Origin of the sequence: Acidisoma sp. S159 (assembly GCF_009766125.1) — a bacterium.
Lineage (GTDB): Bacteria > Pseudomonadota > Alphaproteobacteria > Acetobacterales > Acetobacteraceae > Acidisoma.
Genome location: NZ_LMUG01000059.1, coordinates 716780 through 832122, shown reverse-complemented (window position 1 = coordinate 832122; position 115343 = coordinate 716780). Strand labels below are relative to the sequence as shown.

The window sequence follows — 115343 nt, the reverse complement described above, 5'->3', positions numbered from 1 at the left end:
CAGCCCGTTGAGCGTCTCACGTCCGACCGTCCAGGTCTCGACCACACCGGCCACCGCCGCATCGGCCGGGTTGAGGCGCTTGAGAACCGGGGCGCCCTCCATGATGCCGAGCACGCCGCGTTTGCCGCCATGACCGTCATCCGCGCTGCCGATCGTCAGGCGCAGGATCACCTCGTCCAGCCCACGATGGACGATCATCGGCACATTCTTACCGGGATTGGGCGAAACCTCACGCTGCACCGCGGCGAAATCCGGCGTGGCGACACCGTTGACCGACTGAATACGATCGCCGACATGAAGATTGGCCAAGGATGCGACCGAATTGGGCATGATCTTGCCGATCACTGGGTCTGCCACCGGCTTCCCAACGGTCGCGAAGAGCAAAAAGAACAGGACGATGGCGAGCAGGAAATTGGCGATCGGCCCGGCCGCGATGACGATCATCCGCGATCCGACCGATTTCTCGTGGAAGGTGCGGCCCGACTGCCAGGCCGCCCGCTCCTCGGGCGTCGCATCCTGCGGACGCTCCTGCCCATGCAGCTTTACGTAGCCGCCGAGCGGGATCCAGGCGAGCTTCCAGACAGTGCCCCGGCGGTCGGTCCAGCGCGCTAGCGCCTGCCCGAAGCCGATCGAGAAGGTCTCGACATGGACCCCACGCCACCGCGCGGCGAGGTAATGGCCCATCTCATGAACGAAAACGAGAACGCCGAGGACAACGGCGAAGGACAGGACGGTACGAAGGAGTTCGGGCAACGCATGCATGATGGGACGCTTTTAGGCCGTTTCGGCGGCCCGGCGCCAGAGCGGGTTCATGGGTGAGAGTCCGTGACTTCTTGTTTCCCGCTTAAGCCGCTCTCGCCCCTAAGCTAACCCTCGCCGCGTCCCGCGCCTCGGCATCCACCGCGATGATGCTGTCGAGATCGTCGGCTCGCCGCGCCCCCAACCTGTCCAGCACCGCCTCGACCGTTCCGACGATATCGAGAAAACCGATCCGGCGATCGAGGAAGGCGGCGACAGCCACCTCATTCGCGGCATTAAGGATGGCGGGCGTGCCGCCCCCCGCCGCCAACGCCTGACGCGCCAGCCGGAGCGCCGGGAACCGCAGTTCATCCGGGGGCTCGAAATTCAGCCCCGCCAAGGCCGCAAGGTCGAGACGCTTTGCTGTCGTCGCCAGTCGCTCAGGCCAGCCCAAGGCGTGGGCGATCGGAATTCGCATGTCGGGCGCGCCGAGCTGAGCCAGCATGCTGCCGTCGCGATAGCAGACGATGCCGTGGATCACGGATTGCGGGTGGACGAGAACCTCCACCGCCTCGCCTGCGAGACCAAACAGCCGTGCGGCCTCGATGACCTCGAGCCCCTTATTCATCATGGTCGCCGAATCGATGGTGATCTTGGCGCCCATCGACCACACCGGATGGCGCAGCGCGGCCTCGGGCGTGACGGCGGCCATCTCTTCCCTGCTCGCCTTGCGGAAAGGGCCGCCCGAAGCCGTCAGGATGATGCGTTCGACCGCCGACCGATTTTCCGGCTCCAGACACTGGAAGATCGCATTGTGCTCGGAATCGACCGGAAGCAGCACGGTGCCGGAGGTCGCGACGGCATCCATCATCACGTCGCCCGCCGAGACCAAGACCTCCTTATTCGCGAAAGCCAGCGCGCCGCCGCGCCGGATCGCCGCCAGGGTCGGGTGCAGCCCCGCCATGCCGATGATCGCCGCCATCGTCCAATCCGCGGGCCGCGATGACGCCTCAAGCGCCGCCGTCTCGCCCGCCGCGATCTGCGTATCCGTCCCGGCAAGCGCCTCACGCAAGGCCCCAAGCAGAGACTCGTCCTGGATCACCGCGATCTCGGCGCGAAACTCGCGTGCCTGCTCGGCGAGCAGCGTGACATTGCGGCCCGCGATCAAAGCCTCGACCCGGTAACGTTCTGGCGTCGCCCGTATGAGGTCGAGCGTCTGAGTGCCGACGCTGCCGGTGCTGCCGAGGATGCTGATGGTTTTCACGTTCATGGTCTTCTCGCCATTTCCGGTCACTGCCAAAGCAGGATCCCCTCCCCAACCACAAGGGCCACTATCGCCGCCACTGGTGCCGCGGTCAGCATCCCGTCCAGCCTGTCGAGCAGGCCGCCATGCCCCGGTATCGATCGCCCCGAATCCTTGACGCCGAAATGACGCTTCAGGCCGCTCTCCAATAGATCGCCCACTTGCGAGGAGACGCCCAGCAACATCGCAATCGCCGCGCAGTGCAGACTGTCCACCGGCCCACCGGCCCAGGCAGCGACCCCGATGCCGACGAGCGCTGCCGCCGCTAGCCCGCCCAGAGCGCCGGAACGTGTTTTGCCGGGTGAAATGCGCGGCGCGAGCTTCGGGCCGCCGATCAGCCGGCCGGCGACATAGGCTCCGATGTCGCTCGCCCAGACGATGAGAACGAGGAACAGCATGTCCCACCGCCCGACCAGCGGCACATGCCGCAGCCGAACCATGGAGATTGCCGCCGGCGCCACATAAAGGATGCCCAGCACGAGCCACGTCGCCCGCCGGTTCCGCCCGAGGAGCAGCCAGGCGCAGATGATCAGGACCACGGCATAGATCAGGGCCACCGCACCGCCTCCCGCCATGGCGAAAAGCGGCACCGCCGCCACGCCAACTGGCAGAACGATGACCGGCCACCGCCAGGCCTCGGCCCGGCACATCCCCGCCCATTCGGCGGCGCAGCCGGCAACGCCTAAGGCCAGAAGCAGCGCCCACGGCAGTTTGCCCAGCCAGAGGCAGCCGAGTGCCAGCGGCGCCAGGACGATCGCGGAGCCGACGCGCTTCCGCAGGTCACTCCAACGCTTCCCGCCGCGCGTGTCCCCGCCCGCTCGCCTTTCGTCAGGCGCCGCTGGCACCGTAGCGCCGCTCGCGCCGCGCATATTCCGCGAGCGCGTCAGAAAGATTGGCCGGGCCGAAATCGGGCCACAGCACATCGAGGAACAGCAGCTCGGCATAGGCGCATTGCCAGAGCAGGAAGTTGGAAAGGCGCTGCTCGCCACTCGTGCGAATGAGGAGATCGGGATCCGGCATCCCAGCCGTGGAGAGGAAGCGGCCGAAACTCGCCTCATCCGTCGTCTGGATATCGACCTCGCCCGACTGGACAGCCCGCGCCATCTTACGCGCCGCGGCGAGAATTTCCGCGCGTCCGCCATAAGACAACGCCACCGTCAGGTTGAGACGGCGGTTTCCGGCGGTCTGCCGCTCGGCGCGGTCAAGCTCCGCGCGCATCTCCGGCGAGAAGCGCTCGCGGTCGCCGATCACGCGGAAGCAGACGCCATTGGCGCCCAGCTCGGCGAGTTCGCTGCGCAGATACTGCCGCATGAGGCTGGTGAGATCCGAGACCTCCGATTGCGGACGCCGCCAATTCTCACTGCTGAAGGCATAGAGCGTCAGCCACTCGATGCCGGAGGAGATCGCACCCTCGATGCAGCGCCGCACCGCCTGCGCCCCCGCCCGGTGGCCGGCGATCCGGGGAAGCCCGCGCGCCCGCGCCCAGCGTCCGTTGCCATCCATGATGACCGCGACATGGCGCGGCACCGACGCGGCACCGGCTTTTCGAGGTGTTGCCACCGGCTCCGTCACCGGCAGCTCCGTCGCGGATCCGGCCAGCTCAGGAACCACCGCCCGAATCATACCTGGCGGATCTCTCGATCCTTCTCGGAGGCGTATTCGTCCACCCGCTTCACGTAGGAATCGGTGAGCTTCTGCACCTCGTCCGACCAGTCCCCAGCCTCGTCCTTACTGAGCTCGCTCTTCTTCTCGAAGGCCTTGATCTGCTCCATGCCGTCACGCCGGACACCGCGTACCGCGATCCGCGCGCCCTCGGCATAGCGACCGGCGGCCTTGGCCAATTCGCCCCGGCGTTCGGCGGTCAGTTGTGGGATCGGCACCCGTACGATCTGCCCGTCGGCCGAGGGGTTCAGTCCAAGACCCGAGTCGCGGATCGCCGCCACCGTCGCGTTCACCAGACTGCGGTCCCAGACCTGCACGGTAATCATCCGCGCCTCCGGCACCGCGATGGTGCCAACCTGCGGCAGTGGCAGAACGGAGCCATAGGCCTCGACCTTGACCGGTTCGAGCAGCGCCGGGCTGGCACGGCCGGTCCGGAGGCCGCTGAAGTCCTTGCGCAAGGTTTCCAGCGCGCCATCCATGCGGCGCGTTAGATCCTGTTTCAGCGCATTCAGATCTGCGGGCACCTTGCCCCTCCTTCGTCAGACGTCGCGGATCATAGTGTAGGTGCCTTCACCCCGCATGACGGCGGCAAATGCCCCGACTCGGTGAAGGTTGAAGACGAGGATAGGCAGCTTGCTCTCCCGCGCCAGACTGATTGCGGCCGCATCCATCACGGCCAAATCCTGCGACAACACATCCATATAGGTCAGTTCGTCGAACCGCTTGGCTTCCGGCACCTTCAGGGGGTCGGCGGAATAGACGCCATCGACCTGCGTGCCCTTGAGCAGAGCCTCGCAGCCCATTTCGGCGGCACGCAACGCAGCTGCCGTGTCGGTGGTGAAGAACGGGTTGCCGGTGCCTGCCGCGAAGATCACGATCCGGCCTTTCTCCAAATGACGCTGCGCCCGCCTGCGGATATAGGGCTCGCAGAGGCTCGACATATGGATCGCCGATTGCACCCGGGTCGGCAGGCCCGCGCGCTCGAGGGCGCTCTGCAAGGCGAGGGCGTTCATCACCGTCGCGAGCATGCCCATGTAATCGGCCTGCGCCCGGTCCATGCCGGCCGCCGCGCCCTTTACGCCGCGAAAGATATTGCCGCCGCCGATGACGATGCAGACCTCGACGCCCATGGCCGTGACGACGCCGACATCGGCCGCGATCTGCTTGAGCGTTCCGGTGTCGAGGCCATACTCGCCGGCCCCCATGAGCGCCTCGCCCGAGAGTTTGAGCAGAACGCGCTTATAGAGGGGCTGACGGTCCATGATGTCCTTGGTCGAGGTTCCGGCCAGCACCTGCGCCAAATCATTCGGCGCGGTCGAGGTTACCGTAGAGAGCGAGCCGCAAAGCGGCAAGGCACGGCGTTATTTGGCGTTCGAGAATGCGGACTGGAACCCACCCCTGACCCCTCCCTTTTCAGGGAGGGGAAGCCGCCGCCACCAACCTCTCCCCTCCCCTTTTAGGGAGGGGCCGGGGGTGGGTGAGCCGGGCAGCGACCTCAGACCGTGAGCATTGTGGTCAGACTTCTGGCGCAGACGGCTCCAGAGCCTTCACACCAGCCGTCGCCGCGACCTCGGCCGCGAAGTCGGTGCTCTGCTTCTCGATGCCCTCGCCAAGCTGGAAACGGTCGAAGCCGACCAGTGTCCCGCCCGCCTTCTGAACCACCGCGCGCACCCGGCTCTCGCCGTCATGCACCCAGACCTGCTCGAGAAGAACGACCTCCTCGTAGTATTTGCGGATGCGCCCATCGACCATCTTCTCGATGATCGCCTCGGGCTTGCCGGAGGCACGCGCCTGCTCGGACAGCACGCTGCGTTCCCGCTCCAGTGCCGCCGGATCGACCGCGTTCACGTCCAGCGCCTCGGGCCGAGTCGCCGCGACATGCATGCCGATCTGCCGGCCGAGTTGCTCCAGACCCGCGAGTTCGCTCGGGGCCTCAAGCGCGACCAGCACACCGATTTTGCCGAGTCCCGGCTTGAGCGCGTTGTGGACATAGCTCGCTACCACGCCGCTCTTCACCCGCATCACGCGGGCGCGGCGCAGAGTCATATGTTCGCCGACCGTCGCGATGAGCTGAACCAACTGGTCCGCCACCGTGTGGCTCGCGCCCGGATAGGTCGCGGCCTTCAGAGCCTCGACGTCCTCCCCAGTCTCCAAGGCGACGCGGGCGACGGTCGAGACGAAATCCTGGAAGGTCTCGTTGCGCGCGACGAAATCGGTCTCGGCATTGACCTCGACCATGGCGGCGACGTTCGGCGCGCTCGCGACACCGATCAGCCCTTCCGCGGCGACGCGGCCGGACTTCTTGGCGGCGGCCGAGAGGCCCTTCTTGCGCAGCCAGTCGGTCGCGGCATCGAGGTCGCCGCCCGTTTCGGCCAGCGCCTTCTTGCAGTCCATCATGCCTGCGCCGGTCTTCTCGCGCAGGTCTCTGACCAGGGCGGCCGTGATCTCAGCCATCTGCGGTCTCCGTCTAGGACCGCAGGCCGCGCGACGCTTATGCGCGGCGCAGCCTGCGGCTCGTTGATTGATCGAACGGCGCTGGCAGCCCAGGTGTCGCCACCCGGACCCGCGCCGTATCTGATTAGGCGCCGACGGCTTCGGCGGCTGCGGCTTCAACCGGCGGAACCGGCTGGGCCAGCACGGCCGGTGGCAGTTCCTCAGCGGCGCCGATGTCACGGCCGGAGGCCGCCATCTCGGCGCTGATGCCATCGAGCACGGCGCCCGAGATCAGGTCGCAATAGAGCATGATGGCGCGGATTGCGTCGTCATTGCCCGGGATCGGATAGGTCACGCCATGCGGATCGGAATTGCTGTCGAGCACGGCGATCACCGGGATGCCGAGCTTATTGGCTTCCTGAACCGCCAGCTTCTCCTTGTTCGTGTCGATAATGAACAGGATATCCGGCAGTCCGCCCATCTCCTTGATGCCGCCGAGCGCCCGCTCCAGCTTCTCCTGGTCGCGGGTGATCTCGAGGACCTCTTTCTTGGTCAGACCCTCGGCCTGGCCCGCGACGAGTTCCTCGATCTGGCGCAGACGGCGGATGCTGGCGGTGATGGTCTTCCAGTTGGTCAGCATGCCGCCGAGCCAGCGATGGTTGACGTAATACTGGCCGCAGCGCCGGGCGGCTTCCGCCACATGATCAGCCGCGGCACGCTTGGTGCCGACGAACAGCACACGGCCGCCATTGGCCGTGGTGTCCCGCACCGCACGCAGCGCACGGTCGAGCATCGGCACGGTCTGCTGCAGGTCGATGATATGGACCTGGTTGCGGACGCCGAAGAGATACGGCGCCATCGCGGGATTCCAGCGACGGGTGTGATGGCCGAAATGAACGCCGGCTTCGAGTAGCTGACGCAGTGTAAAGTCGGGCATCGCCATTGGCGTGTCCCTTTCCTGTTGGTCCGGTTGATCCTCCGCGGAGCAGAGCCTCATCGGCACCGGACCTGGCTAAGCCAGGAAAGTGCCCCGCGTGCGAATTTGCCCGCCACCTCCAAGGGAGGCGCCGGACGGCGGTGCTATCGCGTATTGGGTCCGGAAAATCAACCCCGTTCCAGGCGGGTCTCCAAGACTGAGCCTGTCACCAGATGGCGCGGCAAGTTCCCGAATGCTGTCTCAATGAGCCTACCGGCGCAAAAACCCCATCTCGAACCTCAAGCAGGATGTCTGCGGTTTGAACCATGCGCATTCCACTTCGTCATGCTCGGCGAAGGCGGGGCTGCCCGCGGCCGAACATCCAGGCGTTTGCTTGCGTGACGAAGGCAAGGCGTGGATGGCACGCCTTCGCGTGCCATGACGATTCTTCGGGTCGAGGTTCAGTAACAGATCATCACCCCTAACCAGCAGCGAAATGCCTGGGCTAATGCCCCTCGCCTGCATCCTCGTGCTGATCCGGCGCGGAGGCGGAATTCAGCTGGATGTAGCGCTCGATGCCGATCAGCTTGATGAGGTCGAACTGGCGGTCGAGGAAATCGAGGTGCTCCTCCTCATTGGCGAGGATCCGCATCAGGAGATCGCGCGACACATAGTCCCGCACCTGCTCGCAATGGGCGATGCCCTCGCGCAGGTCGCCGGTCGCCTTCTCTTCGATCTTTAGATCGCAGCGCAGGATCTCCTCGACCGTCTGGCCGACGAGGATCTGGTCCAGCCGCTGCACATTCGGCAAGCCGCCGAGGAACAGGATGCGCTCGATGAGCCAATCGGCGTGGTGCATCTCCTCGATCGACTCTTTGTATTCGTGCTTGCCGAGGAGGGTGACGCCCCAATGCCGCAGCGTCCGGGCATGAAGGAAATACTGATTGATAGCGGTCAGCTCATTGGTGAGCTGCGTGTTCAGATACTCGATGACTTTGGGATCGGCTTTCACGACGTCTCTCCGGATGGTGCTACCGCAAGTTGGGTAGCACTTCCGGTCCGCGTGTCATACCGCCGCGGCGGTCGCCATCTCCTGCATGCTCGCCTTGATGGAGCTGAGGATCATGCGAACGCAGGCGCCGCAATCGGGCCGTTTGCCGCAGCAGGCATAGACCTCGCCGGGGCGGCAGGCGCCACTGCGAATGGCTTCCGCGACATCACTATCAGTAAGCCGGTTGCAGGAGCAGACGATCATGACCCAATCCCGTGGCAGACGAGAGCGGATTACTGATGTTGCGACTTATTCGCAATAGGCCAAAACGTTGAGTTCCTCGGCGAGCCTCCCTCTTATGGGTGTCATGACCCCAGCTTCGCCCCCCGCCTTCCGCCTCAGCGTGCTCGATCAGGCCCCCATCGCCGAGGGATCCACTGGGGGCCAAGCACTGCGCAACAGCATAGACCTTGCCCAAAACGCTGAGGCACTTGGCTTTTTTCGGTATTGGCTGGCGGAGCATCACGCGACCCCCGGCCTCGCCTCCGCCAGCCCCGAGGTGATGGTGAGCGCGGTCGCGTCAGCGACTCGGCGGATCCGCGTCGGCACCGGCGGTATCATGCTGCCGCATTACAGCCCCTTTAAAGTCGCCGAGACCTTCAGCATGCTGGCAGGGCTGTTCCCCGGCCGCATCGACCTCGGCGTCGGCCGCGCGCCCGGCACAGACGGGCGCACCGCCTATGCGCTGCAGCGCGACCGCCGGGAACGCGCACCCGACGACTTCCCGCAACAGCTCGCCGAACTCCTCGCCTATCTCGATGACCGCATGCCCGAGGACCACCCCTTCGCAACCCTGGCCCGAACTCTGCCGGGCAGGCCAGATGTGCCGGCGCCCTGGCTGCTCGGCTCTTCACCCGATAGCGCGAACTGGGCCGCCGAAACTGGACTACCCTATTGCATCGCCGATTTTATCAACCCGCAGGGCGTTCCCCTCGCCCACCGCTACCGCTCCGGTTTTCAGGCGCTGGAAAGCCGGAACCTGTCGGCGCCTTACCTGATGGCGGCGGTCTGGGTGATCTGCGCCGATACGGATGTGGAGGCGGAGCGCCTCGCCGCTAGCTCCCTCATGCTGTTCCGCCTGCTTCACCGTGGCGAGCTGATCGCCGTGCCGACACCGGAGGATGCGCTGCGCTTCCTGGAACGCGATCCGCCCACGGGCGCTCCTGGCGCCACACGCCGCCGCCGCATGATCCTCGGCACGCCCGAGACAGTACGCGCGGGCATTGAGGCTGTAGCCGCGGAGTATGGCGCGGACGAAATCATGATCGTGAACATCATGCACGATCATGACGCGCGCCGCCGTTCCTACGCGCTGATCGCGGAAGCCTTCGGGTTGGCGGCGAGTGACGCGACGGAGCCGAACGCGGTCTTCGTTTAGCTCCGCGAAGCATTGCCGACAGCTCGCGAGGTCACATCGTCTTGCTCGGCGAAGGCCGAGCATCCACGCCTTCTCCGTCTCGTCCAACAACAAGCAAGGCGTGGATCCTCGGCCTTCGCCGAGGATGACGACGGACTAAATCTCCTCGACCGCCGCGATCCCCGGCATCACGCGAAACGCCGCCGCCAGCCGCGGCGAGACATTGAACCGACCCGGCAGCTTGATCTCGGCCTCCCGGCTCGCGTCTAGACGTGGATACAGCAGCACCTCGCCCCGCCCCGCGCCCTCCTTCTCCAGCAGCACCCGGATGTGATCGACGGCGGCGGTTTCCGTCAGCCAGATCCGCAACCCGACCCCCGCCCCCGCCGCCGCCTGGTCGAGCGAGACGACATCCTGCGCGGTGAGCCGAAGCGCATCACCATCCTGCCGCAGATCCATCGTGACGAGCAGCGCATTGCCGTCCCGCAACAACTCGCTGCTCCGCGCCAGAACCTCACTGAACAATGTCACCTCGAAACTGCCGCCCGCATCCGACAGCCGGATCCAGGCCATCCGCCCGCCGGTCCGCGTCGGCCGGATTTTCGGCGAGCCGACAACCATGCCGGCGACCTTCACCCGCCCGATGCCGCTAGCCGCCGCCGTCTCCAGCCGCGTGCTCGACATAACCCCGAGCCGCGCGAGCACCGGACCGAAACTGTCGAGGGGATGGCTGGTGAGATGAAAACCCACTGCCTCCGCCTCGAAGCCCAGACGATCGAGCAGCGGCCAATCCGGGATCGGCGGCAGATGCAGAACCTCGGGCTCCGCATCGGCGCCGCCGAACAACCCGATCTGGCCAGAGCCGCGATCCTCGGCGGCGGATTGCGCGCGGCGCAGCAGAATCTCGGCGCCGGAAAAGAGCCGCGCCCGATTGCCTTCCAGCATATCGAAGGCCCCGGCGCGGATGAGGTTCTCCAACTGCATCTTGTTGAGCAGCTTCGGATCCACGCGATCGGCGAAATCCGCGATATCCGCGAAAGGCCTCCCACCGCGCGCCGCGACCACCGCCTCCATCGCCGCCTGACCCACGCGCTTGATGGCGGCAAGCGCGTAGCGAATGGCGAGACTGCCATCCGCCTGCCGCTCGACCGTGAAATCGGCCTCGGAACGGTTGATATCCGGCGGCAGAATGGCAATGCCCATGCGGCTCGCCTCCTGCCGGAAGGCAGCGAGCTTGTCGGTATTACTCAACGCGAGACTCATACATGCGGCGATGAACGGCACCGGATGATTGGCCTTCATCCAGGCGGTCTGGTAGGCGACCAGGGCGTAAGCGGCTGCGTGTGATTTGTTGAAGCCGTAATCGGCGAACTTCGCCATGAGATCGAAGATCTCACCGGCCTTGGCGGGGTCGATGCCGCCGGCCACCGCGCCATCCGTGAAGGTTTTGCGCTGCGCCTCCATCTCCGAGCGAATCTTCTTGCCCATCGCGCGGCGCAACAGGTCGGCGGCGCCGAGGCTATAGCCGCCCATGCGCTGGGCGATCTGCATCACCTGCTCCTGGTAGACCATGATGCCATAGGTCTCTTCCAGGATGTCGCGGATGTCCTCGTGCGGCGCTTCCCATTTCTCGCCATGCTTGCGCTGGCAATAGGCGGGGATATTCGCCATCGGGCCGGGGCGATACAGCGCGACCCCGGCAATCAGATCCTCGAAACGGTCGGGACGCATCTGGCGCAGCACGTCCCGCATGCCCTGGCTTTCGAACTGGAACACCCCGCCCGCATCGCCGCGCTGTAAAAGCTCGTAGGTGCGAAGATCATCGAGCGGCAGGCGATTGATGTCGAGCTCTATGCCAAGCTTGCGCAAGAACGTTTCGCCGCGCCGCAGGATCGTCAGTGTCGTCAGCCCGAGGAAGTCGAACTTCACCAGGCCCGCCTGCTCGACATGCTTCATCGAATATTGCGTGACGAGGAAGTCCGAGCGCGGATCGCGATAGAGCGGTACAAGTTCGGTCAAAGGCCGGTCGCCGATCACCACACCGGCGGCATGCGTGCTGGCGTGGCGATATAATCCTTCGAGTTGCAGCGCGATTTCCATCAGGCGCCGCACGGATTCGTCGTCCGCGCGCATCTGCTGCAAACGGGGCTCACCCGCAATGGCCTCGCCCAAAGTCACCGGCTTGGCCGGATTGTTGGGAATGAGTTCCGCCACGCGATTGACCTGGCCGAACGGCAGGCCAAGCACGCGCCCAACATCGCGAACGGCGGCCCGCGCCTGCAATTTTCCAAACGTGATGATCTGCGCCACACGGTCGCCACCATATTCGGCGCGCACGTAGCGGATCACCTCGTCGCGCCGATCCTGGCAGAAGTCGATGTCGAAATCCGGCATCGACACGCGCTCAGGATTGAGGAAACGCTCGAACAGCAAGCCAAAGCGCAGCGGATCGAGGTCGGTGATGCTGAGCGCCCAGGCGACAACGGAACCGGCACCCGAGCCACGGCCCGGACCCACAGGGATATCCCGCGCCTTGGCCCATTGGATGAAGTCGGCGACGATCATGAAGTAGCCGGCGAAACCCATGCCCGCGATGACGCCGAGTTCATACTCCAGCCGTTCGCGATAAACCTCCGGCGTGGCAAACTCCTCGGTCATCAAAGCAAGCCGCCGCTCCAGCCCCTCCGCCGCCATGGCGCGGACGGTTTCCTCCTCGGTGGCGCCCTCACGCACCTTGGGACAGCGCGGCAGCAAAGGTTTGCGGGTCTCGGCCATCACGGCGCAGCGCCGGGCGATGGCGAGGGTATTGTCGCAGGCTTCCGGCAAGTCGGCGAAGAGCGCGCGCATCACGGCGGCGGGCTTGAACCAATGCTCGGGCGTGACGCGCCGCCGCTCGATCTCGCTGAGCACGCGGCCCTCGGCGATGCACAGCAGCGCGTCATGGGCCTCATGCATGCTGGCTGTCGCGAAGTAGCAATCATTGGCCGCGACCAGCGGCAGGCCGGCCTCATCCGCCAAAGTCAGCAGACCAGGCTCGATCGCCTGTTCCACCGCCAGACCGTGGCGATGCAGCTCGACCGCGACGCGGTCCGGGAAGGCCTCGCGGAACCGCGCGAGGAGCGTCGCTGCCTCCTGCCGCTGGCCCTCGGCGAGCAGCCGGTTGATCGGCCCGAGCGTTCCGCCGGTCAGCAGAAACAGCCCCTCGGCATGCTCCGCCAGCCGCGCCAGCCCGACCTGGGCGCGAAGTCCGGGATCGCTCTCCAGGTAGGAGATAGAGGATAGGCGCTGGAGGTTCGCATAGCCGGCGGCGTCTTGCGCCAGCACCACGATCGGCTCGGCCGGAAGCCGCGGCTGGTCGTCTCGCGTCAGGGAGAGCTGGCAGCCCAGGATCGGCTGCACCCCCTTCCCCGCCGCCGCCTGGCTGAACTCCAGGGCGCCGAAGAGGTTGGAGCTATCGGTGATGGCAACCGCCGGCATGCCCTCGGCCGCCGCCAGCGCCGCCAGCTTCTCCGCCTTGATGGCGCCCTCGCTCAGGGAATAGGCGGAATGGTTGTGCAGGTGGACGAAGCGTGTCTCGCTCATCGGATGAGTATAGCCCGAGGTCGCACGAGTCTCCCATGAGCGCACTGACCCTGTTCGGGCTTTTCGCCGTCACCGCCATGCTGGTGACCTATGCGCTGGAGGCGCGCAGCCGCTGGTTCATTCTGGCCTTCGCCGGCGCCTGCCTGCTCGGCTCCGCCTATGGCTTTCTGCAGGGCGCTTGGCCCTTCGGCGCCGTCGAGGCGATCTGGGCGGTGGTGGCGGCTTGGCGTTTCGTTAAGCATCCGTGAAGCGGCGAGGATATTCATCTTACGTTCAGGATTTGGTGAGACAGTTTCGCAAAACTGATCTGGATTCTCCACTGATGAGCATCTCCAATAGCAGCGCTACGTGGCAGCCGGTGCACCCGATCGTTCCACCGTTCCCTTCCCTGGGCCGGGTCCGGCGCCGACCTTTTTGCCATCTTTGCCGGGAGAACCCGGCCAGGGGCCGAGCACCTGTCCCCCTGTCGCGGTTCGGCGGGCAAGCTGGCGTGGCCACGAACGTTACAGCCAGCCCGTTGGCACGGCGCAGCGCACTGACAACCCAGCAAGCCAGTGTTCTGACTCTCACCGACGCCGAAATTCTTCAGTACTATCTGATGGTCGGCGACATCGAATTGGCACCAGCCCAAACCGAGCCTGCCACCAGAGCGCTTCGCGCCGATATCCGCGCCGCCTTTCAGAGCACAAGCCCGTCCCTGGAAGCGATCAAAGCGACTGGGAGCCGGGCGCTCATCGCTGGGGCAACGGGCCGCCCAGGAGGATCCGGCTGCCGGTTTCCGCCCGTATGAGTATCACCACGAATTCCAGCTACGCCCCGCCAGCCTCCTTTCTGCCGCCGATTCAGCCCATCGCTCAACACTTCGTTGTGCCGGGCGCGGTACCGGATTTCCCGCCGGGTATGCCGCCTTTTGCACAATCGACGGGCCGAAACATGACAAGCGCTGGGCTGTTACGGTTCGGCAGACGAGCCCCAGCAGCCCCGAACATGCGGGGTCCGTCCGCCGAGCGGGTCGAATTGACTGAACAGCAAGCCGGCCTAGTGAAGCTCACCAATGCCGAAATTGTCGGAACCTATCTAAAGATTGGCGGGACTGAACTGCCCCTCAACGCAACCCAACCACAACTCAGTTTGTTTCTCGACGAACTCTCTACGGCCGTGCACAGCAAGACGGACGACGGGCAGCAGGTCAGGACGAATGTGCAGATCATCACTCTGAACAATATATTGAACCGGGTCGAAGCGTTCCGTCGAGTGATGAGTGGATCGCGGGAAACCGTGCGGCAGCGACTGCTAGCTTCTGGCGATCAGGACGGAGCGTCGTTTCTCAATAGAGCGGTCCAGCAATGCACCAATACCGTCCTCAAAGAATTATATAATGGCTACCCCTATCCGGAGATTCGAATCAGTCCCGATACCTTGCTGGAAAAGCTACACTCGCTGCGGAACAGGGAGAATTTCGTCCGATCGCGGCTCGGCGCCGAGTCTCAACGGAGAGAGCAGGAGAACCAGCGCCAATTAAACCAACAGCGACAGACCGAGGAGGCGACGATTGCCGCAACGTCGCGTTTTTATGCGAGCTGCACCAATTCCGACATCCTCGGCACACAGGATGTGCCAACAGGGGAAAATTCACCAAGTAGCGCTTCGTGCCTGAAGGGAGGGGAACTGCTCTGGGGCAGCTTCCAGGCGCTGCTTCAGCACGGCGTTCGAGCTCGCACTATTATCCCGAAACAGGACTGGCCTTTTGCCTTCATGACCTGGGGCATCGTTGATTACGCTGACACCTTGGCAGGGATCCGGACCGAGGTCACAAGCCACTACGCGAGAGATCTCCGGTCGCTCGTCTACTTGGGACCAACGACCTATAGCAGGGATCTTGGCGTGACCTGGCATGACAACCCCTACCCAACCAGTCCAGCCCTGGAAACGATCAAAGCAACTCAAAGCAACGCGCTCATTGCCGGGGCTGCGGCTCGCCCCCAAGGAAGCGGCTGCCAGTTTCCGCCTCCGACCGGCGGCCGCCGCTGATGCTCGCAGGCGCGTGGCGAGAGCCGGGCTGGACTGGGCTCCCAGGTTCGCTCGTAAGAAGACGTGGTTTGGGCGACCGGCCCTAGACCACGCGCCCGTCGCGCAGCGTCATCCGGCGATCCATCCGCGCGGCCAAATCCGGGTTGTGCGTGGCGATCAGCGCCGCCACCCCTTCGTTCCGCACCGCCGACAACAGCTCGGCGAAAACGACATCGGCGGTAGCAATGTCGAGATTGCCGGTCGGCTCGTCGCACAACAGCAATCGCGGCCGGTTGGCGAGCGACCGCGCAATCGCCACGCGCTGCTGCTCGCCGCCCGAAAGCTTGCCGGGCAGGTGCTTGAGGCGATGTGCAAGCCCAAAGGACTCCAGCAGTCCCGCCGCCCGCAGCTGCGCCTGTTTCCGCCCGACGCCCGCGATCATCTGCGGCAGCACGACGTTTTCGAGCGCCGTGAATTCCGCGAGCAGGTGATGGAACTGGTACACGAACCCGATGCGGTCCCGGCGAATGGCCGTCCGCGCGGAATCCGCCAGCGCACCTGAATCGCGCCCCTCGATCAGCACGCGCCCGCCATCGGGCCGGTCGAGCAGCCCGGCCAAATGCAGCAGCGTCGACTTGCCCGAGCCGGAGGGAGCGGCCAGCGCCACGATCTCGCCGGCAGCGAGTTGCAGATCAACCGCCGTCAGGACGTCCAGCGCCCCGGCGTCAGTGCGATAGCTCCGCCGCACCGCCTCCATCAGCAGCACGACGCCCGAGCCGTTACTCATGGCGCAGCGCTTCCACCGGATCGGTGCGCGCCGCGCGCCAGGACGGGTAGAGCGTCGCCAGCAGCGACAGCACGAGCGCCATCACCACAACCTCGAGAACCTCCTGCCAATCCAGAACGGCCGGTAGTTGCTCCAAGAAATACACGGTCGGATCGAACAAAGTCGTGCCGCTGATATTCTGCAGGAACTGCCGGATATTCTCGATATTCGCGCAGAAGACGACGCCCAGCAGAAAGCCGATGGCCGTGCCCGTCACGCCAATCGAGGCGCCGGCCATCAGGAAGATCCGCATGATGGCGCCCCTACCCGCGCCAAGCGTCCGCAGCACGGCGATGTCCCGCGTCTTGTCCTTCACCATCATGATCATCGACGAGATCACGTTGAAGGCCGCCACCACGATGATCAGCGTCAGGATGAGGAACATAACATTCCGCTCCACCGTCACCGCCGCGAAGAAACTGTCATTCGACTGCTGCCAGTCGATCACCTGCACCGGCCGCCCCGCCAACACCTGGCTGATCCGCTGGTTCACCGCGCCAACCTGGTCGGGGTTCTTGACCATCACCTCGATCTGCGTCGCGCGCCCATCGGCAGAGAAAAAGGTCTGCGCGGCGGCCAGCGGCATGAAGACGAAGGTGCTGTCGTATTCCTGCATGCCGACGTTGAAGATGCCGACGACCTTATAGGCGCGGATGCGCGGAATGGTACCGATCACCGTCGCATTGCCCTGCGGCGAAACCACCGTGACATTGCCGCCAACCTGCAGGTTAAGCGAGCGCGCGAGTCCAGTGCCAACGATCACCGCGTTGTCGCCGGTGAGATTATCCAACGACCCCTGCACCAGATGGCCGCTTACCGCCGGCATCGCCTTGAGATCCGCCAGCGTCATGCCACGGATGACGCCGCCGACCGCGCCGCCATGCTCGCCTGTCAGCAGGACCTCGCCCTGGAACACTGGCGCCGCCGTCAGCACGCCCGGAATGCCGCGTACACTGCCCGCCATCTGGTCGTATTCGACGATCTGAGTGCCCCCGGCGCCGTAAATGCCGAGATGACCGTTCAGGCCGAGGATGCGCGACAGCAGCTCGGTGCGGAAACCGTTCATCACGCTCATCACGATGATCAGCGTCGCCACACCGAGCGCGATGCCGACCAGCGAGAAAATCGCAATGACGGAAACGAAGCGCTCACCCTTGCGGGCACGCAGGTAGCGGCCGGCGACGGCTCGCTCGAAGGCGTTGAACATCAGAGGCGCTTCGTCCCGACCTTCGCGAGAGCATCCTCGACACTCAGCTCCTCGCGCTCGCCAGTGGCGCGGCGCTTGAGTTCCACGCGCCCGGCGGCGGCACCGCGCGGGCCGATGATGACCTGCCAGGGATGGCCCATCAGATCCGCGTCGTTGAACTTCACGCCCGCGCGCTCGGAGCGGTCGTCGTACAAGGCGACCGCGCTCAGCTTGCCATACACGTCCTCGCTCAGCGCATCAGTCACCGCGTCCCCCTGCTTGAGGTTGAGCACCCCGGCCTGGAAGGGCGCCACGCTATCCGGCCAGATGATGCCGGCCTCGTCATGGCTCGCCTCGATCAGCGCACCGACCAGCCGGCTCACGCCGACGCCATAGCTGCCGCCATGGGGATTGACCGGCTTACCGTCCGCGCCGGTGACACTGAAATTCATCGCCTGGCTGTATTTGGTGCCGAAGTAGAAGATATGGCCGACCTCGATGCCGCGCCCCTCGCGGCGGCGGCTCGCCTCCACTTGTTCCCAGGCGGCCGTGTCGTGCTTCTCGTCCGTCGCGGCATAGCTGCCGGTCATGGTGTCGTAGAAGCGGGCGAGGTCGTCAGGCGCCGTGATATCAAAATTGCCGGCGCTGTAATCCACTTCCTCGAAAGCCGCGTCGTAGAAGACCTGGCTCTCGCCGGTCGGGGCCAGGATGATAAACTCGTGGCTAAGATCGCCGCCGATGGGGCCGGTATCCGCCACCATGGGGATCGCCTTCACGCCGAGGCGCTGGAAGGTTCGCATATAGGCCAGCATCATCTTGCGATAGCTGATGACCGCGCCGGGATAGTCGAGGTCGAAGCTATAGCCGTCCTTCATGAGGAATTCGCGGCCGCGCATGACGCCGAAACGAGGACGCACCTCGTCGCGGAATTTCCACTGAATGTGGTAGGCGATCTGCGGCAGTTCCTTGTAGCTGCGCACCGAGCTACGGAAGATGTCGGTGATCATCTCCTCATTGGTCGGGCCATAGAGCAGGTCGCGCTTATGCCGGTCGGTGATGCGCAGCATCTCCTGCCCGTAATCCTCGTAGCGGCCGCTTTCGCGCCACAGGTCGGCGGCCTGGATCGTTGGCATGAGCAGTTCCTGCGCGCCCGCGGCGTCCTGCTCCTCCCGCACGATATCGGCGATGTTGTTGAGCACGCGGAGGCCGGCGGGCAGCCAGGCATAGATGCCGGCGGCCGTCTGCCGCACCAGACCGGCACGCAGCATGAGGCGGTGAGAGGCGATCTGCGCCTCGGCGGGCACTTCCTTGAGGGTCGGTACCAGGCTGCGGGATAGGCGCATCGCTTCCGTTCACTCCGTCTGCAGGCGGGAAGGGTCTAACGATCAACCGCCCGGCCCGCCAGATGGCGGATCGCGGGGCGCTCCACGAATCGCGCAAGGAGCCAGGCGAGCGCCAGGATCGCAAGAGACATGAGCGCCGCCCAGGACCATGCATGCCGGCTGGGATCCAGGCCGGCATGCCGCCAAAGCCGCGCGAAGGCGAGTTCGACCGGCGCGTAGGACATGTAGGCGCAGTAGGAGAGCCCGCCGAGCGCCGTAAGGCCCGGCACCCGGCCAAGAACGCGGTTTCGATTGGCCGCGAGCGAAAGAAGGCAAAGGAAGATACCGCCCACCGCCACGGCATCGGCGGCGGAATCTGGCGTCCCAGCCAAAATGCCGAGCGTCGCCACCATAAGCCCCACAAGACCCGCCAAAGCCGCGTTACGCTGCCCCATGGCCGGCAGCATGATGGCGATCGCCATTCCGGCCAGGAACTCCGGAAAAAACCGCCAGAGCGCACCGGCATAGGTCAGGTTGAGACCGGCGGGCGAGAGTAGCGCCACGGCCCCCAGCGCGGCCCACAGGACCAGGGAGCCCAAAGCCGCAATCCTCACTCCGAAACCCGAGACAAGGCTCAGAAGGAGAGGAAAAGCCAGATAGCCGGCCCATTCCGTGCTGACCGACCAGGACGGATAGTTCCAGCTCCAGCCTTGGCTGGCGCCCCAGCCATTCAGCATGAGGAGCTGCAGGAAAAACTCGCGTCCACTGGCACGACCTGCCTGATGTGGCGCAACGCCTGCCGCCTCGGCGAGCAGGAACCAGCCGCCGAGCAGCAGAAGCAGGGTGAGGTGGACAGGATAAAGCCGGACGAGACGGCGCCACCAGAAGAGCAAAACGTCGCGGGGTCGCAGTCCCAGGCTTGGATAGCGATGGGCGAGCACACAGCCCGAGAGGATGAAGAAGCCATCGACGCCGAGGTAGCCGCGCTTCACCCAGGGACGCAGAAGCGGAAAAGCCAGATGAAGGTCGAGATGATAGGCCAATACCCAGAGCGCAAGTAATGCGCGCGCGGCCGTCAAATCCGGCAACTTCCGCGAGCTATCATCAACTAACAGACCAGCGGTATCTTCGTTGTAGGAATATTGGTTCGTAACTACGCGACTAGGTAAATGTTTCGATAAAAATTCGTGCACAACGACACAATAGCTCGTGACAGGAGGCTGCCCGCTAGATAAAGAAGTGCCCGCGACGCCATCGCGCCGCGGGCCAAGTTTAGGGAGGAAACGCCAGTCACACGACAGAATGAGGACCTAACCTCATCCGTGACTGAAGCATGCGGAGATAATCCGCCCTCGTCCATTAGAAAAGTCTGAAGTTTTCCCGGTTTTTTTCGAATACGAACGAGTTATGCCCGTTTCGTAATCAGTCTTGCGTTGGATGCCTCAGACGATGGCAGGCCCGCGTCAGCGGGCCTGCCATTTCTATGTCAGCGCTTCCACCATCCGCGCTTCTTTTCCGCACCCACCGTATCGACTCCAACCACCACCGGCTGGATCACCGGAGCGGCCGAACGCTCGGCTTGTTCAGCATAGGGATCGGACGCCGGGGCCTCGGTGCCATCGGGCGGGATCAGTGGCGCGGGGTCGAAGACATTGCTCCTGATGCCCGAGTTGAGCGGCGGCTGGTGCACCATCTCCTCCTCAAGCTGAGCATCCTCCTCGCTTGGCATGCGCGGCGTCGGCGCCGCAGCCGCACGAGCGCGTGGCGCAGCGCGCCGACGAGGCGCCGGCGCGCTGTGAACTTCGTCCGGCGCCAATTCGCCTAGCAGCTCCAAAGGCGCCGCGGCCTCCTTTGGCTTCCGGGCCCTTGGGGTGCGCGCGGGAGCGCGCCCCTTGCGCGCCACCGGCGCCACTTCGACCGCTTCAGCGGGCACCACGTCGGCAACGGGCGCCGCAACCTCGGGCGTCTCGACCGCCGGACTCTCAGCCGCGACGGCCATGTCCGCCGTCGAAGCTTCGTCGGCCGCGAAAGCCTCGGCGGCTGCCACCGCGCTTTGCTCCGGGACATCAGACGGCGCGAGTCGCGTGGGTTGTGGCTCCGGCACAAAGTCTAGCGCCGCGAAGAGCTCATCGACCTGCCCCGCATAGGGATTGGCCGGGGTTGGACCGCGATACGGAACCGGCTCACCGGTGCCGCTAACCTCGCTGCGCCGCCCGCCACCGCGACTGCTGCGCCGGCGGCGGCCACCGGTCGTCTCCGCCATAGCCACCGGCTGCGGCATCTCGGGCGATGGCCCGATCGGCGGCATGATGTCGGGACCAGGGCCGCTGGGATCACCCGGAATCTCCGGCCCCGGACCATTCGGCACAGGCAATTCGGGTTCGCGGCCCGGACGCTCCGGTATTTCGGGTCCCGGACCGGGAACCGGACGATCGGGCAGCGGCGGAACGCCCGGATCCCGTGGCCCGGGCGAAGGCTCGTCCGGAGAGATCGGCGGGATCGCCGGCTCCTGCGGCGCGGGCGTGGGATCGGCTGCCTGAAGCAGGTCGCCGTCTTCCTCGTCGTCGCTCTCGAAGCCGCCTTCCGACTGGAACTCGCCTTCGCCCTGGAACGGCTGCGTATTATTCGCGGCGCCAGCCTCCTGGCCTTCCTCACGACGGCCGCCACGACGGCGGCGGCGACGGCGACGGCGACGCTCCTGTCCTTCCTCGCCACTCGCGCTCTGCTGCGCATTGGGCTGGACCTGCGCCTGCACCGCGGCAGCGATGATGGCCGCCTCGGGAACGGGCACGGATTGCGGTGTCGAATGCAGCACTGCGGCGGTTTCCCCTGCTTCATCCTCCGCGGCGGTGTCATAGACCGCAGTGGCGGAGGTGTTCATGGCGATCGGGCCGCCGATCTGCGGCGCCTCGCCACTCTGCACATAGGGTTTCGAACGCTCGATGCGCACCTGCGGCGCCAGTAAACTCTCGTCCTGCAACAGGATGATCTGGATGCCGTGAATACGCTCGATCGCCGCCAGACGCTCGCGCTTGAAGTTGAGGATATACATCGCGACCGCACCGGCGAGATGCACCTGCAACTCGGACGCACGGCGTCGCGCCGCCTCTTCCTCAAGCGCACGCAGCACATGGATGGCCGAACTTTCGACGCTGCGGACGTGCCCGAGGCCAAGGCAATGCGGGCAAGTCACGAAGGCGGTCTCGGCGAGCGACGGGCGCAGCCGCTGACGGCTCATTTCGAGCAGGCCGAAATGGCTGATCTGGCCAATCTGGATCCGCGCGCGATCGTTTTTCAGCGCTTCCTTGAGGCGCCGCTCCACCATCGCATTGTGCTTGCGGCTCTCCATGTCGATGAAGTCGATCACGATCAGCCCGGCGAGATCCCGCAGGCGGAACTGGCGCGCCGCCTCATCCGCCGCTTCGAGATTGGTGCGCAGCGCTGTCTCCTCGACATTGCGCTCGCGCGTCGAGCGGCCGGAATTCACATCGACCGCGACCAGCGCCTCGGCCTGGTTGATCACCAGATAGCCGCCGGATTTGAGCTGCACGGTCGGGCTCATCATGGCGTCGAGCTGCAACTCGACCTGATGCTTGGCGAAAAGCGGCAGGTCGCTGTCGCGCCATAGCTGGACCTTGGAGACATGCTGCGGCGTCAGCATCCGCATGAAGTCGCGCGCGGCCTTCCAGCCGGCCTCGCCATCGACCAGCACTTCCTCGATATCGCCGGTATAGCCGTCGCGGATCGCCCGTTTGATAAGGCTCGCCTCCTCGTAGATGAGGGACGGCGCCACCGATTGCAGCGTGTGGTCGCGAATATCGTCCCACAACCGCAACAGATACTCGCAGTCGCGCCGGATCTCGGGCTTCGGCCGGTTGGCGCCGGCGGTGCGGACGATCATGCCCATGCCCGCCGGCATATCGACTTCCTTAATGACCTCGCGCAGGCGCTTGCGATCGGCGAGCGAGGTGATCTTGCGGGAAACCCCGCCGCCGCGCGGCGAATTGGGCATCAGCACGCAGTAGCGGCCGGCCAGCGACAGGTAGGTGGTCAGCGCCGCGCCTTTATTGCCGCGCTCCTCCTTCACCACCTGGATCAGCATGATCTGGCGGCGGTGGATGACTTCCTGGATCTTGTAGTTGCGCATGAAGCGGGTGGACTGGCGCCGCTCGGGCGCCTCCTCGCCGCCATCATTGCCCTCGGCGCCGCCGATATTCTCCGGCGCCTCCTCGGTCGCGTCATCCTGCGCGACGGAAACATGGCCCTCAGGCTCCGCGAAGGACGGCAGATCCGCCTCGGCCAGTTCGGGAGGCGCCTCAGCCGAGATTACGATATCCCGCGCCATCGCCGCAGGCTGCGCCCTCGGCGTGGATGTCGCTTCGCTTTCTTCCTCGGCCGGCGGCTCGACTGAAGCGCCTATAAGGGCTTCGGCCGCAACGGTCGGCTGTTCGGCGGGCGCGTTTTCGAGTTCCGCTTCAACCGCCGCCTCGAAGGCGGGCTCGATCGCATCGAATTCCGAAATGATCGGGGCTTCGCTCTGCGCTTCGGCAAAGCCGGACACCTTGCGGCCCCGCGAGGCCGCGCGATCCTGAGCGGCTTCCTCGGCCGCCTCAGCCTCCTCCTCGGCGCGCAACTCGGCCGCCTCGATCTCGAGCAGGCGCTGCCGGTCGGCGACGGGGATCTGGTAATAGTCGGGATGGATTTCGCCGAAAGCCAGGAAGCCGTGGCGATTGCCGCCGTATTCGACGAAGGCGGCCTGAAGGCTGGGTTCTACCCGGATGACCTTCGCGAGGTAGATGTTACCCTTGATCTGCTTCTTGGTGGAGGTCTCGACGTCGAAATCCTCGAGCTTCGTGCCGTCCAGGATAACGACCCGGGTCTCCTCCGCATGGGTCGCGTCGATGAGCATTCTTTTCGTCATGTACTGAAAAACTCCGGCGTGCCCGGAATGCGGGCACGGCCGCCGATACGCGGCGACTTGCAATGAGTGAAATAAGGTGGCGGCTGGTCCACGGATCGGACGGCCTTGCTCTCACAATGAGGCTCTGAAAGGCCGTCGTCATCGAACGTGTCCCTACCACCGGGGGATGCGCCGCTCGCTCACGAACGGCTGTGTTGATAAGGCGCGGTCCTGGCTCGCTCCCGCACCGCGTCACGCTCGCGGCGCGCCGCGGAGGCGGAAACGGATGAGGCCGGGTTAGACCCGTTTGCCTGAACACGCAGAAGCGGGGAGCCGGAGCCGACGATCGGCACATCCAGCACACGCCCTGCCTATAAGGATGAGCCAAACCGCCAGGGGTTGCAAGGCGACCCGATCGCCGAGGCCGATTATGCCGCAAATTAATATCGGCCATCTCAAAGGAAAGATGATTTCGCGAAGCTCACCTGTTAAGTTCTGCCCCGTGAACGCTCAAAACACTCAGGGAAATGCGCTTCCTGCCTCCCACGCCATGATCGAGCGTAGACTCGTATTGGGCACGGGCGTTATCGCGAGCCTGTTGTTGCCGAGCTGGATCCTGCCCGCCCTTGCCCAAGCGGAGACCCTGAGAAAGCGGTTGCACCGCGGCGGCAAACACGCCCCCGCGACGGTCGCGCGCTCTTCCAAGCATTCTCCGGTCGTCATGCTCGACCCGGGTCACGGCGGCAAGGATCCGGGCGCCATCGGCGTCGCCGGCACCTACGAAAAGCACGTGGCGCTCGCGGCCGCGCATGACCTCAAGTCGCGCCTCGAGAAGGGCGGCCGCTACCGCGTGCTGATGACCCGCGCCGGCGACCGCTTCATCCCGCTGGAGGAACGCGTCGGCCTAGCTCAGCAGCACGGCGCCGATCTCTTCGTATCCATGCATGCCGATTCGGTCCCCGACCACAGCGTGCGCGGCGCGAGTGTCTACACGCTCTCCACCAACGCCTCGGACGCCCAGACCGCCGGCCTCGCCGCGCGCGAGAATAGCGCGGACCGCTTCGGCGGCCCAGGTTTCACCGGGGTCTCCCCCTCAGTTGCCCGGATACTGGCAAGTCTGGTCGGCCAGGAGACGCGGATCGGCTCGGCGACCTTGCAGCAGGACATGGTGCGCTGCCTGACCGGCGGCACGCAGATGCTTAACCAGCCATCCCGCCACGCCGCCTTCGTCGTGCTGAAATCGGCCGAAATTCCCAGCGTCCTGGTCGAGATGGGCTTCATGTCCAACTTCAAGGACGAGACGGCGCTGCGCCAGCAATCCCACCGCCAGCAGATTACCCAATCGATGTCGGATGCTGTGGATTCCTGGTTCGCCGCCCGCGATGGTGCTCGCATGGCTGGCTGAAGACCAGTCATCCAGCCTGCGGAAGGGCGCCCGGCTGAGGTGTCGCAGCCAACAGCCTGTCGCTGTCGTCCTTGAGGGTAACGCCACTGATTTGCCGCGCCAGAGCCTGGTCGATCAGCCAGCCCACCCGCCGCGCCGCCTCATCCAATACCATGCCTTCTGGCCGGATATTGGAAACGCAGTTGCGATCCGCATCGGTCCGGCCGAGCCGGGGCCCAAAGGTGACGTAAGCGCCCAGACTATCCGGCGAGGACAGACCCGGCCGCTCACCGATCAGCACCAGCATGAGCTTGCTTTCCAACAACTCGCCGACCTCGTCCCCCAAAGCCACCCGTCCGCGCGGCGCGAGGCAGATCGGACCCACCGTTCGGCCGCCGCGCAGAATGACCGGAACCATCAGCGCGAGCAGTGTCGCCGCGTGGCTGCCCGTCGCCAAGGCGGAGAGCCCGCCCGCGACCAGGATCGCGACCTCGGCACCCGGCCCCGCCGTCTTGAGACGAAGCGCCGAATCGGATGCCAGACGACGGCCAAGATCCGGCCGCGTCAGGTAAGTCGCCTGATCCATACAGCGGCTTTCGACATGCAGCACGGTCAGGCCAAGAGGCGTCATCGCTTCCGCCACCGCATCCAAATCCAGCGACGCATGCACCGCATCCCGCGCCAAGGCATGGGCGGCGCGGAAAGCGAGATGGTCGGTGGTTGCTATCCCAGGTCCCGCGCGGCCGAGCCCGATACGCGCGGCGGTCAGGCCGCGAAGATGGCTCCAGCGATCACCGCCGCTCATGCCGCGATCAGTTTGTGGAAGCGCTCCGGCATTTCCAGTGGCCGCACGCGTCCGGCCGCATCCATCAGCCCGGCGCGCTCCAGCCACGCCTCGAATTCCGGCGCGGGCTTCAGCGCCAGCATCTGCCGCAGCGCGAGGACATCGTGGAAACTCGTGCTCTGATAACCGAGCATCACGTCATCCGCGCCGGGCACGCCCATGATGAAGGTCAGGCCGGCCGCGGCGAGCGTGGTCATCAGCAGGTCCATGTCATCCTGATCCGCCTCGGCATGGTTGGTGTAGCAAACGTCGCAACCCATCGGCACGCCGAGCAGCTTGGCGCAGAAATGGTCTTCCAGCCCGGCCCGGATGATCTGCTTGCCGTCATAGAGATATTCCGGCCCGATGAAGCCCACGACGGTATTGACCAGCAGCGGCGAGAAGGCGCGGGCGACGGCATAGGAACGCGCCTCGATCGTCTGCTGATCGCAACCATGATGCGCGTCGGCGGACAGCGCGCTGCCCTGGCCGGTCTCGAAATACATCACGTCCTGACCGATGGTGCCGCGCCCGAGCGAAAGCGCCGCCTCGCGCGCCTCGCGCAAGGTCGAAAGGCCGAAGCCGAAGCTGGTATTCGTGGCCTCCGTGCCGCCGATCGACTGAAACACCAGATCGACCGGCGTTCCGCTATTCATCAGCTCGATCGCTGTCGTCACATGCGTCAGCACGCAGCTTTGCGTCGGCACTTCCAGCCGCTGGCGTAGATCATCGAGCATGCTCAGCAGGTCATGCACACGCTGCGGACTGTCTGAGGCTGGGTTGATGCCGATCACCGCATCGCCGCAGCCCAGCAGCAACCCATCAACGATGCTGGCGAGAATGCCGGCGGGGTCATCGGTCGGATGGTTCGGCTGCAGGCGGGAGGCAAGACGGCCCGGCAAACCGATCGTATTGCGGAAGCGAGTGACCACGCGCCGCTTGGCGGAGATCAGGATGAGATCCTGAATGCGGCAGATCTTCGAAACCGCCGCGACCATCTCGGGTGTGAGGCCCGGTGACAGCGCCCCCAGCGCCTCGCCATCCGCCTCATCCGATAGCAGATGATCCCGCAAGCCGCCGACAGTGAGATGGCGGATCGGCGCGAAGGCGGCGGCATCGTGACCATCGACGATGAGCCGCGTGATCTCGTCGCTCTCGTAGGGCACCACGCTCTCGCTGAGAAACGCCGCGAGCGGCAGAGCGGCCAGCGCCATCTGCGCCGCCACGCGCTCCGCCATGCTGGCCGAGGCCACGCCCGCAAGCACATCGCCCGAACGCAAAGGTGTCGCGCGTGCAAGCAATGTGCGGAGATCGGAAAAGCTATAACGCGTGCCGCCGACGGTCTCTGCATACATGGCAACCGGTTCCCAATCCGCTCGGACGCCGAGCACTGCCACGGCACCACCCCCAACCCTCCCTTGGCGGGAGGGGAGAGGTTTTCCCTGGCTAGATTTGCCTCCCTGCAAGGGAGGGGCCAGGGAGGCGTCGCTTGGAGCGACCATAAGGCTGAAAGCGAGGCGCACCCAACGCCCCTTGTCAAAGCGTTCCATCCGCAAGCCGCAACACTCGTTTCGCGGCAGGCAAGCTAATACCCGAGCTTAGACCTTTGGCGCGGCCATGCTATCGGGTGCCCTTCCGCCATCCGAGGCCTGCGGCAAATAGTATGACGAGCCCCCGGCGGATGCCGAACCTAGGACCCGCAGGACCGCGCCGCATCCCGCTCGCGCCCAAGCGCCGAATCGTCGCCCGCCGCCGTCCGCTCGAATGGTCGCTCGCCGTCTCGCTGTGCCTGCACGCTGCGATACTGCTCTATTTCATCATCAATATCCCGCTGAAGCCGCCGCCTGAGGCGACGCCTTCGCCCGCCGTCGATGTCGTCTTCGAGGGCGGCGAGAAGAAAAGCAGCGCGCCGAAAGGCGTGCGCGGTCCCGCGCAGCGGGCGCGCGAAGCGGCGCCACAGGGCGCCGTGCCCCGTCCACCCTCTCGAGTAGCGGAACAAGCCGCGCCGGCGCCCGAGCCGCTCCCGCAACCGCCCCCGCCAGCACCTCCCGCGCCGACTCTGCCGCAACCGCCTGCCCCGCCACCTCCGGCGCCGACTCCGCCGAAACCCACTCCACCGAAACCGACGCCGCCGACACCCATTCCGGCGCCGAAGCCGCCAGCAACACCTAAGGCCCCGCCCCTGCCCAAACCGGCGCCCGTTTTGCCTTTGCCGCAGATCAAGCTGCCGCCACCTCCACCGGCTCTGCCGCCAGCTCCTGTCCCGCCGCCGGCTCCGCCGGTTGAGAGCGAACAGCCCGAGGTCAATCTGGCGCTTCCGCCCGAGCCGCCTTTGCCTGAACTTCCGCCGCCGCCGCCGCCGCCGCCTCGGCCACCAGCCCCCCCATCGCCCCGGCTTGCGCGCCAGGCGCCCTCACGCCGCAGCACCTTGGGTGGCGGCGTCATGATGAACGGTCTCTCCTTCAACGGCGGAGGCAGTCTCAGCGGCGGCCGCAGCACGCGCGGGCTGAACCTATCGCTCGACCAATCGGAGGCCCCGGCGAATGGCGCCGATCTCGCGATTACCGGGGCGATCGGCGCCGACTGGCGCGCCGCCTTCGCGCAATGGGTGGAAGACCATAAATACTATCCGCCAGGCGCGGGCATGCTCGGGCAGGAAGGGCACGTCGTCGTCCATTTCACGGTCGATCGCACCGGCCATGTGAGCGCCCTGTCCTTTGTCACCACCTCCGGCTACGCGCTGCTCGACCAAGCCTGGCTCGGACTATTTCGTGGCGCCGACCTGCCGCCCTTCCCGGCGGGCACCAAGGCGGACAGCGTCGCGATCACCGCCTCGATGCATTACGAGATCATCCGCCCTTAGAGAGTGGGCGCCTTCAGTTTGGCCGTGCCCATTCCTCCCGTCATGCTCGGCGAAGGCCGGGAATCCACGGCTTGCTTTCTGCGCCAAGGCAAGACGTGGATGGCACGCCTTCGCGTGCCATGACGGATCCTCGGTCGCGGTTGAGTATCAGATTAAGCATCCCTCGCGCCCCAACGCGCCGCGTCAATGCATCGTCGCGGCTTGGCGGGGGTTAGACGCCGCGTCGGTCGCGAGCACCTCAAGGCGCATAGAGGTCTCCGGCGCAAGCAGTCTCTGATCCGCCCAGACAAGGACCTGAGCCAGTACCGACGCCGCGCATTGCGCCGCCATCGCCGCCTCGTCGCGCAGGATCGAGCGCAGCAGGATCATCGACTCCAGTGACCGCGCCTGCTGTTGGAGGGCAACCACATGCAGCAGCCGCTTCTCGTCGGCAGACACCGAGCGGTCGCACAGACAGCGAATCGCGATCGGGCGATAGGCCCCCGCCGGCGTTGCCAGCGCCATCATCATCGCGCCGAGCGGCGCCACCGCCTCGCGGCATCCCAGCATCTCCAGCACAGCACCCGTCTCTGGCGAATCGGGCAAACCACGGCGGCGCGCCGCAAGCCAGGCCCGCATCGCCAGCAGCAAAGCGGTCTCCACGGGGGGCAGATGGTGCTGATCATGATGAGCCACGAGTGACGCTCCGATGCAATTGCGAGGCATTCGCAATTGCAATCTACGGAAACGGCTGAGATTGCACAACCGCCCGCCGGTTCTGACGTCAGAACTGATGTGGCAAGTCAGCCTTTCGCGGGAACCGGCACCACGCTCATCGTGGCGGCTGGCGGGCCATAGACATCCCGCGCGCGCTTGAGAAAGGCATAGACCATCCGGCGCACCGCCTCGGTGAAGACAGCGCCGATGGCCATTTGCAACACCCTGCTGCGGAATTCGAAATCAACGAAGAAGTCGATCAGGCAGCCGCGCGGATCCTCGGAAAACTTCCAGCGATTGTTGAGGTAACGGAATGGGCCGTTCTCGTAGCGCACGGTGATATGCCCTGGCCGGTCCAGGGTCACGCGGCTGGTGAAGCTCTCGCGGAACGGGCCGAAACCGATGGTGAGGTCGGCGACAAGTTCCGCATCGGTGTGGCTGCGGATGCGGGCGCCGACGCACCAGGGCAGGAACTCGGGGTACCGCGCGACATCCGCGACCAGGTCGAACATCTGGTCCGGCCGATAGGGCACATGCTTCTGCTCCGCGTAACGCGGCATCAGGCGCCCATGGCGGAGAGTGCTGTCAGCCGCTCGGCCCGCGCCGCCTTCAACGCCGCGAAATCGGCATCGGCGTGGTAGGAGCTGCGGGTCAGCGGCGTGGACGACACCATCAGGAAGCCCTTGGCGCGGGCGAGCGTCGCGTAGTCGCCAAAGGCGTCGGGCGTCACGAACTCGGTGACGCTGACGTGCTTGGGTGTCGGCTGGAGGTATTGGCCGAGCGTGATGAAATCGACATCGGCGATGCGCAGATCGTCCATGACCTGACCGATCTCGGCGCGCGCCTCCCCGAAGCCGACCATCAGGCCGGACTTGGTAAAGATCGCGGGGTTCAGCATCTTCACCTGGTCGAGCAGCCGCAGCGACTGGAAATACCGCGCACCCGGCCGGATTGTCGGATAGAGGCGCGGCACGGTTTCCAGATTGTGGTTGAAGACATCGGGCGCCGCCTCGGCGACGATCTCCACCGCGCCGGGCTTGCGCAGGAAGTCGGGCGTCAGCACCTCGATCGTAGTACCGGGAGCCGCGGCTCGGATGGCACCGATCACCGCCGAGAAATGCCGCGCCCCGCCATCGGCCAGATCGTCCCGGTCGACCGAGGTGATGACCACATGGCGCAGCCCGAGCTTAGCCACCGCATCCGCGACACGCACAGGCTCGCCGGCATCCAGCGCATCGGGCATTCCGGTGCGAACATTGCAGAACGAGCAGGCGCGCGTGCAGGTCTCGCCCATGATCATCATGGTGGCGTGACGCTGCGACCAGCACTCGCCGATATTCGGGCAGGCGGCTTCCTCGCAAACCGTCACCAGCTTATTGGCGCGCATGAGTTCGCGCGTCTCGTGGTAGGTCGGATGGTTGGGCGCGCGGACACGGATCCAGTCGGGCTTGCGCGCGATGGCATTGTCAGGGCGGTGCGCCTTCTCCGGGTGGCGGAGGGTCGCGGTGCCGCCTTCGCGGTGGTCGATCAGAATGCGGGTCGCCATCAGTCTCCCCACGGAGCGGATCAGTAACTAACAGTCATGCTCGTCGGAACAAACCTGACGGGGCGAGCGGGATTAGAAGTGTATGGCGCGGCCCCAGGCGTCAAGCACGGCCTCATGCATGGTCTCGCTGACCGTGGGATGCGGAAAGACCGTCTCCATAAGCTCCTGCTCGGTCGTTTCCAGAGTCCGCGCGATGACATAGCCCTGGATGAGTTCAGTGACCTCGGCCCCCACCATATGGGCGCCCAGCAGCGCGCCGGTCTTGGCATCGAAGACAGTCTTGACCATGCCCTCGGGCTCGCCCATCGCGATGGCCTTGCCGTTGCCGATGAAGGGGAAGCGGCCGACCTTCACCTCATAACCGGCGGCCTTGGCCTTAGCCTCCGTCAAGCCGACGGAGGCTACTTGCGGCCGGCAATAGGTGCAGCCGGGGATATTGCCGATGTCCATGGGATGGACATGCTGTCCGGCGATTTTCTCGATGCACACGACACCCTCATGACTCGCCTTGTGAGCAAGCCACGGCGGGCCGGCGAGATCGCCTATGGCATAGACGCCCTCCTCCTCCGTCCGGCCGAAGCCATCGACTGTGACGTGGGTCCGATCGACCTTCACCTTGGTGCCTTCGAGGCCGAGGTTCTCGACATTGCCGACGATACCGACAGCCGAAATCACCCGGTCGACGGTAAACTCCTCGGTCTTGCCACCCGCCTCGACTGTGACGGTGACGTTATCCGCGCCTTTCTTGGCGCCCTTAACCACCGCGCTGGTGATGATCTTCATCCCCTGCTTCTCGAGCGCCTTGCGGGCGAAGGCGCCGATTTCCTCATCCTCCACCGGCAGCATGCGGTCGAGCGCTTCGACCACCGTCACCTGGGCGCCCATGTTCAGATAGAAGCTGGCAAATTCGATGCCGATGGCGCCGGAGCCGATCACCAGCAGGGTCTTCGGCATCATTGTCGGCACCATGGCCTGCTTATAGGTCCAAATCAGCTTCCCGTCGGCCTCGATGCCCGGCAGTTCGCGGGCGCGGGCACCGGTCGCCAGGATGATATGCGGCGCCTTGAGGGTGACGACAGGCTTGCCGTCCTTCTCCACCGCAAGGGTGTTCTTGCCGGCGAGCTTGCCCTGGCCGTCAAAGACCGTGACCTTGTTCTTCTTGAGCAGGAAGCCGACGCCCGACGCGAGCTGCTTCGCCACCGCGCGTGACCGCTTCACGACCTTTTCGAGGTCGAAGGTGATTGCCTCGCCGGAGCTGAAGCCGAATTCCGGCAGATGGTGCAGCAGGTGGTTTATCTCGGAGGTGCGGAGCAGCGCCTTGGTCGGGATGCAGCCCCAGTTGAGGCAGATACCGCCGAGATGCTCGCGCTCCACCACCGCGGCCTTGAGGCCGAGCTGGGCGGCGCGGATGGCGGCGACATAGCCGCCGGGTCCGCCACCGACGACCACGACGTCGAATTGCTGTTCGGCCATGGTGGCCACTCCCTATGTTAAACCGGCCGAGGGCCGCCACTTCGTCAGACCCGGCAGAGGCCGAGTGTCGATGTCTTAGCGCCGGTCGCCCCGCCTCAAGGCCTCACCGCTGGCCCATCACATAGGCGCGACCGGTCCATTCCGGTCATGCTTCAGCCACGGGCCAGGGCTTCCAGCGCTTCGCCTTCCAGGCGCTGGCGTGTCCAGCCGGACTTAGGCCGCGCGCCGATGCCGCGATAGAAGCGGAGGGCGTTTTCGTTCCAATCCAGCACGTCCCAATCCATGCGGGTGCAGCCTTGCTCGACGGCTCGCGCGGCGAGGAAGCGAAAAATCATGCGCGCTACGCCCTGGCCCCGGCGTGCAGGCTCGACGAAAAGGTCTTCGAGATAGAGGCCGTGGTGTCCGTGAAAGGTGCTGAAGTTGTAGAACCAGAGGGCGAAGCCGACCGCAACGCCATGGGATTCGGCGATAAGCGCCTCGGCCCGTGGCGGCGAACCGAACAGCGACTGCGAGAAATCCGCTTCCGTTGCGGTCACCTCATGCGCCAGACGCTCGAACTCCGCCAAGGCACGGACGAAGCGAAGGATCGTCGCCTCGTCCCCAGGACGAGCCAATCGGAGCGTTACGGCGCCCGGCGTGTCCACGGCCCCCCGCCTAGAGCATGAGGTTCAGCGGCTCTTCCAGAATCGCCTTGAACGCCTGCAACCATTCGGCCCCGAGCGCGCCATCGACCACGCGGTGATCGACGCTGAGCGTGGCGCTCATCACGGTGGCTATGGCCAAAGCGCCATTCTTCACCACCGGCCGCTGCTCGCCCGCACCGACAGCCAGGATCGCAGCCTGTGGCGGGTTGATGATGGCCTGGAAGTCCTTCACCCCGAACATGCCGAGATTGGAGACTGAGAAACCGCCGCCCTGGAACTCCTCCGGCTTGAGCTTGCCGGCCCGTGCCCGCAGGCCGAGGTCCTTCATCTCGTTGCTGATCGTCGCCAGACCCTTCTGATCGGCGCGGCGGATGATCGGCGTGATCAGCCCATCTGGAATAGCGACTGCGACCGAGATATCAACGTCGTCGTAGAAAGCGACGCCTTCTTCGAGGAAGCTGGCATTGACCTTCGGCACGCGGCGCAGCGCGAGCGCCGAGGCTTTGATGACCATATCATTGACCGACAGCTTGAACGCCCCGCCGCCATCCTTAGCGGAGCGGGCGTTCAGCTCGCCGCGCAGCTTCAACAGCGCATCGAGCTCGATATCCATCGTCAGGTAGAAATGCGGGACGGTCTGCTTGCTCTCGGTGAGGCGCTTGGCGATGACCCGGCGCATCGAGGTATGCGGCACGAGCTGGTGCGGCGCGGTGATCGAGGCGGCCTTTGGCGCCGCGGCAGCGGGTGCCTTCGCGGCGGCTGGCGCTGCTGCGGCAGGTGCCTCCGCCTTCGGCGCGGCTGCTGGCTGGCTTTGCGCCGCCTCTACATCGGCGCGGACAATCCGTCCGTTTGGCCCGCTACCGGTAACGCCCGAAAGATCGACGCCGTGTTCCTTAGCGATGCGTTTTGCCAGAGGCGAGGCGATGATGCGGCTACCCCCCGCGCCGTTCGGCTGAGACTGTGCAGCCGGTTGCGCCGCCACCTGAGCGGGAGCCGCTTGAGCCGGGGCCGGCTGCGTGGGAGCGGTCTGTGCGGCAGGCGCGACTGTGGTCGGCGCGGACTTCGGCGCGCCGGTTGCTGGTGCCGCGACATCATCCGGCACCGCCTCACCCTCGGCCACCAGGATCGCGATCGGGGCGTTGACCTTCACCCCCTCCGTGCCGTCGGCGACCAGGATCTTGCCGAGTACGCCCTCATCGACCGCCTCGACCTCCATGGTCGCCTTGTCGGTCTCGATTTCTGCGATGATGTCGCCGGCCTTCACCGTCTCGCCGGTCTTCTTGAGCCATCGGGCGAGCGTGCCCTCCGTCATGGTCGGCGAGAGAGCGGGCATCAGGATGTTGGTCGCCATCGGCGTGCTCCCTCAAACTATCTTGCGAACGGCGTCGACGACCCAATCGGGCTGCGGCAAGGCCAGTTTTTCGAGATTGGCAGCATAGGGCAGCGGCACATCGAGGCCATGCACGCGAACCGGCGGAGCATCCAGCCAGTCGAAGCAATGCTCGATGATCTGCATCGCGATCTCGGCGCCGATGCCGGCGAAGGGCCAGCCCTCCTCAACCGAAACCAGACGGCTGGTCTTCTTCACGCTCTCGACGATGGTCGCGGTATCGAGTGGGCGGAGCGAGCGGAGGTTGATGACCTCGGCGCTGATCCCCTGTTCGGCGAGCTTCTCGGCAGCCTGAAGCGCCACGCCCACCATGATGCTGAAGGCAACGATGGTGACGTGCTCGCCGACCCGCTCGACCTTGGCCTTGCCGATCGGCAGCACGAAGTCCCGCGAGGTCGGGCAAGGGAAGCTCTGGCCGTAGAGCATCTCGTTTTCGAGCACGATGACCGGGTTCGGATCGCGGATGGCGGCCCGCAACAGCCCCATGGCATCGGCCGATGACCAGGGCGCAACGACCTTGAGGCCGGGGCAATGGGCGTACCAGGACGCATAGCACTGGCTATGCTGGGCGCCCACGCGCGAGGCGGCGCCATTGGGGCCACGGAAGACGATCGGCGCGCCCATCTGACCGCCGGACATGTAAAGCGTCTTGGCGGCCGAGTTGATGATCTGGTCGATCGCCTGCATGGCGAAGTTGAAGGTCATGAACTCGACAATGGGCTTAAGGCCGGTCATCGCGGCGCCGACGGCCATGCCGGTGAAACCGTGCTCGGTGATCGGCGTGTCGATGACCCGGCGCGGCCCGAATTCCTCGAGCAGGCCCTGGCTGATCTTATAGGCGCCCTGGTACTGGGCGACTTCCTCGCCCATGAGAAAGACATTCTCGTCGGCGCGCATCTCATATGCCATGGCGTCGCGCAGCGCCTCGCGCACGGTCATGGAGGTGGTGGCACCCCAATCCTTCTCGGGCTCCGACTTGGCAAGCGCCGGGCCTGGCGCGGCGGCGGCAGGTGCCGGAGCGGCAGGCGCTGGCGCCTTGGCTTCCGCCGGTTCCGCCTTGGCCGGCGCTGGAGCCGAGACGGCACCCGGCTCGCCGCCGATTTCGGCGATCGGCGTGTTCACCGCGACACCCTCAGTGCCTTCCTCGACCAGGATCGAGGAGAGCTTGCCCTCATCGACGGCCTCGACCTCCATGGTCGCCTTGTCGGTCTCGATCTCGGCGATGACGTCGCCGGCGCGGATTTCCTCGCCCACCTTCTTGAGCCAGCGGGCGAGCTTGCCTTCTGTCATGGTGGGGGAAAGCGCCGGCATCAGGATCTGCGTCGCCATCAGAGTCAGGCCTCCACCAGGATGTCGGTCCAGAGTTCGCTGGCATCCGGCTCCGGACTGGACTGCGCGAAATCAGCGGCGTCCTGAACCACGGCCTTAACCTCGTCGTCGATCTGCTTGATATCGGCCTCATCCACACCCTGCTCGGTCAGCAGCGCATGGACGGATTCAATGCAGTCGCGCTCACTACGCATCTTCTGCACCTCTTCCCGCGTGCGATATTTCGCCGGGTCGGACATCGAGTGGCCGCGATAGCGATAGGTCTTCATCTCGAGGAGGAACGGCCCCTTCCCCGCGCGGCAATGCGCGATGGCCTGGGTTGCCGCCTCCTTCACCGCGATGACGCTCATGCCATCGACCTGCAGGCCGGGGATGCCGAAAGCCTGGCCGTTCTTGGAGAGGTCCTTGGAAGCCGAGGCCCGCTCGACGCTGGTGCCCATGCCGTAGCGGTTGTTCTCGATCACGAAAACCACCGGCAGCTTCATGAGCGCCGCGAGGTTGAAGCTTTCGTAGACTTGGCCCTGGTTGGAGGCGCCCTCGCCGAAATAGGTCACGGACACATTGTCGTTGCCGCGATACCAATTGGCGAAACCGAGGCCGGTGCCGATGCTGACCTGGGCGCCGACGATGCCGTGGCCGCCGTAGAAGCCCTTGGCTTTGCTGAACATATGCATCGAGCCGCCCTTGCCGCGGGAATAGCCCGTGGCGCGGCCCGTGAGTTCCGCCATCACGCCGCGCGCTTCCATGCCGGTCGCCAGCATGTGGCCGTGATCGCGATAGCTGGTGACTACCTCATCGCCTGGTTTCAACGCGGCCTGGATGCCCACCACTACGGCCTCCTGGCCGATATAGAGGTGGCAGAAGCCGCCGATCAGACCCATGCCATAGAGCTGGCCGGCCTTTTCCTCGAACCGGCGGATAAGGAGCATATCGTGATATGCCCGGAGCAGATCGTCCTTGCCCATCGATGTTTCCCGAATTTTGGTGCGTCGCTTGGGATCGGCTGCAAGTGGCATCCCATTCTCCGTGCTGGCCCGACCGTGCCAGAGGCTGGCGGCGGCGGCGGTCTCTCGAAGCGATAGCTATGTACCGCGAGCGGCACGGCCTGCAAGACCCCTAACCCCTTATGCTGCAACGCAATAATAGCAGTTAACCGAATACTGGTTAACACGCTTGGAATGCAATCCTTGGCTGTGGCTCGGTCGCTGGGAACCCCTCGAAACCGGTCCTGCGGCGGCAGGCGACACGGTCGCCGCAATCCACGTCGAAAACGCAAGTGTAACGGAATTTTTATCTTGCGGCGCTAGTTCCTGAGCGGGCGGCAGCCCAGCCGCAAGCGCAGGTAAATCAATTCGATGCCGGTTTTCATCCCCGACGACACCGCCGATGCCGCCGTCGAGGGCGCCCTGGCTCGCTCGACCTATTCGGTGGATGGCGCAGGGATCAAGGTCGGGATCATTTCCGACAGTTTCGATGCGGATGGCAGCTATGCCGCGGATGTGACCAGCGGCTACCTGCCAGCGGGGATCCAGATCCTGACCGACAACGCTGATGGCACCAACGAAGGCCGCGCGATGGCAGAGTTGATCCACGAGACGGCGCCCGGCGCGGCGATCGCTTTCGCTGATGTGACCGACGGCACCGGCGATGCGACCCAAGGGAACTTCGCCGCCGCCGTGGACGCCTTGGCGGCAGCGGGCTGCAACATCATTGTGGACGACGTTTCGACAAGCGACGAGCCGACCTTCCAGCTCGGCAACGACCTCGACACCGCGATCGCGAGTTTCATCGCGGATGGCGGCGACTACTTCACCGCCGCTGGCAATGACGGCGCCGATTACGACCAGACGACTTTCAGCGCTGGGCTCACCACCATTGCCGGCCTGGGCGAGGTAACCGCCGAGAGCTTCGCGCCGAGGGTGTATCAGGACGCGCTGACCTTGGCGCCGGGGGCGACCGAAGTGGATGTTCGCCTCAGTTGGGACCAGCCTTTCGCGAGCATCGGCGGCGGGGGCGCCTCAGGTGAAGGCTCCGACGACAGCCTGAGTCTCTACCTTATGAACGGCAGCGGCCAGATCGTGGCGGAGTCGGTCGCCGACCAGTCAGGCGGCAATCCGTATCAGGATCTCGACTACACGGCGCCTGCCGGCTCCGACGGGCATTTCTCGATCGTGGTTGCGCTGGCGGATGGCCCGGCGCCGACAACGATCCGCCTGGATCTGGCGAATGATCCGGGCACGCTCGCTTTCCAGGGCGGCGGAGACGGCGATCTCTCCGGCCAGTCGCTAGTCCCCGGCGTCAACAATGTCGGCGCCGTCGATGTCGATGAAACGCCGTCCGAGGATGTGTCGCCGCCGGTCGTTGAAGGTTTCTCGCAATATGGCGGCGGGGAATTGCTGTTCGACGGCAATGGCGTGACGCTACCCATACCGCAGGCGACATCGGGGATCGCCTTCGTCGCGCCGGATGGCGCGACGACGAGTGTGGGACGGCAATTCGCGCCGTTCTATGGAACCTCCCCGGCAGCGGCGGTGGCGGCCGGAGTCGCGGCGCTCATGCTCGAGGCCAATCCAGCGCTTACACCTGCCGAGGTGACGGCGGGGCTCGAAGCCTCCGCCATATCGATGGCGTCACCGGCGCAGAGCGGCGCAGGTTTGATCCAGGCGCCGGCCGCGGTCGCCGAGGCGCTCGGGATGGCGTGTTTCGCCGCGGGCACGCGCATCCGCACGCCCTCCGGCGAGGCAGAGGTCGAAACGCTGCGGGTCGGCGATCTGGTCTCCGTCGCGCGGGGCGGGGCGGAGGCGATTCGCTGGCTCGGCCGGCGCCGGGTGGATTGCCGGCGGCACGTCTCGCCGCATGCCGTTTGGCCGGTTCGAATTGGGGCGGAAGCCTTCGGGGCAGGTGCGCCTCTCCGCGATCTGTTTTTGTCGCCGGACCATGCCGTTCATGCGGAGGACGTGCTCATCCCGATCAAGCATCTCATCAATGGCGTCAGCGTGCGGCAGGCCGGGCGGGACGAGATCCACTACTTCCACATCCAGTTGCCGCGTCATGAGGTGATCCTGGCGGAGGGGCTGCCGGTGGAGAGTTACCTCGATTCCGGCGACCGGCAGGTCTTCGACGAGGGCGTGAGCGACGCACATCCGTTGTTCGGCGGGCTGCGGCAGGATCTGCCCTTGTTGTGGGATGGCGTAGCGGTCGCCGCGCTTTGCGTCACCGGGCCGCCGGTCGAGCGGGTGCGAGAGGCGCTGACGCGACGGGCGGAGGCAATGCGGGCGGAGGTGGAGTGAGCGGGTTGGGGCTGAAAGTCGTGTTGTGGGTTGTGTTGACCAGTTCCGCAGGTGTCCCGTTATGCTCGGCGCAGGCCGGGCATCCACGCCTTACTTGCTCCACGAAGGCAAGGCGGGATGGCACGGGGTGCCCCGCACGCCTTCGCGTGCCATGACGGTGTGTGCGGCGAGCGGCGGCTTACAAAGCCCCCGTTGCAAACGCATTGTTAGCTGCGCTCAGCACCGCCTTCATCGAGGCCTCGCCGCTATCGACATCGATGCCGACGCCATAAACCGTGCGGCCATCCGGCAGAGCGCATTCGATGTAAGCCGCGGCCTGGGTGCCGGAGCCTTTGCCGATCGCGTGCTCGTCGTAATTGACGATGTCGAGCGCAATGCCGCAGCCTTGCCGCAGCGCATCGGTGAAGCTGGAGAGCGGGCCGTTGCCCGTGCCCTCGATAACCCGCCCCACACCGTTGATCTCGATCCGGCCGACGAAACGCCTGCTGCGGTCCGCCCCGGTGACTGTGTAGTCGACCAGGACGAGCCGGCCATCGCCGTCGAGGTGGTAGGCACGACGGAAGGCGGCGACGATATCGGCGGTCGTCGTTTCCCGTCCGGTGCCATCGGCGATCTCCTGCACGACGCGGCTGAAGGCGATCTGCAGGCGGCGCGGCAGGCGGAGGCCCTGATCCTGCTCCAGGATCCAGGCGACGCCGCCCTTGCCGGACTGGCTGTTGACGCGGATCACCGCCTCGTAGGAGCAGCCGATATCGGCCGGGTCGATCGGCAGATAGGGCACTTCCCAGGTCGGATCGTTCTGCTTCGCGCGAGCGGCGAAGCCCTTCTTGATCGCATCCTGATGCGATCCCGAGAAAGCCGTGAAAACCAAGTCCCCCGCATAGGGATGGCGGGGATGGATCTCGATCTGGTTGCAATGCGCCACCGTCCGCACCACCGAAGGCACGTCCGAGAAGTCGAGCTTCGGATCAACGCCCTGCGTGTAGAGATTGAGCGCCATCGTCACGATATCGACATTCCCGGTCCGCTCGCCATTGCCGAACAGGCAGCCTTCGACGCGATCGGCACCAGCCATCAGGGCCAATTCCGCCGCCGCGATGCCGGTGCCGCGGTCGTTATGCGGATGCACCGAGATAATGGCGCTGTCGCGGCGCGACATGTGGCGGCAAAACCACTCGATCTGGTCGGCATAGACGTTGGGAGTCGCTACCTCCACCGTCGCGGGCAGGTTGAGAATGATGGGGCGATCGGGCGTCGGGCGCCATTCGTCCATCACGCGCTCGCATACCTCGAGGGCAAATTCCGGCTCGGTGAAGCTGAAGGTCTCCGGCGAGTATTCGTAGGTCCAGATGGTGCCCGGCCGCTCCTCCGTCAGCTGGCGGATCAGCCGGGTGCCGGAGACGGCGAGATCGATCGTGCCCTGGCGATCCTGGTTGAAGACCATGCGGCGAAACAGTTCGGACGTCGCGTTGTAGAGGTGGACGATGGCGCGATGCGCGCCGTCCAGGCTGTCGATGGTGCGGCGGATGAGTTCCTCGCGGGACTGGGTCAGCACCTGGATCGCGACATCCTCAGGGATCAGACCCTCGGTGATGAGCATGCGAACAAAGTCGAAATCGGTCTGCGAGGCGGAGGGGAACGCGACCTCGATCTCCTTGAAGCCTGACTTGATCAGCAGATCGAAGAAACGCCGCTTGCGCTCCCCATCCATGGGATCGATTAGCGATTGGTTGCCGTCGCGCAGATCGACGGAACACCAGCGCGGCGCCTGGGTCAGGCGGCGCGACGGCCATTGTCGGTCGGGCAGATCGACGGTGGCGGCGGCGTGGTATTTGGTGGCTGGGGCGCTCAGCATCATGGGGCGCTCTTTCTTTCCGTAACGGTCTCGGGGCTCGGGCGGCTGGCTACGGTCGCGCGCTGGCCGTCAGCGAGCGCGACCGCACCGAAGTCGCGCGAAACGCGCGCCGGAAGGTTTTAGGCTCGGTAGCCGATTGGTGCAGGGAAACATTGAGACTTCGCAAAGATCGGAGGAGAGGAGTGCCGGGCGCCGGATCAGCGCGCGGCAAGGCGCGACCTTCTTTAGAAGGCCGGGGTGGTAAGTCGCCCCAACAGCGCCTTGGCGCTGATATTCCTACGATCGCTCATGTCGTGATCATTGCCCGCGCAGAAGCGGCGCTGCAAGCGAAAGGGCGCGAAAGCGGCATGCGTCCGCCGAATGGCCGTCAGCCGGTCCGCCGCAGCGCCTCGCCCATCCGCGTCAGCGATTGCTCCTCGAAGTCCAGTTCTTCGAGCAGCAAGCGCACCGTCTCGTCATTAAGGCGGCGCGCAGTACGGAGCCTGCGTAGCTCGACCCGCTCGGCACGCACGGCGCGTAGCCGGATCGCCATCTCGGAGCGTTGCTCGGCCAAAGCGCCGTCATGGGCGACATCGTGATCGTCGTGGCTTTGCAGGCGGCGGCCGTAATCCGCGAGCACCATGTCACTGGCGCTTTCATAGGCAAGCAGGGCGTCGCCGGTCCGCCGGGCAAGCGCCTGGGGGCGGAGACGCTGCATTTCCTGGACGGCCGCCTCCGCCATTTCGCGGCGGGCCTGTGCGGCCTGCTCCGCGATCGGGTCGGTTTCCGGCATGTGCATCAAAGGCAGCAGCAGCGGAAGACCGACCGCCGCGATCACGAGCGAGAAGAGGATGACGCCGGCAGCGACCGCGATCAGCACGGCCCGCGCCGGAAATTGGTGGCCGTTCGCGGTGACGAGCGGGAGAGAGAGAATGCCCGCGAGGGTTACGGCACCGCGCACCCCCGCGACAGCGAGGCCCATCATCTCCGGCATCCCCGGATTGGGGAATTTTTTGCGGCGGAGGGAGTAGACCAGCCGGCGTGCCGCGATCGAGACGACGACCCAGACCAACCGCAGCGCATATAACGTCACGGTCACGACCAGGGTCAGCGCCAAAAGATCCCAAGGCGAATAGCCCGCGGACCGCGTAAGCCGGATACCGTCGCGAAAAATCTCCGGAAGCTGCAGCCCGAGCAGCAGGAAGATCACGCCGTTGAAGGCGTATTCGACAACACCCCAGATCGCCGCGGTCCCCAGACGGGTGTGGCTCTTGCCTCCGCCGAAGGGGTTCATGGCATTGCTGGTGAGGCCAGCGCTGACCGCGGCGAGAATGCCAGAGACGCCGATTTCCTCGGAGATGAGATAGGCGACGAAGGGCAGCAGCATGACGAAGGTGACGTAGATCGCCGCCTCATCGATCCGCCGGGTGAGCACGTATTTGTCGAGGAGGGCGAAGCCGTAGCCCAGCGCGGCACCAACGGCGAGGCCGCCCACCGCGATGACGACAAAACTCGCCGCCGCATAGCCGAAGGAGAAGGTGCCCGTCACGACAGCGGCGACGGCGAAACTGAAGGACACCAGGCCAGAGGCGTCGTTGAGCAGCGCCTCGCCTTCCAGAATATGCATGAAGCGGCGCGGGGCGGGCCTTCCGGCAAGGACACCGCTGACGGCAACCGCATCGGTGGGAGAGAGTGCGGCGGCGAGCGCGAAGGCGGCCGCCAGAGGAACAACGGGCAGCACCCAATGCACGACATGACCTAAGCCCACGACCGTGAAGAGAACGAGGCCGACGGAGAGCGCTAGAACCGGCCCGCGCTCCTCCATCAGCTCGCGCTTCGGGATGCGATAGGCGTCGGCGAAGAGCAGCGGCGGGATGAAAAGAAGGAGGAAGACGTCAGGATCAAAATCGACGCGGAGGCCGGCATAGGCTGCCAGAGCGCCAATAGCGACTTGCAGCAGCGGCAAAGGCACGCGCACCACGCCGACCGCCAGATTGCTGAGGGCAGTTACGAAGAGCAGCAGGAGGATGGTGGTGACGAGGTGCATCTAGCGTTTCGCTAGAGCGTGATGATCTAATGCGGAGCCGCGCCCCAGAGATCCGTCATGGCACGCGAAGGCGCGCCATCCACGCCTTGCCTTTGTTTCGCAAGCAAGGCGTGGATGCTCGGCCTTCGCCGAGCATGACGTAGTGGAATGAGCGAGGTTAGACCTAGAGACATCTCGCTGCAGGCTCGTCGTCAGGAGCCTCGGCCTCCGTCCCGTCCATCTCATGCTTGGCGAGAGCCGCGCGTCCGCGCCTCGTCTTCGGCCCCGTCGCGATGTGATTCGATTGGAGGCCCGGTCATCGCCGGCATCACCCATCCCGCGCAGGAAGGTGCCGGAGGCGGATCACCGGCCTAAGCCAGGACCCGCCCCGCGACGGCATCGAGCTTGGCGAGGAGCGCCGGGTCGCGATGCGCCGGGGCGGTGATGAGGCTGTGATTGAGTGCGCGGTCGCAGCCCGAGTGGCAGACATGCCGGTTAAGGTCCAGCGACGGCACCAGCTTGCGGACGAGGTTGCGGGCATTGTCCGCATTGGCGAAGAGCGTGCGGACCACTTCATCCACCGTCACTGCGTCATGGCCTTCGCGCCAGCAGTCATAGTCGGTGACCATGGCGACCGTCGCGTAGCAAAGCTCGGCCTCGCGGGCGAGTTTGGCCTCGGGCATATTGGTCATCCCGATGACGCTGCAGCCCCAGGAGCGATAGAGGGTGCTCTCGGCATAGGTCGAGAATTGCGGCCCTTCCATCGTGATGTAGGTGCCGCCGCGCGTGACCGGCAGGCCGAGTTCACGCGCCGTTTTCTCCAGCGCATCGCCGAGCCGGCCGCAGACGGGTTGCGCCATCGAGACATGGGCGACGCAGCCTCGGCCGAAGAAGCTTTTCTCCCGCGCGAAGGTGCGGTCAATGAACTGGTCCACGATCACGAAATGGCCGGGTGGCAATTCCTCCTTGAGGCTACCGACGGCGGAGAGCGAGATCACATCGGTCGCGCCGGAGCGTTTCAGCGCGTCGATATTGGCGCGGTAGTTGAGGTCGGTCGGCGACAGCGGATGGCCTCGGCCATGGCGCGGCAGGAAGATGCAGCGCAGCCCGTGCAGCCGGCCGAACAGCAGGGAATCGGAGGGATCGCCCCAAGGTGTCTCGACCCGCCGCCACTCCTTCTCCTCGAGATCCGCGATATCATAGAGGCCGGAGCCGCCGATGACGCCGAGCACGGTTTCCACGGTGTCAGTCACGCGGCAGGCCCGTCCAGATGCGGCGCTTCAGGAGGTAGGTCAGCAACGTGAGGAAGGCGAGGAAGAGGATGACCTGGACACCGGTGATGCGCCGCTCCTCCAGCGAGGGGTCGGAGGCCCAGGCTAGGAAGGTCGCGACGTCGTGCGACATCTCGGGCACCGTCGCCTTGGTGCCGTCCGCGAAGGTCATCTGGCCGGCGCGCAATGGGTTTGCCATGGCGATCTGGTTGCCGGGAAAGGCGTCGTTCCAGTTGCGGTTGTTGAACATCGCGGCGCCGGGAGGCGCGTCACCGTAGCCGGTGAGGAGACGGTAAACGTAATCGGCGCCGCCCTGCCGCTGGCGGGTGATCAGCGCCAGATCGACCGGATAGGCACCGTTGGATGCGGCGCGTGCGGCCTGGGGATTAGGCCAGGGGTCATGGAAGAAGTCCGACGCGATGCCGGGCCGCAGCACGGCCAGTCCATTGGAGTCATAGCCGCCGGGAACCATCGCATTCGCGGCAACCGCGGCAGCCTGGTGATCCGAAAGTCCAATGCCCTCAAGATCACCGTAGCGCAGGTGGCTCAACGCGTGGCAGGCGGCGCAGGCCTGCTGATAGACCTGGAAGCCGCGCTGCAGGGAGGCGCGGTCGAAGGTGCCGAGCGGTCCCTCGAAGCTCCAGCGCTGCGGGTCCGCCGCCCTCGCGGTCTGGTTCGCCGCGAGAAGAGACACGCCGCCCAGGGCGAGCACGGCGAAAAGCGTGCGGGAGAAGCGGCGCATCACGAGGTCTCCAGCCCGCGCGTGCCGGGCAGCGTCGTCACGGATGGCCAGGCGCCCGATGCGGGGCCGCCGAGCCTCGGCGAAGCAGGCACCGGCAAGGGTGTCGGGGTTTCGATCGCGCCGATCAGCGGCAGGACGATGAGGAAGAAGACGAAATACAGTAGCGTGAACAGCCGATCGAGCAGCAGCCAACCCGTTGTCGTCGGATGCGCGCCAGCCCAGCCGAGCAGGATGACGAGAACGATGAAGGCCCAAAACGCCGGGCGGAAGATCGGGCGATAGCGGGCACTGCGCGTCGCCGAGGTGTCGAGCCAGGGCAGCGCGAAGAGCACGGCCCAGGCGGCGAGCACCAGCACGAGGGCGATGAAGGAATTCTGCGCGCAGCGGGTGATCGCGTAGAAAGGCAGCAGATACCATTGCGGCACGATGTTGCTTGGAACGACCAAGGGATCGGCGGGCAGGAAGTTCGCCGCATGCTCGAAGGTATAGGGGATGAAGAACACCACCACCGAGCAGAGGATGAGAAACACCAGCACCGCGAGACCGGCGCGCACCGTGTAATAGGGGTGGAAGGGCAGCACATCCTCGGCCGCGACGGCCTCGACACCGTCGCGGTTGCTCGGACCGTTCTCGCGAATGGCGCGGATATGGACATAGACGGCACCGACCACCGCGAAGGCGAAGAGGATGTGGAAGGTGTAGAAATGGGTGAGCGTCGCGGCACCCAGCGTATCGCCGCCGAGGATCCAGCGCACCACGCCATGGCCGACGAAGGGGATGCCCCCCAGCGTCCAGGCCAGCGCCAGCGTGGACCAATAGGACATCTGGCCCCACGGCAGCAGATAGCCGGTATAGGCCGTGATCTGCATCAGGATGAGCGTCACGAGGCCAAGCTGCCAGATGCGCGCGCGCGGCGCCTTGTAGGTTCCGTAGTAGATACCGCGCGCCAGATTCACATAGGCGACGATGAAGAAGATCGAGGCTCCCGCCATGTGCATGAGCCGGATGAGCCAGCCGTAGCTCACGTCGCGCATCAGATACTGGATGGTCGCGAAGGGATCGACGCCGACGACATAGTTCATCGCCAGGAACACGCCCGTCAGCATCATGAGGCTGAGCGAGACCGCGGCCAGGATGCCGAAATGCCAGAGAACCCCCTGGTTGCGTGGCAGGCGGGTCTCGCCATAGGGGAAACTGGCTCCGGGTGGCGTCTCGACAAAGAGGTTGCGCGCCCAGTTGGCGCGCGTCGCGGGAGCGGCGACGGAGCCTTGGGCGGTCTGAGGCTCTTGGGCCATCGTCTCAGTGCTCCCGGTCAGCCGATGGTGATCTTCGTGGCGGACACGAAATCATAAGGTGGCACGCCGAGATTCTGCTTCGCCGGGCCGCTGCGGACACGACCGGAGACGTCATACTCGCTGCCGGTGCAGGGGCAGACCCAGCCGCCCCATTTGCCGCGATTGTCGGAAGGCTGGTTGCCGGTGGCGACACAGCCGTCAGGCCCACAGGTTCCGTAGACGACGATCCACTCGGGGTGGCCGGTCTTGACGCGGGACAGGTCAGACGCGCGATCGCGGAGCTGGAGAATATCGACATTGGCCATGGCGGTGATCTCCGCCGGGCTGCGGTGACGGACCAGGATGGGCTTGCCCTGCCAGATCACGGTGATGCCGGAGCCCACGGGGATCGCCGCGAGATCGACGCTGACCGCGGTTCGCGCCATGAGGTTCTTCGACGGGTCCATGGTGTCGAGGAACGGCCATATCGCCGTGCCGAGACCGACCACGAGCGAGGCGCCAAGTGTCATTTTGAGGAAATCGCGGCGCGGACCCGGATGGTCCTCGTGATGCGCCGCCGCCGCGGCTCCGGTCGCCACCGTTTCGGGAGCAGGTCCAGCCATCCACCACCTCGATCCATGCCGGACGCCGTCCGAAGGCACCACGTCGCCCGCTGCATGCTTCAACAGCAGAGACGGACGCGTGGCAAGTCGTTGACCGGATACTAGAAGCCCGGCCCGATCCCTGGCAACACGCCAGGGCAACACAGAGAGCCCGAACGATGGACGATCCCGCCTCGGAGGCGAGCGAACATGCCGCATTGCGCGAGCCCGTGGCCGAGTGGTTCCGCGATCTGCGCGACCTGATTCGCGCCGAATTCGAGGCGATCGAGGCGGAGCAGACTGGTCCGCTCGCCGATCGCGCCGCCGGGCGATTCGAGGAAAAGCCATGGCAGCGCCCGACCGAAGATGGCAGCGACGGCGGCGGCGGCGTGATGAGCGTGATGCGTGGCCGGGTGTTCGAGAAGGTCGGCGTCAATATCTCGACGGTCTGGGGCGAATTCGGCGAGGAGATGCGCCGGGCGATCCCGGGCGCCGCGGAGGATCCGCGGTTCTGGGCCTCGGGGATCAGCGTGGTGGCCCATCTCCAGAGCCCGCTCGTGCCGGCGGTGCATATGAACACGCGGATGATCTTCACGCGGGAGGGCTGGTTCGCGGGGGGCGCGGATCTGACGCCGATGCGCCTCGAGTCGCCATCGGCGGTTGAGGATGCGGCGGCGTTTCACGAGGCGTTGCGCGGGGCCTGCGAGGGCTACGGGGCGGAACTCTATCCGCGATTCAAGGAGTGGTGCGACCGCTACTTCTATCTGCCGCACCGGAAGGAGCCGCGCGGTGCGGGTGGGATTTTCTACGACCACTATCGCAGCGGCGACGTCCAACGCGATTTCGCCTTCACCCGCGATGTGGGGCTCGCCTTTCTGCGCGGCTATGCGGCGATTGTGCGCCACCGCATGGGGCAAGCCTGGACCGCAGAGGAGCGCGACCACCAGCTTGTCCGCCGGGGGCGCTACGTGGAGTTCAACCTGCTGCACGATCGCGGCACGCTGTTCGGATTGAAGACCGGCGGCAATATCGAGGCGATCCTGATGAGCCTGCCACCCGAGGTTCGATGGCCTTGAGGCGTGGCGTGGCGCGGTCGCCCCTCGTCCCCCCACTTCTCGTTATCCTCGGCGAAGGCCGAGGATCCACGCCTTTGATCGCGGCGTAAAAGGAAGGCGTGGATGGCACGCCTTCGCGTGCCATGACGGGGGTGGGTGCTTCGGCCGATTGGACAAAGACCCGGCAGGCGGCGCCCCTAACGCGGGCGGACCATTTCGAAGAGGCTCAAGACTTCCGTGTAGTCGCCGCGATAGCCGCAGCGGGCGATGGTGTGGGCGGCGGCAGTGTCGAAACGGCCGTTGGTCAGGAAAGTCGGGTCGATGTGCACGCCAACCACCTGGCCGATGACCATCCAATGCGAACCCTCGCGGCCATCGATGTCCCGCAGGCGCTCGATCGAGATGCTGCGGCATTCGAGTGCCGAGGGAGCGGCGGCCACGCGTGGCGGCTTGACGAGCCTGGAGGGCGCGGCGGCGAGGCCCGCGAGCACCATCTCATCGACATCAGGATCAACCACGGCGGAGGTGATGTTCATCGCCTCGGCGAGCGGGCGCACCGTGAGATTGGCGACGAATTCTCCGGTATCCGAGACGTTACGGACGCTGTCCTTCCAGCCCTCGCTGCAAAACATCACCATGGGCGGCCGGTCGCAGACCATGTTGAAGAAGCTGTAGGGCGCGAGATTGACCACGCCCTCGGTGCTCAGCGTGCTGATCCAGCCGATCGGGCGGGGTGCCACGATCGCCTTGAGGGGGTCATGGGGCAGCCGGTGGCCGCTCGCGGGCTCGTAGAAATGGGTGTCTTGCATGACGCCTGGATATCGTGCCCATGGCGGCTTGGCCATGCACGGCGCCGTCACGCATGGGCGAGTGGCGCCGCCTTTTCTTGACATCCGGCCCCCGGCGCGCGTAAGGGCCGCCGGCTGGAGTGCGGCTTGCCCGCGCCTGGCCTCATAAAAAGAAGCCGCTCCAACGAGGGCGCAGCAAAGAGAGATATAGGACTATGTTCGCAGTCATCCGCACGGGCGGAAAGCAGTATCGTGTCGTGCCGAACGCCATCCTGAAGGTCGAGAAGCTCGAGGCCGAGGCTGGCAGCACGATTACCCTCGATGAGGTTCTCGCGATCGGCGAGGAAGGCGGCGCGGTTTCGATCGGCGCTCCGCTGGTCGCCGGCGCCTCGGTTACGGCGACCGTTGTCGCGCAGGACCGGCTCGACAAGATCATCATCTTCAAGAAGCGCCGCCGGCAGAACAGCCGCCGGAAGAACGGCCATCGCCAGCACGTCACCGTGCTGCGCATCGGCGAAATCGTCGCGGCCTAACCGCTTCATACAGGAGACACAGCAATGGCTCACAAAAAGGCCGGCGGCTCGTCCCGTAACGGGCGCGATACCGCGGGACGCCGCCTCGGCGTCAAGAAGTTCGGCGGCGAGAGCGTCGTTGCCGGCAACATCATCATTCGGCAGCGCGGCACCAAGATGAAGCCGGCGGCCAATGTCGGTCTGGGCAAGGACCACACGATCTTCGCTCTGGTGGACGGCCATGTCCGCTTCGAGAAGAAGGCCGAGCGGGTCCATGTCTCGGTCGTGCCGCTGGCCGTCGCCGCCGAATAGCCGCCGCCTCTTCGATTGATTGGAAAGGGGCCGGCACCGCTGGCCCCTTTCCGCGTTTTCGGCCGCCTCTTCCACCCGCGACGCCTTCGCCACCAAGCCCCCAGGGCCTTCCGCCATGAAGTTTCTCGACCAAGCCAAGATCTACCTCCGCTCCGGTGACGGCGGGAACGGCGCGGCCGCTTTCCGGCGGGAGAAATACATCGAGTTCGGCGGCCCGGATGGCGGCAATGGCGGGCGCGGCGGCGATGTCATCTTCGAGGGTGCGCCCGGCCTGAACACCCTTATCGACTTCCGCTATGCCCAGCACTTCAAGGCATCCAAGGGCGGCAACGGAGCGGGCAGTGACCGCACCGGCGCCAATGCCGAAAACCGGATCATCAAGGTTCCCGTCGGCACCGAGATCCTGGCTGAGGACCGCGAGACGCTGCTCGCCGACATCGACACGCTGGGCAAGCGCGTGCTGGTCTGCCGCGGCGGCGACGGCGGCCATGGCAATGCCCATTTCAAGACCAGCACCAATCGCGCGCCCCGCCGCGCCGATCCCGGCTGGCCGGGCGAGGAGCGCTGGGTCTGGCTGCGCCTCAAGCTGATCGCCGATGCGGGGTTGGTCGGGCTGCCCAATGCCGGGAAATCGACGTTCCTCTCGGTGGTCTCCGCCGCGCGGCCGAAGATCGCCGACTATCCCTTTACGACACTCATCCCGCAACTCGGCGTGGTGCGGCCGACGCCTTACGAAGAGTTCGTGCTCGCCGATATCCCCGGCCTCATCGAGGGCGCGCATGAGGGCGTGGGCCTCGGCGATCGCTTCCTCGGTCATGTCGAGCGCTGCGCGGTGCTGATCCACTTGGTCGATGGCGCGGCGGGGGACGTAGTGGCCGCATGGCGCACCGTCCGTGAAGAATTGCGCGCCTATGGCGGCGGTCTCGCCGACAAGCCGGAAGTGCTGGTGATGAACAAGGCCGATGCGATCGAGCCGCGCGCCCTCTCGGCACGACGCGCGGCGCTGGCGAAGGCTTCGGGGCGGCCGGTGCTGGTCGTCTCGGGAATCAGCGGCCAGGGCGTGCCAGAGGCGCTGCGGGCGCTCATGACGATCATCAACGACGGCCGGACCGCGGAACCGGCGAGAACCGCCGCGACCGCCTGATGTCTCCCCTGCCCCGCATCGCCGACGCCCGACGCCTGGTTGTCAAACTCGGCAGCGCGCTGGTGGTGGATCAAGACGGCGCCTCGCCGCGCTCGGCCTGGCTTGCCGAGGTCGCCGCCGATATCGCCGAGCTACGGCGTGGAGGGACCGAGGTCATCATCGTGTCCTCAGGCGCCATCGCCCTCGCCCGGCGCAGCCTTGGGCTCACCCAGGCGCGGCTGCGGCTGGAGGAGAAGCAGGCAGCCGCCGCTGTCGGCCAGATCCGTCTCGCCCAGGCGTGGAGCGAGTGTCTGTCGGCGCAAGACCTTACCGCCGCGCAACTGCTGCTGACGATCGAGGATAGCGAGGACCGGCGGCGCTACCTCAATGCCCGTGCGACTTTGACGACATTGCTCGGCCTCGGCTGCGTGCCGGTGATCAACGAGAACGACACGGTGGCGACGGCGGAGATCCGCTTCGGCGACAATGACCGGCTGGCCGCGCGTGTCGCCGAGATGGTGCAGGCGGATCAGTTGGTGCTGTTCTCCGACATCGACGGCCTCTACACCGCCGATCCACGCCGTGATCCCGCTGCGACGCATATTCCCGTCGTCCAGGGCGTGACCGCCGAGATCGATGTGATGGGGGGCGAGCCGCCACCGGGCTATTCGTCCGGCGGGATGCGGACCAAGCTCGCCGCCGCGCGGATCGCGACCGGGGCGGGCTGCGCCATGGCAATTGCGCTCGGCCATATGCCGCATCCGTTGCGGGCCTTGGCGGAGGGCGCGCGCTGCACCTGGTTCTTGCCGAGTGCCGATGGCCGCTCCGCGCGGAAGCGCTGGATCGCCGGCAGTTTGCAACCCTTGGGCGCCGTCACCGTCGATGCCGGCGCAGCCCGCGCCTTGGTCGGCGGGCGGTCGCTGCTGCCGGCCGGGGTGCGCGCGGTGACCGGCGCCTTCGCGCGGGGCGATGCCCTGCGCGTGCAGGGGCCCGATGGGGCGGAGGTCGCGCGCGGCCTCTCTGCCTATAACAGTGAGGACGCCCGGCGCATCATCGGCCACCGCTCCGAGGAGATTGAAGCGATCCTCGGCTGGCGCGGTCGCGACGAATTGATCCATCGCGACGATCTGGTGCTCGTTTAGCGCGAGACGCTGCCCTCGGTCCGAAACCACTCCTCCGCAAAATCGCCACGAAGCCTCGGCATCACCAAGGCATGGATCAGATGACGAGCATTGCCCCGGCCACGGAGCGCATTCGCCAGGACCGCATCGCCCCTGCTGGCAAGGAGGAAATCGATGCGCTGACCGGTATTCGTGGGGTCGCCGCCTGTCTGGTCATTGCCTACCACGTCTATCCCTCGGAGCAGTTCCCGTGGGGGCTGCATCAACTGGTGGCGCGGGGCTATCTCGCGGTCGATATCTTCTTCGTGCTGAGCGGCTTCGTGATGGCGCTCAATTACGGGCGTATGTTTCATGACGGCCCGACCGTGCGTGGCACGCTGATCTTTCTGATGCGGCGTGTCGCGCGGCTCTATCCGCTCTACATCGTCTTCCTCGCGGCGCGTGTGGCTTATTCTTTCGCCGCCTATGGCAGCATTCAGGTGCCGCACTACTGGTTCGCGATGAATCCGGAGCATCCGGTCAAGGACCTCATCGCCAATTCGCTGATGATCCAATCCTGGGGAATTTCTCGGGCGATCACCAATCCAACCTGGTCGATCAGCACCGAGTGGGGGGCCTATTTTCTCTTTCCCCTGATGCTGGCACCGATTTTGTTTCGCCGCTGGCCCTTGGCGCTAGGCGCGGCGCTGATCGGCGTTGGGCTCGTCCTACTGGCCGGCTTCCTCACGCTGCATGACGGGATGGGCCATAACGGGCGGCTCGACGCTTTCGACGGGCGGACGCTGGTGCCTCTGGTGCGCTGCCTGGGCGGCTTCATCCTCGGACTGGTGACGTATCGGATCTATCGCTGGGCGCCGGTGGCGCAATTCGCAGGCGGTGGTTTGGGCTGGCTGGTGGTCGTGCTGCTGCTGGGCGGAATTCTGCTGCACGTGACCGATCTCGTGCTGTTCCTGCTGTTTCCGCCGCTCGTTCTGTGCCTCGCCTGCGATCGTGGCGCGCTGGGAAGGTTCTTTGCCTGGGGGCCGATCTTCCAGTCGGGCGTGCTCTCCTATGCGATCTACGTGCTGCACAATGTCTGGATCGGGCCGCTGAACTGGGCGCGCATCGTGCTGCCATTGCAGATGCCGCATTGGGTGGCGGAAAGCGTGATCGCCTTCTGCTTCGTCGTCAGCCTGTTCGGCGTCGCGATGGCCGCGCATCGCTGGGTGGAGGTACCGGGACGCCGCGTGGTCCGGCGACTGGGCGACTGGCTGCTCAGGCCACGCGGCGACACCCGTCTCAGTCGTGGATGAAGGTCGCTTCGATCTCGCCGAACTCGATGCCGAACTTCGTTCCCCATGCGCGGTTCATCATGATCTTCGGCGCCACCATCCATTGCCAGTCGTCGAAGTCGAGCGTGTGGTTCGAGCCACTGCTGGCGAGGTCGAAGGTGTAATGCATGCGATAGGCATTGCCTGATTCGCGCCCTCGCGTGACGCCCACGACGTCCGGCGTGCGTCCGATCCATGTGCCGTCGGCATCGCGCGTGTAAGTCCAGTCGCGATCCTGCGTTTTGCCATCCGAAAAGAGATAGTGCTCGTGCAGCCGTAGTGTCTGCCCGTCCCAGACACCGTTTTCATCGGCGGTGAATTGCTTCACGACGTCGCCGCCACGCGAGAAGAAGAAACCGTAGCCTCTCGAATGGCCGTTGTAGAATTGCTCGACATGGAACTGCGGGGTTCGATCAGCGAAGGCGGTAACCGGCTGCCGCGCACAGCCGGCGAGCAGGAGAAGGGCCGAGCCGGTCGCGGCGAGGCGGGTGGCAAAGCGCATGAGGCGTCTCCGTGATTCGGCCAATTAACGACGGAGTGGTCTCGGCGGATGCGGGCCTAGCCGATGACGTGATGACTAAGCCCGGTATTTGGCGGTTGCGCTCGAAGGGCTGGGCCGTGCCAGAGGATGGTGCTCCTCGACGAGCTTCTGCAGCCGTTCTGCCAGGAGATGCGTGTAAATTTGGGTCGTCGCGATATCGGCATGACCGAGCAGCATCTGCAGGCTGCGCAGATCCGCGCCCCGCGCGAGAAGATGGGACGCAAAGGAATGCCGCAGCACGTGCGGCGAGACACGCGCCGGATCAATGCCTGCTTTCAGGACGAGTTGCTTGAGTTGCAGAAAGAAAGCCTGGCGCGTCAACGGCCGAACTCCGTCGCGTCCGGGAAATAGCCAGCGGCCCGGCTTGTTACGCGCCTGGCGCAGTGTCAATGCGGCTTCTCGCGCCGCGTCCGAGAGCGGCACGATGCGCTCTTTGTTTCCTTTGCCGCGCACGAGGAGCATTTCGGCATTCGCCGTTAGGGCGGCGGCGGGCAAAGCGAGCATCTCCGAGATGCGCAGGCCGGTCGCATAGAGGATTTCCAGGCCCGCGCGCATCGCAAGCCCGGGCAGGCCCGGCGCGGCGGCGGCTTCCTCCAGCAGCCGATCGACCTCCGCCTCGGTGAGGTTCTTCGGCAATGACGGATGAAGCCTCGGCGAATCGAGGAGCCGCGCAGGGTCGTCCTTGCGCAGGCCCTCCCGCAGAAGAAATTTGTGGAACTGGCGTATCGACGCGAGGCGCCGCGCCTGGGTACGTGCCGACAGGCCGGCGGCCGTGATGGCGGCGAGGTAGTCGCGTAAAGCCGCCTGATCCGCGCCGCCCAATCCCAGGCCGCGTGCCGCCAGATGCGCCGCCAGATCCTCGAGATCGGCGCGATAGGCGGCGAGCGTGTTGCGCGCGGCGCCGCGCTCGGCGGCCATCATCTCGAGGAAGGCTTCCAGGTGGCGGGTGCCGCTACCGCTCATGGGGGCACGGCTTCCCGTCGCGGCATGAAGGCGAGCGCCGCCAGAAGGCCAAGGGCGCCGCCGATCAGCGTCTCCCAGCCGCGCGACAACAGCAGGCCGATGGAGGAGGCCTGGCCGGTCGCGTAAAGTGTGATGATCAGCGCGAAGGCATAGGCGCCGCAGGCGATGTCGTAGCGCTCGGGCAGCGCCATGGCATAAATCACCATGGCCACGGCGGCCGCGGCGAAGACCAGCACGGGCAGGTCCGTCGCGACCGGCAAAAGGGCGAGACCAAGCGGCACGCCCACCGCTGTTCCCAGGATGCGCCGCCGCACGCGCAGCAGCGTCGAGGCCCGTGAGCCCGCGATGACATAGGTGCAGGCGGTGATGGCCCAGGCGGATTCCTGCAACCTGACCGCATCGCTCAGAAGCACGATCACCAGTGCCGAGGCGGCCCCCTGCAGACCCATCCGAACGGCGACGCTTTGGGGCGTGAGACCGGCGGGGATCGGCTCTTCACGTGCCAGAGCGGGATGTTCGGCGGGTCCGCTGAGCACCCGGGGCACCACCGCCGCGACCATGGCGACGAGTCCGGCGACGGCAACCATCGGCAAGTCATCGAGTTTCACGCCGGCGGTGAAGGCGTAGAGCTGGCCCATGAAGATCTGCGAGCCGATGCCCGCGCCCAGCACGCCGTAGCGGCGCATATAGCCGACGGCGAAGGCACCGATCAGCAACGCTGCCTCGGGACCCGGCAGGTCCGGCCCGGTCAGCAACGACCCCAGGAGTATCATGAGGACGGCACCGACCATGCCGGCCGCGACGAGAACCAGAAGATCCCGCGACGAGTCCGCCCGCTTGATCCGCGCTTCCGAGACGCTCGCCCAGAGGGCTATGCCGGCGGCCAAGACTGGAATGGCGGCGCGGCCATGCAAGCCCGGGGCGAGTCCCGGCAGGGCGCCGAGCATCCAGGCGACGGCATAGGCGCTGACGAGGCGAAGCCCCTTGATGCGGCGATGCGTGCCGGGGTCGACCCGATCCAGCCAGGCCGTCACTGCAGAGAATGAAAAGCCGTGCACCGATCTCACGGCATCATCGTCACTGGGCGCCGACAGCGCTCGTCGGCAAAGTCTGGTGCACGGGGTGCTGGTGAAGCGGGAGGGGAAATAGCCCAAGCGCCAGGAATCCGCCGATGACCACGATCAGCAGGAAGACGATGAGAATCAGAACATATTGGCGCATCCGGGTGGTCTGCCCTCCGAAACCGAGGCTGTGCTACCCTCAGGTGTGACCACACGCAACAGCTCACTGGATCCCGATGAGGCTCCGGCTCCCTCCCCCCACGCGGGCCCCAGCATCGTGCTGGTGGGCCTGATGGGCGCTGGGAAGACCTCCGTTGGCAGGCGACTCGCGACGCGCCTTGGCCTGCCTTTCGTCGATGCCGACCACGAGATCGAGGCAGCGGCCGGTTGCAGCATCGCCGAGATCTTCGAGCGATTCGGGGAACCGGCCTTCCGCGATGTCGAACGCCGGGTGATCCGCCGCCTGCTGGAGGGACCGCCCGTGGTTCTCGCGACCGGCGGGGGCGCCTTCATGGATCCGACGACTCGCGCCGCGATCCGCGACCGGGGGCTGTCCGTCTGGCTGCGGACCCCACTGCCGCTGCTGCTGCGACGGGTGTCCGGGCGGACGCATCGCCCGCTGCTGATGACCGACGACCCCGCCGCCGTGCTGCAACGCCTGATTGACCAGCGCCATCCCATCTATGCCGAGGCCGACCTGATCATGGATTCCCGCGACGAGCCTTTGGACGAAGCCGCCGACCGGCTGCAGGCGACGCTGCATTCCCTGCAGCTCCCGCGCCGCTTGGAAGTCGCTCTGGTGGGCGGCGGTTACGACGTCGTCATCGGCGAGGATTTGCTGTCGCGCGCCGGAGCGCTGCTGACGCCGGTATTGCCGCAGAAGCGGGCGATCGTGGTGACGGATCGCAGCGTCGCGGCGCTGCATCTGCCAGCGCTCGCCGCCGGGTTGGAAGCCGCCGGCTTTGAGTTCTCGACGGTCGAGGTCGAGCCGGGCGAGGCAAGCAAGTCGATCGAGGGCTGGACCCGGCTGACCGAAGCGCTGCTGGATGCGGGCGTGGAGCGGCGCACGGCGATCATCGCGCTCGGCGGCGGCGTGGTGGGGGATCTGGCGGGGTTCGCCGCCGCCTCGACGTTGCGCGGGCTGCCTTTCGTCCAGGTGCCGACGACGCTTCTGTCTCAGGTCGATTCCAGTGTCGGTGGCAAGACGGGCATCAACACGCCGCAGGGCAAGAACCTGGTCGGCGCCTTCCACCAGCCGCGCCTGGTCATCGCCGATACCGATGTTTTGGCTACGCTGCCGCCACGCGAGCTGCGCGCGGGCTATGCGGAGATCGTCAAGGCCGGGCTGATCGCCGATGCCGAGCTTTACGATTGGTGCGAGGTGCACGGCGCAGCGGTCGTTTTGGGCGACCGCGCGGCTCAGGCGGAGGCGATCTGGCGGGCCTGCGCCTTCAAGGCGCGCGTGGTGGGGGATGACGAGCGCGAGGAGCGACCCAATGACGGGCGCGCATTGCTCAACCTCGGACATACCTTCGGCCATGCGCTTGAGGCCGAGAGCGGCTATGGCGGCGGGCTGTTGCATGGCGAAGCGGTGGCCGTGGGGCTGGGGCTGGCCTTCGCGTTATCCGCGCGCCTGGGGATTTGCGCGCCGGAGGACGGGGCGAGGCTGCGGCGACATCTTCAGGCGGTCGGGCTGCCAGCCTCGATCCGCGATCTCGGGCGGGAGTTCTCCGCCACGCGGCTGATCGCGCATATGCGGAAGGACAAGAAGATGCGGGACGGCGCGCTGCATTTCGTGCTCGTCCGCGGCATCGGGCAGGCGTTCACATCGAAGGACGTGCCGCCCGAGGCGGTCGCGGCGGTGTTGCGCGAGGATGGCTGCGCGGAATAGCGGACGCGTGGCTGTAGCCGCTCTCTTTGGTGATTCGTAACGATCAGCGTGTATCGGCGGCGAATGATCATTTCGCGCGCGTGGCTGAGTCCTGTACTGGCGTTTCTCCTGGCCCTCGCCCCTCACGTTGCGAGCGCCGGCAGTGCACCCGTGCATCGGCGCGTCGTGGTGGATTTGTCGCAGCCGCCTTGGCGAGCAGTCGGGCGTGTGCAGACGGAGCTTGGCGCGCGCTGCACTGGCTTTCTGCTCGCGCCACGCCTGGTGGTGACGGCGGCGCATTGCCTCTACCGCCGCAGCACCGGACGCTTCGTGCAGCCGAGTTCCGTGCATTTCCTCTGGCGCTATGCCGCCGGTGCCTATGCGGATCATGCGCGCGTCGTGAGTTTCGTGGTCGAGCCGGGCTACGATCCGGCGGCGGAGGATCGAAGCCTCGGCGTCGATCGCGTGTTTCTCACGCTCGATCATGCGGTCGGCCCGGCCGGGGATATGGCAGGCCTTTCGCACGTGTCACCGAGACCTGGAGTGCCGCTTCTGCTCGGCGGCTACAACCGTGATCGGGCGGAAGTCGCCGAGGCCGATCCTGATTGTCGTCTGATTGGTTTCGGCGTGGATGCCGGCGGCCACCGGCTGCTGCTGCATGATTGCCTCGGCCTACAGGGCACCAGCGGGGCACCGCTTTTCGCGCGGCAGCCGGATGGTCATTGGGCAGTGGTCGGGCTGGAGGTAGCGATCATAGGCCCGGGTGGACGCACTGGAATCGCGGAACCCCTTGACGCAGAAGCGATGGGTACGGGGCGTTGATCTCCGACAAGCGACGCTTTCCTTCATCACAACACTAGGCCCGCTTTTCCGGAATTTTGTCTCGCCGTTTACGGGGCAATCCGACCCTTGATTGGCAGCCTGCGTCAATCAGGCTTGGGACCGGCTTGTGTCCCCGCGAGCGGGGATTTTCGCCTCTCTCGCAAATGACCGAGGCGCTGTAGAACGACGGCCGGCGCACAGTCGGCTTATCCGCGAATCTAAAGGATTGTACAAAGGAGTGCTGCGTAGAGGACAGCCGCTACCTCAATCGGCTTTCCGTCGCCTGCCATCGCATCACCTGCGACAGGTGGCGCTCAGTCTGCGACAGCAACAGAATTAGGAAAACGAACATGTCTGGCGTCAGCTTCAACAATCCCTACAGTTCCTACGTGAATCAGCAAACGCCTGCGGGTCCGAACGATTTCTACTTTACGCTCGCCAGATACGCCCTGGACAACCGGCGACCCAAACTCTGGTGTGGACCGGAGCCACGTTCGTGACCGGCAATGTCATCAGAGGTGCATTGCAGGACGTGCGATATTTTTGGGACCAGCTGGATCGTCTCCAAGCTTATATGCATGGCGGGAATCCCGTTTTGCCACCTGGCTAGCCAGAGGGCCGTTGGCCCTAGCTCTCTGCCATTCCGGTCCGCCGATCCACCAATGACCGCGACGGGTTAGTCGCATCTGTTCAAATCGCCCGGCCCTTCCATACTGGACTGGGCTGGGTAGATGAAGGCTTCCTGATCCGCCAGCTTCAGCGCAGGATCGGACCCATGGAACGCTTTTCCGGCCTCTCGCTGCTCCGTCACGCCTTTGGCGGCCATCAGGGGTGGAAGCCCTTCTGGCGGGAGCCCGCGCCGAAAGCCGCCTATGACGCGGTGATCGTCGGTGGCGGCGGGCATGGGATCGGCGCCGCCTACTACCTCGCCAAGGAGCACGGGCTGCGGAATATCGCGGTCCTGGAAAAGGGATGGCTCGGCGGCGGCAATACGGGACGCAATACCACCATCATCCGCTCGAACTACCTCTTCCCCGAGAGCGCGGCGCTCTACAACCACGCGCTGAAGCTATGGGAGACGCTGTCGGAAACCCTCAACTACAACACGATGTATTCGCCGCGTGGCGTGCTGATGCTGGCGCATACGGTGCACGACGTGCAGGTGTTCAGGCGGCATGTTCATGCGAACCGCGCGGCCGGGGTCGATAACGAGTGGCTTGATGCGGCGCAGTGCAAGGCTTTCTGCCCACCGCTGAACATCAGCGACAATATCCGCTACCCCGTCGTCGGCGGCGCTTTGCAGCGGCGGGGCGGCACGGCGCGTCATGATGCGGTGGTCTGGGGCTATGCCCGCGCCGCCGATGCGATGGGCGTCGATATCATCCAGAACTGCGGCGTGACCGGAATTCGCCGCAACGCGGCCGGAGCGGTCGAGGGTGTCGAGACCGAGCGCGGGTTCATCGCGACGCCGAAGGTGGGTGTTTCGGCGGCGGGCAATACCAGCGTGGTGATGGCGATGGCCGGGCTGCGCATGCCGCTGGAAAGCTACCCTTTGCAGGCCTTGGTGTCGGAGCCGGTGAAGCCGGATTTCCCCTGTGTCGTCATGTCCAATACGGTCCACGCCTATATCAGCCAGTCCGACAAGGGCGAGATGGTGATCGGCGCCGGAACGGACGCCTATACGAGCTATACGCAGCGCGGCGCGATGCATATCGCCAGTCACACGCTGGATGCGATCTGCGAGCTATTCCCCGCTTATCGCAGACTTCGCATGCTGCGGAGCTGGGGGGGCATCGTGGATACGACGCCTGATCGCTCGCCGATCATCGGCAAGACGCCGGTGCCGGGGCTCTACGTCAATTGCGGCTGGGGCACGGGCGGTTTCAAGGCGACGCCGGGTTCCGCTCATGTCTTCGCGCATACCATCGCGCGGGACGAGCCGCATCCGATCAACGCGCCCTTCAGCCTCGAACGCTTCCGCACCGGCCGCTTCATCGACGAAGCCGCCGCGGCGGCGGTGGCGCATTAGGAGCCGGGACCGATGCTTCTCATTCCCTGCCCCTATTGCGGCGAGCGCCCGGAATTGGAATTCCGCTATGGCGGACAGGCGCATATCGCGCGGCCCGAGAACCCCGCCGCATTGAGCGAGGAGGATTGGGCTGGATTCCTCTATATGCGCGACAATGAGAAGGGCGTGCATGCCGAGCGCTGGCGCCACGTCCATGGCTGCGCGCGCTTCTTCAATGTCGTGCGGGACACCACAACGGATCGCATCCTAGGCAGCTACAAAGCCGGTGAAACGCGGCCGGAGACTCTGCGATGAGCGACGCTTTCCGCACCGCGAGCGGCGGCCGCATCGATCGCGCGCGGCGTCTCGCTTTCACCTTCGATGGCCGCGCCCTTACGGGCTTCGCCGGCGATACCCTGGCTTCCGCGCTGATCGCGAATGGCGTTCACCTGGTCGGCCGCTCCTTCAAATATCATCGCCCGCGCGGCATCATGTCGGCCGGATCGGATGAGCCGAATGCGCTCGTCACCGTCATCCGGGACCGCGCGCGCCAAGCACCGAATCTGCGGGCGACGCAGGTCGAAATCTATGAGGGTCTGACAGCGATCAGCCAAAACCGCTGGCCGAGCCTCGATTTCGATATCGGCGGCATCAACGACCGTGTTTCCCCGCTTCTGCCGGCGGGCTTCTACTACAAGACCTTCATGTGGCCGCGTGGCTTCTGGGAGAAGGTCTACGAGCCGCGTATCCGCGCCGCCGCCGGTCTCGGCCGCGTGCCGGAGGGTCCCGACCCCGATCGCTATTTGCAGCGCAACGCGCATTGCGAGGTGCTGGTGATCGGCTCCGGTCCCGCCGGACTCGCCGCAGCCCTTGCCGCCGCCGAGAGTGGCGGGCGCGTCATCCTGTGCGACGAGCAGAACGAAATGGGCGGCTCGCTGATCGCCGACCACACCTCCAGCATCGCCGGCAAGCCAGCGGCCGTTTGGGTAGCCGAGACACTCGCACAACTCACCGCCATGCCGCGCGTCACGCTGCTGCCGCGCACCACGGCTTTCGGCTATTACCCGCACAATCATCTAGGCCTGGTCGAGCGTGTGACGGACCATCTCGCGACGCCTGATCCGGGCCAGCCGCGCGAAAGACTGTGGCAGGTGCGGGCAAAGGAGGTTGTGCTCGCCTCAGGCGCGATCGAGCGGCCACTGACTTTCCCCGACAATGACCGCCCCGGCATCATGCTCGCCGATGCCGCGCATGCCTATGTCACGCGCTATGGCGCGATACCGGGTGGCCGCGCCGTGCTGGCGACGGCGAATGACAGTGGCTACCGCGCGGCGCTCGCGCTGCACGAAGCGGGCGTCGAAATCGCCGCCGTCGCTGATTTGCGCCAAGCGCCGAGTGGCGATTGGCTGGATGCGGCGCGTCGGGCCGGGCTGCTGGTCGAGACCGGCGCCACGGTTACGGGCACGACGGGGCGAATGCGGCTTGCGTCCGTTTCGCTGGCGAGGGTCGATGGCGAGGGCGGCGTCGGGGGCACGCGCGAGATTGGCTGCGACCTGCTGCTGATGGCGGGCGGCTGGACGCCCTCGGTGCATCTCTTCTCGCAGTCCCTCGGCAAGCTTCGCTTCGACGAGACGTTGCAGGCCTATGTTCCCGGCGCGGCGCCGCAGCGGATACGAGTCGCGGGAGCCGCCGCCGGCATCTACGACCTTGGGAGCGCGCTAGACAGCGGTTTCAGCGCCGGCGCGGCAGCGGCTGGCGGTGACGGGAAGCGCAACTTTGTGGTTGTGGCAGCCGCCGCGGATACCGGCAGCGTGCTCGGCAGCCTGCCGCATGACCGTGATCCGACAAAAGTCCGGGCCTTCGTCGATTTCCAGAACGACAGCACGGCCAAGGATCTGAAACTTGCGGTGCGGGAAGGCTTCCGCTCGGTCGAGCATGTAAAGCGCTATACGACTACGGGCATGGCGACGGACCAGGGCAAGACGAGCAATATGCCCATGCTCGGCATCCTGTCCGAGGCGCAGGGCAAGACCATCCCAGAGGTCGGCTTCACCACCTTCCGCCCGCCCTATACGCCGACGACCTTCGGCAATTTCGCAGGTACCGCACGTGGCGAGCAGTTCGATCCCGTGCGCCGCACGCCGACCCACGCCTGGGCGGTCTCGCAAGGCGCCGTCTTCGAGGATGTCGGCCTGTGGAAGCGCGCGCGCTATTTCCCGCAACGCGGCGAGGACATGCATGCGGCGGTGCTGCGCGAATGCCGCGCGGTTCGTGCGGGCGTCGGCATCTTCGACGGCTCGACCCTCGGCAAGATCGAGGTGGTAGGGCCGGATGCCGCCGAGTTCATGAACAGGATGTACGTCAATCCCTGGACGAAGCTCGGCACGGGGCGTTGCCGCTACGGAATCATGCTTCGCGAGGACGGCTTCGTGATGGATGACGGTGTTGTCGGCCGCCTCGCGCCGGACCGCTTCCACGTCACCACCACGACCGGCGGCGCAGCGGCCGTGCTCAACATGATGGAGGACTATCTGCAGACGGAGTGGCCCGATCTCCGCGTCTGGCTGACCTCCGCCACCGAGCAATGGGCGGTGATCGCCGTCCAGGGACCCGCCGCGCGCGCGGTTCTGGAGCCGCTGGTCGAGGGCATCGATCTATCGGCAGTGGCGCTGCCTCACATGGCACTGGCCGAGGGCACGATCTGCGGCGTTCCGACGCGGCTGTTTCGGGTGAGCTTCACCGGCGAGCTGGGCTTCGAGATCAACGTGCCCTCGGATTACGGCCAAGCCGTTTGGGAAGCGGTCTACGCGGCGGGCATACCGCATGGTATCACCCCTTACGGTACCGAATCGATGCATGTGCTGCGGGCCGAGAAGGGCTTCATCATCGTGGGTCAGGAGACGGATGGCACGGTGACACCCGATGACGCGGGCCTCACCTGGGCCGTCGGCAAGGCCAAGCCGGATTTCGTGGGCAAGCGGTCACTCAGCCGCTCCGGGATGATGGATGCGAACCGGAAGCAGCTGGTGGGACTGATGAGCGCCGATAACGTGACGGTGCTGGAGGAAGGCGTGCAGATCGTCGCCGATCCAAATCAGCCGGTGCCGATGAGCGTGCTGGGGCACGTCACCTCCTCCTATCTCAGCCCAAGTTTGGGCCATCCCATCGCGCTGGCGCTGCTCGCGGGCGGCAGGGCGCGGCATGGCGAGACGCTGCATGTGCCGATGCCGGGCGGCCGGTCGATCGCCGTGCAAGTGGTGCCGCCCGTTTTCTATGATCCGGAGGGAACACGGCTCAATGGTTGAACGTCCCGCCCGGCTGCCTGCCCTGCCCGCCTCGGTGATCGGCGCCGACGGGGTGACGCTCAGCCCCGCGCCCGACGGCGCGCGCTTCGTCTTTCGTGGGCCGGAGGGCGCGGCTCAGGCGGCGGATGAGGCTTGGGGTACGCCGCTTTCGCGTGTCGCCTGCCGCGCGACGATGGCGATGGGCCGGGCGGCGCTGTGGCTCGGTCCCGACGAATGGCTGCTGCTGGCGCCGGGCGAGGAGCCGGAGACGGTGGCGGCACAGCTCGCGGCTCGGCTGCCGGGGATCGGGCATGCGCTGGTGGATGTGTCGCATCGCCAGACGGCTCTGATCCTCTCGGGGGTGCTGGCCGAGACGGTGTTGGCGGGAGGCAACCCGCTCGATCTCGATATCGGTGCGTTCCCGGTGGGGATGTGCACGCGAACCTTGCTCGGCAAGAGCGAGATCGTGTTGTGGCGAACGGGGCGGGAGACGTTTCACATCGAGGTCTGGCGATCCTTCGCGCCGTACGTGTGTGAGTTCTTGCGCGAACACATGCGTGAATTCGGTGGCTGAGAAACGTCGCAACCCTCTTCACCCCACCCTGCAAGGGAGGGGCCGGGGGTGGGTTCTCGCGCGTGCCGAACCTCCCTTTCTGAAACCCTATATCAAACCACCCCCACCCCCTCCCTTCCAGGGAAGGGAGCCACATGCGGCTTTCGGGCCATGATCAGCGTTTTCGAGCTGTTCAAGATTGGGATCGGGCCGTCCTCCTCGCACACCGTCGGGCCGATGAAGGCCGCGTTTGCCTTCGCCAAGGCGTTGGAGCCGGTGGGGCTGGATCGCGTTGCGCGCCTGCGGGTGACTTTGATGGGGTCCCTCGCCTGGACCGGCAAAGGCCACGCAACAGACACGGCGGTGATGCTCGGCCTCGCCGGCGAGATGCCCGATAGCGTGACCGCCGCCGATGCGCGGCGGATCATCGACGACGCACGCGGCGCCCATCGCCTGCTGCTGCTCCGCCGTATGATCCCCTTCGAGCCTGGCACCGACATCATCTTCGACACGGAGGCGGCAACGCCCGTCCACGCCAATACGATGGAATTCGCGGCTCTGGACGCCGCCGGCGCCGTGCTCCATGCCGAACGCTGGTGCTCCATCGGCGGCGGTTTCGTATTGCGCGAGGCCGAGGTCGGCGCACCGCCTCCGGATGATGCAATTGCTCTCCCCTACCCGTTCCGCTGCGGCGACGAGATGCTGCGGATGGGGCAGCTATCGGGCCTCACGATCGCCGAGATGATGTGGGCGAATGAGCGGGCCCTGCGCGGTCAGGCCGAGATCGAGGCGCTCATCGACCGCATTATCGCGGTGATGATGGACAGCATCGACCGAGGTATCGCGGCCGAGGGCGAGTTGCCCGGCGGGCTGAAGGTGCGCCGCCGTGCCCGCGCCTTGCTTGCACGGATGGAGGCGGCAAGCCGGCGCAACGATCCGCTGCCGCATACGATGCTCGACCGCGTGAGCCTCTACGCCATCGCGGTGAATGAGGAGAATGCCGCCGGCGGCCGGGTGGTGACGGCACCCACCAACGGCGCGGCGGGCGTAGTGCCGGCGGTGATGCGGCACTATCGCGACCACTGCCCCGACCCGACCACCGAGGGGTTGCGCGATTTCATGGTGACGGCGGCGGCGATCGGCGCGCTGTTCAAGATCAACGCCTCGATCTCCGGCGCCGAGATGGGGTGCCAGGGCGAGGTCGGCGTTGCCTGCTCGATGGCCGCCGCCGGCCTCTGCGCGGCGCTGGGTGGCACCAATGAGCAGATCGAGAATGCGGCCGAGATCGGAATGGAGCATCATCTCGGCATGACATGCGATCCGGTCGGCGGGCTGGTGCAGATCCCTTGCATCGAGCGCAACGCTTTCGGCGCGATCAAGGCGATCAACGCGGCCTCGCTGGCTTTGCATGGGGATGGCACGCATCGGGTGTCGCTGGACCAGGTGATCGCCACGATGCGCCAGACCGGCATGGACATGCAGTCGAAATACAAGGAGACGTCGCTGGGCGGCTTGGCGGTGAATTTCACGGAGTGCTGAGCCGGTAAGCGGGCGGGGGTGGCACTCTATTCACGATTCCGACCCTGCTTCCCTTGCCGGACGGCAAGAGTTTCGCGCGACACAGGAGAATTCGGATGCCGATCTACGCGACCTTCGGAACCAACGACATCGAGAAGGCGACCGCCTTCTATGACGAACTGCTCGCTATGATCGGCGCCTCGCGGGTTGGCGCGATCGATCGCGGCATCTTCTATGGCCGTGGCATCATGGAATTCGGTATCCTGAACCCGGCCAACGGCGGCGCGGCGGCCGTGGGGAATGGCGCGATGATCGCGCTCGATGCACCGTCGCGCGCCGTTGTGGACGCAATGCATGCCAAGGCCCTGACACTGGGGGCGAGTTGCGAGGGTCCGCCCGGTATGCGGGACGATGATCCCGATGGCTTCTACGGCGCCTATTTTCGCGATCCCGAAGGCAACAAGCTCTGCGCCTTCCATATCGGCCCAGCCTGAGGCCAGCGGCTTCCCCATCCGTTCCGGAAAGGGGATGTTTACCGGAGTGACGTCGGCATGGTCGCGGATCTCTATCGAGGACGGATTGCGGAGGACGGAACGACGACAGGCCTGCGGGCCAAGCCGCCGCTATCCGTCGGCTTCATCCTGGCCGATAACTTCACCCTCTCCGCCTTCTCGCTCTTCGTCGATTTCCTGCGCCTGGCCGCCGATGAGGGCGACCGCAGCCGCCATATCCTGTGCCGTTGGACAGTCATGTCCTCACGCGGCGAGCCCGCGAAGGCCAGCTGCGGCGTCAGCATCGCGCGAAACAGCGCCTTCCTCGATCCGAGAGGCTTCGACTACATCGTGGTGGTTGGCGGCCTGCTGCATGCCGGGCCGCAGATGGATGCCGAGACCACCGCCTATCTGACCGCGGCGGCGAAAGCGGGCGTGACGCTGATCGGCCTTTGCACCGGCGGCTTCATGCTTTGTCGCGCCGGGCTGATGAAGGACCGCCGCTGCTGCGTGAGCTGGTACCACCACCAGGACTTCACCAGCGAATTCCCCGACCACAAGGTCATCGCCGACCGGCTGTTCTTCGTCGATGGCAACCGCATCACCTGCTCCGGCGGCGCCGGCACCGCCGATCTGGCGAGCTTCCTCATCGAGCGGCACATCGGCCGCGCCGTCGCCCAGAAGGCGCGGCATGTGCTGCTGCTCGACCGCGCCCGCTCCGGCAGCGAGGCGCAGCCGCACCCGCCGGTGGCCGAGGAGATCGTCTCGGACGAGCGGGTGCGCCGGGCCTTGCTGCTGATGGAGCAGCATGTCGCCGACCCGCTGCCCATCGCCGAACTCGCCTCCCGCCTCTCGATCTCGCCGCGCCAGCTGGAGCGGCTGTTCCAGAGCGTGATGGGCGTCCGCCCGGCCTCTCACTACCGGCTGCTGCGGCTGCGCTATGCGCGCTGGCTGTTGGACCATACGGATCTCTCGATCACCGAGATCGCGCTGGATGCGGGCTTTGCCGACTGCGCCCATTTCTCGCGCAAATTCAAGGCGCTGCACGGCATCACCCCGACCGACTGCCGGCTGCGGGAGCGCCAACCTCAGGTCGAGCCCGAAGATCTCGCGATGATGGTGACGCGCCGCCCTGAACATCTGGCGGGCATGCGTATCTTCGAGTAGCGCCCGGGCGCGGATTTTGGCAAAAACCATGTCGCATTGGCGCAACCCGGGAAGCTGCGGCGCGATCAGGATGCGCTGGGATGCCGACCCGAGACCCGACGCCGCCGGCATCCATTAGAGAGTGGGAGATCAGGGACATGACCGCCCTGGGCAAGAGCCTCATTTCCGACGAGACGCGCGCGGCCCTCCGCTCCCTCATCGCGCGCCGCCAGCCGGGCCACAGCCTGGAATCGCCGTTTTATACCAGCCCCGAAATCTTCGCGGCCGATATGGAATACATCTTCGGCCGCCACTGGATCTATGTCGCGGTCGAGCCGGAGATCGCCGAGGCCGGAGACTACGTGACGGTCACGCTGGGCCTCAATTCCATCGTCATTCTGCGGAACGACGACATGGAGCTGCGGGCTTTCCACAATGTCTGCCGCCATCGCGGCTCCAAGCTGGTGCATGAGGAGAGCGGTGCGGTCGGCAATCTGGTCTGCCGTTACCACCAGTGGACCTATAATCTCGAAGGCAATCTCATCTACGCCGAGCATATGGGCGAGGATTTCGACACCAGCTGCTTCGGGCTGAAACCGGTGCATGTGCGCTCGGTCGCCGGCCTGATCTTCATCTGCCTGGCCGCCGAGCCGCCGGACGATATCGACGCCATGGAAGCGGCAATGAATCCCTATCTGCTGCCGCACGACGTGAAGAACTGCAAAGTGGCGACCTCCTTCGACCTCATCGAGCGTGGCAACTGGAAGCTCACCATGGAGAATAATCGGGAGTGCTACCATTGTTCCGGCAACCATCCGGAGCTGACCATTCCGCTTTTCGCCTATGGCTTCGGCTTTGCGCCCGGCCAGATGGACGAGACGGAACTAGCGCAGGCCGAGCGCTATGACACGCTGGTGCAGACATCCCATAAGCATTGGGAAAGCTGCGGCATCGCTTCGGCCGAGGTCGATCACCTCGACGACATGATCACCGGTTTCCGCACGCAGCGGCTGCCGATCGATCAGGCGGGCGAGAGCCAGACGCTCGATACGCATGTGGCGTCGAAGAAGCTGCTGGGCGCTCTGACGGATAGCAAGCTGGGCGGTCTGTCGTTCTGGACGCAGCCGAATTCCTGGCACCATTTCATGAGCGACCACATCGTGACCTTCACGGCGATCCCAATCGACGCCGAACACACCTTGGTCCGCACCAAATGGCTGGTGCACAAGGATGCGCGCGAGGGGATCGATTACGACCTCGAAAACCTCACCAGCGTCTGGAATGCGACAAATGCGCAGGATGCCGGCTTGGTCGAGATCGCCCAGGCCGGGGCACGCACGCCGGCTTACGAGCCGGGACCCTATTCGCCTTATACCGAGATGCTGGTTGAGAAATTCTGCAAATGGTATCTCGGCCGCCTCTCCGACGGGCTGGCCTGAGCGAAATGGCTGACGCCACGCCCGAGACTCCGCGCATTCTGTCCTCTCGGCGCCAACTCGTCGCGACGGAGCTGGATGCGCGCCTGCCGGACTGGGATTCCGAGGAGGATGACGTGCTGGTCTGCCGCGCGGTGCGGCAGGAAACGCATGACGTGCGGACCTTCGTCTTCTCGGGGCGTTCGCCGCGCCGGCACCATTACAAGCCGGGCCAGTTCATCACGCTGGATCTCAATATCGATGGCCAGTCGGTCAATCGCTGCTACACGATTTCCTCCTCGCCGACCCGGCCGCATCTGATTTCGATCACCACCAAGCGGTTTGCCGGCGGCGTGGTGAGTCCCTGGCTGCATGACACGATGAAGCCGGGCGTCGAGATCCGCGCGATCGGGCCAATGGGCGAGTTCAACTGTGTCGATTTCGCCTCGCCGAACGGAAAGTATCTGCTGCTGTCGGCTGGCAGCGGGATCACACCGCTGATGTCGATGGCGCGCAGCTTCCATGACCTCGCGATGGAGACCGACGTGCTGTTTCTCCACAGCGCGCGCAGCCCCGCCGACATCATCTTCCGCAGCGATCTGGCGATCATGGCGCGCTCGCCCGGGTTTCGCGCGATTCCGATCTGCGAACACGATAGTCCGGACGAAAGCTGGACCGGGCTGCGCGGGCGTATCACCTTGCCGATGTTGCAGATGGTGGCACCGGATTTGATGGAACGGGAGGTCTTCGCTTGCGGCCCGGCGCCCTATATGGCGGGCATTCGCAGCATGCTGACCGGCGCGGGCTTCGACATGGCGCGCTACCATGAGGAAAGCTTCAAGTTCGAGGATCTGGCACCCTTGGACGCGGCGATCGCGCCGCCCGCCAACACGGCCAATGCGGTCGCGACCTACAAAGTCGAATTCACCAAAAGCCGCCGTACCATCGAGGTTCCGGCCGATACCCATGTATTGGCGGCGGCGCGGGCGGCGGGGATGCGCCTACCCTCCTCCTGCACACGCGGCTTGTGCGGAACCTGCAAGAGCAAGCTGTTGTCTGGAGAGGTCGCGATGCAACACCAGGGCGGCATCCGCCAGCGCGAGATCGATCAGGGCATGGTGTTGATCTGCTGCTCCAAACCCCTGAGCGATCTGGTGATCGAGCGATAGGGATCGATTGCGCACTTGCGATTCTGACCATGGTGGCTCGAACAATGTCTTCGATCCTGGACGCACCCGTCACCGTCATGGCACGCGAAGGCGTGGATGCCCGGCCTGCGCCGAGCATGACGAGGTAGCCGATGTCCCTCCTTCTCTACACCACAGTCGGCGTCAGCGATCTGCCGAGAGCCATCGCGTTCTACGACGCCGTATTTGGCGTGCTCGGCGCATCGCGATCACCGGGATCGACCGACGGTTTCTTCAGCTGGGGTCCCGACTACGATGGCGGCGTGAGCTTCTGGATCTGCAAGCCCTTTGACGGACAGCCGCCAACCGCAGGCAATGGCACGATGATCGCGTTGCGGGCTGGCAGCGAGGCGGAGGTGATCGCCTTCCACGACGCGGCGCTGGCCCATGGCGGCACCAGCGACGGCGCGCCAGGCACGCGCAGCTATTACGAGCCGAGCTTCTACGTGGCCTATGTGCGTGATCCGGACGGCAACAAGCTCGCCTGCGTCTTCCATCACCACAAGCCGGACGCCGCCTGACTTTGGCTTAGCTCGACGCGCCTAAAGACCAAAGGCTCCGCTTGACGATCCCGTAGCGGGCAGCCGGTTGACGGCGCGAGAGATTGGGCGTCAGTGCCCGCCGAGCTTTTTCGCAGGCGGCCCAGTCGTTGATATTCGGCAGGGACGGGATGGTGACGAGTTCGCCCTGATCCAGCCCGGCGAGCGCCGCATCGACGAGATTCTCGCTGGTCATCACCATCGTCGGCGGAAGGTTCTCGACAGGCTGGCCGGCGATACCCCAGAACTCGGTCGCGATGGCTCCAGGCAGCACGGCCTGGACACGCACGCCTTTCGCCGCGAGTTCGTGGTGCAGCGACTGGCTGAAGGCCAGAACATAGGCTTTGCTGCCCCCGTAAACGCCATTAAGCAGTTCCGGCGCGATCGCGACGATCGAGGCGATGTTGATGACCGCACCTCTTCCGCGCGCGACGAAACCGGGTGCGGCGGCGAAGGTCAGCCGGGTCAGCGCGGTGACGTTGAGCGCGATCATCGCCTCCATCTTGTCGATGTCGGAGGCGAGCAGAGGCGCCGTCGCCCCGAAGCCGGCATTGTTCACCAGCATGCTGAAGCGGCTCTCGGTGCGGAGCATGGCCTCAATGCCCGCCAAATCGGCTTTGTCGCCCAGATCCGCCGCCACGGTTTCAATGGAACGGCCTGTCTCCTCCCGCAGCCGTTTCGCGAGAGCTTCGAGGCGCTCCCGGTTTCGCGCGACCAGAACGAGATCGCAACCGCGCCGGGCAAGGCGGTCTGCATAGACCGCGCCGATGCCCGAAGAGGCACCCGTGATGAGGGCCGAGCCCTGGTTTTCGAGAGAATCCATAATGCCGCTTCCTCCCTTGCCGGCGGAGCACCGGCGTTCCGCAGAGGTCTAGGTCGATGTGGCGATGGCTCGTATGGCGAATATCCCGATTTTGATGGCATTTGGGAGTCATTCGTACTGCGCATCGGATTTGTCTTGCGCTTCGGCGTGCGACACTCCCGACGGTGCCGCGTAAGTAGTTTATAGGGCGAAGCCTATGTCCTCCGACCTCACACGCCTCTCCGCCATCGACCTCACCCGACGCGTCGCGGCGCGTGAGGTTTCCTGCGTCGAGGTGATGACCGCGTTTCTCGACCACATCGACGCGACTAACCCGTCCGTTAACGCCATCGTCTCCCGCGTCGAGCGCCCCGACCTCCTGGCGCAGGCGGCGGCGCTGGACGGCGGACCGACGCGCGGGCCGCTGCATGGACTGCCCTTCGCCGTAAAGGACCTTGAGGAGACGGCCGGGCTCCGCAGCACGCAGGGGTCGCCGCTGTTTCGGGATCATGTGCCGGAGACCGACAGCATCATGGTGTCGCGGCTGCGGGCGGCGGGCGCGATCTTCATCGGCAAGACCAACGTGCCGGAATTCGGCTACGGCTCGCAGACCTACAATACGGTCTTCGGCACCACCCTCAACGCCTATGACCAGGGCCGCACGGCCGGCGGCAGCAGCGGCGGGGCGGCGGTGGCGCTGGCGACGCGCATGGTGCCGCTGGCGGATGGCAGCGATCATGGCGGCTCGCTGCGCAACCCCGCCGCCTTCAACAACGTCTTCGGCTTCCGCCCCAGTCCGCAGCGTATTCCCGAGGCGGATGCGGCGGACGTTCTCAATGCCGGGATGGCGGTGCTCGGGCCGATGGCGCGCAGTGTCGCCGACCTCGCGATGCTCTTCGCGGTCCAGCTTGGCCCAGACCCGCGCGCGCCACTTTCTCTGCGCGACCCCGCGGAGGCGGTGACGGCACCGCTCGATGCTGCGGTGGCGGGCCGCCGGATCGGCTGGCTGGGTGATCTCGGCGGACATCTGCCGATGGAGCCCGGCATTCTGGCGCTCTGCGAGGATGGGCTGCGGGTGCTGGAGGCGCAGGGCATGCAGGTCGAGCCGCTCGCCATCGGGTTCCCGATGGAGGAGGTCTGGCAGGCCTGGATCACGCTGCGAAGCTGGGGCATCGCCGCCTCGCGCGGTGACGATTTTCGCGACCCCGCGCGGCGCGCTCTGCTCAAGCCGGAGGCGCAATGGGAGACCGAGCGCGGGCTGGCGCTCTCCGGTTCCGCGATCAGCGCCGCGCTGGCGGTGCGGACGCGGTGGTTCCGCCATCTGCTGACGGTATTCGAGCGTTTCGACTACCTGGCGCTGCCCTCCGCGCAGGTATTTCCCTTCGGCGCGGAGACGCATTGGCCGCAGGAAATCGCAGGGCGAGGGATGGATAGCTATCACCGCTGGATGGAGGTCGTCGTGACATCGACGATGGGCGCGCTGCCGGCGCTGAATGTGCCGGTCGGGTTCAACCCGGGCGGCCTGCCCATGGGGATGCAGTTGATCGGGCGGCCGTACGCTGACCTCTCCTGCCTGCAACTAGGCCAGGCCTATGACCGGGCGACCCGATGGCCGGAGAAACACCCGCCACCGATCATCGCCAGTCGCTAATCTTCCATTGGCCCGGCGAAATCCTTCTGTTGCCAATTGCCAAGCGGTTCCTATCCTGTCCGCGCTGCTCTCTCCGTACCGAAGGACGACCCGATGAAGACCCAGGCGCGCGTTGTAGTGATCGGCGGCGGCGCCGTGGGCGTGGGCACGCTCTACCATCTCGCCAAGAAGGGTTGGAGCGATGTCGTTCTCATCGAACGGCGGGAGCTGACCTCGGGTTCCACCTGGCACGCCGCCGGGCTGCTGCCGCTGTTCAACCTCAGCTATTCCGTCGGCCAGCTGCACAAGTATTCGCTGGAGCTGTACCGGGGGCTCGAGGCCGAGACCGGACAGAATGTCGGCCTGTCGCGCGTCTCCAATATCCGCCTCGCCCGCACCCAGGACCGGCTCGACGAATATAAGTATTACGCCGGCGTGGCGCGCACCATCGGCGTACGGACGGACTTTCTGACGCCCATTGAGGTGAAGGAAATCTGGCCGCTGATGGAGACCGGCGACATCATCGGCGCAATCCAGCATGTCGATGACGGCTATATCCAGCCCGCCGACCTCACCCAGGCTTTCGCCACCGGCGCCCGCAAGCGCGGCGCGGAAATCTATCGCAATACCACCGTGACGGCGATCACCCAGAAGCCGAACGGCGAATGGCTGGTGACGACCGACAAGGGCGAGATCACCTGCGAGCATGTCGTCTCCGCCACCGGCAATTTCGCGCGCAAGACGGGCGAGATGGTGGGGCTCGATATCCCGGTGATCCCGGTCGAACACCAATACATCGTGACCGAACAGCATCCGCTCATCATGGAGCGCCGCGCCAAGGGATTGCCCGAGATGGGCGTGCTGCGCGAGGCAGACTCGTCATGGTACATGCGCGAGGAAGCCGGCGGGTTGCTGCTCGGGCCGTACGAGGTCGGCGCGCCCTGTTGCTACGTCGATGGTCCCTCGCCGCAGTCCGAATACGAGCTGTTCCAGGAGGATCTCGACCGCCTCGCGCCCTATATCGAGACCGCCATCGAGCGCGTGCCGGCATTCGGAGAGGTGGGCGTCAAGAAAGTCTACAACGGCGCCATCGCCTATACGCCGGATGGCAGCCCGATCGTCGGGCCGGCCTGGCACCTCAAGAATTTCTGGCTCAACGAGGGCCATAGCTTCGGCATCACGGCTGCCGGTGGCGCAGGCTGGCAATTGGCGGAATGGATCGTCGAGGGCGAGCCGTCGGTCGATATGATGGGCGTCGATCCGCGCCGTTTCGGGCCCTATGCCGGGCGCGGCTATCTGCGGCAGAAGACCGAGGAAGCCTATGCCAAGGTCTTCAGCATACACTATCCCGAGGAGGAGCGCGGCGCCGCGCGTGGCCTCAAGCGCTCGCCTTGCTACGACCGCATGGCGGCGAAAGGCGCGGTGTTCGGCACGGTCTATGGCTGGGAGCGGCCGGGCTGGTTCGCGCCGGAAGGCTATGCGCTGTCGGAGGCCGATCTCGCCAAACCGAATGTGCTGGTGAACGAGAACCACGCGGAGCCCGAAAAGGACGGCCGCATCCGCGAGAAATGGAGCTTCCGCCGCTCCAACGCCTTCGACTTCGTCGGCCGCGAGGCAAAGCATGTGCATGAGAAGGTCGGCCTGCTCGACATGAGCGCCTTCGCGAAATTCGAGATTTCGGGTCCGGGCGCCGCCGAATGGCTCGACCAAATCCTGACCAACAAGACGCCGAAGCCAGGGCGCGTCTCGCTGTCTTATCTGCTGACCAAGCGCGGCGGTGTGCGTGCGGAATTCACTGTCTTCGGCATAGGCGCGAATAGTTTCTACCTCGTCTCCGCTGGCGCGCTGGAGCGTCACGACAGCGACTATCTGTTCAAGCTGGTGCCCACCGATGGCAGCGTCACCTTGCAGAAGGTGACGACACAGTATGGCGTTTTCGTTCTCGCCGGACCGCGCTCGCGGGCGCTGCTCGCGAAGCTGACCGAGACGGATCTGTCGAATGCGAGCTTCCCCTGGCTGACGGGCAAGATGATCTCGGTGGGGACGGCGACGGCGCTGGCCATGCGCGTCAACTATGTCGGCGAGTTAGGATGGGAGCTGCACCACCCGATCGAGATGCAGAACTACCTGTTTGACCTGCTGTTCGAGGCGGGTGCGGAGTTCGAGCTGCGGCCCTTCGGCATCAAGGCGATGGACGCGCTGCGGCTGGAAAAGTCCTACAAAATTATCCCGCGCGAGATGTCGATCGAATATTCGGCCTACGAGTCTGGTCTCGATCGCTTCATCTCGCTGAAAAAGGGCGATTTCATCGGCAAGGACGCTTTGCTGGCCTGGAAGGAACGCGGCGCGGGCAATGCGTTTGTCACGCTGGAAGTGCATGACGTGACGGATGCGGATGCGCGCGGGTCGGAGCCAATCCATATCGCCAATGAGCTGGTCGGCCGCACAACATCCGGCGGCTTTGGCTGGCGCGTGAGAAAATCCTTGGCGCTCGCGATGGTGCGGCCAGATCTCGCGAAAGCCGGGCAGGCTTTGGAGGTGACGATCCTGGGTGAGCGCCACCGCGCGACGGTGATCGCCGATTCACCCTTCGACGCAGCGAATGATTCGCTAAGAGGCTGACCACAACCTCGGAACCTCCGCCATGCGATTGCGCGACGCCGCTTTTGCTCTTGCCTTCCTCGCGGCGCCGGCGGCGGTCGCGCATGCGGATACCATGCTTGAACTGTCCGCCGCAGGCGCGGTGGAGGCAAAGCCGGATGAGTTGCGGGCGGCTTTGACGGCTTCGGCAGCGGCGGCGAACGCGGCTGCCGCGCAGTCGCAGGTGAATGACGCAGTCACGCGCGCCTTGGCGGCGGCGAAGACGGCTCCCGCAGTGACGGCGAGCACCGACGCCTATTCCGTCTGGCACGAGACGGATCCGAAGGATGTCTGGCGCGCCAGTCAGGGCGTCGCGTTGCGCTCGAAGGATGGCGGCGCGCTGCTCGGCTTGGTGGGAACGTTGCAGGCTCAGGGCCTCGCGGTGAATGACCTAGGCTGGCAACTCACGACCGAGGCGCGAGACGCGGCCTATGCGCAGGCGATGGCGAAGGCGATCGCGGCACTTGAGGTTCGCGGCCGGGTGGTCGCCAGGCTGCTGCACCTCACCTTCATCGGTTTCCAGCGGATGAGTGTCGGCGAGGATGGCGGCAGCGCGCGGCCCATGCCGATGATGCGCATGATGGCCACCGCCGCACCGTCCGGCCCGCCGAATGCGCAGGCGGACAGCCAGACGGTGACCGCGACGGTTTCAGGCACCGCGCGGCTGATTACCGGCGAGTAGTACGAACAGCATCTCGTCGCTAGCGGCGAGATGACCCGTTCAGCAGCCACCATCGTCATGCTCGGCGAAGGCCGAGCATCCACGCCTTGTCTGCGTGACATAGGCAAACCGTGGATGGCACGGGGTGCCCCGCACGCCTTCGCGTGCCATGACGGTGGGGAGTCGGCCGATCGCCCGGTTTGCGCTGCTCACACTAGCCGTTGCTCAAAACCCCTCCAGCACGATCTTTCCAATCGCCGTGCCCTTCTCCATCGTCTCATGCGCCCGCTTGAGGTTTGCGGCATTGATCGTGCCGTAATGCTCGCCGCGCGTGGTGCGCAGAACGCCGCGGTCAACCAGGCGCGCGACGAGTTCGAGAATCGTCTGCTGCTCGACCATGTCGGCGGTGTGGAAAACCGAGCGCGTGAACATCGACTCCCAGTGCAGCGCGATCGACCGCGACTTCAGTTCGCGCGCGTCAAAAGGCTGCGGATCGTCGATAAGCCCGATATGGCCCTCCGGCATAACCGCCTTCACAAGCTCGCCAAAGGCCGGCGTATTCGTGCTGAACACGTAATCCACGCCCTTCAGCCCGAGATCTGCGAGTTGCCCGGAGAGGCTGCGCTTGTGGCTGATCACGTCATGCGCGCCCATCTCCTTGCACCAGGCAACCGTCTCGGGCCGGCTCGCGGTCGCGATCACGCGCAGGCCGGTGAGCTTGCGCGCAAGCTGAATCGCCATCGAGCCGACACCGCCGGCGCCCCCAATCATCAGCAGCGTGCCCGAACTCACCTTGGCATCGCGCGGAATGCGAAAACGGTCGAACAGCATTTCCCACGCGGTCAGCGCCGTGAGCGGCAAAGCCGCCGCGTCGGCGAAGGAGAGCGAACGCGGCTTGTGGCCGACGATGCGCTCATCCACGAGATGAAACTCGCTGTTGGTACCTGGGCGGTTGATGGTACCGGCGTACCAGACCTCGTCGCCGATGCTGAAGTGCCGCACGTCCGGACCCATGCCTCGGACAATGCCGGCCGCGTCGAAACCGAGAACACGCTCCTCACCCAGCGGCTCGGCGGTGCGGCGCACTTTCGTATCGACCGGATTGACCGAGACCGCCTTGATCTCAACCAGCAGGTCGGCGTGGCGCGGATGCGGTTCGGGGTGATGGACGTCGATCAGGGCATCCTCATGCGTGATCGGATAGGCGTGGGTGAAGGCTACTGCTTTCATGCGCAACTCCTTGGTCCAAAGCGAGGCGGGTTCACCCGAGAAGGGCGGCGTAAGCTGTGTCCGAATGGTTCGTTGGAGAAGCGGAATTGGCGCTCAGCCGATACGCATGAGGCGCGGTCCATCCCGCCTCAGCCAGGCGGCGTCACGCTCCCATCCCGCATGCAGTTCGCCGACCAGCGACCAGAAAGCGCGGCCGTGATCGAGGTGCCGCAAATGCGCCGCCTCATGCGCGGCCACATAGGCCTGGATCCTCGGCGGTGCCATGACGAGGCGCCAACTAAAGGCGAGCGTGCCATCCGGCGCGCAACTGCCCCAGCGACTGCGCGTATCCTTGATCAGAACCCGGCGGGGTTTCAGCCCGGCGACGGTGGCCTTCTCCCAGGCGAGCGCGGTGAGGCGGCGCCGCGCCTCCAGCCTGAGGCAGTCGGCAACGCGCCGCCGGAGAAAGGCTGGATCGCCCGAAACGATGATCTCGCCAGCCTCGATCGAGGCAGCGCCTGGCCGATGTCTGTGGTGTCGGATGGCATGCGGCGTGCCATGCACCGGCACTTCCGCGCCATCGGCGAAAACGATGCTTTCCGGCAGTGCCGCCAACCGTCCCCTCACCCAATCCGCATGGTCCTTCAGCATCGTCAGACCGGTGCGGCGGGAGGAACGCATGGGGAGGGTGACGACCACCGTGCCGTCGCGCGGATCGATGCGCAGAGTAAGGCGCCGGGCGTGACCGCTGCGCCGCCATTTCACCTGAACGGGGCCGCCGGGCATGGCGACGGTCTCGATCTCCGGCTCGGTCGCGACGAGCCGGCTTACGGGCATCGGACTCAGCGTCCGGTCGTGATCCGCTCGAAGAGCTGCTTCACCGTCGGGATGAAGCCGTTCGAGTAGAAGGGATCGAGCGCGAAGCGGAAGCCGTTATGACCGCTGAACATGAGATTGTCCTCGGTCGTTTCCTGCCGTTCCGCCTCATGGCCGATAGTCTGCAAGGTCTTCTGGATGCAGAAGCTACGCGGATCGGCCTTCTTGCCGTTCGAGTAGTCGGGCGCTTCCTGACTCCAGTTCGAGAAGCGGCACTGGCTAAGACAGCCCATGCAATCGACCTGGTCCTGGTAGATCTGCCCCGCGGTTTCGGGGGTGACAAAGATCAGCGTGGTGTCCGGCGTGCGCAGCGCCTCGGTAAAGCCCTGGGAGGCCCATTTGCGCACTCGCGCGAGGTCCTGGCGGGTCAGATAGACGATACGCTTGCGCGGGCCGACACCGAACTCGGCCAGATGCTCGCCCACGATCTCCGTGGTGTAGGCGACCTGTCGCTCGCTGCGGCCACGCAGTTCCTGGATGAAGCCGTTATTGACCGCGCTCGAATAGAAGCCGGTGGGGCTGAAGCGGTTGAGGAAGATGTCGCCCTTTTTGAGCGTGAGCAGCTTCTGCTTCCAGTTCGCGCCAATCGGGCTTTCCACGGTCAGCAGCGGACGCGTACCGAACTGGAAGGCGATAGGGCCAAGATCGGGATTGTCGATCCAGTCCTCCCACTCCTCCAGCCACCAGACGCCGCCGGCCATGATGATGGGGGTATCATCGAGCCCGAAGGCGCGCATCTGCCGGCGCAGAGCCAGCACGCGCGGGAAAGGATCCTCGGGTCTCGACGGATCCTCGCCGTTCGACAGGCCGTTATGGCCGCCAGCGAGCCAGGGATCCTCATAGACGACACCGCCCAGGAGGTTTGATGCCTTGTGATAGGCGCGCTTCCATAAGGCGCTGAAAGCGCGGGCCGAGGAGACTATGGGGTAGTAGTGGACGCCGAAACGTGTCGCGATGTCGGACAGGCGATAGGGCATCCCGGCGCCGCAGGTCAGGCCGTTGATGAGGCCCTTGGCCCCTTCCAGTACCCCGGTAATGACGCGTTCGGCCGCGCCCATCTCCCACAGGATATTGGCGTTGATCCGGCCCTTGCCGCCGTTAATCTCATGGGCCTGCTGCGCCTGGGCGATGCCGCCGGAGATCGCATAGGCGACGAGTTCCTCATGCCGGTCCCGCCGGGTCCGGCCGTGATAGACCTGCGGGATCGGGCGCCCGTCCTCGTCATAGCTATCCGCGTTCACCGCGCTGAAGGTGCCGATGCCGCCCGAGGCCGCCCAGTGGCCGCAGGTTTCCCCGTCCGTGACCGCCACGCCCTTGCCGCCCTCGACAAGCGGAAGCACGTCCACCCCGCCCATCCGTATCGCGTTCAGCGCCTTCATGACCTCATTTCCGATTGGCTCAGGACCCGCCCCGTCGCCGGTGTCTCGCCTAGCCTCCGGAGCGACAGGCCCTCGCCGGATCGGCCGGGCGCCCTTTTGCCACTGCGTGAACGAATTCCCTAGCGTGCCGAGTGGGTTTTCCACAAGTGGATTGCTGAGCGCCACTCCCATGCACAGCTCATGAAACTAGCGTGAGGGGGTGTTTTAGCCGCCGCGGCAAATCTACAACGATGACAGAAGCGGGTTACCCCGGTTCAATGGACGCCATGGATACCGAAGACCGGCCCCCGCCCCTCGTCGTCTTAGAGCCCGCGCCCCAGACGGCGGCGGTGATCTTTGCCTCGCCCCATTCCGGCGCGCACTACCCGCCTGACTTCCTCGTGGCGAGCCGCCTCACCGCCCATACACTCCGGCGGAGCGAGGATTTCTGTGTCGACCGGCTGTTCGCGGCAGCCCCCAGCCGGGGCGCCCCTCTGATCTCCGCCACTTTCCCGCGCGCCTATTGCGATCCGAATCGCGAACCATGGGAACTCGATCCTAGCATGTTCGAGGATCCCTTGCCGGCCTGGGTCACCACCAGCAGCGTCCGCATCGGCGCCGGGCTGGGCACGATCCCCCGGATCGTCGCCTCGGGCGAGGCGATCTACGACCATAAGCTCCGATTCGCGGAGGCCGAGGCGCGCATCCACCTGTGCTGGGAGCCGTATCACCACGCGCTCAAGGGCCTGCTCGACCGCACCCGCGCGACTTTCGGGCGCTGCCTGCTCGTGGACTGCCACTCGATGCCTTCGATGACGGGGGCCACGACGCCCGATATCGTGCTCGGCGACGCCCATGGCACGTCCTGCGCCGGGATCATCACCCGGCGAACCGAGGAGTTCCTCACCCTTCGCGGCTATAGCCTGCGGCGGAACGACCCCTATGCCGGGGGTTTCGTGACCCGGCACTATGGCCGGCCGCGCGATCAGGTGCATGGCCTGCAGATCGAGATTGCCCGTCGCCTCTACATGGACGAGCACCGGATGGAACCGCATGGCGGGTTTCGGAGCTTGCAAAGGGATCTTTCGGATCTGGTTACCTATATGACGAGCGACGGCTTCCTGCCGTCCTGACGGATCGTCCCATCGGCACCCAGCTTCTCTAGGAGTCTACCTTCATGCGTCTGCTTCCCCTATTCGGCGCGCTGGCGCTGGTCGCGGCGTCCGGCATTTCAGCAGCCCGGGCCGAGCCCGGCGGCTGTCTGAAATACGGCGCGGTCGGCGCGGTCGGCGGCCATCTGATGCATCATGGCGTCCTAGGCGCGGCGGGCGGCTGCGCGGCGGGAATGTACAAGCGCCACGAATACCGCAAGCATGAGAAGGAAATGCAGGAACAACAGGAAATGCAGGAAGTGAAGCCCACCGGCAGCGGGCAGAACCTCTAGCCCGGCGCGTTCCGGTGGAACTCGGCATCTACAGCTTCGGCGAGACGCGCCACGATCCCGCGACCGGGCGCCAGATCGACGCCGGACAGCGGATGCGCGACCTCGTCGAGGAAATCGTGCTGGCGGATCAGGTCGGGCTCGATGTCTTCGGCCTCGGCGAGCATCACCGGCCGGATTACGTGGTCTCTGCCCCCGCCGTGATCCTGGCAGCCGCAGCAGCGCGGACACGGCGCATCCGGCTCACCAGCGCCGTCACCGTGCTGAGTTCCGAGGATCCGGTGCGGGTCCTGCAGGATTACGCGACGCTCGACCTGCTGTCGGAGGGTCGCGCGGAGATCATGGCGGGGCGCGGCTCCTTCATCGAGTCGTTCCCGCTCTTCGGCTACGCCCTGGACGACTACGAGTCGCTGTTCACGGAGAAGCTCGATCTCCTCGTGAAGCTGCGGGCGGATCAGGGAATTACCTGGAGCGGCGAGCATCGGGCGGCGCTGACGGGCGAGCCAGTGTATCCGCGATCCGAGCAGGCGAGCCTACCCATCTGGGTGGCGGTCGGCGGCACTCCGGCCTCAGCCTCGCGGGCGGCCCGGCTGGGGCTGCCGATGGCGGTCGCGATCATCGGCGGCGAGCCGGCGCGGTTCGCGCCTTTGCTGGAGTATTATCGCGAGTCGGGGCGCCGGGCCGGTCACGCGGCCGCGGCCCTGCCGGTCGGCATCAACTCGCACGGTTTCGTCGCCGACAGCGCGGAACAGGCGGCGGCGGAGTTCTACCCATCCTTTGCCGAAGTCATGAACCGGCTTGGCCGCGAGCGCGGTTGGAGCGCCATGTCCCCGGCTCAATATGACGAGATGCGCGGACCGCGTGGCGCCCTGCTGATCGGCGGGCCGGAGGAGGTGGCGGAGAAGATCTTGGCGCAGCACGCGGTGCTGAAGCACCAGCGATTCTTGCTGCAGGTCAGCGTCGGGCCGATGCCGCATGACCGGATCATGCGGGCGATCGAGCTTTTTGGCACACGGGTGGCGCCTATTGTGCGGGCAGAAGTGGCGCGGCGGGAAGCGGCTTGACGGCCGGTTCGTCATGCTCGGCGAAGGCCGAGCATCCACGCCTTTACTGCCTCGCCCAAGAAAGAAAGGCGTGGATCCTCGGCCTTCGCCGAGGATGACGAGGAGACAATTCCCGGTGCAGGTTGCTGGCGCAGCCGCACCGGCCAAAGGTGCCTAAACCCGATCCGCGTAGTCCAGACGTTCCACGCTGCCATCCGCCCTACCGACGATCGCGTCTCTGGCAATGCCGATGAACAGCCCGTTTTCCACCACCCCGGCGATCTGATTGAGAGCGATGGCGAGTGGCTCGGGATGGGTGATCGCCTGAAGATAGCAGTCAAGGATGATGTTGCCGCTATCCGTCAGGAACGGCGCGCCGTCGCCGCCGCGCAGCCGGAACTCGACGTCGCCGTAGCCGCTCTCGACGAAGAGCGCGCGCAGTTGGCGTTCGGTGGAGAAACGGCCGAATCGCAGCACTTCGACGGGCAAGGGGAAGCGGCCGAGTTGGGTCACCGTCTTGCTGTCGTCGATCACGGCGGTGTAGCGCCGCGCGGCGGTTGCGACGATCTTCTCGCGCAACAGGAAGCCACCACCGCCCTTGATCATTTGCCCGGCGCCGTCGATCTCGTCCGCGCCGTCCAGCGCGAGGTCGAGCTCCCCGACGCTATCCAGATCGACGATGGGAATGCCGGCGGCAAGTGCGAGTGTCTTGGTCTCCTCGGAGGTCGGGACGCCGGTGATGCGCAGCCCCTCCTCCCTCACGCGGCGGCCGAGGCTGGTGACGAAGCGGTGCAGCGTGCTGCCGGAGCCAATGCCGAGCAACATGCCGTCCTCGACAATCCCGGCCGCGGCATCCGCCGCGACCTGCTTGGCCTGGTCCTGCTTGCTGTCGGGCATCTGGTTCAGCCCCCGGCGCGGGTAGGTTCGGCGACGCGCACCACGAGCTTACCGAAATTATGGCCGCGGAGGAGTTCGATGAAAGCCTCCGGCGCGTTTTCGAGGCCGTCCACGACATGCTCGCGATAGCGCAGGCTGCCCTCGGCGACCCATGGCGCCGCGAGTTCGCGCCACTCGGCGAAACGCTCCGGTTTGTCGCTGACGATGAAACCCTCGATGCGGAGACGCTTGCGAACGGCGGCCATGAGATTCGGTCCGGGACGCGGCTTGGCGTCGTTATATTCGGCGACCATCCCACAGAGGATCATGCGGCCGAAATTATTGAGCAGCGGAAAGACGGCTTCCTGAAGATCGCCACCGACATTCTCGAAATAGACGTCGATGCCATTCGGACAGGCGTCGCGCAGGGCGGCATCCATGTCCATCACGCCGCGATGATCGACGCAATCGTCGAACTCCAGAACCTCCTGCACGAACATCGACTTATCGGAATTGCCGGCGACACCAACGACGCGCGCGCCGGCCCGTTTGGCGATCTGGCCCGCGACCGAGCCGACCGCGCCGGAGGCGGCGGAGATCAACACCGTTTCGCCGGCTTTCGGCTGGCCGATATCCTTCATTGCCGAATAGGCCGTGGTGCCGGGCATGCCGAGAATGCCGAGATAGGCGGAGAGCGGGATGTTGCCGCCATGTGCGGCCGGCAGCGGCACCAGTTGGTCGCCATGGGTCACGAGGTGGCTTGCCCAGCCCCGGGGATTCTGGACGATCTGGCCCGGCGTGAAGCGCGGATCCTGGGAGGCAACGACCTCGCCAATAGTCTCGCCGGTCATCATTCCGCCGATCTCGACCGGTGGGGCGTAGGATGGGCGGTCGCTCAGCCGGCCACGCATATAAGGATCGAGTGACAGCCAGAGCGTGCGGGTCAGCACCTCACCGGGGCCGGGTTCCGGGATGGTGCTTTCCTCCATCGAGAAGTCGTCGACATGCGGCAATCCCTTGGGCCGCTGGCGCAGGGCGATCGTGCGGCGGAGAGAACTCATCGGCACATCCTTCTGGCGGTCATTTCAGACCTCGTTCGGCAGATCGCCTTTCGCGTGACGCGCGAAAGCCGAGAAGAGCTTACGCGTGACGGGGCCGACCGCGCCATCCGCAACAGGCGCGCCGTCGATGGCAGTGATCGGCCGCACGAAGCTGGTAGCGCTGGTGATGAAGACCTCCCGCGCGCCCCGCAACTCGTCGAGGCTGAAGGCCGTCTCGGAGAGGGTGAGTTTCTCGTCGCCGAGCAGCGCCGCCAGGGCACCGCGCGTGCAGCCCGGCAGGATCTCGTGGCCCAGGGCGCGCGTGCGAAGGTGGCCGGAGGCGTCGACGATCCAGATATTCGAGGAGGCGCATTCGGTGACCATGCCGTCGCTATCGATCATCGCCATCTCGAAGGCACCGGCTTCGCGTGCGGCCTGTTTCGCCAGCACGTTGGGCAGCAGGTTCACCGACTTGATGTCGCAGCGGGCCCAGCGCTGGTCCGGCCCGGTGATGATGCGGGTGGCCCAGCTATCGGGATCGCGCGGATAGGGCGGCAGGGCGCGCGCAGTGACCACCAGCGTCGGGGATGTCGGCGGCGGGAAGACGTGCTCGCGCCGTGCCGCGCCGCGGGTGATCTGGATATAGGCGAGCGCGGCGCCGCGAAGCCGGTTGCGGGAAACGACCTCTCGCAGGATGCCGCCGAGCACCTCGCGCTTGACCGGCCAGTCTATGCGTAGCTCGCCAAGGGAGCGATGCAGGCGGTCGAGGTGGCGGTCCTCGTCCAGGAAGCGGCCGCGATGGATGTAGACGACTTCGTAGACGCCATCACCGAACTGGAAGCCCCGGTCCTCTACCCGGACCTGCGCTTCGGCGAGCGGGAGGTAGCGTCCGTTGACATAGGCGATGCGGCTCATGACAGCGTTTCGGTCGTTTCAGGAAACACAGAACTAATCGTCCAGCCCCAGCGCGCGGAGGTGCTGGGTCTTCTCGTCCCAGCCCGCGCGTTCCTTGACGTTCAGGAAAAGGTGAACCTTGCGGTCGAAAAGCTTCACCAGTTCCAGCCGCGCCTTGGCGCCGATCTCGCGAATGCGGCTGCCTCCGGCGCCTATAAGGATTCCTTTATGTCCGGCGCGGGACACGGTGATCGTCGCCTCGATCCGCACCGAGCCGTCCTTCTGCTCCTTGAAGCTCTCGGTCTCGACGGTCGTCGCATGCGGAACCTCCTGATGCGTTTGCAGCAGGATTTGCTCGCGGACGATCTCGGCCGCCAGCAGACGGTCCGGCAGGTCGGTAAGGTCGTCGTCGGGGTAGAGATGCGGACCCTCCGGCACGGCGCCGGCCAAGGCATCGCGGAGCTGGTCTACGCCCTCGCCCGTGACCGCGCTGACCATGAAGGTCTCGACGAAGGTCAAGCGGCTGTTGAGTTCGGCGATGAGCGGCAACAGGCGGGCGGGCTCGACGAGGTCCGTCTTGTTCAGGACTAGCCACAGCTTGCGGTCGGTTTTCGCCAGCGTCTCGATGATGCTGGCGGTCAGGCCGCTGATCCCGGCCTTGGCGTCGACCAGTAGCACGCTGATATCGGCATCCTGCATGCCGGTCCAGGCGGCGGCGACCATGGCGCGGTCGAGCCTGCGCTTTGGCTGGAAGATGCCGGGCGTATCCACCAGCAGGATCTGCGAGGCGCCGCGCATCAGCACGCCCATGATGCGGAAGCGCGTGGTCTGCGCCTTCGGGCTCACGATGGAGAGCTTGGTGCCCGCCAGACGGTTCAGCAGGGTCGACTTGCCGGCATTGGGGGCGCCGATGATCGCAACGAAGCCGCAGCGTGGGGCGGTTGTTTCGTTCATGAGGCGGATAGCCGGTTGAGGAGGGCGCGGGCGCCGGCCTGCTCGGCCGCGCGGCGGGTGCCGGCTTCGCCCGTGGCGCTGTGCTCACCGAGCGTCACGCGGAGCACAAAGCGCGGGGAATGCGATGGTCCTTCCTGCGATTCGACCTCGTAGCCGGGCAACCCGAGGCTGCGGGCCTGGGCCCATTCCTGCAGGGCGGTCTTGGCGTCCTTCGGTGGCTCGGTGTCGGCGATCATGGTTTGCTCGAAATGCCGGCGCACAAAACGCTGCACAGGGTCGAGGCCGCCATCCATGAACATCGCGCCCAGAAGCGCTTCCACTGCGTCGGCGAGCACCGAGGCACGGAGGCGCACGCCGGCACGGGCCTCGCCGGGCGCCACGGCCAGGAGATTGGGCAGGCCGAGTTCCTCGGCGATCCGGGCGAGCACGGGCTGGGAAACGAGATGGGCGAGACGGCGGCCGAGGGCGCCTTCCTGCTCGCGCGGATAGCGCTCGGCCAGCCAGACGGCGACGGCGAGGCCGAGAACGCGGTCACCGACGAATTCGAGACGCTCGTTGGAGTGGCGGCCGGACCCAGCGGCGGATCGATGGGTGAGCGCCTCGCGCAACAGGCGAGGCTCGGCGAAATGATAGGCGAGGATGCGCTCGACCTCGGGTGCCGGCGAAGTAGCAGCCGCGGCGGAAACGGCGGTCAATGCACGAGCTGCAGGAGACGGCCCCACCGGATTTCGAACGGCCACTCCCAGACCTCCCACCACGGATAGCGCGAGTCGATCGAGAAGAAGATGATTTCCGCCTTACCGACCAAGTTCGCGACCGGGATATAGCCCACCGCATCGAGCACGCGCGAGTCGAGGCTGTCGTCGCGGTTGTCGCCCATGCCGAATACATAGCCCGGCGGGACATTATAGACGTCGGTATTGTCGAGCGGGCCGTCATCCGAGGCTTTGAGGATCGGGTGCTTCACCCCATCCGGCATCGTCTCGATATAGCGCTTGAGCACCATCGGCGGACCATCGCCCTCGGCGGTGAAGGTGCCGGACGGGTCGCGCGGCAGTTCCTTGCCGTTGATGTAGAGATGGCCGGACTTCATCTGGATCTCGTCACCGGGCAGGCCGACGATGCGCTTGATGTAATCAACGGAGGGATCACGCGGCAGGCGGAACACCGCGACATCGCCACGCTGCGGCAGGCTGCCGAAGATGCGGCCCGAGAAGAGGCTCGGGGAGAGCGGGAAAGAGTAATTCGAGTAGCCGTAACTGAATTTCGAGACGAACAGGTAATCGCCGACCAGCAGTGTCGGGATCATGCTTCCGGACGGAATATTAAACGGTTCGTAAAGAAAGGTTCTGATGAAGACCGCGATGAGCGCGGCATAGATAACGGTCTTGAGGCTGTCCCCCCAACCGCCCGAATTACGCTGCGCCATCGTCTTGTCGTATTCCTCAGAGGGACCGGGCCGGATGAAGCCGAAAGGTTCCGGCCTGTCAAGCAAGCGGGGCGCCGGGTCGTTGCCCTCTCCTGCGCTGGCCGGCGGTCCTCCGCAAGCTGGCAAATCGTTACCTCAGGCTTGCGAGTGGCAGCCGCGCCAAGCCGCGCCTTGCGGCGGCGGCGGCGCATCGGCGACAAGGCGCGTCATGGCCCCCCCGCTCCTCACGCTTCAGACGATCCGGCTTCACCTCGGCACGACCGCTCTGCTCGACGGCGCCGAACTCAGCGTCGGCGCGGGGGACCGGATCTGCCTGGTCGGCCGCAATGGCTCCGGCAAATCGACGCTGCTCAAGCTCGCGGCCGGGCTGATCGAGCCCGATGGCGGAACGCGCTTCCTCCAGCCAGGCACGACGATCCGCTACCTTCCGCAGGAGCCCGATCTGTCGGGCTATGCCACCACGCTGGATTACGTCGAAGCCGGACTGGGGCCGAGCGACGATCCGTATCGGGCGCGCGCTTTGCTCGATGCGCTGGGGCTTTCGGGCGAGGAGCAGCCGGACCAACTGTCCGGCGGCGAGGCTCGGCGGGCGGCGCTGGCGCGGACGCTGGCGCCCGAACCTGACCTGCTGTTGCTCGATGAGCCGACGAACCACCTGGACCTGCCGGCGATCGAGTGGCTGGAGACGGAACTGGCGCGGCTGCGGGCGGGGATCATTCTCATCAGCCATGACCGTCGGCTGCTCACCGGCCTCTCGAAGTCGATGATCTGGCTGGACCGTGGCGTGACCCGCCGGGTCGATCGCGGCTTCGGCGAATACGATCAATGGCGCGAGGAGATCCTGGCGCAGGAGGAGGCGGAGCACCACAAGCTCGGCCGCCAGATCGCGCGTGAAGAGGATTGGATGCGCTACGGCGTGACGGCCCGGCGCAAGAGGAATGTGCGCCGTGTCGGCGAACTTCGGGCGTTGCGCCAACGGCATCGGGAACGCGAGGGTGCTGCCAAGGGCGCTCGCATGTCGGCGAGTGAGGGCGAGGTTTCCGGCAAGCTCGTCTGCGTCGCCGAGCAGGTCAGCAAGAGTTACGACCGGCCGGTGGTGCGGAACCTCGACCTGCGGGTGATCCGGGGCGACCGGCTCGGCATTGTGGGGCCGAATGGCGCGGGCAAGTCGACGCTGCTGCATCTTCTCACCGGGACGACGCAGCCGGATACCGGGACGATTCGCATCGGCACGAACCTCTCACTGGTGACGCTCGACCAGCAGCGCGGCGCGCTCGATCCCAACCGGACCTTGGCCGAAACGCTGACGGATGGGCAGGGCGACATGGTTCAGGTCGGCGAGGAGCGTCGGCATGTCATCGGGTACATGAAGGACTTCATGTTCAAGCCTGAACAGGCGCGCACGCCGGTCGGCACGCTGTCAGGTGGCGAGCGTGGAAGGTTGTTGCTGGCCTGCGCCCTCGCCCGGCCGAGCAATCTGCTGGTGCTCGACGAACCGACCAATGATTTGGATTTCGAGACGCTGGATTTGCTGCAGGAGATGCTGGCGGATTACGCGGGCACAGTCCTTCTGGTAAGCCATGATCGCGACTTTTTGGATCGCGTCGTGACCTCGACATTGGCATCGGAAGGCGATGGCCGCTGGACGGAATATGCTGGTGGTTACAGTGACATGCTGTCGCAGCGCGGCGCCGACTTGCCGGACCGGCCGACGACAGCGGCGATCGCGTCCTTGCCGCGCGCGCGTTCCGAGACTGGTCGCGTCGAGAACACGCGCGTGAAAATGAGTTTCAAGGATCGCCACGCGTTGGAGCGGCTGCCGCGCGACATCGCGAGCCTGCAAGCGGAAGCGGCGCGGCTGCGTGGCATCCTGTCGGACGCCAATCTCTATACGCGCGACAACAAGCGCTTTGCCGCAACTACGGCGGCGCTGGCGAAAGCCGAGGCGGATCTCGTGGCGCAGGAATCTCGCTGGCTGGAACTGGAGATGCTGCGGGAAACGCTCGAAGGCTGAGTGCGGCGCGGTCAGCGCAGCCGCCGCCGTCATGCTCGGCGAAGGCAGAGCATGACGGCGCGCGTTATGACTCAGCGTCGCATCCTTGCCGCAATGAGTAGGGAGTTTACGATGTCGCTATCTCTTGATCCCCGCACGACCGCCCTGGTGCTGATCGACCTGCAGCAGGGCGTCCTCTCGATGCCGCTCAGCCCCTATGGCGCACCGCAGATCATCGAGCGTTCCGTGCGCCTCGGCCGGCGGATCCGGGATGCGGGCGGGATTGTGGTGCTGGTGAATGTCGCCTTCGCGAGCGGCTTCGCCGACAGGCTCAACCTGCCGGTCGATGCACCACAGCCGGCGGCGCCGGGAGGACTGCCGCCGGACTGGTCCGAATTCGCACCCGAGGTAGCGGCTTTGCCGGGCGATGTGCTGGTGACCAAGCGGCAATGGGGCGCGTTTCACGGCACGGAACTCGACCTGCAACTGAGGCGGCGCGGCATTACCACCATCGTGCTCGGCGGCATCGCGACGAATTTCGGCGTGGAGTCGACAGCGCGCGAGGCGTGGCAGCACAATTACGCGGTGGTCATCGCCGAGGATGCCTGCACCAGCATCGGCCCCGAGATGCATCAGTTCGCGATCGAGAAGATATTCCCGCGCTTGGCGCGCATTCGTTCCACGGAGCAGATTCTTGCGGCATTGCCAGCCGGGTCGGGTCCGGCGACGCCGCCGGTTTGAGGCTGACTCGCGGCTTCACGCTGCGGCGGTCGACCCACCCCCAGCCCCTCGCTGCCAGGGAGGGGAGCGTCACTCCGGGATAGGGAGTGCTTCGATAATGACCTGGGCAAAAGCGTAGGGGTATTCGTCCGTCATCGTCAGAGCGACGACCGCGCGCATTCCAGGCGGGGTCAGCGCCGCCAGGCGGCGGGCGGCGCCGCCGGTGAGGAGGAAACCCGGCTGGCCGGAGCGCTGGTTGACCACGCCGAGATCCGACATGAAAACCCCGTTGTTAAAACCGGTGCCGAGCGCCTTGGCGCAGGCTTCCTTGGCGGCGAAACGCTTGGCGAAGGTGCCCGCCCGCAGCTTGTCGGTGCGGCGCATCGCCTTCTCGCGCTCGGTTTCCGTGAAGACGCGCTGGAGGAAGCGGTCGCCGTGGCGCTCCATCGCCTTCTCGATGCGGCGAATGTCGCAGAGGTCGGAGCCGATGCCGATGATCATGGATCTGCGTTCAGCCCTTCGCGCGCTCGACCTGATTGATGCCGCCGGTCGCGCGCAGCCCGGCGATGACGGTGGAGAGGTGCCGCAGGTCGCGCACCTCCACATCCAGCAGGATCTCGCAGAAATCCTGCTGCCGGCTGACCACCCGCAGGTTCAAGACCGAACCGTCATGCTTCGTCACGGCATTGGAGATATTGGGCAAAAGGTCGCGCTCGTTGCTGGCGACGACACTGACGCGGCCGGCGAAAACCTGGCCGCCCTTGGCCTGCGGCGGCAGCGTGTCGTCCCATTCCACATCGATGAAGCGTTCGGGTGTCGCGGCGAAGCTCTGCAGCTGCGCGCAGTCCCGCGTGTGGATCGTCACGCCGCGGCCTGTCGCCACGATGCCGACGATGGGATCGCCGGGCAGCGGATGGCAGCAGCCGGCATAGCTCACCACCATGCCCGAGATGATGCCGCGGATCGGCGCGCCGGCTGGCCCCTCGGTCTTGGAACCGCTGCGGCCGGCGGGCCTCGGCGGCAGGCCCATGCCGGGCAGCATGCGGGGTGCGCGTGCCGTCTCCCGCATCTCGGGATAAGCGGCGTGCACCACATCCTTGGCGCCGATATGGCCGCTACCGACAGCCACATAGAGATCGTCGATCGACGCCTGCTTGAGCGTCTTCAGCGCCGGGTCCAGCGCCTTCTCCGACCCATCCAGCCCTTCCTGACGGAAAGCCTTGGCGAGGGTCGCGCGGCCCTGCTCGCGATTGACGCCGCGCTGCTGCTGGGTGACGAAGCGGCGAATACGGGCGCGCGCCTTGCCGGTGACGACAAACCGCTCCCATTGCGGGGACGGCGTGCCGCCCCGCGCCGTCATCACCTCGACCTGATCGCCGTTCTGCAACTCATAGCGCAACGGCATGAGGCGGCCGTTGATCTTGGCGCCGACACAGGTGTCGCCGACCTGACTATGGACGGCATAGGCGAAATCGACGGAGGTCGCGCCGCGCGGAAGCTGGATCAGCTCGCCCTTCGGCGTAAAGCAGAAGACCTGGTCGCGATAAAGTTCGAGCTTGGTGTTTTCGAGAAACTCGTCCGCCGCCTGACTGTTGTCGAGGATTTCGAGCAGATCCTGAACCCAGCGGAAGCGCTGGATATCGGAGGCCGCGGCATCGTGCTGCTTATAGTGCCAGTGCGCGGCGACGCCTTTCTCGGCGACCTCGTGCATCTGGAAGGTGCGGATCTGGACTTCGATCTTTTGATTGCGCGGTTCGCGCAGCGTCACGCCGGTATGCAGGCTTTGGTAACCATTGGCCTTGGGCGTCGAAATATAGTCCTTGAAGCGGCCTGCGATCACCGGGAAGGCCGAATGCACGGCGCCCAGCGCGACGTAGCAATCATCCCGTGTCGGCACCAGAAGTCGGAAAGCCATGATGTCCGAAAGCTGCTCATAGGCGACGTTGCGGTGCTGCATCTTCTCCCAGATGGAGAATGGCGATTTCTCGCGGCCCGTCACCTCGATGCCGCTGACCCCGGCGGCGAGGCAGACTCGGGTGAGGTCCTGCCGCACCTCCTCGATGACGTCGGCGCCCTGGCCGCGCAGGAAGTTCAGGCGGGCTTGGATGGTGTCAAAAGCCTCGGGCTCGAGCTGTGCGAAGGCGAGGCTCTGCAACTCGGTCTTGACGGAATCCATGCCGATACGGCCGGCGAGCGGCGCGTAGATCTCCATCGTCTCGCGGGCGATGCGCTGGCGGCGCCCGATCTCCAGCACGAAATGCAGCGTGCGCATGTTGTGCAGACGGTCGGCGAGTTTGACGAGGAGAACACGGATGTCCCGGCTGAGCGCCAGCACCAGCTTGCGGAAGTTCTCCGCCTGTTTGGTGCGATCCGACTGCAGCTCCAGCCGGGTGAGCTTGGTGACGCCATCGACCAGCCCGGCCACGTCGCCGCCGAAGCGGGACTCGACTTCCGCCAGGGTGACCGGGGTGTCCTCGATCACATCATGCAGCAGGCCGGTGATGATGCTGCCGGAATCGAGCCTGTAGTCGGCGAGGATGCCGGCGACGGCGACCGGGTGGTTGATATAGGGCTCGCCGTTGTCGCGGCGCTGCGGCGCATGGGCGCGCCGCGCCATCGCATAGGCGTCCTCGATCAGCGCGAGATCGGCATTGGGATCGTAGCTGCGGATCTTGGCTGTAAGCTCGGCCAAGGCCCGCTGATCCTCCGCGGGGAGGAGGATATCGGCGGCTACTGGGGCACCATCAGGGGAGCGAGCAAGGGCCGGCAGGAGAGGCGTGACTGGTTCGGAAGCGCCTGGTCCGGCCGGCATGCGTGTCCTTAACCCCGGCGGCGGCCGCCGAGTTCGGCCTCGATCGCGGCTTCCATGTCATCGACGCTCAGCGCCTCGCCCTTATCGGCGAGTGCCGCCGCTTCCTCGTCCGCCGAGACATCCTGCAGGCCGAAGATGTTCTGGTCGGTTGGGATGAGGTCCATGACCTCCTCGTCCGCAGGCTCCGGCTCCGGGGCGCGGGACAGCGAGCGAATCAGATCGCTCTCGATCCGCTCGAGATCAATGGTGCCCTCGGCAACCTCTCGCAGCGCGACGACGGGGTTCTTATCGTCGTCGCGGTCGATCGTCAGCTCCTCGCCGCGCGCGATATTGCGCGCCCGCTGAGCTGTCAGCAGCACCAGCTTGAAACGATTCGGCACCTTGACGATGCAGTCTTCCACGGTGACGCGCGCCATCCCGCTCACTCTCCGCCATTTTTCGAGTAGAGGACTACCTAGCGTCTGGGATTGCGGGATGCAAGAACCGTGGCGCTTCGGTGAGGGCATGGCTGGCAGCCAGCCGCGCGTCCAGCGGGCATCAATCCCAATCGGCCAACCGCCGCACGGGTTGGTCGGCAACTTTGGCCAGGAGCGCCTCCACCTTTATTCCGAGTAGCGGATGGCGCCAGCCAGGGGCTACATCAGCGAGTGGCCGCAGCACGAAGGCGCGCTGATGGGCACGGGGATGTGGTAGGATGGGGTCGGGCGCCTGGCGTAGTGTCTCACCCATTGCGATGATATCGAGGTCGAGGCTGCGCGACCCATTCCCTTCGCCGCGTTGCCGCCCGAACCGCGCCTCGATTTCGAGCAGGGCCGCAAGCAGCGCGGCCGGGTCGATGTCCCCGGCGAGCCGCAGAACGGCGTTGCGATAGGCCGGCTGTCCGGATGGTGGCTGCGGAGCGGATTCATATAAGGCGGATGTCGCTTCGATCCGCAGATTGGGCAAGCGTGCAATCTCCGCAGCCGCCGCGCGGAGTGTCACTGAGGGAGGAGAGCCGGAGGGAGCCGGAAGATTGGCGCCGAGTGCTACAAGGATCATGCCATTGCGTGGCGTAACGGGATGACGAGTGCAAGACTGCATCATCTGAATTGGTCAAGACGGCTGCTGACCAAACTGATGATCGCCTCGTTCATAATTCTTGCATCTAACGGGGCTACAAAACTTGATTATTAAGCTCAATTTTGGCACCCTGTAGTCAGGGCTTGCAACTTAAAGTTGTAGCGACATGATTATGTCACCGACTAATCGGCGTTGTGTTTCTCAAGCCTTACGATTTGTTCATCGAGGTGTCCGCGAATGCTTTTCCCCAACCATGAGCGGACTGTCTTATTCATAGATGGTGCTAAACTCTACGTCGCGTCACGCCACCTTGGCTTTGACGTCGACTATCGTTCACTTCTAGAATATTTCAGAAGCCGAACCAATGTTATCCGCGCGTATTACTATTCGGCAATGATCGATAGCGACGAATATTCGCCGCTCAAGCCACTGACCGACTATCTCGCCTATAACGGGTATTCGCTCGTCACGAAGACGGTGCGGGAATACACGGATCCATCCGGGAAGCGGCGGGTCAAAGGCAATATGGACGTCGAACTGGCGGTCGATATGCTTGAGCTGTCGCCGCATATCGAACACGCGGTGCTGTTCTCGGGCGATGCCGATTTCCGCCGTGTCGTCGAGGCCGTGCAGCGTCATGGGGTGCGCGTCACCGTAATCTCCTCGGTGAAGAGCAATCCGCCGATGATCGCGGACGAACTTCGCCGGCAGGCCGACCAGTTCCTCGATCTCGCGGACCTGATGGAGGATATCGCGCGCAAGGTCAGCGATGTGCGGCCACGCGCCTCCCGTACCGCCGTGGCCGACCTCGTGACGGTGCAGCCCGGCCAGGCGTGATGGAGAAAGACGGGGCGCTGCCCAGCCACGACTGCCCGCTATGCCCTCGCCTCGTCGCCTACCGGCAGGCGAATCGTGCGGCTCATCCTGACTGGTTCAACGGCCCGGTTTCCGGCTGGGGGCCCCTCGCCGCTCCCCTCGCGATCGTAGGGATGGCGCCGGGGGTCAAGGGTGCGAACCGGACCGGACGGCCCTTCACCGGCGATCATGCGGGTATCATCCTCTATGAGACGCTTCTGGAATTCGGCCTGGCACGCGGCCGCTTCGATGCGCGGCCGGATGACGGGTTGGAGCTGACGGGCTGCCGGATCGTCAATGCCGTGCGCTGCGTGCCGCCGGCCAATCTGCCTACCCCCGCGGAAGCCGCGACCTGCAACCGGTTTCTCACGGTCGAGCTACAGCGGATGCCGGGGCTTCGCATTGCGCTTGCCTTGGGGGTGCTGGCTCACGGAGCGGTTTTGCGCGCCTGCGGGATTCCGCAGAGCCGGGTGCGCTTCCAGCATGGCGCTTTCCACGAACTGCCGGACGGTCTGATCCTCTGCGACAGCTATCATGTGTCCCGATACAACACGAATACCGGGCGACTGACCGTGCCGATGTTCCAGGATGTCATTCGCAACATCCAGGCGCGGCTCGAACGCGCTTTGCCTCAGGTCGCGAACGCCTAGCGGGACGACCCAGAAGCGGGTCGCATCCGCCGCAAGGTCAGAAGCGCGCCGACACGGCGAGTGAGCCGAATTCGAACATGCCGCCTTGCTGGGTGTCGAATTCATGGGTCTGCCAGACCTGGGTGTAGCTGATCTTCACACCGTGCAGGATGATGGCGAGACCGGCCTCGAACTCGGCCACGAAGGGCTTGGGGTTCACATGGGGACCTTGGCTCGTGAAGGAATTGCCGTCGAGCAGCGTGTCATAGGCCACGGCCTGACCATCGACGCCGCCGAAGGCATACCAGGTAAGTCCCGGGTTCTGGTTATAGGCGTCGCCGCCCGTCATGCCTGGCAGGATGCGGGCAACGCCATAGTCCGTGTCCAGCCCCTGGCCGATACGGAAGGTGGCGCCAGCCTCGCCATAGACCCGCTGAGTGCCGACGAAGCCGGTGATGTCGGGTAGCATGTCGATGGCCAGGCCCGAGGACGCCACATAAGGCACGTCGACCGGCAGGTTCAGCAGCGGCACGCGATAGGTGCGGTCGATGAAGAGGTTCACGATGGGACGGTTGTCGAGCTGATAGGCCCAGCCCTTGTTCTGCGCATCGCCGATGATGGTGTGGAAAGCATTCTGCACCAACTGGCCGCCGGCATCCGGACCCAGCACCCCGAGCTGCGTGCCGATCTTCGTGCGTGAGATCTCGTCATCCTGGATGAGCTGGCCGGTCACGACCAAGGTCGCGGCATAGGGGCGGTCGGTCGGATCGGGGGGGCTGATCTGAGTATTGACCGGCGTGAAGATCGATTGGCTGATGTCGATGCTGATGCGCTGCTGGCCGTCGCCGAAAGCGGCATGGCCGGCGCGGGCGATGAAATCCGGGAGGTAGCCGGTTGGCCCTGTCCAGCCGATCTGGTCGCCTGCGCTGTAGTAGCGGTCAGTATTGGCGAAGGTGTCGTTCTCGACCCGTAGCGTGTAGATGCTGCCGTCATCCGCCGGCGGCATCCCCTGCGCCCGCACGGGACTGGCTAGAAGCGTTACCGAGACCAAGGCTGTCGCGCCACAAAGGCAAAGACCGATCCAGCCCGTGAACCGGGACGCCTCGCGTGGAACATCACTCATCGAAAATGCCTCTCTTTAGCGCGGACGCCAGTTCGCGGCGCAACCCTACGCTTTGTAAGCATTCTTTAAGCGGATGAGAAAGTCCTTCCCTGCTCGGTCAGGTCCCGCAAGATGAGATCCGCGGCCTCTGTTTCCCAAATGCCCTCTATTCCGACGCGGATTTTGCGCCGCCAGTTGGGGCGCTCGCGATCCGTCCCCGGTAAGTTGATGGGCACCGTCTCCGCCGCCAGGTCGTCGGCCTGGACCAGATCGAGCAGGCAGGGCGTGGCCGCGACGTAGCTGTGTATGGCGGCGTTGAGTGCGGCCGAAAGTGGCGCATCGAGGTCGATCGCTGCCGGAGCGAGGCCGTTCGCCGCGAGCGCTTCCAGCAATTGCGCCTTCTCGCGGCGCCGTTCGGTCCTTGCCGCCTCAGCGGCCGCGGCGTCGGAAAAGCCGAGACCCAGCCGCTCGTCGATGTCCTCGCCAGCCCACCAGCCAGCGATCGTCGGCAGGTCGTGGGTCGAGACACAGGCCGCCGCCTGCGCCGGATAGCTTGACGGTGGCTTGAAATGCTCGCCATCCCGCTCGAACCAGAGGACGCGGTAGGAGAGCACGGATCTCGCGGCCAGGGTTTCGCGAACACCATCCGGCACCGTGCCGAGATCCTCGCCGACCACGATGCATTCCGCGCGCTGACTTTCGAGCGCGACATTGCCCAGCAGATCGGCGAGCGGAAAAGCCAGGTAGGAACCCTCCGCCGGCGGGACGCCCTCGGGGATCAGGAAGAGGCGGTTGAGGCCGAGAACGTGGTCGATCCGCAGCGCCCCGGCGTGGCGCATATTGGTCTGCAGCATTTCGGCGAAGATCGAGTAGCCGTCCGCGGCCCAGGCGAGCGGGTTGGCGGGCGGCAGCATCCAGTTCTGCCCCTCGACGGAGAAGGGATCGGGCGGCGCGCCCACTGAAACGCCTCGCATGAGCGACTTCTGTTCTGCCCAGGCGGCCGCGCCATCGGGCGAGGTGCCGACCGCGAAATCCCGGTAGAAGCCGATGCTCAGCCCTTCCCGCTTCGAGACGGCGGCGGCGTCCGCGAGCTGCGCATCGGCGAGCCATTGCAGGAAGCAGGCAAAATCGACCTCGGCCGCGTGGCCACGGACAAAGTCCCGCACCGCTTCGCTGTCAGGGCGCTGGAGCGCCTCGGGCCAACTGCGCCAGGGGGCGCCTCTCCGCGCCGCCGAGATGGCCTCGAACTGCGCGAAACAGGCGAGCGAGGCGCCTTGCGCCTGTTTGAAGGCTGCGAATTCAGCTTGGGCCGGATGGTCGTCGCGCAACGCGGCAATAGCGTCGAAGCTGGCGCGCAGCACAGTCTCCTTTGCGGTCCACACGGTGGGGTAGTCCACCTCGCCGGCCAGCCGCGCCGCCGCGAAGATCGCCGCCTGCTCGGCAAGGGCCGCGCGCACCGCCGGGTGGTCCGGCAGATGCGGCAAAGCCGTCACGTCGACGTAGATCGGGTCGAGGAAGCGGCGGTCGGAGGGCGAATAGGGGCTGGTGAGGCTGCGGTCCGAGCAAAAGAGAACATGCAGCGGATTAAGGCCGACGACCGAGCCGCCTTTCGCCGCCGTGGCGGCGCCGATGCGAGCGAGCGTCGTGAAGTCGCCGATGCCCTGATCGCCATCGCGCCTCAAGGTATAGAGATGCGCGGCAAGGCCAAAGCGCCGGCCGCCATGCTGCAAAGCCGGGGGCAAGTAGCATTGCGCCGGTGTGATGGTGAGGTGGCAGGAGATCGGCTCCGGCCCGTCGATCCACATCAGTTGGTGCCGACCGAGCGGCTGCGGCGGTAGTTCGACCGTCCGGATCGAGGCCTGGCGGCCGTCGGGCGCCGACACCACGCTCAAGGCGCCGGTCTGTGGCGTGACCACGACGCGGTGTCGGCTGCCATCCTCGCGCTGGATCAGCAGCGCTGCCGCCCGGTCGAGGCGCGCAATCGCCGGGCCTAGGGGAAGCCTGACGGGCCGCCCCTCCTCGGCCACCAGCGTCGCGGGCAGGGCGCGGAGAACCGTGCGGCGTGAGAGGCTGTGCAGACTGTCCTCGACATCGTCGCGGCTGTCGGCCGGCAGACCCATCGCGGCGAGTAGCTTCCGTTTGGTCGTGTCTGGCACTAGATGATTCGTGCCGCTGATGTCCCACCAGTCATGGGTGAGGCCCGCGGCGACGGCGAGTTCGGCAAGACGTTCGGACGTGCTCGCGCTGCTTTCACGCTTGCGGCTCAGTTCAGCGGGTTCCTCGATGAAGAGGAGAACCGCGCGCGCGGCGACTGGTTGTGTGCCCTCGGCTCCGGCCACCGCCGCGTCCGGTGATGCGGTGTCGATCACGCGGCGCCAGGCGAAGCCTTCGCGCGGCGGTGGCAGGACGAGTGTGAAGGCGTTCCAACCGGCGTGAAGTACGACAAGCGCGCGGCTGGCGGCCGTCTCGTCTTCGGCGGGGCGGTAGAGATCGGCGATGAGCGTGCGATGCTCGGGGTTCTGCCAGTCTTGCAGCCCCATCGGCTGCCCATCCGGCCGCAGCCAGGCGACGTCGGGGCGGAGGCTGTCATCCACCGCCTCTCCCGTCAGGTGAGCGAGGCTGGTCAGAGCGGGGCAGCCACGGCGGGCGACAACCAGGCGGCTTACGAAACCGGAGAGGCCTTGGTCATCGGCCGTCCAATCCATCCAGGAGATCGGGTTGTCCTGGGCATAGCCGTTATTATTGCCGCGCTGCGTGCGTCCGCGCTCGTCCCCCATGGTGAGCATCGGCGTGCCGCGAGACAGCAGCAGCGTCGCCAGGAGGGCGCGGATATCGGCGCCACGGGCGGCGAGGATGCCGGCGTCCTCGGTCGGCCCTTCAACGCCGTGATTCCAGGAGTGGTTGTCGGAGGTGCCGTCGCGATTGGCCTCGCCGTTCGCGTCGTTACGCTTGTTCTCGAAGGAGACCAGGTCTGCGAGCGTGAAACCGTCATGGGCGGTGACGAAGTTGATGCTACGGCTCGGCTGGTGCGGCGCGCTGCCGAAGATGTCGGTGGACCCCGCGAGGCGCGTGGCGGCGGCGCCGAGCAGGCCGCTATCGCCGCGCCAGAAGCGACGGATGTCGTCGCGGAAACGGTCGTTCCATTCGCGCCATGGTGCGGGGAAGCGGCCGAGCTGGTAGCCGCCGGGTCCGATATCCCAGGGCTCGGCGATCATCCGCAAGCGGCGAAGTTCGGGATCCTGAGCGACAGCCTGCAGGAAGGCGGAGTTGGGATCGAAGCCGGTAGCCGTGCGCGAAACGGTGGTGGCGAGGTCGAAGCGGAAACCGGCGAGCCCGCAGCGGCGTGCCCAAAGCCGCAGGGAATCCATCACGAGGCGGAGCACGATCGGCCGGTCCACCGCCAGCGAATTGCCGGTGCCGGTGTCGTTCACCATGCCATCCGGCGCGCGGGGGTCGAGGCGGTAATAGGTCGCGTGATCCAGCCCACGCAGCGACAGCGTCGGCCCAACGGTGTCGCCTTCACCGGTATGGTTGTAGACGACGTCGAGAATGGCGGCGACACCCGCTTCGGCAAGGGCGTCGACTGAAGCGCGGATCTCGGCGAAACCGCCAGGGGCGAGGCGCGGATCGGGCGCCATGTAGGTGACGGGGTTGTAGCCCCAGTAATTGGTGAGGCCGAGCGGCGGGAGATGCCGCTCCTCGATCCAGCCGGAGGCCGGCATGATCTCGACGGCGCTCACACCTAGCCTGCGGATGTGGTCTAGGGCCGCAGGTTCCTTCAGAGCGGCGAAAGTGCCGCGCACGTTCTCGGGGATGGACGAATTGAGCTTCGAGAAGCCACGGACATGCATCTCATAGACGACCTGGCCCTCCCAGCCGGCGACGGGTGGCGCCAGTTCGGTCGGCGGGGCGGCCGGTTCGATGATGGCCTTGGGCATGAAGGGGGCGCTGTCCACCTGGCTCGGCGGGCCACCGGAGGGCGAGCCAGGTGGCCAGTCGAACATGCTCGCATGCAGGACGAGCGACCGGTCGAGCGATGTCGCGTAGGGGTCGATGAGCAGCTTCGAGGGGTTGAAGCGGTGGCCCTTCGCCGGCTCAAACGGGCCATACGCCCGCAGGCCATAGCGCGCGCCGATGGCGATGCCGCCGATATGGCCGTGGAAGACGTTGTCGGTGCGCGCCGGCAAGAGAACGCGCTCGACCTCCTCCTCGCCCTTCTCGTCGAAGAGGCAAAGCTCAATGGCGGTTGCGTTGGCGGAGAAGACCGCGATGTTGATGCCGTCAGCGTCGAGGGTGACGCCGAGCGGCTCCGGACTGCCGTCCGTTAGGCGACGTTCGGTCATGCGCTCATCAGATAATCACTGGTCTCCGGGGGAAGCTCGTCATGCTCCGGCGCGATCTCTCCAGTGGCGAGTTCGCGGTAGAGTTCGGCATAGAGCCGGGCGGAGCGGCGCCATGAGACATCGGTCCGCATACCGTTCCTCTGGATACGGCGCCAGAGCGCCGGTTTGCGCCAGAGGGCGGCGACGCGCAGCACGGCGGATTCCAGCATCTCGACGGAGGGTGGCGCGAATTGGATGCCGGTGCCGATGCCTTCCGCGCGCGCCATTTCGTTGGCGTCGATGACCGTATCCGACAGGCCGCCGACGCGCGCCACCACCGGCACGCAGCCGTAGCGCAAAGCATATAGCTGAGTGAGCCCGCAGGGCTCGAAGCGCGATGGCAGCAACAGCGCGTCGGCGCCGGCCTGGATGAGATGGCCGAGTTCCTCGTCATATCCAATGACGCAGCCGACGCGACCAGGATAAGCCGTCACCGCGTCACGCACCGCGCGCTCCATGCCGCGGTCGCCCTGGCCGATGATGGCGACTTGCGCTCCGGTGCCGAGGATCAGCGGCAAGGCATCCAGCAGCAGGTCGATGCCCTTCTGCCAGGTGAGGCGGCTGACCAGGCCGAGGACCAGGACATCCGTATCCTCATGCAAACCGACGCGGCGCTGCAAGGTCAGCTTATTGACGCGCCGTGGCTTGATATGAGCGCGATCGAACTTGGCGGAGATCAGGTCATCGGCCGACGGATCCCAAACGCTTTCGTCGATGCCGTTGAGGATGCCTTGCAGATCGACGATGCGGTCCCGCAACAGCCCGCCGAGGCCCATGCCGCCTTCGAGCGTGCAGATCTCCTCGGCGTAGCGCGGCGAGACGGTCGTGATGCGGTCGGCGAGCTGGATGCCGGCTTTGAGGAAGCCGATTCCGCCGTAATATTCCACGCCATCGACGCCCATCGCCTCGGGCGGCAGACCAAGCTGTTCGAGCAGTTCGGGGCCGTATTGGCCCTGGAAGGCGAGGTTGTGGATCGTCATGATGGTGGCGGGCCGGTCGTTGCCGCCGCGATAGTGGAGATAGGCTGGAGTTAGCCCGGCTTGCCAATCATGGGCGTGCACGACATCGGGCCGGTATCCGGCGACCTCTCCCAGCCCGATCGCGGCGCCGACCGCGCTCAAGGCCGCGAAACGGATCGGATTGTCCGACCAGTTCTCGCCGTCTGGCCCGACGTACGGGTTGCCGACGCGGGCATAGAGATGCGGCGCATCGATGACGATCAGGTCGAGCCCCGCTGCGGTGGCCCGCAACAGCGTGGCGGGGGCGCCGAAGAGGTTCTGAAACTCGTGGATCGCGACCGCGTTGCTGATCTTCGCGAGCACGGCGGGATAGCCGGGCAGCAGCGTGGTGGTGGCGATCCCCTCTGGCCGCAAGAAGGCCGGCAGCGAACCCGCGACATCCGCCAGTCCACCCGTCTTGATGAGCGGGAAGAGTTCGGAAACGACCGAGAGAACCGCGACGGGTTTCAACCGAGGGCCTTTCCGTTAGGAACCGAAGGAGACCGGAATGTATTCCAGGTAGATCGTCGCCAACGGAGGGATGGTAATCGCAGCGGAGTGGGGATGACCATGGCTCGGCACGTCTTCCGCCCAGATTCTGCCCATATTGCCGATACCGCTGCCGCCAAATTCGGCGGCGTCGGTATTGAGGATCTCGTCCCAGCGGCCGCCATGCGGCAGGCCGATGCGGTAGCCCTCGCGCGGGACCGGCGTCATGTTGCTAATCACCAGCACGGGACGCCGTGACCCCTCGCCGCCGAACCGCAGCCAGGCATAAACGGACTGCGCGGCGTCATCGCCCACGACCCATTGGAAACCCTCGGGCTCGCAATCCCGCTCATGCAAAGCTGGCGTGTGCCGATAGGCATGATTGAGTTGGCGGACGAGCGATTGCACGCCGGAATGGAGCGGATACTGGGTGAGATGCCAGTCGAGGCTCCGCTCGGCATTCCATTCCTCCGACTGGGCGAATTCCTGCCCCATGAACAGCAACTTCTTGCCGGGCATACCCCACATGAAGCCGTAATACGCGCGCAGATTTGCGAAACGCTGCCATTCGTCTCCCGGCATCTTGCCGATGATCGAGTGTTTCCCATGCACCACTTCGTCATGTGACAGCGGCAAGACGAAATTCTCGGTGAAGGCATAGACCATGCCGAAAGTCATCAGGTGGTGGTGCCACTGCCGATGCACCGGCTCCTTCGACATGTAATCGAGGGTGTCGTGCATCCAGCCCATGTTCCACTTGAAGCCAAACCCCAGCCCGCCGAGATAGGTCGGCGCTGACACGCCCGGCCAGGCGGTCGATTCCTCCGCGATCATCGTGGTGCCGGGCTGCAGCGAATAAGTCAGTTCGTTGACACGGCGCAGGAATGCAACGGACTCACGGTTCTCGTTGGAGCCGTCGTCATTGGGGATCCACTCGCCCGGCTGCCGCGAGTAATCGAGATACAGCATCGAGGCGACGGCATCCACGCGCAGGCCATCGACGTGGTAGACATCGAGCCAATAGACCGCGTTTGAGACGAGTGTCGCACTCACCTCGCGCCGACCGAAATTAAAGATCGCGGTGTTCCAATCGGGATGGAACCCCTTGCGCGGATCGGCGTGATCATAAAGCGCTGTGCCGTCAAAGTTTGAGAGGCCGTGCGCATCGACCGGGAAATGCGCCGGCACCCAATCCAGCAGCACGGAAATCCCCGCCTGATGCGCACGATCGACGAAACGCGCGAAGGCCGCGGGATCACCGAAACGACGGGTGGGCGCGAAAAGTCCAACCGGCTGATACCCCCAGGAAATGTCGAGGGGATGCTCGCTGATCGGCATGAGTTCGAGATGGGTGAAGCCCATGTGATGGGCATAGGGGATCAGTTTGTCGCCGAGTTCGTCATAGGTCAGGAAGCGATTGCCCTCGCCGCGCTGCCACGAGCCTAGGTGAACCTCGTAGATCGAGATTGGCTTGCGGCGCGGATCGCCTTGCGCGCGGCTGGCGAGATGCGCCTCGTCGTGCCAGGAGAAATTGTCGATGCGCGCCGTCATCGAGGCGGTCGAAGGCCGCATTTCGGCGGAGAAGCCGACCGGATCGGCCTTCAGCGGCAACAACTCGCCGCCCGCGCCAACGATCTCGTATTTATAGGCGACACCCTCACCCAGTTCAGGTGCGAAAATCTCCCAGACGCCTACGCCGAGGCGTTTGCGCATCTGGTGACGCCGGCCATCCCAACCGTTGAAGTCACCGACCACCGCGACGCGGCGCGCATTCGGCGCCCAGACCGCGAAATGAACGCCCGGAACGCCCTCATGCTCGATGAGATGCGCACCCAGCCGCTCATAGATGCGCTGATGCGTGCCTTCCGCGAGAAGATAGTCGTCGAGCGAGCCGAGCACCGGACCGAAAGCGTAGGGATCGTGGATCTCCCAAACGCCACCGGCATTGCGGGCACGCAGCTTGTACTGCGTGTCGCTCTCCAGGTTGGGAACCAGACCCTCGAAGAAGCCGTGCGAGTGGCGCGAGCCGAGCGATCCGATCAACGTGCCGTCGAGGCCGATCACCTCCAGGGTTTCGGCATGCGGTACGAAAGCACGCACCGCGATCCCCGCATCGGTGTCATGGACACCCAGGATCGCGAAAGGATCGCCATGACGGGCGCCGAGGATCGCCATGAGGTCTGGCTCCGGCACCCGCCAATCGGTGACGCGGCGAAGACCACGCTCGCGCTCACCGATGGCCGGGCGGCGGCTCACGGCGCGGACCAGGTGGGCACGTTCCACAGCTCCGACGCGTATTCGCGGATCGAACGGTCGGAGGAAAACCAGCCCATGCCGGCGGTGTTGAGGATCGCCGAGCGCCGCCATTGCGCCGTTTGACGCCAGCGTGCTCCGACATCGCGCTGCCGCGCGTAGTATGACTCGAAATCGGCGGCGACGAGGAAGTAGTCGTGATGGCGGACGATATCCATGAGGCCGCGATAGCGGTCCGGCTCGTCCGGGGAGAAGTTGCCGTGTTCGACCGCAGAGACGACTTCCGAGAACACCTCGGATTGCTCGATGAGCGATGAGAAGTCGATGCCGTCACGGCGCCGTGCCTCGACCTCATGCGCTTCCATGCCGAAGATGAAGATATTGTCGGGGCCGACGCGTTCGAGCATTTCAACATTCGCGCCGTCGAGCGTGCCGATCGTCAGCGCGCCGTTCAACCCGAGTTTCATATTGCCGGTGCCGGACGCCTCCATTCCCGCCGTGGAAATCTGCTCCGACAGATCCGCCGCCGGGATGATAATCTCCGCAAGGCTCACATTGTAGTTGGGAAGGAAGACGACCTTAAGGGCGTCGCGTACCACAGGGTCGCTATTGATCACCCTGGCCACGTCGTGGATGAGCTTGATGATGAGCTTCGCGCGATGGTAGCTCGGCGCGGCCTTGCCAGCGAAGATCTTCACCCGCGGCGTCCAGTCCCGGAAGGGCTGCGCGCGGATCGCGTTATAAAGCGCGATGGTTTCCAGGATGTTCAGCAACTGGCGCTTGTATTCGTGGATGCGCTTGATCTGCACATCGAACATCGCCCCGGGATTGAGGCGAATCTGCATTTGGTCGGAAACCAAAGTCGCCAGCGCTTCCTTATTCGCCAGCTTCACCTTGGCGAAACTCTCCTGGAAGCCGGCGTCGTCGGCGAAAGGCTTCAGTTGTTCGAAAGCGCCTTCGTTGTCGAGGAAGCCATCGCCGATTGTCTCGCGCAGCAAAGCGGTGAGGCGTGGGTTGGCCTCGTACAGCCAACGGCGGAAGGTGATGCCATTGGTCTTGTTGTTGATCCGGTCCGGATACATGGCGTGGAAATCGCGGAACACGGTTTGCCGCATCAGATCGGTGTGGAGCGCGGAAACCCCGTTGATCTTGTGCGAACCGAGGAAGGACAAATGCCCCATGCGGACCCTCCGGCCGTGTTGCTCATCGACCAGAGAGAGGGTCGAGAGAAGCCGATCATCCTCCGGATGCGCTTTATTCACATCATCCAGGAACGTCACGTTGATCATGTAGAGAATTTGCATATGGCGCGGCAGCAGCCGCTCCATCAGCGAGACCGGCCAGCTTTCCAGTGCCTCGGGCAGCAAAGTGTGGTTCGTGTAGCAGAAGGTTTTCTGCACGATGCCCCAGGCTTCGGCCCACTCAATATGATGGACATCGACCAGGATGCGCATGAGCTCGACGATGGCGATCGAAGGATGCGTGTCGTTGAGCTGGATGGCGGCCTTGTCCGGCAAGGTCCGGATCGTGCCGAAGGTTTGCAGATGCCGCCGGATGAGATCCTGCAAGGACGCGGCGGCGAAGAAATACTCCTGCCGCAGCCGCAACTCCTGACCGGCTGGCGTCTCGTCGCTGGGATACAAAACGCGCGAGATCGCCTCGACCCGTGCGCGTTCGCTGATGGCGCCGACATGGTCACCGAGGTTGAAGGCGTCGAGGCGGATCGGGTCAACCGCGCGGGCAGACCACAGCCGCAGCGTATTCACATGCCGCCCGCGCCAGCCGACGATCGGAATGTCATAGGCGACGGCCGATACGCGCTCCGCCGGATGCCAGACGTGCTGGACCTCGGAGTCGAGCTGGGACACGGCCTCAACCGAGCCGCCGAAGCCGATGTCGTAGGAGATTTCGGCGCGTTCGAACTGCCAGGGATTGCCCAGCTCAAGCCAATCCTCGGGGAATTCGAGCTGGTAGCCGCCCTTGATGAGCTGACGGAACAGCCCGTGATCGTAGCGGATGCCATAGCCGAAAGCCGGGATCGCCAGGCTCGACATGCTCTCCAGGTAGCAGGCCGCGAGCCGCCCGAGACCGCCATTGCCAAGCGCCGCATCCGGTTCCATCTGGCGGATCGCGTCGAAACTCACCCCAAGGCTTTCGAGGGCCTGCAAGGCGTCATTCTCGATGCCGAGGTTGGAGAGGCTGTCGCGGAGCTGACGACCGATCAGGAACTCGAGCGAGAGGTAGTAGACCCGCTTGCTGCCGCTCGAATAGGCGCTCTTGGTGCTTGCATGCCAGCGCTCGACCACCTTATCGCGCACCGCGAGCGCGGTCGATACGTACCAATCGCGGTCATTCGCCGAGGCGCGGGTCTTGCCGACCATGTAGTAAAGCTTTTGCAGAATGCTCTCGCGCATCGCCGCTACGGGCTCCTGCGCGACAGATGACGGCGGGGGCGCCGCTTCTTCAGTGGTTGCCTCGTTCTCGATCCGATCCGCTAGCGTCACGAGTAGCTCCTTGTGGTGATGGACCGGCCAATCGCCGGGCGGCACGTCGTTTCGGCACGTCGGACGCAGACGACGGGCGAAGAACCGGCCCTCCCGCCGCACAGCTTGCGCAGGATGGCGCACGAAGAAAAGGGCCAAACCGCTGGCCAGGCGCCGCCGGCTAGACGGTTGCCGCTTGGCCGGGGCCTATGACCTCGTGGTGTCGGCTCAACTGTCCGTGACCGGCGACGTCGATGCAATGGCCTCGCCACGGGTGGCGCTGGACGTCCTCTCGGGCGTCCCCAACTCTGCCATTCTCGCGTCTCCAGCCCTGGGGTCGCTCAAACGCCATTGATTGGCGTAGGGCGGACCCGTCACTCTCTCCTCGGTTATGCAAGGACGACGCCATGGCGGTTCCTCTTCGTGCGACCTACCGGCTCCAGTTCCACAAGGGGTTTACCTTCTTCGATGCTGTGTCGCAGGTTCCCTATCTCAGCCGGCTCGGCATCAGCCACGTCTATGCCTCGCCCATCCTGATGGCGCGGCCCGGCTCGACCCATGGCTATGACGGCATCGATCCAAGCCGCATCAATCCGGAGCTTGGCGGGGAGGATGGCTTTTCAGCGCTCGTTTCGGCCTGCCGCGCGGCAGGGCTCGGGCTCATCATCGACATCGTGCCGAACCATCTGGCGGTCGATAGCCTCAATCCGCTGTGGATGGAGGTGCTGGAACTTGGGCGAGCGGCGCCTGCCGCCAGCGTCTTCGACATCGACTGGGCGAAGGGGCCGATCGTCTTGCCGACGCTTGGCAAGACCCTGAACGACGCGATGGGAGTCGGCGAAATTGCGCTGCGGGTCGATTGGGAGTCGGCGCGCATTCTTGTCACCTACTTCGACAATTTCTGGCCGCTGCGGGCCGAGAGCGTCAGTGCCATCTTGCAAATGGCGTCCGAGAAAGCCGGGCCGTCACTGGATGGCCTGGCCAATGCCTGGCAGGCGCTTGAGGGACCGTCGCAAACCTTGCCGGACGAAATCCTGCGTGCGCGGCGCGGTCTGCGCGGCCTTGGTGTGGAGGCGCGCCGGCATGTCGAGGATGCGGTGGCGCGGGAAGATATTGGGCATCTGCTGCACCGGCAGCATTGGCTGCTGACGCATTGGCGGGCAGAGAGCGACCGTCTGACCTATCGGCGGTTCTTCAATATCACCGGCCTGATCGGTGTCCGCGTGGAAGACCATGCGGTTTTCGAGCGTATCCACGCGCGGCCACTTGCAATGGTGCGGGCCGGCGAGGTCGATGGGCTGCGGATCGATCATATCGACGGGCTGGCGGATCCGACGGCGTATTGCGGGCAGCTCCGCCGCGCGGTGAAGCCGGATACGATTTTGCTCATCGAGAAAATTCTCGGCCGCGAGGAGCCGCTGCGGAATTGGCCGATCACCGGCACCACCGGCTACGAGCGGCTGAACGACATTAACGGCTTGTTCGTCGATCCCGACGGATGGCGTGCGTTGGATGGCTATCTGGTGAGCCGCGGTGCTCTGGCGGCCGAACCGGAAGCCCGGCTAGCGGCGGCTAAGGCCTTCGTGCTCCGCACGAGCTTTGTCGCGGAGGTCAATAAGCTCGGCGAACTCGCCTTGCGGCTGGCGAAGGACGATCCGCGGGCCGCCGACTTCGGGCCCTCGACGTTGCGGGACGGGATCGTGGCGCTGCTCATCCGGTTTCCGGTGTATCGCAGCTATGGGCCGGATACGGGGTCGGATCCGGCGGATCATGCGCCTTGGGAAGCGGCGCTCGGTCTCGTCACTGAGCATGACAACCCCTGGGTGGCGCAGGCGGCCCGGTTCCTGGTGGCGCGGGTGGCCAAAACGACCGACACGATCGCGGAGGAGTTCGTTCGCCGCTTCCAGCAGCTCAGCGGCCCAGCCATGGCGAAAGGACTGGAGGATACCGAGTTCTACCGCAGCGTCGCGTTGAGTTCAGTCAATGAGGTGGGCGGCGATCTTGCCCAGCCCTGGCGCAGTGCTGAGGAGTTCCACGCGATCTTCACCGCCCGCGCAGCGGAGGGACGGCAGGATCTCATTCCTCTCGCGACCCATGACACCAAGCGCGGGCCGGAGACCAGGGCGCGGATCAATGCGCTCTCGCTTTGGCCCATCGAGTGGATTGAGGCCTTTGAGAGCTGGCACGAGATCAATGCTCCGCTGTTCAAAACGGTGGCGGGTGAGGCGGCACCCGATCTGACCGATGAGTGGCTGATCTATCAGACGCTGCTCGGGGCCTGGCCGATCTCGGTGGAGCGGCTGTCCGAATACCTCACCAAGGCGATGCGGGAAGCGAAGCGGCTGAGCTTTTGGGAGAATCCCAACGAGGAATACGAGGCCGCCGTGCAAGGTTTCGCCAAGGCTCTGGTGCAGGGCAAGACGAGTGAGGCTTTCCGCGCACAGCTTGATCGCGCGGTCGTGGCGGTTGAGCCGACGGCGCGGGTCCATGCGATTGCCCAGACGATTCTCCAACTGACGCTGCCGGGCACGCCTGACATTTATCAGGGCACGGAGTTCTGGGATCGCAGCCTGGTCGATCCCGACAATCGCCGTCCGGTGGATTATGCGGCACGTGCCGCCGTTCTGGCGGAAGCGTCCCCCCTCAGCCTCGCCAGCCGCAATGATGGCTTCGCGAAGCTGACAGTGACGCATCGGCTTTTAGCGTTGCGTGCGAGCGAATTGGCGTTGTTTCAACACGGCGATTACCGGGCGGTGGCGCTAGCCGGCGGCGCGGGGTGGCTCGGTTTCACGCGTAGTCACGGAGATCGGCACCTTCTCGTTGTGGTGCCGACGCGGTGGAGTGGCGATGGCGGGTTGTCGCTTCCGCCGGAGGTTGGGACGGGTTGGAGGGACGTGTTGACGGGTGTCGAAGTTGCCGCAGCGGATGGGACGAAGCGTGACGCAAGCTGGCCGTTTATTGTTGCGACGCGGGTTGGGTGAAGGCCGAGGCGAAGGCCGCTTATGCTCCCGTGCCGAGCGTCGTGGACACAAGAGTGGTCGTGCACGGCGCGGGGCGGTGATCCTGGTTTGGTAGAGCCAGCTCAGCATGCGGCGATCGCGAGCGACTCTTCCGCGGAGAGTCGGCCGCGACTAGTCGCGTATGGCTGGAGAGGCGCGAGGCTTGCTCCGGTTGGCGGCGACGCCAGGAGCGGCCGGTTCTTCGGCGTCGGGGTCGGCACCCTTCTTCCCCATATTGCTGCCGAATAGCGCAAGTCTCGCAAATGCAGCGAAAGACACCCAGGGGTGTTTTATCTGAAAAGTTGCCGCTCTCATCTGGAAGAATAGTTGCAAAGCTCTCCGACCGAACTCTCTCGGGCTGATTTTGCCCGCTGCAAGAAGAACATCAAGTTGCCCGGCCCTCTGGAACAACGGCCCAAGGATCATTGCCTGGGGGTTGAAGCCCATCCCTGGCATCATGCCCATACCCATCCCGTTCATGCCCATGCCGCCGATCCCGTTCATGCCCATGCCCATGCCGGGCAGTCCGCCCATGCCAGGCATCATGCCCATGCCGCCGATCCCGTTCATGCCCATGCCCATGCCCATGCCGGGCAGTCCGCCCATGCCAGGCATCATGCCCACGCCGCCGATACCGTTCACGCCCATGCCCGTGCCGGGCAGTCCGCCCATGCCCATGCCAGGCATCATGCCGCCGATGCCGTTTACGCCAATGCCTGGAACTCCCCCCGCGTTGGGCAGGCTCGTCGAATTCGGTTTTGGCGAGGAGTCGGCAGCCCGACGCGGCGGAGATGGCGTTGCCGAACTATGACCCGCGGCCAGACTCGCGACGGAAGCTTGCTTGGTATTCGCGGTCAGCAGATGGTTCTGGAAGCTGTTAGCAGCGTCGCCCACAGCAGCAGCCTTCGACGGTATCGCAGCGATCCGTCCAATGCTCTGCGTCTGATCGATCGTCTGTGCCACCTCGCCGCTCCCCTTCAGATCGGAGCGATAGGATCACAGTTACATTAAAATGACATTACGATTGCCGCTTCTATCGGCGTCGGCACGTACTAGCATGAGCGCCGACAGAGGCTACGCCGCCTCCGTATCCAGCGCGTAGCCCGCGGCGCGCACGGTGCGGACCACGTCCAGTTCGCCCTCGCCGTTGATCGCCTTGCGCAGGCGACGGATATGGACGTCGACGGTGCGCGGCTCGACATGGATCGAGGGGCCCCAGATGGCGTCCAGCAGTTCCTCGCGCGAGAAGACGCGGCGGGGCCGCTGCATCAGGAACTCCATCAGCCGGTATTCGGTCGGGCCGAGATGCAGCGCGCGGCCGTTGCGGCTGATGCGATGGGCCGCGAGGTCCAGCACAATGTCGTGGAAGCGCAGCTCGCCTTTGGCCGGCACCGTGTTGGAGCGGCGCATGAGGGCACGCATCCTGGCCACGAGTGCCTCAGTGCTGAAAGGTTTCGTCACGTAGTCGTCGGCGCCGGTATTGAGCCCGCGCACAGTGTCCTGATCCTCGCCACGGGCAGAGATCATGATCACCGGCAATTCGCGCATCGCCGGACGCCTGCGGATCTGACGGCAGACCTCGATGCCGGACAGATGCGGCAGCATCCAGTCAAGCAACACCAGGTCAGGCTTGAGTTCGGAGATGCGGGTCAGCGCCTCCTCGCCATCGCCGGCTTCCTCGACGCGGAAGCCCTGCTTTTCGAGGTTGTAGCGCAGCATGGTCATGAGCGCGGCCTCGTCCTCGACAATGAGGACGAGCGGCTTGCTGGAAGCGACGAGGCTTTCCGGGATCACGCTGGGTGTCTCCGTTCAATCCGTGCGGCGGTTGAGGGCGACCGAGCTTTCGCCGCGCGGCCGTTCGTCTCCGATTGCTTCGCCAGTGATGGCATAATGCAGCGTCTCGGCAATATTCGTTGCATGGTCGCCCATGCGCTCTAGATTCTTCGCAATGAAAAGTAGATGCGTGCAGGGCGTGATATTGCGCGGATCTTCCATCATATAGGTGATCTGCTCGCGGAAGATGCCGGTGTAGACGTCATCGATCTCGCGATCGGCGTGCCAGACGTCCTGCGCGCGGGACGCGTCATTATCGCCCACCGCATCGACCGTGTTCTTGAGAATCTCCTGCACCAGCCTCGCCATATGGCCGAGGCCGCTCAGCGTGTAAGGCTGCGCCATGTCGTTGAGCACGAGGCTACGCTTGGCGACATTTGCCGCGTAATCTCCGATGCGTTCGAGATCGCCGCTGATCTTGAGCGTCGCGACAACAAGGCGGAGGTCGGCGGCGACAGGCTGGCGCAGCGCGAGCAAGCGGATCGCGAATTGCTCGATCTCCCGCTCCAGCGCATCGACCTGCGGATCGTCCTGCACCGCGAAGGTCGCCGCCTGCACGTCATGCTCGATCACCGCGCGGGTAGCATTGGCGGCCTGGGATTCAACCAGCCCGCCCATCTGCGTGATAAGACCGCGCAGCCTGCTCAACTCCTGGTCGTAACTTTTCACGATGTGCTCCACCTGCGGGCCGGCCATGATTCTGTTCCGATCAACCGAAGCGGCCCGTGATGTACTCCTGGGTCTGGCGCTTCACCGGATTGGTGAAGATGCGCTCGGCGGCGCCGACTTCAATGAGTTCCCCCAGGTAGAAAAACGCCACGCGATCAGCGCAGCGCGCCGCCTGCTGCATATTGTGTGTTACGATGACGATGGTGAAGTCGCGCTTAAGCTCGTCGATCAGCTCCTCGATCTTTAGTGTGCTGATGGGATCGAGCGCGCTGGTCGGCTCGTCGAGAAGAATAACCTCGGGGCGGACGGCAATACTGCGCGCGATGCAGAGGCGCTGCTGCTGGCCGCCGGAGAGGCCGCTCGCCGTGGTCCGCAGGCGATCCTTTACCTCGTCCCACAAGGCCGCACGGGTGAGCGACCACTGCACCCGCTCATCCAGCGCGGCGCGTGACAGCTTCTCGTGCAGGCGGACGCCGAAAGCGACGTTGTCGTAGATCGACATCTGGAAGGGCGTCGGCTTCTGGAAGACCATGCCGATGCGGCCGCGCAGCTGGTTGAGGTCGATATCGGGCGCCACGATATTGACCTCGTCGAGCATCACCTCGCCCTCGGCGCGCTGGCCTGGATAGAGGTCATACATGCGGTTTATGACGCGCAGCAGGGTCGACTTGCCGCAGCCCGAGGGCCCGATCATGGCGACGACCTGACGGTCGGGGATCTCGAGATTGATCTGTTTAAGGGCCTGGTTGGACCCGTAATAAAAATTAAGGCCGCGGATCGAAATGCGGCTCTGGGCGTCAGCCTTTGCAGCGGCCGCCGGTATCGGGCCTGGCCTCAGCCGCTCAGACACTGCCATCTCCATCCACTCGCCCCAATGCCCACATCAGCCTCACCAGCTCTCGCCGGATTGTTGCCCGCATAGAGGAGTGCATGCGGTCCGGCCATGGGCGTAGCGTGAAGGTTTGATGACGGGGTGTCGAGAGCAAGCGCTCTCCGCCCCGAGATCAGAGGCGGAGAGTATCGGGTGAAGTCACTCGGCGGCCTGGGCCGTCTCGTCCCGCAGTTCGACCACGCGGAGATAGGGCCGCAGTTCCTTCCAGCCTTGTGGGAATCGCACCTTGGCGTCTTCGTTTGACAAAGCGGGCGAGATGATGACCGGCTGGCCCGGCTGCCAGTCCGACGGTGTCGAAACCTTATTCTTATCCGTGAGTTGCAGGCTGTCGATCACCCGGAGGATCTCAGCGAAGTTGCGGCCGGCGCTGGGCGGATAGGTCAGCGTGAGGCGGACCTTCTTGTTCGGATCAATCACGAAAACGCTGCGGACGGTGACGCTTGGATCGGCCTCGGGATGGACCATGCCGTAGAGGCTGGAGACCGTCCGGTCCTTATCCGCGAGCACTGGGAAGTTGAGGGACTGACCCTGGGTCTCGCGGATGTCCTCGGCCCAGCTGGCGTGGTTCTCGGTGCTATCGACCGAAAGCCCGATGACCTTCACGTCGCGCTTCTTCCATTCCGGCTCGAGTCGCGCGACGGCGGCCAATTCGGTGGTGCAGACGGGGGTGAAGTCTTTCGGGTGGCTAAACAGGACGCCCCAGGACGAGCCCAGGTAGTCGTGGAAGCGGATGCGGCCGCGGCTGCTGTCCTGCTCGAAATCGGGGGCCGTCTGCCCTAGCTGGATGGTCATTCTGGCTTCTCCTTGCCGTTCGGTCGCGCTCAGATCGCACCTTGCGGGAGGGCGATCAAGCGTTCGCCGGGCAGTGGCAAGAGTGAGCGTTCCGCGCGGCATCTATGGAGTTTTCTACTATCTAAAATCTTTGTGGGAGAATTTTATGTCCAAGAAAGGCTTTTGATCGCGGACCGGAGAAGTTTCTTCCGCGAGACCTGATGTAGGACGGGCTGCGGCGCTTACTCCTTTCCTGCAAAGGGAGGGGGTGGGTATGGTTGTACGGCGATACTTCGACCCCTTTGCGCGCGGAAGAACTCACCCCCTGTCCCCTCCCTTGCAGGGAGGGGACAGCCAGCCCGCAGATGCCGGCTCGGATTTTGCGAGCGGCACATGTCAGCGCAAGGGCTGGCTCCATATGGTCACGCCGATCGGCCCCACGGTGACGGGTACGCCCGCGCCGTTTGCGCGACCGCTTTCCGGCCGGTAAATGCTTGGCGGCGGCCTTCAGTCGCGACAATTCCAACCGTATCAAGGGCCACAATGCAGCTGGAACCCGGCCGAACGCTCACCGCTCGTGGCTTGCTCTTCGACATGGACGGAACGCTGGTCGATTCGGGACCGGTCGTGGAGCGTGTCTGGTCGGCCTGGGCGATCGACCAAGGTCTGGATGTCGCTGGCCTCTTGCCTGTCGCGCATGGACGGCGGGCGATCGAAACCATCATGATGTTCGCCCAGCACGTGCGGGATCCCGAAGCCGAGGCCCGTAAGCTTGAGGATGCCGAGCGGCTGGACATTGAGGGCCTCAAGCCCATCGAGGGTGCGCTGGCGCTCATCGCAAGTCTGCCGGCCGATCGCTGGGCGCTCGTGACCTCGGCGGATGAGTCGCTGGCCCGGACGCGCCTCGCTGCCTGCGGGCTTCCGGTGCCGGATGTAATGGTGACGGCCGAATCGGTGGAACGCGGCAAGCCCGCGCCTGATCCGTATTTATTGGGGGCGCGGGGGCTCGGCTTCGACGCCAGCGATTGTATCGTGTTCGAGGATGCGGATGCAGGCCTCGCCTCGGGTCATGCCGCGAAAGCGCAGGTCATCGCGGTCGCGTCCCTTCAGTCGCCTGAAGCGCTGGACCGGAAGAAGGAGCTTTGGGTTCCTGACCTCAGCCGTCTGCGCGTGCGGTTGGTCGATGGACTTTTGCATCTGACCATCGAAGGCTAATCCAGCAGCAAATGCAGCGCGACGCTCTGCCTCGCCTTGGTCACGCTGGCGCCCGGAAAGCGACATCCTCCACCGCCAGTTAGGCGAAATGCAGAGACGCCGTGAGGTCAGAATGATGCGCTTTCTCCGATCTCCCTCTTTCCGCGCCGGCCGAGTCATGGTGCTCGGCGCTGTCGCGCTTGGAGCCCTGGCGATCGCCCATCCGAAGCCGGCGGAAGCTTGGTGGCGTGGCGGCTATTGGTAT

Annotated in this window: 96 protein-coding genes and 2 pseudogenes (2 of these 98 running past the window's edge); 37 read left to right on the top strand and 61 right to left on the bottom strand. The window is 65.4% G+C overall.

The features are described 5' to 3' along the window. The 10 genes from rseP to GSQ92_RS20580 form a co-directional block, all read right to left on the bottom strand. Positions 1-762, bottom strand: partial view of an RIP metalloprotease RseP gene (gene rseP, locus GSQ92_RS20625; RefSeq protein WP_174246691.1) — the 5' portion only. 351 nt of this gene lie to the left of the window's left edge; the window shows 762 of its 1113 coding nt (coding positions 1-762); the start codon lies at positions 760-762; its stop codon lies off the left edge, out of view. Between the two features lie 82 nt (positions 763-844). Beyond that, entirely contained in the window at positions 845-2008 is a 1164-nt protein-coding gene (locus GSQ92_RS20620) for a 1-deoxy-D-xylulose-5-phosphate reductoisomerase (protein WP_158804450.1), read from the bottom strand. Positions 2009-2028: 20 nt separating this feature from the next. Continuing rightward, entirely contained in the window at positions 2029-2910 is an 882-nt protein-coding gene (locus GSQ92_RS20615; protein ID WP_158804451.1) for a phosphatidate cytidylyltransferase, read from the bottom strand. Next, complete coding sequence (uppS, locus tag GSQ92_RS20610) at positions 2870-3664, bottom strand: polyprenyl diphosphate synthase (RefSeq protein WP_158804452.1); 795 nt, start codon at positions 3662-3664, stop codon at positions 2870-2872. The genes GSQ92_RS20615 and uppS overlap by 41 nt, the downstream gene beginning before the upstream one ends. Next, positions 3661-4227 (bottom strand): ribosome recycling factor, encoded by a 567-nt coding sequence (frr, locus tag GSQ92_RS20605; protein WP_158804453.1) that lies wholly within the window; start codon positions 4225-4227, stop codon positions 3661-3663. The genes uppS and frr overlap by 4 nt, the downstream gene beginning before the upstream one ends. Positions 4228-4242: 15 nt before the next feature. After that, entirely contained in the window at positions 4243-4965 is a 723-nt protein-coding gene (pyrH, locus tag GSQ92_RS20600) for a UMP kinase (protein WP_158804843.1), read from the bottom strand. A gap of 253 nt (positions 4966-5218) precedes the next feature. Further along, the gene (tsf, locus tag GSQ92_RS20595) at positions 5219-6157 is read right to left on the bottom strand and encodes a translation elongation factor Ts (protein ID WP_158804454.1); all 939 of its coding nucleotides are present in this window, start codon (positions 6155-6157) and stop codon (positions 5219-5221) included. Positions 6158-6281: 124 nt separating this feature from the next. Then, entirely contained in the window at positions 6282-7079 is a 798-nt protein-coding gene (gene rpsB, locus GSQ92_RS20590; protein WP_158804455.1) for a 30S ribosomal protein S2, read from the bottom strand. A gap of 478 nt (positions 7080-7557) precedes the next feature. After that, positions 7558-8064 (bottom strand): bacterioferritin, encoded by a 507-nt coding sequence (gene bfr / locus GSQ92_RS20585; protein WP_216850352.1) that lies wholly within the window; start codon positions 8062-8064, stop codon positions 7558-7560. 54 nt (positions 8065-8118) lie between these two features. Next, positions 8119-8307, bottom strand: a complete 189-nt coding sequence (locus GSQ92_RS20580) for a bacterioferritin-associated ferredoxin (protein ID WP_158804456.1) — start codon at positions 8305-8307, stop codon at positions 8119-8121. Between the two features lie 94 nt (positions 8308-8401). Between GSQ92_RS20580 and GSQ92_RS20575 the strand changes: the two genes are divergently transcribed. After that, positions 8402-9481 (top strand): LLM class flavin-dependent oxidoreductase, encoded by a 1080-nt coding sequence (locus GSQ92_RS20575; RefSeq protein ID WP_216856878.1) that lies wholly within the window; start codon positions 8402-8404, stop codon positions 9479-9481. 135 nt (positions 9482-9616) lie between these two features. Here the strand turns inward: GSQ92_RS20575 and dnaE are convergent, their stop codons facing one another. Further along, a complete protein-coding gene (gene dnaE, locus GSQ92_RS20570; RefSeq protein ID WP_158804458.1) occupies positions 9617-13042 on the bottom strand; it encodes a DNA polymerase III subunit alpha in 3426 nt (1141 codons plus the stop codon). Between the two features lie 35 nt (positions 13043-13077). Between dnaE and GSQ92_RS20565 the strand changes: the two genes are divergently transcribed. Both GSQ92_RS20565 and GSQ92_RS20560 read left to right on the top strand, forming a co-directional pair. Then, entirely contained in the window at positions 13078-13290 is a 213-nt protein-coding gene (locus tag GSQ92_RS20565) for a hypothetical protein (RefSeq protein WP_158804459.1), read from the top strand. A 538-nt stretch (positions 13291-13828) separates the two neighbouring features. Continuing rightward, entirely contained in the window at positions 13829-15073 is a 1245-nt protein-coding gene (locus GSQ92_RS20560) for a hypothetical protein (RefSeq protein ID WP_158804460.1), read from the top strand. Positions 15074-15155: 82 nt separating this feature from the next. Here the strand turns inward: GSQ92_RS20560 and GSQ92_RS20555 are convergent, their stop codons facing one another. From GSQ92_RS20555 to GSQ92_RS31070, 5 genes are all read right to left on the bottom strand, one after another. Then, positions 15156-15839 (bottom strand): ABC transporter ATP-binding protein, encoded by a 684-nt coding sequence (locus GSQ92_RS20555; RefSeq protein ID WP_158804461.1) that lies wholly within the window; start codon positions 15837-15839, stop codon positions 15156-15158. Next, on the bottom strand, positions 15832-17085 hold the full coding sequence (locus GSQ92_RS20550) for a lipoprotein-releasing ABC transporter permease subunit (protein ID WP_158804462.1): 1254 nt from the start codon (positions 17083-17085) through the stop codon (positions 15832-15834). The genes GSQ92_RS20555 and GSQ92_RS20550 overlap by 8 nt, the downstream gene beginning before the upstream one ends. Next, a complete protein-coding gene (gene proS / locus GSQ92_RS20545) occupies positions 17085-18407 on the bottom strand; it encodes a proline--tRNA ligase (protein ID WP_158804463.1) in 1323 nt (440 codons plus the stop codon). The genes GSQ92_RS20550 and proS overlap by 1 nt, the downstream gene beginning before the upstream one ends. 35 nt (positions 18408-18442) lie before the next feature. Next, positions 18443-19465, bottom strand: coding sequence for an acyltransferase (locus GSQ92_RS20540; RefSeq protein ID WP_159013882.1), 1023 nt, complete (start codon positions 19463-19465; stop codon positions 18443-18445). Between the two features lie 407 nt (positions 19466-19872). Further along, positions 19873-23307, bottom strand: a complete 3435-nt coding sequence (locus tag GSQ92_RS31070; protein ID WP_305782231.1) for a ribonuclease E/G — start codon at positions 23305-23307, stop codon at positions 19873-19875. A gap of 529 nt (positions 23308-23836) precedes the next feature. On the opposite strand from GSQ92_RS31070, the gene GSQ92_RS20525 reads away from it, so the two are divergent. Then, positions 23837-24691, top strand: a complete 855-nt coding sequence (locus GSQ92_RS20525) for an N-acetylmuramoyl-L-alanine amidase (RefSeq protein WP_158804465.1) — start codon at positions 23837-23839, stop codon at positions 24689-24691. 7 nt (positions 24692-24698) lie between these two features. Here the strand turns inward: GSQ92_RS20525 and eutC are convergent, their stop codons facing one another. Both eutC and GSQ92_RS20515 read right to left on the bottom strand, forming a co-directional pair. Further along, on the bottom strand, positions 24699-25475 hold the full coding sequence (eutC, locus tag GSQ92_RS20520) for an ethanolamine ammonia-lyase subunit EutC (RefSeq protein ID WP_158804466.1): 777 nt from the start codon (positions 25473-25475) through the stop codon (positions 24699-24701). Continuing rightward, positions 25472-26848, bottom strand: coding sequence for an ethanolamine ammonia-lyase subunit EutB (locus tag GSQ92_RS20515; RefSeq protein ID WP_158804467.1), 1377 nt, complete (start codon positions 26846-26848; stop codon positions 25472-25474). The genes eutC and GSQ92_RS20515 overlap by 4 nt, the downstream gene beginning before the upstream one ends. A gap of 326 nt (positions 26849-27174) precedes the next feature. Between GSQ92_RS20515 and GSQ92_RS20510 the strand changes: the two genes are divergently transcribed. Next, positions 27175-28356 (top strand): energy transducer TonB, encoded by a 1182-nt coding sequence (locus GSQ92_RS20510; RefSeq protein ID WP_158804468.1) that lies wholly within the window; start codon positions 27175-27177, stop codon positions 28354-28356. Between the two features lie 183 nt (positions 28357-28539). Here the strand turns inward: GSQ92_RS20510 and GSQ92_RS20505 are convergent, their stop codons facing one another. The 8 genes from GSQ92_RS20505 to pdhA form a co-directional block, all read right to left on the bottom strand. Further along, a complete protein-coding gene (locus tag GSQ92_RS20505; protein WP_158804469.1) occupies positions 28540-29031 on the bottom strand; it encodes a hypothetical protein in 492 nt (163 codons plus the stop codon). A gap of 107 nt (positions 29032-29138) precedes the next feature. Further along, positions 29139-29612: a type II toxin-antitoxin system RatA family toxin gene (locus GSQ92_RS20500; RefSeq protein WP_158804470.1), complete on the bottom strand. Its 474-nt coding sequence runs from the start codon at positions 29610-29612 to the stop codon at positions 29139-29141. After that, entirely contained in the window at positions 29612-30598 is a 987-nt protein-coding gene (gene lipA / locus GSQ92_RS20495) for a lipoyl synthase (protein WP_158804471.1), read from the bottom strand. The genes GSQ92_RS20500 and lipA overlap by 1 nt, the downstream gene beginning before the upstream one ends. A 72-nt stretch (positions 30599-30670) precedes the next feature. Beyond that, positions 30671-32071, bottom strand: coding sequence for a dihydrolipoyl dehydrogenase (lpdA, locus tag GSQ92_RS20490; protein WP_158804472.1), 1401 nt, complete (start codon positions 32069-32071; stop codon positions 30671-30673). A gap of 152 nt (positions 32072-32223) precedes the next feature. Further along, a complete protein-coding gene (locus GSQ92_RS20485; protein WP_158804473.1) occupies positions 32224-32715 on the bottom strand; it encodes a GNAT family N-acetyltransferase in 492 nt (163 codons plus the stop codon). Positions 32716-32725: 10 nt separating this feature from the next. Beyond that, on the bottom strand, positions 32726-34066 hold the full coding sequence (locus GSQ92_RS20480) for a pyruvate dehydrogenase complex dihydrolipoamide acetyltransferase (protein ID WP_158804474.1): 1341 nt from the start codon (positions 34064-34066) through the stop codon (positions 32726-32728). A gap of 12 nt (positions 34067-34078) precedes the next feature. Continuing rightward, a complete protein-coding gene (locus tag GSQ92_RS20475; protein ID WP_158804475.1) occupies positions 34079-35434 on the bottom strand; it encodes a pyruvate dehydrogenase complex E1 component subunit beta in 1356 nt (451 codons plus the stop codon). Positions 35435-35439: 5 nt separating this feature from the next. Next, positions 35440-36450: a pyruvate dehydrogenase (acetyl-transferring) E1 component subunit alpha gene (gene pdhA, locus GSQ92_RS20470; protein ID WP_371418042.1), complete on the bottom strand. Its 1011-nt coding sequence runs from the start codon at positions 36448-36450 to the stop codon at positions 35440-35442. 339 nt (positions 36451-36789) lie between these two features. Here pdhA and GSQ92_RS20465 point away from each other — a divergent pair, with 339 nt between their 5' ends. Then, the gene (locus GSQ92_RS20465; RefSeq protein WP_158804476.1) at positions 36790-38724 is read left to right on the top strand and encodes a Hint domain-containing protein; all 1935 of its coding nucleotides are present in this window, start codon (positions 36790-36792) and stop codon (positions 38722-38724) included. Positions 38725-38902: 178 nt separating this feature from the next. Here the strand turns inward: GSQ92_RS20465 and leuA are convergent, their stop codons facing one another. The 6 genes from leuA to petA form a co-directional block, all read right to left on the bottom strand. After that, positions 38903-40579, bottom strand: a complete 1677-nt coding sequence (gene leuA, locus GSQ92_RS20460) for a 2-isopropylmalate synthase (protein WP_158804847.1) — start codon at positions 40577-40579, stop codon at positions 38903-38905. Positions 40580-40946: 367 nt separating this feature from the next. Beyond that, the gene (locus GSQ92_RS20455; RefSeq protein WP_158804477.1) at positions 40947-42605 is read right to left on the bottom strand and encodes a Na+/H+ antiporter; all 1659 of its coding nucleotides are present in this window, start codon (positions 42603-42605) and stop codon (positions 40947-40949) included. Between the two features lie 350 nt (positions 42606-42955). Beyond that, on the bottom strand, positions 42956-43837 hold the full coding sequence (locus tag GSQ92_RS20450; RefSeq protein WP_158804478.1) for an S-methyl-5'-thioadenosine phosphorylase: 882 nt from the start codon (positions 43835-43837) through the stop codon (positions 42956-42958). Beyond that, positions 43830-44597, bottom strand: a complete 768-nt coding sequence (locus GSQ92_RS20445; RefSeq protein WP_158804479.1) for a cytochrome c1 — start codon at positions 44595-44597, stop codon at positions 43830-43832. The genes GSQ92_RS20450 and GSQ92_RS20445 overlap by 8 nt, the downstream gene beginning before the upstream one ends. Then, positions 44597-45892 carry a cytochrome b N-terminal domain-containing protein gene (locus tag GSQ92_RS20440; protein WP_158804480.1) on the bottom strand — a complete coding sequence of 432 codons (1296 nt, stop codon included), beginning with the start codon at positions 45890-45892 and terminating at the stop codon, positions 44597-44599. Before GSQ92_RS20440 ends, GSQ92_RS20445 begins: the two co-directional genes overlap by 1 nt. Positions 45893-45909: 17 nt before the next feature. Continuing rightward, positions 45910-46494: a ubiquinol-cytochrome c reductase iron-sulfur subunit gene (petA, locus tag GSQ92_RS20435; RefSeq protein ID WP_158804481.1), complete on the bottom strand. Its 585-nt coding sequence runs from the start codon at positions 46492-46494 to the stop codon at positions 45910-45912. A gap of 158 nt (positions 46495-46652) precedes the next feature. On the opposite strand from petA, the gene hemF reads away from it, so the two are divergent. After that, complete coding sequence (gene hemF / locus GSQ92_RS20430; protein ID WP_158804482.1) at positions 46653-47549, top strand: oxygen-dependent coproporphyrinogen oxidase; 897 nt, start codon at positions 46653-46655, stop codon at positions 47547-47549. 176 nt (positions 47550-47725) lie between these two features. On the opposite strand, the gene GSQ92_RS20425 is transcribed toward hemF, so the two are convergent. Beyond that, a complete protein-coding gene (locus tag GSQ92_RS20425; RefSeq protein WP_254065791.1) occupies positions 47726-48373 on the bottom strand; it encodes a flavin reductase family protein in 648 nt (215 codons plus the stop codon). A gap of 158 nt (positions 48374-48531) precedes the next feature. Between GSQ92_RS20425 and rplU the strand changes: the two genes are divergently transcribed. From rplU to GSQ92_RS20400, 5 genes are all read left to right on the top strand, one after another. Continuing rightward, positions 48532-48849, top strand: coding sequence for a 50S ribosomal protein L21 (gene rplU, locus GSQ92_RS20420; protein ID WP_158804483.1), 318 nt, complete (start codon positions 48532-48534; stop codon positions 48847-48849). Positions 48850-48873: 24 nt separating this feature from the next. After that, positions 48874-49140: a 50S ribosomal protein L27 gene (gene rpmA / locus GSQ92_RS20415; RefSeq protein WP_158804484.1), complete on the top strand. Its 267-nt coding sequence runs from the start codon at positions 48874-48876 to the stop codon at positions 49138-49140. 115 nt (positions 49141-49255) lie between these two features. Then, positions 49256-50284, top strand: coding sequence for a GTPase ObgE (obgE, locus tag GSQ92_RS20410; protein WP_158804485.1), 1029 nt, complete (start codon positions 49256-49258; stop codon positions 50282-50284). Next, entirely contained in the window at positions 50284-51405 is a 1122-nt protein-coding gene (gene proB, locus GSQ92_RS20405) for a glutamate 5-kinase (protein WP_158804486.1), read from the top strand. Before obgE ends, proB begins: the two co-directional genes overlap by 1 nt. Before the next feature lie 80 nt (positions 51406-51485). Then, complete coding sequence (locus GSQ92_RS20400) at positions 51486-52676, top strand: acyltransferase (RefSeq protein WP_158804487.1); 1191 nt, start codon at positions 51486-51488, stop codon at positions 52674-52676. Here GSQ92_RS20400 and GSQ92_RS20395 read toward each other — a convergent pair. The 4 genes from GSQ92_RS20395 to GSQ92_RS20380 form a co-directional block, all read right to left on the bottom strand. Continuing rightward, entirely contained in the window at positions 52663-53196 is a 534-nt protein-coding gene (locus GSQ92_RS20395; RefSeq protein ID WP_158804488.1) for a DUF3833 family protein, read from the bottom strand. The genes GSQ92_RS20400 and GSQ92_RS20395 overlap by 14 nt on opposite strands. 75 nt (positions 53197-53271) lie before the next feature. After that, positions 53272-54198, bottom strand: a complete 927-nt coding sequence (locus tag GSQ92_RS20390; protein WP_158804489.1) for a site-specific tyrosine recombinase XerD — start codon at positions 54196-54198, stop codon at positions 53272-53274. Continuing rightward, entirely contained in the window at positions 54195-55265 is a 1071-nt protein-coding gene (locus tag GSQ92_RS20385; RefSeq protein WP_158804490.1) for an FUSC family protein, read from the bottom strand. Before GSQ92_RS20385 ends, GSQ92_RS20390 begins: the two co-directional genes overlap by 4 nt. A 10-nt stretch (positions 55266-55275) precedes the next feature. Beyond that, complete coding sequence (locus GSQ92_RS20380) at positions 55276-55419, bottom strand: hypothetical protein (RefSeq protein WP_158804491.1); 144 nt, start codon at positions 55417-55419, stop codon at positions 55276-55278. Between the two features lie 45 nt (positions 55420-55464). Here GSQ92_RS20380 and aroB point away from each other — a divergent pair, with 45 nt between their 5' ends. The 12 genes from aroB to GSQ92_RS20320 all read left to right on the top strand — a co-directional run bounded on the left by aroB (position 55465) and on the right by GSQ92_RS20320 (position 70074). Further along, positions 55465-57150 carry a 3-dehydroquinate synthase gene (gene aroB / locus GSQ92_RS20375; protein ID WP_371418046.1) on the top strand — a complete coding sequence of 562 codons (1686 nt, stop codon included), beginning with the start codon at positions 55465-55467 and terminating at the stop codon, positions 57148-57150. Positions 57151-57213: 63 nt separating this feature from the next. Continuing rightward, a complete protein-coding gene (locus tag GSQ92_RS20370; RefSeq protein WP_158804492.1) occupies positions 57214-57951 on the top strand; it encodes a serine protease in 738 nt (245 codons plus the stop codon). Between the two features lie 775 nt (positions 57952-58726). Next, a complete protein-coding gene (locus GSQ92_RS20365; protein WP_158804493.1) occupies positions 58727-59980 on the top strand; it encodes a sarcosine oxidase subunit beta family protein in 1254 nt (417 codons plus the stop codon). 12 nt (positions 59981-59992) lie between these two features. Further along, the gene (locus GSQ92_RS20360; RefSeq protein WP_158804494.1) at positions 59993-60274 is read left to right on the top strand and encodes a sarcosine oxidase subunit delta; all 282 of its coding nucleotides are present in this window, start codon (positions 59993-59995) and stop codon (positions 60272-60274) included. After that, entirely contained in the window at positions 60271-63264 is a 2994-nt protein-coding gene (locus GSQ92_RS20355) for a sarcosine oxidase subunit alpha family protein (protein WP_158804495.1), read from the top strand. The genes GSQ92_RS20360 and GSQ92_RS20355 overlap by 4 nt, the downstream gene beginning before the upstream one ends. Further along, positions 63257-63817, top strand: coding sequence for a sarcosine oxidase subunit gamma (locus GSQ92_RS20350; protein ID WP_174246692.1), 561 nt, complete (start codon positions 63257-63259; stop codon positions 63815-63817). Before GSQ92_RS20355 ends, GSQ92_RS20350 begins: the two co-directional genes overlap by 8 nt. Positions 63818-63967: 150 nt before the next feature. Next, on the top strand, positions 63968-65335 hold the full coding sequence (locus GSQ92_RS20345) for an L-serine ammonia-lyase (RefSeq protein WP_158804496.1): 1368 nt from the start codon (positions 63968-63970) through the stop codon (positions 65333-65335). A gap of 95 nt (positions 65336-65430) precedes the next feature. Continuing rightward, positions 65431-65808 (top strand): VOC family protein, encoded by a 378-nt coding sequence (locus GSQ92_RS20340; RefSeq protein ID WP_158804497.1) that lies wholly within the window; start codon positions 65431-65433, stop codon positions 65806-65808. 57 nt (positions 65809-65865) lie between these two features. Then, positions 65866-66972, top strand: coding sequence for a GlxA family transcriptional regulator (locus tag GSQ92_RS20335; RefSeq protein ID WP_158804498.1), 1107 nt, complete (start codon positions 65866-65868; stop codon positions 66970-66972). 137 nt (positions 66973-67109) lie between these two features. Continuing rightward, positions 67110-68390, top strand: coding sequence for an aromatic ring-hydroxylating dioxygenase subunit alpha (locus GSQ92_RS20330; RefSeq protein ID WP_158804499.1), 1281 nt, complete (start codon positions 67110-67112; stop codon positions 68388-68390). 5 nt (positions 68391-68395) lie between these two features. Continuing rightward, on the top strand, positions 68396-69535 hold the full coding sequence (locus GSQ92_RS20325; RefSeq protein ID WP_158804500.1) for a hybrid-cluster NAD(P)-dependent oxidoreductase: 1140 nt from the start codon (positions 68396-68398) through the stop codon (positions 69533-69535). Positions 69536-69666: 131 nt separating this feature from the next. Further along, on the top strand, positions 69667-70074 hold the full coding sequence (locus tag GSQ92_RS20320) for a VOC family protein (RefSeq protein WP_158804501.1): 408 nt from the start codon (positions 69667-69669) through the stop codon (positions 70072-70074). 7 nt (positions 70075-70081) lie between these two features. Here the strand turns inward: GSQ92_RS20320 and GSQ92_RS20315 are convergent, their stop codons facing one another. Beyond that, a complete protein-coding gene (locus GSQ92_RS20315; RefSeq protein ID WP_158804502.1) occupies positions 70082-70915 on the bottom strand; it encodes an SDR family oxidoreductase in 834 nt (277 codons plus the stop codon). Positions 70916-71111: 196 nt separating this feature from the next. On the opposite strand from GSQ92_RS20315, the gene GSQ92_RS20310 reads away from it, so the two are divergent. From GSQ92_RS20310 to GSQ92_RS20300, 3 genes are all read left to right on the top strand, one after another. After that, positions 71112-72545 carry an amidase gene (locus GSQ92_RS20310; RefSeq protein WP_159013881.1) on the top strand — a complete coding sequence of 478 codons (1434 nt, stop codon included), beginning with the start codon at positions 71112-71114 and terminating at the stop codon, positions 72543-72545. 93 nt (positions 72546-72638) lie between these two features. Then, on the top strand, positions 72639-75146 hold the full coding sequence (locus tag GSQ92_RS20305) for an FAD-dependent oxidoreductase (RefSeq protein ID WP_159013880.1): 2508 nt from the start codon (positions 72639-72641) through the stop codon (positions 75144-75146). A 22-nt stretch (positions 75147-75168) separates the two neighbouring features. Continuing rightward, positions 75169-75846 carry an SIMPL domain-containing protein gene (locus tag GSQ92_RS20300; protein ID WP_159013879.1) on the top strand — a complete coding sequence of 226 codons (678 nt, stop codon included), beginning with the start codon at positions 75169-75171 and terminating at the stop codon, positions 75844-75846. Between the two features lie 204 nt (positions 75847-76050). On the opposite strand, the gene GSQ92_RS20295 is transcribed toward GSQ92_RS20300, so the two are convergent. The 3 genes from GSQ92_RS20295 to GSQ92_RS20285 all read right to left on the bottom strand — a co-directional run bounded on the left by GSQ92_RS20295 (position 76051) and on the right by GSQ92_RS20285 (position 79289). Then, a complete protein-coding gene (locus GSQ92_RS20295; protein WP_158804506.1) occupies positions 76051-77055 on the bottom strand; it encodes a zinc-binding alcohol dehydrogenase family protein in 1005 nt (334 codons plus the stop codon). A 93-nt stretch (positions 77056-77148) separates the two neighbouring features. Then, positions 77149-77871, bottom strand: coding sequence for a M48 family metallopeptidase (locus GSQ92_RS20290; RefSeq protein ID WP_254065792.1), 723 nt, complete (start codon positions 77869-77871; stop codon positions 77149-77151). Positions 77872-77876: 5 nt separating this feature from the next. Further along, a complete protein-coding gene (locus tag GSQ92_RS20285) occupies positions 77877-79289 on the bottom strand; it encodes a nitronate monooxygenase family protein (RefSeq protein WP_158804507.1) in 1413 nt (470 codons plus the stop codon). A gap of 266 nt (positions 79290-79555) precedes the next feature. Here GSQ92_RS20285 and GSQ92_RS20280 point away from each other — a divergent pair, with 266 nt between their 5' ends. The 3 genes and pseudogenes from GSQ92_RS20280 to GSQ92_RS20270 all read left to right on the top strand — a co-directional run bounded on the left by GSQ92_RS20280 (position 79556) and on the right by GSQ92_RS20270 (position 81773). Then, complete coding sequence (locus GSQ92_RS20280) at positions 79556-80401, top strand: N-formylglutamate amidohydrolase (protein ID WP_254065793.1); 846 nt, start codon at positions 79556-79558, stop codon at positions 80399-80401. Between the two features lie 44 nt (positions 80402-80445). Continuing rightward, positions 80446-80649: pseudogene (locus GSQ92_RS20275) on the top strand (hypothetical protein); the annotation flags it as partial. A gap of 77 nt (positions 80650-80726) precedes the next feature. Further along, complete coding sequence (locus GSQ92_RS20270) at positions 80727-81773, top strand: LLM class flavin-dependent oxidoreductase (RefSeq protein ID WP_158804509.1); 1047 nt, start codon at positions 80727-80729, stop codon at positions 81771-81773. Between the two features lie 153 nt (positions 81774-81926). Here GSQ92_RS20270 and rpiA read toward each other — a convergent pair whose 3' ends face one another. The 6 genes from rpiA to lepB are packed head-to-tail and all read right to left on the bottom strand — an operon-like array spanning position 81927 to position 86945. Beyond that, positions 81927-82649, bottom strand: a complete 723-nt coding sequence (gene rpiA, locus GSQ92_RS20265; RefSeq protein ID WP_158804510.1) for a ribose-5-phosphate isomerase RpiA — start codon at positions 82647-82649, stop codon at positions 81927-81929. Between the two features lie 5 nt (positions 82650-82654). After that, entirely contained in the window at positions 82655-83689 is a 1035-nt protein-coding gene (locus tag GSQ92_RS20260) for an NADP-dependent oxidoreductase (RefSeq protein ID WP_159013878.1), read from the bottom strand. Between the two features lie 24 nt (positions 83690-83713). Beyond that, entirely contained in the window at positions 83714-84583 is an 870-nt protein-coding gene (locus GSQ92_RS20255; RefSeq protein WP_158804512.1) for a D-amino-acid transaminase, read from the bottom strand. 33 nt (positions 84584-84616) lie between these two features. Next, positions 84617-85516, bottom strand: a complete 900-nt coding sequence (era, locus tag GSQ92_RS20250; protein ID WP_158804513.1) for a GTPase Era — start codon at positions 85514-85516, stop codon at positions 84617-84619. Continuing rightward, entirely contained in the window at positions 85513-86211 is a 699-nt protein-coding gene (gene rnc / locus GSQ92_RS20245) for a ribonuclease III (protein WP_158804514.1), read from the bottom strand. The genes era and rnc overlap by 4 nt, the downstream gene beginning before the upstream one ends. Further along, positions 86208-86945 (bottom strand): signal peptidase I, encoded by a 738-nt coding sequence (gene lepB, locus GSQ92_RS20240; protein ID WP_159013918.1) that lies wholly within the window; start codon positions 86943-86945, stop codon positions 86208-86210. The genes rnc and lepB overlap by 4 nt, the downstream gene beginning before the upstream one ends. 208 nt (positions 86946-87153) lie before the next feature. On the opposite strand from lepB, the gene GSQ92_RS20235 reads away from it, so the two are divergent. Together GSQ92_RS20235 and GSQ92_RS20230 are read left to right on the top strand one after the other, a co-directional pair. After that, positions 87154-88959, top strand: coding sequence for an ABC-F family ATP-binding cassette domain-containing protein (locus GSQ92_RS20235; RefSeq protein WP_158804515.1), 1806 nt, complete (start codon positions 87154-87156; stop codon positions 88957-88959). Between the two features lie 111 nt (positions 88960-89070). Beyond that, on the top strand, positions 89071-89679 hold the full coding sequence (locus GSQ92_RS20230; RefSeq protein ID WP_158804516.1) for a hydrolase: 609 nt from the start codon (positions 89071-89073) through the stop codon (positions 89677-89679). 69 nt (positions 89680-89748) lie between these two features. Here GSQ92_RS20230 and acpS read toward each other — a convergent pair whose 3' ends face one another. From acpS to folK, 4 genes are all read right to left on the bottom strand, one after another. Next, the gene (gene acpS / locus GSQ92_RS20225) at positions 89749-90159 is read right to left on the bottom strand and encodes a holo-ACP synthase (RefSeq protein ID WP_158804517.1); all 411 of its coding nucleotides are present in this window, start codon (positions 90157-90159) and stop codon (positions 89749-89751) included. A gap of 10 nt (positions 90160-90169) precedes the next feature. Continuing rightward, positions 90170-92470: a bifunctional (p)ppGpp synthetase/guanosine-3',5'-bis(diphosphate) 3'-pyrophosphohydrolase gene (locus GSQ92_RS20220; RefSeq protein ID WP_158804518.1), complete on the bottom strand. Its 2301-nt coding sequence runs from the start codon at positions 92468-92470 to the stop codon at positions 90170-90172. Between the two features lie 8 nt (positions 92471-92478). After that, the gene (gene rpoZ / locus GSQ92_RS20215; protein ID WP_158804519.1) at positions 92479-92886 is read right to left on the bottom strand and encodes a DNA-directed RNA polymerase subunit omega; all 408 of its coding nucleotides are present in this window, start codon (positions 92884-92886) and stop codon (positions 92479-92481) included. A 121-nt stretch (positions 92887-93007) separates the two neighbouring features. After that, the gene (gene folK, locus GSQ92_RS20210; RefSeq protein WP_158804520.1) at positions 93008-93508 is read right to left on the bottom strand and encodes a 2-amino-4-hydroxy-6-hydroxymethyldihydropteridine diphosphokinase; all 501 of its coding nucleotides are present in this window, start codon (positions 93506-93508) and stop codon (positions 93008-93010) included. A 258-nt stretch (positions 93509-93766) separates the two neighbouring features. Between folK and GSQ92_RS20205 the strand changes: the two genes are divergently transcribed. Together GSQ92_RS20205 and GSQ92_RS20200 are read left to right on the top strand one after the other, a co-directional pair. Then, positions 93767-94366 carry an NYN domain-containing protein gene (locus tag GSQ92_RS20205; RefSeq protein WP_158804521.1) on the top strand — a complete coding sequence of 200 codons (600 nt, stop codon included), beginning with the start codon at positions 93767-93769 and terminating at the stop codon, positions 94364-94366. Then, the gene (locus tag GSQ92_RS20200) at positions 94366-95034 is read left to right on the top strand and encodes a uracil-DNA glycosylase (RefSeq protein ID WP_159013877.1); all 669 of its coding nucleotides are present in this window, start codon (positions 94366-94368) and stop codon (positions 95032-95034) included. The genes GSQ92_RS20205 and GSQ92_RS20200 overlap by 1 nt, the downstream gene beginning before the upstream one ends. A gap of 37 nt (positions 95035-95071) precedes the next feature. Here GSQ92_RS20200 and GSQ92_RS20195 read toward each other — a convergent pair whose 3' ends face one another. The 5 genes and pseudogenes from GSQ92_RS20195 to GSQ92_RS20175 form a co-directional block, all read right to left on the bottom strand. Then, on the bottom strand, positions 95072-96136 hold the full coding sequence (locus GSQ92_RS20195) for a lipid A deacylase LpxR family protein (protein ID WP_158804523.1): 1065 nt from the start codon (positions 96134-96136) through the stop codon (positions 95072-95074). A gap of 65 nt (positions 96137-96201) precedes the next feature. Beyond that, on the bottom strand, positions 96202-100458 hold the full coding sequence (gene glgX, locus GSQ92_RS20190) for a glycogen debranching protein GlgX (RefSeq protein WP_158804524.1): 4257 nt from the start codon (positions 100456-100458) through the stop codon (positions 96202-96204). 62 nt (positions 100459-100520) lie between these two features. Beyond that, a pseudogene (gene glgA / locus GSQ92_RS20185) lies at positions 100521-101966 on the bottom strand (glycogen synthase GlgA); the annotation flags it as partial. A gap of 15 nt (positions 101967-101981) precedes the next feature. Continuing rightward, complete coding sequence (gene glgB / locus GSQ92_RS20180) at positions 101982-104159, bottom strand: 1,4-alpha-glucan branching protein GlgB (RefSeq protein WP_254065825.1); 2178 nt, start codon at positions 104157-104159, stop codon at positions 101982-101984. Between the two features lie 77 nt (positions 104160-104236). Beyond that, complete coding sequence (locus tag GSQ92_RS20175; protein WP_158804853.1) at positions 104237-106651, bottom strand: glycogen/starch/alpha-glucan phosphorylase; 2415 nt, start codon at positions 106649-106651, stop codon at positions 104237-104239. 476 nt (positions 106652-107127) lie between these two features. Here GSQ92_RS20175 and treY point away from each other — a divergent pair, with 476 nt between their 5' ends. After that, a complete protein-coding gene (treY, locus tag GSQ92_RS20170; RefSeq protein ID WP_159013876.1) occupies positions 107128-109701 on the top strand; it encodes a malto-oligosyltrehalose synthase in 2574 nt (857 codons plus the stop codon). Positions 109702-109851: 150 nt separating this feature from the next. Here the strand turns inward: treY and GSQ92_RS30355 are convergent, their stop codons facing one another. The 5 genes from GSQ92_RS30355 to GSQ92_RS20145 form a co-directional block, all read right to left on the bottom strand. Next, positions 109852-110682, bottom strand: a complete 831-nt coding sequence (locus GSQ92_RS30355) for a hypothetical protein (protein WP_216856877.1) — start codon at positions 110680-110682, stop codon at positions 109852-109854. A gap of 111 nt (positions 110683-110793) precedes the next feature. After that, complete coding sequence (phoB, locus tag GSQ92_RS20160; RefSeq protein WP_256367114.1) at positions 110794-111513, bottom strand: phosphate regulon transcriptional regulator PhoB; 720 nt, start codon at positions 111511-111513, stop codon at positions 110794-110796. 15 nt (positions 111514-111528) lie between these two features. After that, positions 111529-112248 carry a phosphate signaling complex protein PhoU gene (gene phoU / locus GSQ92_RS20155; RefSeq protein WP_158804529.1) on the bottom strand — a complete coding sequence of 240 codons (720 nt, stop codon included), beginning with the start codon at positions 112246-112248 and terminating at the stop codon, positions 111529-111531. A gap of 13 nt (positions 112249-112261) precedes the next feature. Further along, entirely contained in the window at positions 112262-113083 is an 822-nt protein-coding gene (gene pstB, locus GSQ92_RS20150; RefSeq protein WP_158804530.1) for a phosphate ABC transporter ATP-binding protein PstB, read from the bottom strand. 168 nt (positions 113084-113251) lie between these two features. Further along, on the bottom strand, positions 113252-113905 hold the full coding sequence (locus tag GSQ92_RS20145; protein WP_159013875.1) for a peroxiredoxin: 654 nt from the start codon (positions 113903-113905) through the stop codon (positions 113252-113254). 522 nt (positions 113906-114427) lie between these two features. Between GSQ92_RS20145 and GSQ92_RS20140 the strand changes: the two genes are divergently transcribed. Further along, positions 114428-115099, top strand: a complete 672-nt coding sequence (locus GSQ92_RS20140; protein ID WP_159013874.1) for an HAD-IA family hydrolase — start codon at positions 114428-114430, stop codon at positions 115097-115099. A 112-nt stretch (positions 115100-115211) separates the two neighbouring features. After that, positions 115212-115343: the 5' portion of a hypothetical protein gene (locus GSQ92_RS20135; RefSeq protein WP_159013873.1), read on the top strand. Its footprint extends 252 nt past the window's final position; the window shows 132 of its 384 coding nt (coding positions 1-132); it begins with the start codon at positions 115212-115214; its stop codon lies beyond the right edge, outside the window.

Excerpts from the sequence above, each read along its gene's own strand:
- GSQ92_RS20335 (WP_158804498.1), top strand. The coding sequence starts at position 65,866 with ATGGTCGCGGATCTCTATCGAGGACGGATTGCGGAGGACGGAACGACG.
- GSQ92_RS20325 (WP_158804500.1), top strand. The coding sequence starts at position 68,396 with ATGGCTGACGCCACGCCCGAGACTCCGCGCATTCTGTCCTCTCGGCGC.
- GSQ92_RS20305 (WP_159013880.1), top strand. The coding sequence starts at position 72,639 with ATGAAGACCCAGGCGCGCGTTGTAGTGATCGGCGGCGGCGCCGTGGGC.
- GSQ92_RS20230 (WP_158804516.1), top strand. The coding sequence starts at position 89,071 with ATGTCGCTATCTCTTGATCCCCGCACGACCGCCCTGGTGCTGATCGAC.
- GSQ92_RS20140 (WP_159013874.1), top strand. The coding sequence starts at position 114,428 with ATGCAGCTGGAACCCGGCCGAACGCTCACCGCTCGTGGCTTGCTCTTC.
- hemF (WP_158804482.1), top strand. The coding sequence starts at position 46,653 with ATGGACGATCCCGCCTCGGAGGCGAGCGAACATGCCGCATTGCGCGAG.
- era (WP_158804513.1), bottom strand. The coding sequence starts at position 85,516 with ATGAACGAAACAACCGCCCCACGCTGCGGCTTCGTTGCGATCATCGGC.
- GSQ92_RS20395 (WP_158804488.1), bottom strand. The coding sequence starts at position 53,196 with ATGCGCTTTGCCACCCGCCTCGCCGCGACCGGCTCGGCCCTTCTCCTG.
- GSQ92_RS20175 (WP_158804853.1), bottom strand. The coding sequence starts at position 106,651 with ATGCGCGAGAGCATTCTGCAAAAGCTTTACTACATGGTCGGCAAGACC.
- proS (WP_158804463.1), bottom strand. The coding sequence starts at position 18,407 with ATGCGCCTATCCCGCAGCCTGGTACCGACCCTCAAGGAAGTGCCCGCC.
- GSQ92_RS20400 (WP_158804487.1), top strand. The coding sequence starts at position 51,486 with ATGACGAGCATTGCCCCGGCCACGGAGCGCATTCGCCAGGACCGCATC.
- lepB (WP_159013918.1), bottom strand. The coding sequence starts at position 86,945 with ATGGCGCAGCGTAATTCGGGCGGTTGGGGGGACAGCCTCAAGACCGTT.
- rpoZ (WP_158804519.1), bottom strand. The coding sequence starts at position 92,886 with ATGGCGCGCGTCACCGTGGAAGACTGCATCGTCAAGGTGCCGAATCGT.
- GSQ92_RS20515 (WP_158804467.1), bottom strand. The coding sequence starts at position 26,848 with ATGTATGCAGAGACCGTCGGCGGCACGCGTTATAGCTTTTCCGATCTC.
- GSQ92_RS20235 (WP_158804515.1), top strand. The coding sequence starts at position 87,154 with ATGGCCCCCCCGCTCCTCACGCTTCAGACGATCCGGCTTCACCTCGGC.
- glgX (WP_158804524.1), bottom strand. The coding sequence starts at position 100,458 with ATGACCGAACGTCGCCTAACGGACGGCAGTCCGGAGCCGCTCGGCGTC.
- GSQ92_RS20550 (WP_158804462.1), bottom strand. The coding sequence starts at position 17,085 with ATGTTCAACGCCTTCGAGCGAGCCGTCGCCGGCCGCTACCTGCGTGCC.
- GSQ92_RS20380 (WP_158804491.1), bottom strand. The coding sequence starts at position 55,419 with ATGCGCCAATATGTTCTGATTCTCATCGTCTTCCTGCTGATCGTGGTC.
- GSQ92_RS20370 (WP_158804492.1), top strand. The coding sequence starts at position 57,214 with ATGATCATTTCGCGCGCGTGGCTGAGTCCTGTACTGGCGTTTCTCCTG.
- GSQ92_RS20280 (WP_254065793.1), top strand. The coding sequence starts at position 79,556 with ATGGATACCGAAGACCGGCCCCCGCCCCTCGTCGTCTTAGAGCCCGCG.
- treY (WP_159013876.1), top strand. The coding sequence starts at position 107,128 with ATGGCGGTTCCTCTTCGTGCGACCTACCGGCTCCAGTTCCACAAGGGG.
- leuA (WP_158804847.1), bottom strand. The coding sequence starts at position 40,579 with ATGCTGAGCGCCCCAGCCACCAAATACCACGCCGCCGCCACCGTCGAT.
- GSQ92_RS20345 (WP_158804496.1), top strand. The coding sequence starts at position 63,968 with ATGATCAGCGTTTTCGAGCTGTTCAAGATTGGGATCGGGCCGTCCTCC.
- GSQ92_RS20390 (WP_158804489.1), bottom strand. The coding sequence starts at position 54,198 with ATGAGCGGTAGCGGCACCCGCCACCTGGAAGCCTTCCTCGAGATGATG.
- petA (WP_158804481.1), bottom strand. The coding sequence starts at position 46,494 with ATGGCTGGACCTGCTCCCGAAACGGTGGCGACCGGAGCCGCGGCGGCG.
- glgB (WP_254065825.1), bottom strand. The coding sequence starts at position 104,159 with ATGGCGATCCTCGGCGCCCGTCATGGCGATCCTTTCGCGATCCTGGGT.
- GSQ92_RS20300 (WP_159013879.1), top strand. The coding sequence starts at position 75,169 with ATGCGATTGCGCGACGCCGCTTTTGCTCTTGCCTTCCTCGCGGCGCCG.
- obgE (WP_158804485.1), top strand. The coding sequence starts at position 49,256 with ATGAAGTTTCTCGACCAAGCCAAGATCTACCTCCGCTCCGGTGACGGC.
- GSQ92_RS20465 (WP_158804476.1), top strand. The coding sequence starts at position 36,790 with ATGCCGGTTTTCATCCCCGACGACACCGCCGATGCCGCCGTCGAGGGC.
- GSQ92_RS20500 (WP_158804470.1), bottom strand. The coding sequence starts at position 29,612 with ATGCCGCGTTACGCGGAGCAGAAGCATGTGCCCTATCGGCCGGACCAG.
- GSQ92_RS20580 (WP_158804456.1), bottom strand. The coding sequence starts at position 8,307 with ATGATCGTCTGCTCCTGCAACCGGCTTACTGATAGTGATGTCGCGGAA.
- GSQ92_RS20615 (WP_158804451.1), bottom strand. The coding sequence starts at position 2,910 with ATGCGCGGCGCGAGCGGCGCTACGGTGCCAGCGGCGCCTGACGAAAGG.
- GSQ92_RS31070 (WP_305782231.1), bottom strand. The coding sequence starts at position 23,307 with ATGACGAAAAGAATGCTCATCGACGCGACCCATGCGGAGGAGACCCGG.
- pdhA (WP_371418042.1), bottom strand. The coding sequence starts at position 36,450 with ATGCCACTTGCAGCCGATCCCAAGCGACGCACCAAAATTCGGGAAACA.
- GSQ92_RS20320 (WP_158804501.1), top strand. The coding sequence starts at position 69,667 with ATGTCCCTCCTTCTCTACACCACAGTCGGCGTCAGCGATCTGCCGAGA.
- rpmA (WP_158804484.1), top strand. The coding sequence starts at position 48,874 with ATGGCTCACAAAAAGGCCGGCGGCTCGTCCCGTAACGGGCGCGATACC.
- pyrH (WP_158804843.1), bottom strand. The coding sequence starts at position 4,965 with ATGGACCGTCAGCCCCTCTATAAGCGCGTTCTGCTCAAACTCTCGGGC.
- GSQ92_RS20475 (WP_158804475.1), bottom strand. The coding sequence starts at position 35,434 with ATGGCGACGCAGATCCTGATGCCGGCGCTTTCCCCCACCATGACAGAA.
- GSQ92_RS20220 (WP_158804518.1), bottom strand. The coding sequence starts at position 92,470 with ATGCCGGCCGGACCAGGCGCTTCCGAACCAGTCACGCCTCTCCTGCCG.
- GSQ92_RS20560 (WP_158804460.1), top strand. The coding sequence starts at position 13,829 with ATGAGTATCACCACGAATTCCAGCTACGCCCCGCCAGCCTCCTTTCTG.
- GSQ92_RS20565 (WP_158804459.1), top strand. The coding sequence starts at position 13,078 with ATGAGCGCACTGACCCTGTTCGGGCTTTTCGCCGTCACCGCCATGCTG.
- GSQ92_RS20340 (WP_158804497.1), top strand. The coding sequence starts at position 65,431 with ATGCCGATCTACGCGACCTTCGGAACCAACGACATCGAGAAGGCGACC.
- GSQ92_RS20290 (WP_254065792.1), bottom strand. The coding sequence starts at position 77,871 with ATGCCCGTAAGCCGGCTCGTCGCGACCGAGCCGGAGATCGAGACCGTC.
- GSQ92_RS20295 (WP_158804506.1), bottom strand. The coding sequence starts at position 77,055 with ATGAAAGCAGTAGCCTTCACCCACGCCTATCCGATCACGCATGAGGAT.
- GSQ92_RS20455 (WP_158804477.1), bottom strand. The coding sequence starts at position 42,605 with ATGCACCTCGTCACCACCATCCTCCTGCTGCTCTTCGTAACTGCCCTC.
- GSQ92_RS20480 (WP_158804474.1), bottom strand. The coding sequence starts at position 34,066 with ATGGCGACCAACATCCTGATGCCCGCTCTCTCGCCGACCATGACGGAG.
- proB (WP_158804486.1), top strand. The coding sequence starts at position 50,284 with ATGTCTCCCCTGCCCCGCATCGCCGACGCCCGACGCCTGGTTGTCAAA.
- GSQ92_RS20525 (WP_158804465.1), top strand. The coding sequence starts at position 23,837 with ATGATCGAGCGTAGACTCGTATTGGGCACGGGCGTTATCGCGAGCCTG.
- GSQ92_RS20145 (WP_159013875.1), bottom strand. The coding sequence starts at position 113,905 with ATGACCATCCAGCTAGGGCAGACGGCCCCCGATTTCGAGCAGGACAGC.
- GSQ92_RS20260 (WP_159013878.1), bottom strand. The coding sequence starts at position 83,689 with ATGAGTTCTCTCCGCCGCACGATCGCCCTGCGCCAGCGGCCCAAGGGA.
- GSQ92_RS20350 (WP_174246692.1), top strand. The coding sequence starts at position 63,257 with ATGGTTGAACGTCCCGCCCGGCTGCCTGCCCTGCCCGCCTCGGTGATC.
- GSQ92_RS20255 (WP_158804512.1), bottom strand. The coding sequence starts at position 84,583 with ATGAGCCGCATCGCCTATGTCAACGGACGCTACCTCCCGCTCGCCGAA.
- uppS (WP_158804452.1), bottom strand. The coding sequence starts at position 3,664 with ATGATTCGGGCGGTGGTTCCTGAGCTGGCCGGATCCGCGACGGAGCTG.
- GSQ92_RS20315 (WP_158804502.1), bottom strand. The coding sequence starts at position 70,915 with ATGGATTCTCTCGAAAACCAGGGCTCGGCCCTCATCACGGGTGCCTCT.
- phoU (WP_158804529.1), bottom strand. The coding sequence starts at position 112,248 with ATGGCCGGCCCGCAGGTGGAGCACATCGTGAAAAGTTACGACCAGGAG.
- GSQ92_RS20285 (WP_158804507.1), bottom strand. The coding sequence starts at position 79,289 with ATGAAGGCGCTGAACGCGATACGGATGGGCGGGGTGGACGTGCTTCCG.
- GSQ92_RS20510 (WP_158804468.1), top strand. The coding sequence starts at position 27,175 with ATGCCGAACCTAGGACCCGCAGGACCGCGCCGCATCCCGCTCGCGCCC.
- GSQ92_RS20620 (WP_158804450.1), bottom strand. The coding sequence starts at position 2,008 with ATGAACGTGAAAACCATCAGCATCCTCGGCAGCACCGGCAGCGTCGGC.
- GSQ92_RS20205 (WP_158804521.1), top strand. The coding sequence starts at position 93,767 with ATGCTTTTCCCCAACCATGAGCGGACTGTCTTATTCATAGATGGTGCT.
- rplU (WP_158804483.1), top strand. The coding sequence starts at position 48,532 with ATGTTCGCAGTCATCCGCACGGGCGGAAAGCAGTATCGTGTCGTGCCG.
- GSQ92_RS20445 (WP_158804479.1), bottom strand. The coding sequence starts at position 44,597 with ATGCGCCGCTTCTCCCGCACGCTTTTCGCCGTGCTCGCCCTGGGCGGC.
- GSQ92_RS20355 (WP_158804495.1), top strand. The coding sequence starts at position 60,271 with ATGAGCGACGCTTTCCGCACCGCGAGCGGCGGCCGCATCGATCGCGCG.
- GSQ92_RS20360 (WP_158804494.1), top strand. The coding sequence starts at position 59,993 with ATGCTTCTCATTCCCTGCCCCTATTGCGGCGAGCGCCCGGAATTGGAA.
- tsf (WP_158804454.1), bottom strand. The coding sequence starts at position 6,157 with ATGGCTGAGATCACGGCCGCCCTGGTCAGAGACCTGCGCGAGAAGACC.
- acpS (WP_158804517.1), bottom strand. The coding sequence starts at position 90,159 with ATGATCATCGGCATCGGCTCCGACCTCTGCGACATTCGCCGCATCGAG.
- pstB (WP_158804530.1), bottom strand. The coding sequence starts at position 113,083 with ATGGAGATGGCAGTGTCTGAGCGGCTGAGGCCAGGCCCGATACCGGCG.
- GSQ92_RS20200 (WP_159013877.1), top strand. The coding sequence starts at position 94,366 with ATGGAGAAAGACGGGGCGCTGCCCAGCCACGACTGCCCGCTATGCCCT.
- rpiA (WP_158804510.1), bottom strand. The coding sequence starts at position 82,649 with ATGCCCGACAGCAAGCAGGACCAGGCCAAGCAGGTCGCGGCGGATGCC.
- GSQ92_RS20425 (WP_254065791.1), bottom strand. The coding sequence starts at position 48,373 with ATGGCCAAGCCGCCATGGGCACGATATCCAGGCGTCATGCAAGACACC.
- lpdA (WP_158804472.1), bottom strand. The coding sequence starts at position 32,071 with ATGGCCGAACAGCAATTCGACGTCGTGGTCGTCGGTGGCGGACCCGGC.
- dnaE (WP_158804458.1), bottom strand. The coding sequence starts at position 13,042 with ATGAGCGAGACACGCTTCGTCCACCTGCACAACCATTCCGCCTATTCC.
- GSQ92_RS20440 (WP_158804480.1), bottom strand. The coding sequence starts at position 45,892 with ATGGCCCAAGAGCCTCAGACCGCCCAAGGCTCCGTCGCCGCTCCCGCG.
- lipA (WP_158804471.1), bottom strand. The coding sequence starts at position 30,598 with ATGGCGACCCGCATTCTGATCGACCACCGCGAAGGCGGCACCGCGACC.
- GSQ92_RS20310 (WP_159013881.1), top strand. The coding sequence starts at position 71,112 with ATGTCCTCCGACCTCACACGCCTCTCCGCCATCGACCTCACCCGACGC.
- GSQ92_RS20330 (WP_158804499.1), top strand. The coding sequence starts at position 67,110 with ATGACCGCCCTGGGCAAGAGCCTCATTTCCGACGAGACGCGCGCGGCC.
- GSQ92_RS20365 (WP_158804493.1), top strand. The coding sequence starts at position 58,727 with ATGGAACGCTTTTCCGGCCTCTCGCTGCTCCGTCACGCCTTTGGCGGC.
- GSQ92_RS20575 (WP_216856878.1), top strand. The coding sequence starts at position 8,402 with ATGGGTGTCATGACCCCAGCTTCGCCCCCCGCCTTCCGCCTCAGCGTG.
- GSQ92_RS20555 (WP_158804461.1), bottom strand. The coding sequence starts at position 15,839 with ATGAGTAACGGCTCGGGCGTCGTGCTGCTGATGGAGGCGGTGCGGCGG.
- eutC (WP_158804466.1), bottom strand. The coding sequence starts at position 25,475 with ATGAGCGGCGGTGATCGCTGGAGCCATCTTCGCGGCCTGACCGCCGCG.
- rpsB (WP_158804455.1), bottom strand. The coding sequence starts at position 7,079 with ATGGCGATGCCCGACTTTACACTGCGTCAGCTACTCGAAGCCGGCGTT.
- folK (WP_158804520.1), bottom strand. The coding sequence starts at position 93,508 with ATGATCCTTGTAGCACTCGGCGCCAATCTTCCGGCTCCCTCCGGCTCT.
- GSQ92_RS20195 (WP_158804523.1), bottom strand. The coding sequence starts at position 96,136 with ATGAGTGATGTTCCACGCGAGGCGTCCCGGTTCACGGGCTGGATCGGT.